Annotated in this window: 101 protein-coding genes and 1 riboswitch (2 of these 102 cut by a window edge); of the genes, 42 read left to right on the forward strand and 59 right to left on the reverse strand. The window is 36.3% G+C overall.

The annotated features are described in order from the left end of the window. The 3 genes from hemN to ACMA47_RS03150 form a co-directional block, all read right to left on the reverse strand. A protein-coding gene (gene hemN, locus ACMA47_RS03140) for an oxygen-independent coproporphyrinogen III oxidase (RefSeq protein WP_413928640.1) crosses the window boundary here: on the reverse strand, positions 1-1284 show its 5' portion. It extends 75 nt beyond the left edge of the window; only the first 1284 of its 1359 coding nucleotides appear in the window; its start codon is at positions 1282-1284; the stop codon falls past the left edge of the window. Positions 1285-1462: 178 nt separating this feature from the next. After that, the gene (locus tag ACMA47_RS03145) at positions 1463-2476 is read right to left on the reverse strand and encodes a WD40/YVTN/BNR-like repeat-containing protein (RefSeq protein WP_413928641.1); all 1014 of its coding nucleotides are present in this window, start codon (positions 2474-2476) and stop codon (positions 1463-1465) included. 56 nt (positions 2477-2532) lie between these two features. Then, positions 2533-4044: an amino acid permease gene (locus tag ACMA47_RS03150; protein WP_413928642.1), complete on the reverse strand. Its 1512-nt coding sequence runs from the start codon at positions 4042-4044 to the stop codon at positions 2533-2535. Positions 4045-4208: 164 nt separating this feature from the next. Between ACMA47_RS03150 and pnuC the strand changes: the two genes are divergently transcribed. The 5 genes from pnuC (at position 4209) to ACMA47_RS03175 (ending at position 10175) form a co-directional block, all read left to right on the forward strand. After that, positions 4209-4871 (forward strand): nicotinamide riboside transporter PnuC, encoded by a 663-nt coding sequence (pnuC, locus tag ACMA47_RS03155; protein ID WP_413928643.1) that lies wholly within the window; start codon positions 4209-4211, stop codon positions 4869-4871. A gap of 4 nt (positions 4872-4875) precedes the next feature. After that, on the forward strand, positions 4876-5541 hold the full coding sequence (locus ACMA47_RS03160; protein ID WP_034696292.1) for a hypothetical protein: 666 nt from the start codon (positions 4876-4878) through the stop codon (positions 5539-5541). Between the two features lie 89 nt (positions 5542-5630). Next, a complete protein-coding gene (dapF, locus tag ACMA47_RS03165) occupies positions 5631-6398 on the forward strand; it encodes a diaminopimelate epimerase (protein ID WP_079241193.1) in 768 nt (255 codons plus the stop codon). A gap of 33 nt (positions 6399-6431) precedes the next feature. After that, positions 6432-7457, forward strand: a complete 1026-nt coding sequence (gene mltG / locus ACMA47_RS03170) for an endolytic transglycosylase MltG (protein WP_413928644.1) — start codon at positions 6432-6434, stop codon at positions 7455-7457. Between the two features lie 132 nt (positions 7458-7589). Continuing rightward, positions 7590-10175: a TonB-dependent receptor domain-containing protein gene (locus tag ACMA47_RS03175; protein WP_413928645.1), complete on the forward strand. Its 2586-nt coding sequence runs from the start codon at positions 7590-7592 to the stop codon at positions 10173-10175. Between the two features lie 45 nt (positions 10176-10220). On the opposite strand, the gene ACMA47_RS03180 is transcribed toward ACMA47_RS03175, so the two are convergent. The 4 genes from ACMA47_RS03180 to ACMA47_RS03195 all read right to left on the reverse strand — a co-directional run bounded on the left by ACMA47_RS03180 (position 10221) and on the right by ACMA47_RS03195 (position 13453). Continuing rightward, on the reverse strand, positions 10221-10673 hold the full coding sequence (locus tag ACMA47_RS03180; RefSeq protein WP_034696297.1) for an adenylyltransferase/cytidyltransferase family protein: 453 nt from the start codon (positions 10671-10673) through the stop codon (positions 10221-10223). A gap of 140 nt (positions 10674-10813) precedes the next feature. After that, positions 10814-11836: a UDP-glucose 4-epimerase GalE gene (gene galE / locus ACMA47_RS03185; protein WP_413928646.1), complete on the reverse strand. Its 1023-nt coding sequence runs from the start codon at positions 11834-11836 to the stop codon at positions 10814-10816. Positions 11837-11862: 26 nt separating this feature from the next. Next, on the reverse strand, positions 11863-12321 hold the full coding sequence (locus tag ACMA47_RS03190) for a hypothetical protein (protein WP_413928647.1): 459 nt from the start codon (positions 12319-12321) through the stop codon (positions 11863-11865). A 7-nt stretch (positions 12322-12328) separates the two neighbouring features. Continuing rightward, positions 12329-13453 carry a DegT/DnrJ/EryC1/StrS family aminotransferase gene (locus tag ACMA47_RS03195; protein WP_034696300.1) on the reverse strand — a complete coding sequence of 375 codons (1125 nt, stop codon included), beginning with the start codon at positions 13451-13453 and terminating at the stop codon, positions 12329-12331. An 88-nt stretch (positions 13454-13541) separates the two neighbouring features. Between ACMA47_RS03195 and ACMA47_RS03200 the strand changes: the two genes are divergently transcribed. Next, entirely contained in the window at positions 13542-15143 is a 1602-nt protein-coding gene (locus ACMA47_RS03200) for a S8/S53 family peptidase (protein WP_413928648.1), read from the forward strand. A 209-nt stretch (positions 15144-15352) separates the two neighbouring features. Here the strand turns inward: ACMA47_RS03200 and ACMA47_RS03205 are convergent, their stop codons facing one another. Further along, positions 15353-17887, reverse strand: coding sequence for a phosphoenolpyruvate carboxylase (locus ACMA47_RS03205; RefSeq protein ID WP_413928649.1), 2535 nt, complete (start codon positions 17885-17887; stop codon positions 15353-15355). Positions 17888-18182: 295 nt separating this feature from the next. Here ACMA47_RS03205 and ACMA47_RS03210 point away from each other — a divergent pair, with 295 nt between their 5' ends. Together ACMA47_RS03210 and ACMA47_RS03215 are read left to right on the forward strand one after the other, a co-directional pair. Continuing rightward, positions 18183-19940: an AAA family ATPase gene (locus ACMA47_RS03210; RefSeq protein WP_413928650.1), complete on the forward strand. Its 1758-nt coding sequence runs from the start codon at positions 18183-18185 to the stop codon at positions 19938-19940. A 27-nt stretch (positions 19941-19967) separates the two neighbouring features. Further along, the gene (locus tag ACMA47_RS03215) at positions 19968-20573 is read left to right on the forward strand and encodes a hypothetical protein (protein WP_413928651.1); all 606 of its coding nucleotides are present in this window, start codon (positions 19968-19970) and stop codon (positions 20571-20573) included. A gap of 255 nt (positions 20574-20828) precedes the next feature. On the opposite strand, the gene lpdA is transcribed toward ACMA47_RS03215, so the two are convergent. After that, entirely contained in the window at positions 20829-22229 is a 1401-nt protein-coding gene (gene lpdA, locus ACMA47_RS03220) for a dihydrolipoyl dehydrogenase (protein ID WP_413928652.1), read from the reverse strand. 99 nt (positions 22230-22328) lie between these two features. Between lpdA and ACMA47_RS03225 the strand changes: the two genes are divergently transcribed. The 5 genes from ACMA47_RS03225 to ACMA47_RS03245 all read left to right on the forward strand — a co-directional run bounded on the left by ACMA47_RS03225 (position 22329) and on the right by ACMA47_RS03245 (position 26459). After that, complete coding sequence (locus ACMA47_RS03225) at positions 22329-22736, forward strand: winged helix-turn-helix transcriptional regulator (RefSeq protein ID WP_413928653.1); 408 nt, start codon at positions 22329-22331, stop codon at positions 22734-22736. A 148-nt stretch (positions 22737-22884) separates the two neighbouring features. Then, positions 22885-24048 (forward strand): iron-containing alcohol dehydrogenase, encoded by a 1164-nt coding sequence (locus ACMA47_RS03230; RefSeq protein ID WP_413928654.1) that lies wholly within the window; start codon positions 22885-22887, stop codon positions 24046-24048. 252 nt (positions 24049-24300) lie between these two features. Then, positions 24301-24762: a lipocalin family protein gene (locus ACMA47_RS03235; protein ID WP_034696312.1), complete on the forward strand. Its 462-nt coding sequence runs from the start codon at positions 24301-24303 to the stop codon at positions 24760-24762. Positions 24763-24826: 64 nt separating this feature from the next. Beyond that, positions 24827-25483 (forward strand): GDSL-type esterase/lipase family protein, encoded by a 657-nt coding sequence (locus ACMA47_RS03240; protein ID WP_413928655.1) that lies wholly within the window; start codon positions 24827-24829, stop codon positions 25481-25483. Positions 25484-25493: 10 nt separating this feature from the next. After that, positions 25494-26459 carry a tetratricopeptide repeat protein gene (locus ACMA47_RS03245; RefSeq protein WP_413928656.1) on the forward strand — a complete coding sequence of 322 codons (966 nt, stop codon included), beginning with the start codon at positions 25494-25496 and terminating at the stop codon, positions 26457-26459. A 41-nt stretch (positions 26460-26500) separates the two neighbouring features. Here ACMA47_RS03245 and ACMA47_RS03250 read toward each other — a convergent pair whose 3' ends face one another. The 3 genes from ACMA47_RS03250 to ACMA47_RS03260 all read right to left on the reverse strand — a co-directional run bounded on the left by ACMA47_RS03250 (position 26501) and on the right by ACMA47_RS03260 (position 30241). Beyond that, a complete protein-coding gene (locus tag ACMA47_RS03250; RefSeq protein WP_413928657.1) occupies positions 26501-27853 on the reverse strand; it encodes a DEAD/DEAH box helicase in 1353 nt (450 codons plus the stop codon). A gap of 165 nt (positions 27854-28018) precedes the next feature. Then, on the reverse strand, positions 28019-28528 hold the full coding sequence (locus ACMA47_RS03255; RefSeq protein ID WP_413928658.1) for a hypothetical protein: 510 nt from the start codon (positions 28526-28528) through the stop codon (positions 28019-28021). Between the two features lie 66 nt (positions 28529-28594). Then, positions 28595-30241: an ABC1 kinase family protein gene (locus tag ACMA47_RS03260; protein WP_413928659.1), complete on the reverse strand. Its 1647-nt coding sequence runs from the start codon at positions 30239-30241 to the stop codon at positions 28595-28597. Between the two features lie 211 nt (positions 30242-30452). Here ACMA47_RS03260 and ACMA47_RS03265 point away from each other — a divergent pair, with 211 nt between their 5' ends. Both ACMA47_RS03265 and ACMA47_RS03270 read left to right on the forward strand, forming a co-directional pair. Further along, positions 30453-30617, forward strand: a complete 165-nt coding sequence (locus ACMA47_RS03265) for a hypothetical protein (protein ID WP_413928660.1) — start codon at positions 30453-30455, stop codon at positions 30615-30617. Between the two features lie 235 nt (positions 30618-30852). Continuing rightward, positions 30853-31497 (forward strand): hypothetical protein, encoded by a 645-nt coding sequence (locus ACMA47_RS03270; RefSeq protein ID WP_413928661.1) that lies wholly within the window; start codon positions 30853-30855, stop codon positions 31495-31497. Between the two features lie 62 nt (positions 31498-31559). On the opposite strand, the gene ACMA47_RS03275 is transcribed toward ACMA47_RS03270, so the two are convergent. Further along, entirely contained in the window at positions 31560-33068 is a 1509-nt protein-coding gene (locus ACMA47_RS03275; protein WP_413928662.1) for a nitrilase-related carbon-nitrogen hydrolase, read from the reverse strand. A 164-nt stretch (positions 33069-33232) separates the two neighbouring features. Between ACMA47_RS03275 and ACMA47_RS03280 the strand changes: the two genes are divergently transcribed. Further along, complete coding sequence (locus ACMA47_RS03280) at positions 33233-33544, forward strand: hypothetical protein (protein WP_413928663.1); 312 nt, start codon at positions 33233-33235, stop codon at positions 33542-33544. A 591-nt stretch (positions 33545-34135) separates the two neighbouring features. Beyond that, a complete protein-coding gene (locus ACMA47_RS03285) occupies positions 34136-34438 on the forward strand; it encodes a hypothetical protein (protein ID WP_413928664.1) in 303 nt (100 codons plus the stop codon). 55 nt (positions 34439-34493) lie between these two features. On the opposite strand, the gene guaA is transcribed toward ACMA47_RS03285, so the two are convergent. The 10 genes from guaA to ACMA47_RS03335 form a co-directional block, all read right to left on the reverse strand. After that, entirely contained in the window at positions 34494-36023 is a 1530-nt protein-coding gene (guaA, locus tag ACMA47_RS03290; protein WP_034696325.1) for a glutamine-hydrolyzing GMP synthase, read from the reverse strand. Between the two features lie 200 nt (positions 36024-36223). Further along, complete coding sequence (gene purD, locus ACMA47_RS03295) at positions 36224-37462, reverse strand: phosphoribosylamine--glycine ligase (protein WP_413928665.1); 1239 nt, start codon at positions 37460-37462, stop codon at positions 36224-36226. A 90-nt stretch (positions 37463-37552) separates the two neighbouring features. Beyond that, a complete protein-coding gene (gene purH / locus ACMA47_RS03300) occupies positions 37553-39070 on the reverse strand; it encodes a bifunctional phosphoribosylaminoimidazolecarboxamide formyltransferase/IMP cyclohydrolase (RefSeq protein WP_407846037.1) in 1518 nt (505 codons plus the stop codon). Positions 39071-39213: 143 nt separating this feature from the next. Then, positions 39214-39777 (reverse strand): phosphoribosylglycinamide formyltransferase, encoded by a 564-nt coding sequence (gene purN, locus ACMA47_RS03305; protein ID WP_413928666.1) that lies wholly within the window; start codon positions 39775-39777, stop codon positions 39214-39216. A gap of 99 nt (positions 39778-39876) precedes the next feature. Continuing rightward, on the reverse strand, positions 39877-40869 hold the full coding sequence (gene purM / locus ACMA47_RS03310) for a phosphoribosylformylglycinamidine cyclo-ligase (RefSeq protein ID WP_079241169.1): 993 nt from the start codon (positions 40867-40869) through the stop codon (positions 39877-39879). 282 nt (positions 40870-41151) lie between these two features. Then, a complete protein-coding gene (locus tag ACMA47_RS03315) occupies positions 41152-41703 on the reverse strand; it encodes an NADPH-dependent FMN reductase (RefSeq protein ID WP_413928667.1) in 552 nt (183 codons plus the stop codon). Between the two features lie 37 nt (positions 41704-41740). After that, positions 41741-42469: a pirin family protein gene (locus ACMA47_RS03320; protein WP_114820525.1), complete on the reverse strand. Its 729-nt coding sequence runs from the start codon at positions 42467-42469 to the stop codon at positions 41741-41743. Positions 42470-43525: 1056 nt separating this feature from the next. Beyond that, positions 43526-44944 carry an MFS transporter gene (locus tag ACMA47_RS03325; RefSeq protein WP_413928668.1) on the reverse strand — a complete coding sequence of 473 codons (1419 nt, stop codon included), beginning with the start codon at positions 44942-44944 and terminating at the stop codon, positions 43526-43528. Next, positions 44944-45462 carry a nuclear transport factor 2 family protein gene (locus ACMA47_RS03330; protein ID WP_413928669.1) on the reverse strand — a complete coding sequence of 173 codons (519 nt, stop codon included), beginning with the start codon at positions 45460-45462 and terminating at the stop codon, positions 44944-44946. The genes ACMA47_RS03325 and ACMA47_RS03330 overlap by 1 nt, the downstream gene beginning before the upstream one ends. A gap of 9 nt (positions 45463-45471) precedes the next feature. Beyond that, positions 45472-47331 (reverse strand): glycoside hydrolase family 13 protein, encoded by a 1860-nt coding sequence (locus ACMA47_RS03335; RefSeq protein ID WP_413928670.1) that lies wholly within the window; start codon positions 47329-47331, stop codon positions 45472-45474. Between the two features lie 203 nt (positions 47332-47534). Between ACMA47_RS03335 and ACMA47_RS03340 the strand changes: the two genes are divergently transcribed. Further along, positions 47535-48524, forward strand: a complete 990-nt coding sequence (locus tag ACMA47_RS03340) for a sterol desaturase family protein (RefSeq protein WP_413928973.1) — start codon at positions 47535-47537, stop codon at positions 48522-48524. A gap of 57 nt (positions 48525-48581) precedes the next feature. Here ACMA47_RS03340 and ACMA47_RS03345 read toward each other — a convergent pair whose 3' ends face one another. From ACMA47_RS03345 to ACMA47_RS03360, 4 genes are all read right to left on the reverse strand, one after another. Beyond that, positions 48582-50738 carry a glycoside hydrolase family 97 protein gene (locus tag ACMA47_RS03345; RefSeq protein WP_413928671.1) on the reverse strand — a complete coding sequence of 719 codons (2157 nt, stop codon included), beginning with the start codon at positions 50736-50738 and terminating at the stop codon, positions 48582-48584. Positions 50739-50817: 79 nt separating this feature from the next. Continuing rightward, the gene (locus tag ACMA47_RS03350; RefSeq protein WP_413928672.1) at positions 50818-51933 is read right to left on the reverse strand and encodes a SusE domain-containing protein; all 1116 of its coding nucleotides are present in this window, start codon (positions 51931-51933) and stop codon (positions 50818-50820) included. A gap of 18 nt (positions 51934-51951) precedes the next feature. Beyond that, positions 51952-53553, reverse strand: coding sequence for a RagB/SusD family nutrient uptake outer membrane protein (locus ACMA47_RS03355; protein ID WP_413928673.1), 1602 nt, complete (start codon positions 53551-53553; stop codon positions 51952-51954). 11 nt (positions 53554-53564) lie between these two features. Continuing rightward, entirely contained in the window at positions 53565-56318 is a 2754-nt protein-coding gene (locus ACMA47_RS03360) for a SusC/RagA family TonB-linked outer membrane protein (protein WP_413928674.1), read from the reverse strand. A gap of 335 nt (positions 56319-56653) precedes the next feature. Here ACMA47_RS03360 and metG point away from each other — a divergent pair, with 335 nt between their 5' ends. Together metG and ACMA47_RS03370 are read left to right on the forward strand one after the other, a co-directional pair. Continuing rightward, a complete protein-coding gene (gene metG / locus ACMA47_RS03365; RefSeq protein ID WP_413928675.1) occupies positions 56654-58690 on the forward strand; it encodes a methionine--tRNA ligase in 2037 nt (678 codons plus the stop codon). 64 nt (positions 58691-58754) lie between these two features. Then, the gene (locus ACMA47_RS03370; RefSeq protein ID WP_413928676.1) at positions 58755-59423 is read left to right on the forward strand and encodes a hypothetical protein; all 669 of its coding nucleotides are present in this window, start codon (positions 58755-58757) and stop codon (positions 59421-59423) included. Positions 59424-59601: 178 nt separating this feature from the next. Here ACMA47_RS03370 and ACMA47_RS03375 read toward each other — a convergent pair whose 3' ends face one another. From ACMA47_RS03375 to ACMA47_RS03405, 7 genes are all read right to left on the reverse strand, one after another. Further along, on the reverse strand, positions 59602-60306 hold the full coding sequence (locus ACMA47_RS03375) for a class I SAM-dependent methyltransferase (RefSeq protein WP_413928677.1): 705 nt from the start codon (positions 60304-60306) through the stop codon (positions 59602-59604). 201 nt (positions 60307-60507) lie between these two features. Next, positions 60508-61320, reverse strand: a complete 813-nt coding sequence (locus tag ACMA47_RS03380; RefSeq protein ID WP_413928678.1) for a siderophore-interacting protein — start codon at positions 61318-61320, stop codon at positions 60508-60510. A gap of 105 nt (positions 61321-61425) precedes the next feature. Further along, the gene (locus ACMA47_RS03385; protein ID WP_413928679.1) at positions 61426-63636 is read right to left on the reverse strand and encodes a TonB-dependent receptor; all 2211 of its coding nucleotides are present in this window, start codon (positions 63634-63636) and stop codon (positions 61426-61428) included. A gap of 360 nt (positions 63637-63996) precedes the next feature. Next, positions 63997-65589 (reverse strand): MFS transporter, encoded by a 1593-nt coding sequence (locus ACMA47_RS03390; RefSeq protein WP_413928680.1) that lies wholly within the window; start codon positions 65587-65589, stop codon positions 63997-63999. Between the two features lie 109 nt (positions 65590-65698). Next, positions 65699-66814, reverse strand: coding sequence for an HlyD family secretion protein (locus ACMA47_RS03395; RefSeq protein ID WP_413928681.1), 1116 nt, complete (start codon positions 66812-66814; stop codon positions 65699-65701). A gap of 22 nt (positions 66815-66836) precedes the next feature. Further along, positions 66837-68147 (reverse strand): TolC family protein, encoded by a 1311-nt coding sequence (locus ACMA47_RS03400; RefSeq protein ID WP_413928682.1) that lies wholly within the window; start codon positions 68145-68147, stop codon positions 66837-66839. Positions 68148-68236: 89 nt separating this feature from the next. After that, the gene (locus ACMA47_RS03405; RefSeq protein WP_413928683.1) at positions 68237-69082 is read right to left on the reverse strand and encodes a helix-turn-helix domain-containing protein; all 846 of its coding nucleotides are present in this window, start codon (positions 69080-69082) and stop codon (positions 68237-68239) included. Positions 69083-69156: 74 nt separating this feature from the next. Between ACMA47_RS03405 and ACMA47_RS03410 the strand changes: the two genes are divergently transcribed. Beyond that, entirely contained in the window at positions 69157-69630 is a 474-nt protein-coding gene (locus tag ACMA47_RS03410) for a DUF962 domain-containing protein (RefSeq protein WP_413928684.1), read from the forward strand. Here the strand turns inward: ACMA47_RS03410 and ACMA47_RS03415 are convergent. Beyond that, the gene (locus ACMA47_RS03415) at positions 69627-70694 is read right to left on the reverse strand and encodes a DUF2891 domain-containing protein (protein WP_413928685.1); all 1068 of its coding nucleotides are present in this window, start codon (positions 70692-70694) and stop codon (positions 69627-69629) included. The two genes, ACMA47_RS03410 and ACMA47_RS03415, sit on opposite strands and share 4 nt — an antisense overlap. Positions 70695-70874: 180 nt before the next feature. On the opposite strand from ACMA47_RS03415, the gene ACMA47_RS03420 reads away from it, so the two are divergent. Further along, positions 70875-71774 carry a DUF4349 domain-containing protein gene (locus tag ACMA47_RS03420; RefSeq protein ID WP_413928686.1) on the forward strand — a complete coding sequence of 300 codons (900 nt, stop codon included), beginning with the start codon at positions 70875-70877 and terminating at the stop codon, positions 71772-71774. A gap of 135 nt (positions 71775-71909) precedes the next feature. On the opposite strand, the gene ACMA47_RS03425 is transcribed toward ACMA47_RS03420, so the two are convergent. From ACMA47_RS03425 to dnaA, 5 genes are all read right to left on the reverse strand, one after another. Further along, positions 71910-73712 (reverse strand): lytic polysaccharide monooxygenase, encoded by a 1803-nt coding sequence (locus ACMA47_RS03425; protein ID WP_413928687.1) that lies wholly within the window; start codon positions 73710-73712, stop codon positions 71910-71912. A gap of 480 nt (positions 73713-74192) precedes the next feature. Beyond that, complete coding sequence (locus ACMA47_RS03430) at positions 74193-74891, reverse strand: SAM-dependent methyltransferase (protein ID WP_413928688.1); 699 nt, start codon at positions 74889-74891, stop codon at positions 74193-74195. Between the two features lie 4 nt (positions 74892-74895). Next, positions 74896-75396, reverse strand: coding sequence for a nuclear transport factor 2 family protein (locus ACMA47_RS03435; RefSeq protein WP_413928689.1), 501 nt, complete (start codon positions 75394-75396; stop codon positions 74896-74898). Between the two features lie 5 nt (positions 75397-75401). After that, positions 75402-75851 (reverse strand): low molecular weight protein-tyrosine-phosphatase, encoded by a 450-nt coding sequence (locus ACMA47_RS03440; protein ID WP_413928690.1) that lies wholly within the window; start codon positions 75849-75851, stop codon positions 75402-75404. A 100-nt stretch (positions 75852-75951) separates the two neighbouring features. Beyond that, complete coding sequence (gene dnaA, locus ACMA47_RS03445) at positions 75952-77406, reverse strand: chromosomal replication initiator protein DnaA (protein WP_002980474.1); 1455 nt, start codon at positions 77404-77406, stop codon at positions 75952-75954. Positions 77407-77542: 136 nt separating this feature from the next. Between dnaA and ACMA47_RS03450 the strand changes: the two genes are divergently transcribed. From ACMA47_RS03450 to ACMA47_RS03470, 5 genes are all read left to right on the forward strand, one after another. Beyond that, positions 77543-77953 carry an acyl-CoA thioesterase gene (locus ACMA47_RS03450; RefSeq protein WP_034695933.1) on the forward strand — a complete coding sequence of 137 codons (411 nt, stop codon included), beginning with the start codon at positions 77543-77545 and terminating at the stop codon, positions 77951-77953. A 302-nt stretch (positions 77954-78255) separates the two neighbouring features. Further along, the gene (pheA, locus tag ACMA47_RS03455; RefSeq protein ID WP_413928691.1) at positions 78256-79104 is read left to right on the forward strand and encodes a prephenate dehydratase; all 849 of its coding nucleotides are present in this window, start codon (positions 78256-78258) and stop codon (positions 79102-79104) included. Between the two features lie 364 nt (positions 79105-79468). Then, the gene (locus tag ACMA47_RS03460) at positions 79469-80179 is read left to right on the forward strand and encodes a hypothetical protein (RefSeq protein ID WP_413928692.1); all 711 of its coding nucleotides are present in this window, start codon (positions 79469-79471) and stop codon (positions 80177-80179) included. Positions 80180-80291: 112 nt separating this feature from the next. Beyond that, positions 80292-82526 (forward strand): DUF2339 domain-containing protein, encoded by a 2235-nt coding sequence (locus ACMA47_RS03465; RefSeq protein ID WP_413928693.1) that lies wholly within the window; start codon positions 80292-80294, stop codon positions 82524-82526. Between the two features lie 116 nt (positions 82527-82642). Further along, entirely contained in the window at positions 82643-83080 is a 438-nt protein-coding gene (locus ACMA47_RS03470) for a hypothetical protein (protein WP_413928694.1), read from the forward strand. A gap of 248 nt (positions 83081-83328) precedes the next feature. Here the strand turns inward: ACMA47_RS03470 and ACMA47_RS03475 are convergent, their stop codons facing one another. Further along, a complete protein-coding gene (locus tag ACMA47_RS03475; protein WP_413928695.1) occupies positions 83329-84606 on the reverse strand; it encodes a replication-associated recombination protein A in 1278 nt (425 codons plus the stop codon). Positions 84607-84707: 101 nt separating this feature from the next. On the opposite strand from ACMA47_RS03475, the gene yidD reads away from it, so the two are divergent. Continuing rightward, positions 84708-84959, forward strand: a complete 252-nt coding sequence (gene yidD, locus ACMA47_RS03480; RefSeq protein WP_034695943.1) for a membrane protein insertion efficiency factor YidD — start codon at positions 84708-84710, stop codon at positions 84957-84959. Positions 84960-85409: 450 nt separating this feature from the next. Next, positions 85410-86258 (forward strand): prolipoprotein diacylglyceryl transferase, encoded by an 849-nt coding sequence (lgt, locus tag ACMA47_RS03485; protein ID WP_413928974.1) that lies wholly within the window; start codon positions 85410-85412, stop codon positions 86256-86258. 114 nt (positions 86259-86372) lie between these two features. Here lgt and ACMA47_RS03490 read toward each other — a convergent pair whose 3' ends face one another. After that, positions 86373-87890, reverse strand: a complete 1518-nt coding sequence (locus tag ACMA47_RS03490; protein WP_413928696.1) for an NAD(P)H-hydrate dehydratase — start codon at positions 87888-87890, stop codon at positions 86373-86375. A gap of 245 nt (positions 87891-88135) precedes the next feature. Between ACMA47_RS03490 and mscL the strand changes: the two genes are divergently transcribed. Further along, positions 88136-88513: a large conductance mechanosensitive channel protein MscL gene (gene mscL / locus ACMA47_RS03495; protein ID WP_129036883.1), complete on the forward strand. Its 378-nt coding sequence runs from the start codon at positions 88136-88138 to the stop codon at positions 88511-88513. Between the two features lie 75 nt (positions 88514-88588). On the opposite strand, the gene ACMA47_RS03500 is transcribed toward mscL, so the two are convergent. Both ACMA47_RS03500 and ACMA47_RS03505 read right to left on the reverse strand, forming a co-directional pair. Beyond that, complete coding sequence (locus ACMA47_RS03500; RefSeq protein ID WP_413928697.1) at positions 88589-89548, reverse strand: D-2-hydroxyacid dehydrogenase; 960 nt, start codon at positions 89546-89548, stop codon at positions 88589-88591. A gap of 86 nt (positions 89549-89634) precedes the next feature. Next, complete coding sequence (locus tag ACMA47_RS03505) at positions 89635-90045, reverse strand: phosphoheptose isomerase (protein ID WP_002980498.1); 411 nt, start codon at positions 90043-90045, stop codon at positions 89635-89637. Positions 90046-90373: 328 nt separating this feature from the next. On the opposite strand from ACMA47_RS03505, the gene idi reads away from it, so the two are divergent. From idi to gcvT, 3 genes are read left to right on the forward strand one after another with little or no spacing between them, the layout of a single operon-like run. Next, positions 90374-90883: an isopentenyl-diphosphate Delta-isomerase gene (gene idi, locus ACMA47_RS03510; RefSeq protein WP_413928698.1), complete on the forward strand. Its 510-nt coding sequence runs from the start codon at positions 90374-90376 to the stop codon at positions 90881-90883. Continuing rightward, complete coding sequence (locus ACMA47_RS03515) at positions 90883-91356, forward strand: hypothetical protein (RefSeq protein WP_079241132.1); 474 nt, start codon at positions 90883-90885, stop codon at positions 91354-91356. Before idi ends, ACMA47_RS03515 begins: the two co-directional genes overlap by 1 nt. 9 nt (positions 91357-91365) lie before the next feature. Continuing rightward, complete coding sequence (gcvT, locus tag ACMA47_RS03520) at positions 91366-92442, forward strand: glycine cleavage system aminomethyltransferase GcvT (protein ID WP_413928699.1); 1077 nt, start codon at positions 91366-91368, stop codon at positions 92440-92442. A gap of 61 nt (positions 92443-92503) precedes the next feature. Here gcvT and ACMA47_RS03525 read toward each other — a convergent pair whose 3' ends face one another. Continuing rightward, on the reverse strand, positions 92504-92692 hold the full coding sequence (locus ACMA47_RS03525; RefSeq protein WP_413928700.1) for a hypothetical protein: 189 nt from the start codon (positions 92690-92692) through the stop codon (positions 92504-92506). A gap of 146 nt (positions 92693-92838) precedes the next feature. After that, positions 92839-93195 carry an arsenate reductase family protein gene (locus ACMA47_RS03530; protein WP_079241128.1) on the reverse strand — a complete coding sequence of 119 codons (357 nt, stop codon included), beginning with the start codon at positions 93193-93195 and terminating at the stop codon, positions 92839-92841. A gap of 121 nt (positions 93196-93316) precedes the next feature. Between ACMA47_RS03530 and ACMA47_RS03535 the strand changes: the two genes are divergently transcribed. The 5 genes from ACMA47_RS03535 (at position 93317) to ACMA47_RS03555 (ending at position 98559) form a co-directional block, all read left to right on the forward strand. Further along, complete coding sequence (locus ACMA47_RS03535; protein WP_047432118.1) at positions 93317-93784, forward strand: acyl-CoA thioesterase; 468 nt, start codon at positions 93317-93319, stop codon at positions 93782-93784. A gap of 106 nt (positions 93785-93890) precedes the next feature. Then, positions 93891-94730: a GLPGLI family protein gene (locus tag ACMA47_RS03540; protein ID WP_413928701.1), complete on the forward strand. Its 840-nt coding sequence runs from the start codon at positions 93891-93893 to the stop codon at positions 94728-94730. Positions 94731-94860: 130 nt separating this feature from the next. Continuing rightward, positions 94861-94928: riboswitch (Fluoride riboswitch) on the forward strand. A gap of 31 nt (positions 94929-94959) precedes the next feature. After that, a complete protein-coding gene (locus ACMA47_RS03545; protein WP_413928702.1) occupies positions 94960-96267 on the forward strand; it encodes a voltage-gated chloride channel family protein in 1308 nt (435 codons plus the stop codon). Between the two features lie 333 nt (positions 96268-96600). After that, on the forward strand, positions 96601-97476 hold the full coding sequence (locus ACMA47_RS03550) for a LysR family transcriptional regulator (protein ID WP_413928703.1): 876 nt from the start codon (positions 96601-96603) through the stop codon (positions 97474-97476). A 147-nt stretch (positions 97477-97623) separates the two neighbouring features. Next, positions 97624-98559, forward strand: a complete 936-nt coding sequence (locus tag ACMA47_RS03555) for a YeiH family protein (protein WP_413928704.1) — start codon at positions 97624-97626, stop codon at positions 98557-98559. Positions 98560-98640: 81 nt separating this feature from the next. Here ACMA47_RS03555 and ACMA47_RS03560 read toward each other — a convergent pair whose 3' ends face one another. The 8 genes from ACMA47_RS03560 to ACMA47_RS03595 all read right to left on the reverse strand — a co-directional run bounded on the left by ACMA47_RS03560 (position 98641) and on the right by ACMA47_RS03595 (position 104932). After that, a complete protein-coding gene (locus ACMA47_RS03560; protein WP_034695964.1) occupies positions 98641-98820 on the reverse strand; it encodes a hypothetical protein in 180 nt (59 codons plus the stop codon). Between the two features lie 178 nt (positions 98821-98998). Beyond that, a complete protein-coding gene (locus tag ACMA47_RS03565; protein ID WP_413928705.1) occupies positions 98999-100240 on the reverse strand; it encodes an MFS transporter in 1242 nt (413 codons plus the stop codon). A 73-nt stretch (positions 100241-100313) separates the two neighbouring features. Continuing rightward, complete coding sequence (gene rny, locus ACMA47_RS03570) at positions 100314-101879, reverse strand: ribonuclease Y (RefSeq protein ID WP_034695966.1); 1566 nt, start codon at positions 101877-101879, stop codon at positions 100314-100316. Positions 101880-102112: 233 nt separating this feature from the next. Further along, positions 102113-102400 (reverse strand): cell division protein ZapA, encoded by a 288-nt coding sequence (locus ACMA47_RS03575; protein WP_034695967.1) that lies wholly within the window; start codon positions 102398-102400, stop codon positions 102113-102115. Continuing rightward, positions 102400-102849: a hypothetical protein gene (locus ACMA47_RS03580; RefSeq protein WP_238594386.1), complete on the reverse strand. Its 450-nt coding sequence runs from the start codon at positions 102847-102849 to the stop codon at positions 102400-102402. Before ACMA47_RS03580 ends, ACMA47_RS03575 begins: the two co-directional genes overlap by 1 nt. Beyond that, positions 102842-103624 (reverse strand): porin family protein, encoded by a 783-nt coding sequence (locus tag ACMA47_RS03585; protein WP_034695972.1) that lies wholly within the window; start codon positions 103622-103624, stop codon positions 102842-102844. Before ACMA47_RS03585 ends, ACMA47_RS03580 begins: the two co-directional genes overlap by 8 nt. A 3-nt stretch (positions 103625-103627) precedes the next feature. Then, positions 103628-104359: a bifunctional demethylmenaquinone methyltransferase/2-methoxy-6-polyprenyl-1,4-benzoquinol methylase UbiE gene (gene ubiE, locus ACMA47_RS03590; protein WP_047096897.1), complete on the reverse strand. Its 732-nt coding sequence runs from the start codon at positions 104357-104359 to the stop codon at positions 103628-103630. 3 nt (positions 104360-104362) lie between these two features. Next, positions 104363-104932 (reverse strand): hypothetical protein, encoded by a 570-nt coding sequence (locus ACMA47_RS03595; protein WP_047376865.1) that lies wholly within the window; start codon positions 104930-104932, stop codon positions 104363-104365. A 101-nt stretch (positions 104933-105033) separates the two neighbouring features. On the opposite strand from ACMA47_RS03595, the gene ACMA47_RS03600 reads away from it, so the two are divergent. Both ACMA47_RS03600 and ACMA47_RS03605 read left to right on the forward strand, forming a co-directional pair. Beyond that, the gene (locus tag ACMA47_RS03600) at positions 105034-106107 is read left to right on the forward strand and encodes a 3-oxoacyl-ACP synthase III family protein (RefSeq protein WP_413928706.1); all 1074 of its coding nucleotides are present in this window, start codon (positions 105034-105036) and stop codon (positions 106105-106107) included. A gap of 66 nt (positions 106108-106173) precedes the next feature. Further along, positions 106174-107379, forward strand: a complete 1206-nt coding sequence (locus ACMA47_RS03605; RefSeq protein ID WP_413928707.1) for a metallophosphoesterase — start codon at positions 106174-106176, stop codon at positions 107377-107379. A gap of 153 nt (positions 107380-107532) precedes the next feature. Here ACMA47_RS03605 and ACMA47_RS03610 read toward each other — a convergent pair whose 3' ends face one another. Together ACMA47_RS03610 and ACMA47_RS03615 are read right to left on the reverse strand one after the other, a co-directional pair. Beyond that, on the reverse strand, positions 107533-108285 hold the full coding sequence (locus ACMA47_RS03610; protein ID WP_413928708.1) for a polysaccharide deacetylase: 753 nt from the start codon (positions 108283-108285) through the stop codon (positions 107533-107535). Between the two features lie 84 nt (positions 108286-108369). Beyond that, entirely contained in the window at positions 108370-109335 is a 966-nt protein-coding gene (locus ACMA47_RS03615; RefSeq protein WP_413928709.1) for an NAD-dependent epimerase/dehydratase family protein, read from the reverse strand. 203 nt (positions 109336-109538) lie between these two features. Here ACMA47_RS03615 and ggt point away from each other — a divergent pair, with 203 nt between their 5' ends. Both ggt and ACMA47_RS03625 read left to right on the forward strand, forming a co-directional pair. Then, positions 109539-111227, forward strand: coding sequence for a gamma-glutamyltransferase (ggt, locus tag ACMA47_RS03620; protein ID WP_413928710.1), 1689 nt, complete (start codon positions 109539-109541; stop codon positions 111225-111227). Between the two features lie 171 nt (positions 111228-111398). Continuing rightward, entirely contained in the window at positions 111399-112679 is a 1281-nt protein-coding gene (locus tag ACMA47_RS03625; RefSeq protein ID WP_413928711.1) for a dicarboxylate/amino acid:cation symporter, read from the forward strand. Between the two features lie 158 nt (positions 112680-112837). Here the strand turns inward: ACMA47_RS03625 and ACMA47_RS03630 are convergent, their stop codons facing one another. From ACMA47_RS03630 to ACMA47_RS03640, 3 genes are all read right to left on the reverse strand, one after another. Further along, entirely contained in the window at positions 112838-113689 is an 852-nt protein-coding gene (locus ACMA47_RS03630; RefSeq protein WP_413928712.1) for a diacylglycerol/lipid kinase family protein, read from the reverse strand. Between the two features lie 43 nt (positions 113690-113732). Continuing rightward, positions 113733-114557: a DUF3298 domain-containing protein gene (locus ACMA47_RS03635; protein ID WP_413928713.1), complete on the reverse strand. Its 825-nt coding sequence runs from the start codon at positions 114555-114557 to the stop codon at positions 113733-113735. 94 nt (positions 114558-114651) lie between these two features. Continuing rightward, a protein-coding gene (locus ACMA47_RS03640) for a transglutaminase-like domain-containing protein (protein WP_413928714.1) crosses the window boundary here: on the reverse strand, positions 114652-115343 show its 3' end. 1243 nt of this gene lie beyond the right edge of the window; the window shows 692 of its 1935 coding nt (coding positions 1244-1935); its start codon lies beyond the right edge, outside the window — the gene reads right to left on this strand; the stop codon is at positions 114652-114654.

Raw genomic sequence — 115343 nt, forward strand, 5'->3', positions numbered from 1 at the left:
TCTTGTAAAGGCTCTACCTGCTTCTGTAATTTTAACTTCAGTTCCATTGATCTCAACTAAACCATCGTTTTCCATTTCTTTCAGCATTTCCAGCGCATTGTCAAGCTCAGGGAAAGAATTATTAACATCAAAAGTAGTTTCAAGCTGGCACATCAGATTCAGAATATGTCTTCTTACCGTAAGATCCTCATCGCTCAGAACGTGCCCTTTTACAACAGGAATCTCACCCTCTTCAACCATTTTCTGGTATTCCTCTACAGTTTTTACATTTTGGGCAAAAGCATACCAAGAATCTGAAATAGCAGACATTCCAAGTCCTACCATCAGTTGGGTATTGCTGGAAGTATAGCCCATGAAATTTCTGTGAAGCTTTTTATGAATCAAAGACTGATACAGATCATCGTGCTCAAGCGAGAAATGATCCATCCCTACTTCAATATATCCTAAATCCTGAAGAAGCTTTTTGCCATCTTCATACAAACGGCGTTTTTCTTCTCCGCTTGGAAGATCATTTTCATCAAATCCTCTTTGTCCAACACCTTTCACCCATGGAACGTGTGCGTAAGAGTAGAACGCCAATCTGTCCGGCTTCAGCTCCATAGTCTTTCTGATGGTGTGCTCCATTGCTTCCCAATTCTGGTGTGGCAATCCGAAAACAAGATCATGACTGATTCCTCGGTATCCGATTTCCTTAGCCCATTCTGTAACGTTTTTTACATTTTCAAAAGGCTGGATTCTGTTGATTGCTTTCTGAACTTTAGGATCATAATCCTGAACTCCAAAACTTACTCTTCTGAAACCAAGATCATATAAGGTCTGAAGATGTTCTTTCGTGGTATTGTTTGGATGCCCTTCAAAAGAAAATTCAGGGTGTTCCGCAATGTCTACCGATGAAAAAATACCTTCCAGTAATGTTCTTAAATTCTCAGGAGAGAAAAACGTAGGAGTACCACCTCCAAGGTGTAATTCTTTCAGTTTAGGTCTTTCGTTGAAAAGATCAAGATACAGTTTCCATTCCTTTAAAACACTTTCCAGATAAGGTATTTCAACACTATGTTGTTTGGTAATACGCTTATGGCAAGCACAGAACGTACACAATGCCTCACAGAAAGGCAAATGGATGTAAATAGAAATTCCCTCCTCTGCATTGCTCTCATGAAAAGACCTGATTACGGTTTCCTTCCATTGTTCCGGTGAGAATGTTGATTCATCCCAATATGGAACGGTAGGATAAGAGGTGTAACGCGGTCCGGGAATATTATACTTATCTATTAAAGAGTTCATTTTGAAAATTAAAATTTTATAAGGACATGAAATTTAACATCATTTAAATTTCATCTTACAAAATTAACCATTAGTTATGAATTTTAACCTATGAATTATATTAGGTTCTATTTTATAATGAGTCTAAATACGTATGATCAGGCTTTTGACAAATAGTGATAAATTCTATTCCTGATATTTAAAATTTTAATTTCATCACTGCAATTCTGTTATTTCCTGCAAGAACCACACGGTTAGCATCAATCCACTGGCAGACAAAGAAACCTTTCTCATCAGAAATTTTCTTCCAAGTTTTTCCAAAATCTGAAGAATAGCTGATATGCTTGTCTCCTACTGCTACTATTTCTTTTCCTTTTGATCCCGGTTTAATTTTCACACAGGTTGTATATCCTGCATTCTGTCCTGAAGCCTGAATCTGCCAGGTTTCACCAGCATCATGAGTAGTTGCGATATTATTGATATTGGCATCCTGTTTTGTATAATCCCCTCCTGCAGCAATCCCAAAACGGTCTTCAAAAAAATCAATTGAATACATTCCCTGCGAAGATTCTCCCTGTATGATTGGGGTGTTGAACACTTCTATTTTTTCATCTTTCAGATTCATTCTTAAAATTCTTGAAGCTTTCCCTCCAGTTGCAATCCATAAGTATTTTTTAGAGGATGAAATATTGGTATTACTGGCAGCAAAAGCAGCTTCTCCTTCATTTAATTTTACATTATTCTTAAACATGCTCCATTTCCCTTCTTTGTACACAGCCAGTTTCAACATCTGATCTTTATCTGCATCACTAAAAGTATAGGCCAGCTTATCATTCACAAAATGCAAAGCATCATAAAAAGCTGTTTTCGCTGTATCTTTAAAAACAACCTGTGATTTCAGAGTTTTCTTATCGATAGCAAAGAAACGTCCGGGACTCTCAATATTGATAGCATAAAAAGTAGTTTTATTTTGCGCTAATGTTCTGAACTGAAGTTTCTCTTCGGATAATTTTATCTGTTTCTGGTTTTTATAATCTTTAAGATCTACAAACCCAAATTTGGCATCTGTACCACTGTACCAGACCTTGTTATTATACAGTTCAAGAGCTCTGATACTGATCTTATCATTAAGAATGGTTTCAAGGCTTTCCACCTGTTGGGAAAACGCTGTAATTCCTACGGACAGGAATAAAATGGACAAAATATTTTTCATAGTAATAGTATTGGGACAAAAAAAACCGCCGAAGCGGTTTAATATGATAATTAATCTTAATTCTGATATTTTTCAGGATTGTTTAGCTTACTGTTTGATTTTCCATACAGGAAGTATACTAAACCTCCTAAGAACAACCATACTGCAGAAAGTTCCAAAGCATGAGCACTTAAGTTAAAGATCAAATAAATATTGATAAATACTCCCAGTGCCACCACTATTTTGTAAGCAGGAACTTTGAAAGGTCTGATCAAATTAGGTTCTTTTTTTCTCATCACCCAAACGGCAATACAAACCAGTGTAAATGCGAACAGCGTTCCGAAACTTGTCATATCTGCCAATGTTGAAATTGGAGTAAATGCCGCGATCAATGCTACCACAAGTCCTAACAAAATGATTCCTTTGTAAGGTGTTTTTGTTTTTGGATGAAGATCACCGAAGAATTTAGGAATCAATCCGTCTTTTGCCATCCCGATGAAGATTCTGGACTGTCCCATCATCATTACCATTACTACGGAAATTAATCCTACAGTAGCTGCAATAGTTACGATATTACTCGCCCAGTGCTTTCCTGCAATTTCGAAAGCATACGCTACAGGAGCTTTGATAGCATCCGGATATTTACCTTCCGGGTTAAAGTCTGTATAATGCATCATCCCTGTTAATACAAGAGATACACAGATATATAAAGCAGTACAAACCAATAATGAAGCGATAATAGCGAAAGGTACATCTTTCTTAGGGTTAATAGCCTCTCCAGCTTGTGTAGAAACAGCATCAAAACCAATATAAGCAAAGAAAATAGCTGCTGCTCCGGAAATAATTCCTTTAATACCGTAGGCAGAAACCATATCTCCCTCAGAATTTTTAATCTGAACCTGATCCGGAATAAAAGGCTTCCAGTTTTTAACACCGTCTACCGCATTGTAAAGATCTGTATTAGAGAAAATAATATATACACCAGCGATAATTACAAAGATAACCGCTGAAGTTTTCATTAAAACGATCAGGTTATTCGCTCCTGCAGCTTCTTTAGTTCCTTTTACCAATAATGCAGTAATTAAAAGAACAAGAATGAATGCTGGCAGGTTCATTGAAAAACCATCTCCGGTATAACTTGCCGGATCTGATGTCAGATAGCCAGGCAAGTGAATATTAAAAATCTTTAAAAATTTGTTAAAATATCCGGACCAACTCACGGAAACAGCCATACTCGCCATGGCGTACTCGAGGATGAGACACCATCCCATGGCCCATGCAAAAATTTCTCCTACTGTTCCATATGCATAAGCATAAGCTGAACCCTCTACAGGAATAATGGATGCAAATTCTGCATAGCATAATGCAGCAAAAACGCAGGCGATCCCTGCTATGATAAAGGAAATGGCAAGTGCTGGTCCTGCGTGATAATAGGCTCCTGTTCCAGTAAGAACAAAGATTCCACCACCGATGATAGCACCCACTCCAATTGCTGTTAAACTCCATTTTCCAAGGACTTTTTTCAGCTCACTTTTCTTCATATCTGCCTCATAGGCACTTAGTGGCTTTTTAACCCAAATTTTCGACATGTTTTTTTATTTATTAAGGATTTACGAAAATATAAAAAATTTAGGAACTCCCACGTTTATCGTTAAACTTTCCTCATTTATTTTACATTAAAGGTTTAAAAACCTGAACAACACATTATATAATCCATTTTAAAAAGTCCATATTTTTGCTTATTTTTGATTGCATGAATTTATATGATCTTTTTGTAAAGCCTTATGAAAGCTATGATTCTTTACAAATTACGTTGGAAGCATCAGGTGCAATTTTCGGAATACTGAGCGTATTTTTTTCCATAAAGAAAAATATATGGGTATACCCTACTGGCATTTTTTCAACCCTGATCTATGTATATCTTCTTTTCAATGCCGGGCTGCTGGGAGACTGTATGATTAACGTCTATTATACTGTCATGAGTATTTATGGCTGGATTCTATGGGCAAGAAATTCTGAAGATCATGTTCATGTAGAAGTTACATGGGCTACCCGAAAAGAATGGATACATGCAAGTATTCTTTTTGTGCTGAGTTTGGCATTTGTTACTTTTATTTATTATTGTAAACCTTATATTGATCATTTAGAAGGTGCTTATTTGGGATTATATCATCTCGATTGGGCCAATTGGATGGATATTTTTACCACTTCCATATTTTTAGTAGGAATGTGGTTGATGGCCAAACAGCGCATTGAGAGCTGGATTTTCTGGATTCTTGGAGATCTTATTTGCATCCCTATGATGATTTTTAAGGGACTTGGAATCACTTCGGTTCAATATTTGGTATTTACTATAATGGCGATCTTAGGATACGTCAATTGGAAAAAAAGTTTTAAAGAAAAAAAAGTACAATAAAGTCATGAAAAATTTATTTAAAATAGCAATCAGTATTTTTGCTATTACCAGTTTAACCTCTTGTTTAGCATATACTGACGGATACGGAAGCAATAGTGGTTACGGATATGGTGATCCCTATTACAACAATGGGTATTATTATGCTCCTTCAGGATACTACGGAAGCGGTGGATATTGGGGCAATGACGGCTATTATTACAGAAATAACGTTAACTATTACTATGATAATGGCATTCCTTATTATTATGACAGTTATAATAACTCCAGAAGAAAAGTCTATGTAGAAAGAAGATCTTCTTCTTCGTCAAGACCTCAAAACGGGTTCCAGAATACGCGTACAACGAACAGTAACGGTTCATACAATAATAACGGAGGATTCAATAATAATAGAAACTCTAACAGCAATAGCGGATTCAGAAACCAGAATAGTGGTTATCAAAACAATCAGGGAAACCAAAACAACAGTGGTTTCAGAAACTCCAACAGTAACAGCGGATTCAGAAATCAAAACAGCAGTAATCAGAACAACCAGGGAAACCAGAATAACAGCGGTTTCAGAAATTCTGAAAGCAGCAGATCAGAATCTTCTGGCGGTGGATTCAGGAATAGCTCAGGCAGCCAAAGCACCAGTTCAAGCAGACAGCAGAGCGGCGGAGGCGGCTTTAGATAAAACGATTATAAATAAGGAAACGAACAGCTAACACTGTTCGTTTTTCATTTAAAATATAGTAATTTTGCTTCTTCATTTAACAAAAAAATATGGAATTTTATAAATATCAGGGAACAGGGAATGATTTTGTAATGGTAGACAACCGTGATCTTCAATTTACTAAAGATAAAGATAGCATTGAAAAATTATGTGACAGACGTTTCGGAATAGGTGCTGACGGTCTTATTCTGTTGGAAAACGATCCTGAATATGATTTTAAAATGGTGTATTACAATTCTGATGGTGGGGAAAGTACAATGTGTGGAAACGGAGGAAGATGTCTTGTTGCTTTTGCTTTTTTCCTGGACATTTTTGAAGACAAATGCAAATTCATTGCAACGGATGGTGAACATGAAGCTGAAATCCATAACGGAATCATTAAATTAAAAATGATCAATGTGGATACTGTTTCCCATGACGGAAATGATTTTGTTCTGAACACCGGATCTCCTCATTATGTAAAATATGTAGATAACCTGAAAGATTATCACGTTTATGACGAAGGATATGGAATCAGAAATTCTGAAAATTATAAAGAAAAAGGAATCAATGTGAACTTTGTAGAAAAAATTTCGGATAATGAAATTTTTGTAAGAACCTATGAACGAGGCGTTGAGGACGAAACTTACAGTTGCGGAACAGGAGTTACAGCTTCTGCTTTAACTTTTCTGCAAAAACATAATCTAACCTCTGTAAAAGTTAAAACTTTAGGCGGAAACCTTAAAGTATATGCTGAAAAAAGCGGTGATGCATTCCAGAATATTTGGTTGGAGGGTCCTGCAAAGCAAGTTTTTAGAGGTAAGACAGATCTTCTTTAAAAACAAAAAACTTTTAATCAACATTTATAAAGAATGAAAAAAGCAATTCTCATTGTCATTCTGCTGGTTTTTGTAGTGGCAGGATTTTTTGGTTTGAGATTTTATAATAAATATTTAGGAAATAACGTAGAAAAGGATGGTTATGTTCTGATTCCTCATAGAGCAGGCTTTAAACAGATCCTCGATTCTATTGCTCCTTATATTAAGGACAGAGAGTCCTTTGAAGCTGTAGCTAAGGAAAAAGGCCTTGATACGAATTTTAAAGCAGGGCGATATCATATTCAGAGCGGAACAGGTAACAAAAACCTTGTCAATATGATCAAAGCAGGTAACCAGACTGCAAATTCTTACAGAATTGGTGATTTTGGAGATATGTATCAGATGATTGGTAAGGTGACTAAAAAAACAGAAATTGATTCATTACATTTTGTGAATGATCTGGATGCTGTTGCGCAGGAGAAAGGCTATAAAAATGTTGAAGATTTAAAAAAATATTTTTTCATTGATACTTATAATTTCTTCTGGACAGTAAGTCCGAGAGAATTTTTTTCCAAGTTCGAAAACCAGTATAATGATTTCTGGACGAGTGAAAGAAAAAACAAAGAACAACAGTCCGGTCTTACAAGAGATCAGATTTATGCTCTGGCTTCTATTGTTTACAAAGAGTCCGGAGGGAAAAAGGACGAAATGAAAACAATTGCTGGATTATATTTAAACCGTTACAGAAAAGGAATGAAACTTCAGTCTGATCCTACGGTAATTTATGCAATTAATAAGCAGACTAATTTTAAAGAACCTATAAAAAGGGTATTATATAAGCATTTGTCTACACCATCACCTTATAATACTTATGCCAATGCAGGTATTCCTCCGGGACCTATCTGTGTAGTGGATAAGAATTCAATAGATGCTGTTTTAAATGCCGAAAACAACAATTATATATTTATGTGTGCTGATCCGGCAAGATTCGGATACCATAAGTTTACTGCAAATGCTGAAGAACATGCAGTGAATGCAAAGGCTTATCAGGACTGGCTCAACTCAAAAAATATAAAATAGGCTTAGAAAGCACCTGAAAATTTAAACAGTTAGAAAAAAACATACAACCATAATGTTTTGAAGATCAAATTGATATGGATATTCAAAATATTAAGGGTTATTCTTTCACGATCTTATACAAAAAAATAACCTATGAAGAATAAGACAGAAATTGTCAATATTTTCACCAGAAAAACTTTAGGACTTACCTTAGTACTTTCAGCGGCAGCACTGGCTTTTGCACAGGAGAAGGCTGGAGTTTCAGGAATCATTGTCAACAAAAAAAATCAACCGGTTCCTTATGCTTCCGTAACTTTCAGCAATAAGGCCAACAAGACTTTAAGTGATGCTGTACTGACAGATGAAAAGGGGCAATATACGCTTCAGCTTATGCCCGGAGATTATGATATTACAATAGAAGCCATTGATTACAAAAAAAGTGTAGTCAGCAAAATTATTGCAAAAGCAGGTAATATCGGTGCTTTATCTATTGAAGCAGAGCCAACCTCTACTGTTGATGGTAAAACAAAGGAAATACAAGGTGTTGTGATTACTGCTTCAGCAACCAAAGCATATAAAGTAGAACTTGACAAAAAGACCTATGATCCTTCACAGGATATTGTAAGTAAAGGAGGAAATCTTCAGGATGTTTTGACCAACGTTCCTTCGGTTTCTGTAGATACAGACGGAACGGTATCGATGAGAGGAAATTCCAATGTAAAATTTCTTATCAACGGAAAGCCATCTTCACTTCTTGGAATAGACGATGGAGCCAATGCTTTGCAAAGTATTCCTGCGGATCAGATTGAAAGAATTGAGGTAATCACCAACCCTTCTTCTAAGTTTGAGGCAAGTGGAACTGCAGGTATTCTGAATATCATTCTTAAAAAGGATAAAAAAATGGGATTCAATGGTAGTGTAACAGGAACTTTAGGTTACCTTCCAAGAACCAATCTTAATGCGAACCTAAACTGGAGAAAGGGCAACTGGACCTGGTTTTTAAATGGCGGCGGTGGTTATCAGAAGAATGAAAGTACCATGAAGAATACAACCACCAGAAAGGATGATATTGGCAGCCTGGCTTCTGATGCATTCCCTTTTACACAGTATTCTCAACAAAATGGTAAGACAACCAGAGAAAGTGACACTTATAATGTGACTGCTGGTTTTACTCATGATTTCAGCGATAAAACTTCCATCAATTTCTCAGGAATGATCAGAAGTTTTGATACCGATCAGACAGGTCTTAATTCTTATAATGAAAGACTGTATACAACTCCTACTTCTGGTGTAAGCAATGTTTTAAGGGAAAGAAACAGCTACGGAAATAACACAAACCTGGCAACACAGTTTGATCTTGGACTTGATCAGAAAATTGGAGATAATGGTCAGTCATTATCCGCATCTGCAAGTTACCAGACGAACAAAACAGACGGAATTAATAAAATTGTTCAAAGAACATTTATTGAAAATATCGTACAGCCAAACGGCAATATCATCAATAATGTAAGTACAGATTCTAAAACGGATACCTTCATTGGAAAAATCGATTATGAACTTCCAATAGGTGAAAAGTCTAAATTAGAAGCCGGAGCACGTTATGATTATAACAGAAATACTTATAACTATTTTGTAGATCAAAAGCTAAACGATCAACCTACAACTACCAGGTTCGATTTCACAAGTAATACGGTATATTCTGAAAAGATTTTGGGAGTTTATGCACAGTTTAAAAGTAAAATTGGAGAAAAATTTGCGTATCAATTAGGATTAAGAAGTGAGACTTCAAAAATTGACGTTAATTTTCAAAATTTTGATGTAAACGGAAACCCGGCAAATACTCCGGAGGTTAATAAAAACTACACTAAGTTCTTTCCTTCTGTATTTTTAAGCTATGATCTGGCAAAGAACAATCAGATCTTGTTAAACTATTCAAGAAGAATTAACCGTCCGAGAGCTTTCTCCCTGATTCCTTTTATGTCTTTTGATGATGACAGAAACTATTTCAGAGGAAACCCGAATCTTAATCCAACCTACGAAAACTCTTTTGAACTTGGATACAATCTTTCAAATAAAAAGATCACGTTTAATCCAACTTTGTATTTTAAAAAGTCTGAAGACGAGCAAAACAGATATCAGTATGTAGATCAGACAGGAGCCGTAAACACCATTCCTTTCAACGTGGGTACGGAGACCAATTATGGTTTGGATCTGAACGGAACTTACGATCCTTACAGCTGGTGGAAAATAATGCTTTCTGCTGACCTTTACGGATATAAAAATACAGGAAGCTATAACTTATTCCCTGACAATCCAAAAACCTTAAATGATTTCTCAGGTTCCGGATTCTCATACAGAATACGTTTTAACAATACATTTAAGCCTACTAAAAACTTAAGCCTTCAAATTCAAAGTTTCTACAGAGCTGCTGAGAAAACAGCTATGAACAACAGAAAGGCAATGTATGGGATAGATTTTGGAGCGAGCCAGACCATATGGAAAGGAAACGGAATTATAGGATTCAACATCAGAGACATCTTCAATACCAGAAAAATGAAAAACTTCTCTGATAATGCTCAGTTTACCAGAGAAATGGAAATGCAATGGCAGCCAAGACAGTTTGCTTTATCCTTCACTTATAAGTTCAAGCAAGGTGAGAAGATTGATGCCAAACCTAAAATTAAAAAAGATATTAATTCTAATACAAAAGGCGACGAAGAACAAGGTGGTCCAATGTAATACAACAAAAATCCCGAAAGTTTCTTTCGGGATTTTTTATTTCTGTTATTTTACAGGTTCTGCTTTTGCGTATTTTTCTTTTTCAGCTTCATAGATTCTTCTTCTCAGATCGCTGGTGGAAAACCTATGGTCTCTTTTGTTGAAAAAAAGCTCAATTCCTTTCTCTTCACAGTATTTCTTACCTGTAAAGTCTCTGTCCATATAATCATCCCCGATGATTCTTACGTCAATCACAAATGATTTAAGAATATCCAAAAGGTCTTCTTCTGTGTAATAAGGAATAATCTCATCCACAGCATTCACCGCTTTCAGTTGGATATATCTTTCAACAATAGTCTGACTTGGCTTATTTTTGTTTGGACGATCGTGGGACGGATCGATTTGAAGTCCGACGATTAAATAGTCACATACTGTTTTAGCTTCTTCAAGCATTTTAATGTGACCTGCATGTAATAAGTCAAATGACGAAAATGTAATACCTATTCTCTGTGTCTTCATATTAATGTTAAAATTAAAGTTCCGCTGAAATAAATGTTTTCTAAAAAGATAAAACACTAAATTTCAAGGAAGATGTTTTTGTAATTTGTTTTATGATCGTTTAAATTGCTCTTTCTATATAAGCATTTCTCAATGCTAAGTTATGAATTTCTGGTGTTCAGATATTTTTGCCATTCCCAAACCGTTCTTAAAGCCTCTTCAAGCGAGGTTTCAGACTTCCATTTGAGTCCTTTTTCTGCTTTATCAGGGTTGGCATAGGCAATAGTGATATCTCCTTCTCTTCTGGCACAGATCTGATAAGGCACTTCTACATGATTGGCTTTTTCAAATGCTTTTACCACTTCCAGTACAGATGAACCTTTTCCTGTTCCCAGATTGTAGGTATCTATCACAGCATCCGATGAAGGATCTTCTATCAGTTTCTTTAATGCGGCAACGTGTGCTTTTGCCAGGTCAACAACATAGATATAATCACGAACGGCCGTTCCATCCTCTGTAGGGTAATCATTACCCCAGATATTCAGTTTCTCACGTACTCCAGAAGCCGTCTGCATCACATAAGGCACTAAATTATTAGGAATCCCTATCGGCAATTCTCCCAGCTTTCCGGAAGGGTGCGCTCCGATTGGATTAAAATATCTTAATAGTGATATTTTACTTTGATAGGCTTTTGCAAAATCAATCAGGATCTGCTCTCCCATTTGTTTTGTTTTCCCATAGACACTTTCAGGGGTTTTCAACGGAGTATTTTCATCTATCGGCATTACATCTGCTTGTCCGTATACCGTACATGATGAGCTGAAAATAAAATTGGAGATCTTTCTTGCTTTAAATTCTTGAAGAATATTAATCAGAGAAAACAGATTATTCTCATAATAATCTACAGGAATGACCTGGCTCTCTCCTACCGCTTTAGAGGCAGCAAAATTGATACAACCATCAATCTGGTGAGCATCAAAAACCTGAGTAAGAAGTTCTTTTCTTCTTAAATCAAAAGGATAAAAAACAGGCTTCTTACCTGTAATTTCCTCAATATTTTTTAAAATAAACCTTTCCGTATTGGATAAATCATCTACAATAACCACTTCAAAGCCGTTATTGAGAAGTTCTACAACAGTGTGAGACCCAATATATCCAAGTCCGCCAGTAACAAGTATTGCCATTTTTATTTTTTAATCTTAGCGCTTTCTTAGTCTTCGCGTTTTCCTATATTTTCTATTTCATTTATTCCTATTTCTTCTTTCTCATTACTTTTATTAAGATAAAAGATATAAAAAACAATAAAACCTATAACTCCTGTATTAAAAGTAATTACAAAGTTATAATATGAGTTATTAACATAAGTTTTAATCAGGGTATATTCGGCATAACAAACCAAAATAAAGATCATTACTGCAAAAAAATTAAGGATAGTCTTTGCTCGTTTTATTTTAAAATAAATGATCGCTACCGAAATTAAATTTATGATAATATAAAAAGAGTATTTTGCAATATTTTCAGAAATACTCTCTTTATAATATGTTGAATAAGATGAGGAATTATAAGACTTCAATGTATTTATGATATAGATTGAATAAAGCCCTGCAATAAAAAGGTGAAATCCTAAAAAGAATTTATACTTTCTCCCTTTTAAAAAAAATTCCTTCATGCTTATTTTATCCCATAAACTCAAGCACTGCATCCGTAATATACTTCAGCTGCTCTTCGTCCAATTCTGTATGCATCGGTAAAGAAATTACCTGATCCAAAAGCTTATCAGTATTCACAAAGTCTGCTGCATTACTTTCCTGGAAGTATGCTTTTTGCTTTCTTAATGCTACCGGATAATAGATCATTGCAGGAATTTCTTTTTCCGTTAAAAACTTCTGAAGTTCATTACGTTTTCCATTCAGAATTCTTAATGTATACTGGTGGAATACGTGAGTAGAGTTCTCCGCTCTTTTTGGAGTCAGGATATTCGGGTTTCCTTCGAATGCTTCATCATAAAAATCAGCTGCTTTTCTTCTCGCTTCGTTGTAAGAATCCAGGTGAGGAAGTTTCTTTCTTAAAACCGCTGCCTGAATGCTGTCCAAACGTGAGTTTACTCCTACCTCATCATGGTAATATCTTTCGTACATTCCATGGTTTACAATTCCTCTTAAACGGTGAGCTAATTCATCATTATTGGTAAAAATAGCACCTCCGTCTCCGTAGCATCCCAGATTTTTTGACGGGAAGAAAGAAGTAGTTCCCACAGTAGACATTGTTCCTGCCTGTTTTACAGTTCCATCAGAGAAGGTATATTCTGAACCAATTGCCTGAGCATTGTCTTCAATAACATATAAATTATGCTCTTCAGCAATTTTTAAAATTTCTTCCATGTTGGCACACTGTCCGAAAATATGCACCGGAATAATCGCTTTTGTTCTTGGGGTAATTGCTTTTTTAATCTGTTCAGTAGAAATTGTGAATGTATCATAATCAACATCTACCAGTACAGACTTTAATTTAAGCAGGTGAATAACTTCTACTGTAGCAGCAAAAGTAAAATCAGCCGTGATAATTTCGTCTCCTTCTTTCAGATCCAAAGCCATCAGGGCAATCTGTAATGCATCTGTACCATTGGCACACGGAATCACATGTTTTACTTCTAAATAAGACTCCAATTCATTCTGGAAAGACTTTACTTCAGGACCGTTAATAAATGCCGCAGAATCCATTACATTCAAAACTGCATTGTCTACATCATTCTTTATTTTGTAATACTGACTTTGCAAGTCAACCATCTGAATTTTTTTCATATACTAAATATTTCTGTAAAAATAAGGAATTTAAAATCCTATCAAAAATTTTATTGATTTTGTTTTTATCTTTATACAAATAAATTTTATGAAAAAACTTTTACTCTTTTGTTTCCTAACTGGTTACCTTACCGTTTCCGCACAAACGGAACTCGTTTTTGTTTACTTCACGGATAAGCCTAATAAAGCTGCATTTTATGCAAATCCGCTATCAGAACTCAGCCAGAAATCACTCAACAGGCGTACCGCGCTGGGAATTCCGCTCAATGATCAGGATGCTCCTATTGAACAGTCTTACCTTCAGAATCTTCAAAATTTGGGATTTGTTGTTACGGATTATTCAAAATGGCTTAATGGTGCAGCAGTCAATGCCACTCCTGCACAAAAAATATTGCTTCAGGCTCAAACGTATGTTTCCTCTGTTGAGAGTTTTGCCAGAAACAGTTCTACTACCGTGAAAACAGCACCAGGAAAATGGAAAGACGATGCCAGCATTAATAAAACACTTACCAATTTTAATTATGGTTCCGGAGCAGGACAAATAGATCAGGTCAATATCCGACCGCTCCATCTGGCAGGCTATACAGGAACAGGAGTTTCCATAGCGGTGATTGATGCCGGATTTCCAACGGTGAACACAGGAAGTGCTTTTTCAAGATTGTGGACCAATAATCATATCAAAGCCTCTTATGATTTTGTGACCAAAACCGGAGATATTTACAATGCAGCTCTCAGTACTCATGGTTCTGTCGTGTTAGGTGTTATCGGTGGATATCTGCAGGATGTTTTTGTAGGAGCAGCACCTGATGCTGATTTTTATCTTTACCGAAGTGAAAATGCCGCTGTAGAAATTCCCGAAGAAGAACTATACTGGATTGAAGCGGCTGAGGAAGCAGATCGAAAAGGAGTAGAAATTATTACCTCATCATTAGGATACAATGTTTTTGACGAAAGCCGTTATAATTACACGTATGCCAATATGGACGGAAATACCTCCTTTATTGCCAGAGGTGCTGGGATTGCTGCTGAAAAAGGTATTTTTGTTCTTGCTGCTGCAGGTAACTCCGGACAACAGCCCTGGCATTACCTTATGACTCCTTCTGACAATGCAAAAGTATTTTCTATCGGATCTGTAGATTCAGCCGGAAATGCATCCGGGTTTTCTTCTTTCGGGCCTAACGCTCTCGGAGTGGTAAAACCAGACGGAAGTACACAGGGAACCGGTACAACAACCGTGTATGATAATGCGACCTTAGTTGTAAATGGAACTTCAATTGCTACACCAATTGCTGCTGGAGGTGTTGCATGTCTTATTCAGGCATTTCCAACGATGAACAGAGAGCAGATGAGAACAAAGCTGAGACAGACAGCTTCACTTTATCCTGCCCATTCAGATCAGACAGGATTTGGAATTCTTAATTTCGGAAGCTTATACAATCTAGTCCTAAATACCTCTGAGACGGTAAAAAAAGAAACGTTTTCTATCTTCCCGAATCCTGCAAAAAACATTCTGAATGTTGCCTCAGAGCAAGAAGTTCAGTCCCTGGAAATTTATGATAACCTGGGAAGGCTCATCAGAAAAAGTAACCACCAGAAATCTATAAAAGTAGAGGATTTTGCAAAAGGAACCTATTATCTGAAAATTCAGACGAAGGATAAAGTTTTCTATGAAAAATTCTTAAAAGAGTAATCTTTTTGTTTCTCGCAGATTATTCAGATTGAGCAGATTTAGTACAACATAAACATCTCTGATCTGCTTAATCTGCGGGAGATACTCTTATAAAATTGGTTGCAACCTATTTGGGCTAAAGCCCAGGGATGGGGCAAAAAAAAGAATGGGCTTTAGCCCATTCCTATTGATATAATATTGTACGACAGGTACAAAACTTTCGTATTAACTTAAGCTGAGTTTCTGCTCGCATTGATATTCCCGAATAAGGAACGGGTTACCAGCTTTTCATAAGCTTCTTTGTTTCCTTCTCCTTTCTGAATTTTCATCAACGCATACTGCTGGATACTTAGCAATGGAAGGACAATCTTCTCACGGATCTTCACAGATTTTCTGGATAACGGATCTTCTTCCTGAAGCATTTTGAATCCTGTCAGCTCCAGCATAATATCTCTTGAAAGCTCATATTCATCGAAAAGAACATTCCAGAATGCACCGAATTTCGGATTGTTTTTGATATAGTAGGTCAAAGGGAAATAAGACTTGTTCATACTCATCATGGAGTTCAAAACTAAAGTTTTAAAGAAGTCGGAACCTTTGTACAATTCTCTTACCTCTTCAAACCTACCCTGTTCTTTCATCTTTTGCATCGCAAATCCAAAACCGAAGAATCCTGGGACATTCTGCTTCAATTGTGACCATGAACCTACAAAAGGAATCGCTCTCAGATCTTCAAATTTCAGTTCACTTCCGCTTCCTCTTTTGGAAGGACGGCTTCCTATATTGGTTTTTCCGTAATATTCCAGGGTGCTCATTTCCTGAAGGTAAGGAACAAACATTGGATGTGCTTTTAAGTCTGAATATTTTTGATAACTGATATCCGCTAACTCAATAATCAATGCTCTTTCCTTTTCTGTAAGATCTTTTTTTGCATTTTTGAATACGTCATTTTCTACACCAGCAGTCAGAAGCTGTTCAAAGTTATATTTTGCCTGTTCTTTATTTCCAAAAATACTGGTTATCGTCTGCCCCTGAATTGTTAGTTCTATTTTATTATTCGCAATCGTTTTTCCCTGAGAAGCATAGAAATCGTGGGTCTTCCCTCCTCCTCTGGCTGGTGGCCCGCCTCTACCGTCAAAGAATACCACTTTAATATTATTCTGCTCAGAAAGTCTGGTCAATACTTCTTTGGCTTTATAAATTTCCCAGTTGGCTTTTAAATACCCTCCGTCTTTGGTTCCATCCGAGAATCCAAGCATAATCGTCTGCTGATTTCCTCTTTTTTCAAGGTGTTTTTTATAGACAGGATTATGGTACAGCTCATTCATCACATGCTCTGCATTGGCAAGTCCTTCCATTGTTTCAAATAGTGGAACAATATCCATATTGATAGCTTCATCTTGATAACCGCAGATTTTAAAGAATGCGTATACATTCATAACATCTTTTACGGCATCAGAATTGGAAATAATATAGCGGTTCATTCCTCTCAGTCCATTCAGATTCTGAATGTCTGTAATCTGTGAAACCGTTAACAAAGTATCTTTTACAATATCTTCGAAATCTTCTGCATTGACAGTTTCTGAAACCTGAATCAGTTTATTGAACTTCTGTTCATAATCAGTTTCTTCATTTCCGTAAACTTTTGTATATACCTCATCAATCACTTTCTGATGAATTCTGCTGTCCTGACGGATATCCAATGTTGCAAAGTGAGTCCCGAAAATCATCACACGGTCTCTGAAATTGACCAAAAGATCTAAAAACAAAGAGTTATGCTCATTGATTAATATTTTTTCCGCTTCATTGGCTTTCTTTAAAATATCTTCGGCTTTAATGCTTTTTCCGTCAAAAATTGCAGCATACAGCTCTTCACTTAATTGGGTCAGCACTTCGGAAACGCCTCTGAAACTTAATCTTCTCCTGATAAATTTCAAATGGCTGTAATAAGACTTCAGAATGGCTGAGCGAAGTTCTTCCGCTACTCTTTTCGTTACCTCTGCGGTTACAAAAGGATTTCCGTCTCTGTCTCCTCCCGGCCAGAAACCAAGCTGGATAATATCTTCATGAAGGTGAAAATGACCGTTTCCGAAAGTCTTTTTGATCTTCGTAAACAGCTCACCGATGGTATCATAATACACATATCTCAGGTAAGAAATAATGCTCAGCGCTTCATCTATCGGAGTAGGTTTTTCTTTATTGACAAAAGGAGTCTTCCCCAGCTGCTGCAGAAGCATATCAATCTGCGTCACCGAATCACCGGTAATCGCTCCTCTCAAATCCTGAATAATTCTTTGTACTGAACTCGGATAAAACTGAGTCGGATGCGCAGTAAATACAACCTTAACACTGAAATCTTTTAATTTCTCACGTACCTTTTCAATTTTATGATCCTGAAAAGAACGTTCAAAGAGGTTGGTCACAGTTCCGTTATCACTTTCTGAATGGAGATTAGGAAATGCTGCATCTTCAATACTGTCAAACAAAACTACCTGTCTTTCTATATACTGGATGATCTTGAAAAGCAGTTCCAATTTCTGCTCTTCGTTCTGGAGATCGGTATGGTTTTTAAAGAATTCTTCGACGATATCTTCAGGGGTTTTCCCTACTTCATAACCGGTTCTGCTTTCTTCATAGAGAAACGGAAGCAGCATTCCGATATTCGTCATTTTATCATAAGGCAGGCTCATAAATAATGAATTGTAGATCTGGAACTTATTTTCCACAATCTGCCTGAATTTTTCTGCGCGTTGGTCATGTATCATAGTAACAAATGTAAGCGATTTTGAAATTAATTTAATTGACAAATGACAAAAATTAAGGTCGAAACACAAAAAAATAATATTAATTCTTGTTTAAAATTTGAGTAGTTTTAACAGCGATGCTAACATCGAAGTAGTAATATTTAAAAATACTATTAATGGACTATTAAAATGGCATTTAGTATGATTTTTTAAATAGTCTCAAATTTTTTATTATCTTTTATATCTTACTTATTAAATAAAAAATATTATTTAAATTAGCTCAATAACTACACAAATTGAAAAAAACTAATATAATATGGAGTTATCAGAAATTCGAATAAATAATTTTCGATCAATAAAAAATGAAAAAATAACTTTTCCTCATAACTGCATTATTTTATTGGGAAAGAATGAAGCAGGAAAAACAAACCTACTAAAAGCTGCTGCCGCAGTTTTTGATGAATATAATGTTTCTAATAAAGACAAAAGAAAAAGGCTTGATAATGAAAAAATAGAAGAATATTATATTCGTGCAATTATATCTCTAAATGAAACCGATTTTAAAAAAGTTTTAGAAAAATTTAAAAATAAATTTAAATCTTCTGAAATTATTAAATTTAAAAGTGGTAAAACATTACTAGATTTTATTTCTAAATACTACAATTTACTTATTACCATAGATATTGCTGATAATAAAAAAGCCTATTATTCATACTGGACTTTTAATAAAAATGATTTTATTTTAGAAAATGAATTATATGTAACCAGTAATAATTCTTTAATCAGTACATCTACAGAAGGAATTCAAAAATTTAATTTGGAAAACGAAATTTTCAGTATTATAAAATCTTTATATAACGAAAATCCAATTAAATGTCATTATTGGCAGTATAGTGAAAATTATCTACTGCCAAACTCTGTATCTATAGATGAATTTATCTCAGCACCCGAAGAACATAAAGCCCTAGAAAATATATTCCTATTATGTGGGCGTGCAAATGTAAAAAAAGAATTTGATGACGCTTTATCTGAAGATGGGGACTATTCGAATCTTTTAGAACAAATTTCTAAAAAAGTAACCAATACTTTTCAAAAAATATGGAAAGATTTTAAAGGAACATCAATACAATTGTTACCTAATGGAGATGAAATACTGATAAAAGTTGTAGATAAAGCAAAATATAACTTTGAAGATAGAAGTGATGGTTTTAAAAAATTCATTAGTATATTATTAATGCTTTCCACTCAATCTAGGTCTAATAAGATATACGAAAATGATATAATTTTAATAGATGAACCTGATCAAAGTCTATATCCAACAAGTGCACAACATCTAAGGGATGAATTAATTGAAATAAGTAAAATAGCAAAAGTTATTTATTCAACACATTCTCAATATATGATTGATTCTAATCATTTGGATAGACATTTTGTTGTGGAAAAGAAAGATGATATAACAAGTATTATCAAGGAGCATATCAATTCACCTTATATAACAGATGAGTTGTTAAGAAGAGCTATTGGCTCGAGTATTTTTGAATGTTTAAGACCAATAAATATTATTTTTGAAGGATATTTAGATAAACGTTTATTTGAATTATATATTAATTACAATAATTTAGATAAAGACTTTAGTTCATTTGGCAAAGTCTACTTAAGTGGAATCTCTGGTGCAGATAGTCTAGTGCAAATTTTATTATTAGCTCAAAAAAAATTCATTATTATAGCGGATTCAGATGAAGCTTCTAGAAATAAACGTGCGGATTTTGAAAAGACATATTTTGAATTTAAAAATAATTGGATAGCATATGGTGATATAGATAACAAATTGTCAACCATGGAGGATTTCTTTACAGTAAAATTTCTACAAGACCAAATATCAAAAGCAGGCCATAATTATTCTTACGATGAGAATAAAAATGCAATTTATAATATTGATAAGGCTACAAATAAAGATAAAATCTTAAAACAAGATATAAAAAATGCACTTGTAAAAGTTGTGAAAAAAACTCACATAACTGATAATTATCGTAAATTTATTGATATCATAAAAGAAAAACTGGAGCAACTTTAATTCTGCAAAATAAATTTAGAATTCTCTATGAAAGTAATCATCGCATTTTCCCTGATTCTCTCCAATCTGCTTTACAGTCAGAGCAAGATTCCTGATGATTATAAAAAAATTCCTGATATCCTTGATACGGTAGAATATCTCTATCCATTCATTGTTCCTGATAAAGACTATGCTTACTGGCGCGTTCTGAGCAATGATGTGGACTATGAAAAATCAGTACTCTATGAAAGCCAGGCTCCTGATTTTATGACCATCAATGAACCGGTTCCTGAAAAAGGTTTTTTCCAGAAATGCATTGGGAACAACTGTTTTTCATACATTCTTGCATGTAAAAACGAAAGATCTGTTTATTTTTCCAATGAGCAGCAACTGAGAGATTTTATCGGAACGGTTGATAATCTTCCGGAGGCTATTTTACTGGCAAAAACGTATGGGTATTCTGTGGATACAAGTAACCGCTTTACCGGAGCTTATAAAATTGAAGACCGCCATATTTCAATGTACCTTATGCAGTCAAAGGGTTGTCCGGCTGTGAAAGAATCTTTTTGGATCAAAATAAATAGAAAAACCGGAAAACTGGAGTCAAAAAGCAATGGAATGTACGCGAAGGATGAAAACTGTACTTCATTGTAACTGAATTTTAAAAAACGCCAAGGCGCAAACTAATTTAACAAGATACAGCTTTAAGGCGCGAGGATTTTATCTGCGATAAAATTTATAAACTGCTATTTTAAACCATTAAGATTTTTGAAGAAATTAAGGATAATGAAGATCCATCTTTAATGGAAAAATGAAACGCAGAGCTAAACAAAATAGCTTTAGCAATTTTCCTTCACTACACTTATCAGCTTAAAAAATCTTAATGGTTTAAATTTTAGCATGATTACTTTATATATTAATTGCTCCTTGTCCTGAAGCAATGAGGTAAGCTTCTTTTAAAGTTTCAGAATAGGTAGGATGGGCATAGGAAATACGGAACATATCTTCCGCAGTCACCTCATATTCCTGAGCGATAACACCCTGGGTGATCAAATCTGCAGCTCTGGCACCAATAATGTGAACTCCCAACACTTCTCCATATTTCGGATCTACCAAAACTTTGGCAAAACCTTCCATATCCATTGAAGCACGAGCTCGCGCGCTGGCAGAAAACGGGAATTTCCCTACATTATATGCGATGTTATTTTGTTTCAGATATTCTTCCGTATACCCTACTGAAGCTACTTCCGGCCATGTATACACCACTGAAGGAATACGGTTATAATGGATATGACGTTTTTGGCCATTGATTGTTTCCGCTACAAAAACACCTTCTTCTTCCGCTTTGTGAGCCAACATTGCTCCACCAATAACATCTCCTATTGCATAGATAGTAGACACTGATGTCTGATTGTTTTCATTTACTTTAATAAAACCTCTCTCGTCCAGCTGTACCTCTGTATTTTCAAGACCAAGACTTTTTACATAAGGACTTCTTCCTACCGCCACCAGGATATACTCTGCTTCCAGTTCATCTTCTGTTCCGGTTTTATCTTTAAAAAAAACTTTGCCCTTAGAGCCTGCATTCTCAGTTTTATATACCGCGTGATTAAGACGGATATCAATTCCTTCTTTTTTCAGAATTTTCTGAAGGTTTTTTCCCAACTCATGATCCATATTCGCAATAAGATGATCAGCATATTCCAGAATAGTTACTTTGGTACCGATACGGTTGAAAATAGAGGCCATTTCCACTCCTATTACTCCACCACCGATGATTACCATAGATTCCGGTTTTTCCTCCAGAGATAATGCTTCTGTGGAAGTAATGACCCTTTTTCTATCAATTTCCACTCCTGGAATAGTTGATGGTTTTGAACCTGTAGCAATGATATAATGTTGAGCAGTAATCTCTTTAATCTCAGATTCGCTGACAATTTTTATGGTAGAATTATTGATGAAGCTTGCTGTTCCTTTTAACCTTGTGATTTTATTTTTATTCATTAAAAAGTCCAGCCCTCCGGTATTTTTTGAAACTACCTCTGCTTTTCTTCTATACATTTGGGAAAAATCCAGTTCAATATTATCCAGCTTAATCCCATGTTCCTTGAATTGATGGTGTGCTTCTGCATAGTGATGAGTGCTGTCCAATAAAGCTTTAGTCGGAATGCAGCCTACATTGGTACATGTTCCTCCCAATGTATCATATTTTTCTATAATCACTGTTTTATAACCCAGCTGAGAGCTTCTAATGGCAGCCACATATCCACCGGGTCCTGAGCCAATTACGGCAATGTCATAATGATCCATTTGATTAATTAATTTTTTATGATTAAATTTACTTGCAAAATAAAAGCAAAACTAAAACAAACACTTTCATTTCGCAAGTATTATTTTAAAATTAACAAAATGAGTAAAAAAAGATCCGGCTGCCCGATCAGCTGTTCACTGGAAATGTGGGGTGACAAATGGTCTCTGCTCATCATAAGAGACCTTATGCTGAAAAAGGAATGTACTTATGGTGACTTCCTCAAAGCTGATGAAAAAATCGCGACCAATATTCTGGCGACAAGGCTTCAAAACCTTTTGGACAATGGAATCATTGATAAAAAAGACCATCCGGAAAGCAAGCTGAAAATTCTTTATTTTCTGACTCAAAAAGGGATTGATCTTATCCCAGTAATCGTTGAAATCAATCTTTGGGGTGATCAGTATCTTACGATTCCTGATGACCGAAAAAAACTATTGGAAGAGATCAAAAAAGATAAGGAAGCCTTTATAAAAAGAGCAAAAGCCTATCTTTCTCCTGAAGTATAGTATTTAGATTAGAAAGGAATAAAAAACATTAATCAAAGAAGTTCAAAGCAATAGCTTTCATAAAAATGAATAATAGCAATTTTAAAATTTCATTAACTCACTTTTCCTTTTTCATTCCGTAAATTTGACTTAAAATAAATTTAGAACAATGCTTAATTTCGAGTTTAAAAACCCAACAAAAATACTTTTCGGGAAAGGCGAAATCGCTAAAATTTCCAAAGAAATTCCTCAAGACGCAAAAATATTAATGATTTATGGTGGCGGAAGCATCAAAAACAATGGTGTTTACGATCAGGTAAAAGAGGCTTTAAAAGGTCATGAAGTATATGAGTTTGGCGGAGTTCCTGCCAATCCTGAATATGAAGTTCTGATCAATGCTTTAAACTTTATCAAAGAAAAAAACATTACTTACCTTCTTGCTGTAGGTGGCGGATCCGTGATTGACGGAACAAAATTCCTTTCTGCAGCAGCCAATTATGATGGTGAACCATGGGATATCCTGAGAAAGTCGGTAAGAACATTTGAAGGAGAAGGAATGCCTTTTGGAAGTATTCTGACACTGCCTGCAACAGGTTCAGAAATGAATTCCGGCTATGTGATCTCAAGAAGAGAAACCCATGAAAAATTATCTTCAGGAGGACCAGGACTTTTCCCACAATTTTCTGTTCTGGATCCGGAAGTGATCAGAACCATTCCAAAAAATCAGATCGTGAACGGAATCACTGATGCCTACACTCACGTTTTGGAACAATATATGACAGCTCCTTCTTCTGCTGATCTTCAGGAAAGAATTGCAGAAAGTATTCTGATCAGCCTGCAGGAAACTGCTCCTAAAGTATTGGCTGATGATTTCAACTATGATGCTGCCGGAAACTTTATGTGGTGCTGCACCATGGCTTTAAACGGTCTGATCCAGAAAGGAGTGATTACAGACTGGGCAGTACATGCAATGGGGCACGAGCTGACGGCTTACTTCGGTATTGATCATGCAAGAACACTGGCAATTATTGCTCCATCCCATTACCGTTACAATTTCGAAGATAAAAAAGGAAAACTGGCTCAGTATGCTGAGAGAGTTTGGGGAATCAAAGACGGAAGCATAGAAGAAAAAGCTGAACTGGGCATCAAAAAACTGGAAGAATTCTTCCACAGTCTTCACATCAAAACCAGACTTTCCGAGTATACAGAAGACTTTAAAGGAACTGCTGAAAAAGTTGAAAAAGCCTTTACAGACAGAAACTGGCTAGGTCTTGGAGAATATAAAAAACTGACTCCACAGGATGCTTATAAGATTGTAGAGATGAGTTATTAATGGTTTCGGGGTGCGGGTTTCGCGGTACGAGGTTTGAGCTACACTATTTCGAGATTCGGGTGAATGGGTTTGTAGTAAAACGAAAGGGTTTATATTCATTTTCAAGTTGAAAATCTATAACCCAAAACTCTTATCTCGTATCGCAGCATTCATAAAATTATTTAATTTACAAACATTCGTTTAAAAAATCGTTATTTCATTATAGATATTTCAAATTTATTTATATTTTAGCATATTCTTAAATTTGTGAAAATGAAAAAACAGCTACTTTTATTTGCCTTTTCTGCCCTGGCGCTTACTTCTTGTAAAGATGACAATCTTGAAGCTTATGATATGGATATCATGAAGGGAGATTGGAAGGAAGTTAAAAGGGAAGTAATTTCCGGAAAAGATAATAAAACAGTGCTTTATACTGAAACTTTAACAGGATGTGCAGCTAAAAATACTCTTTTCTTAAGAACAGATTATTATGTAAGCTACACAGCGTATACAGGAAGCGGTGCAGATTGTACTCCATCTCCGAAAACTGAAGGAAGATATACCTACGATGCTGATTCAAAAGTTATTGGAATTAAACTTGGCGACGAAGGATCTGTCAACTACAGAGTTGATATGTTAACAGCCAAAGATCTTAAACTTGCCCAGCAATCAGGAATCTTTGATATGAATGGAGATAAAATTCCTGATATCCCTTACGTTACCTACAAAAGATAAACCATAAACTCCCGCTAATCGGGAGTTTTTTATTACTTTTATATCTAATTTAAAACTGATTATAATGAAGAAGATTCTATCAGCATTTCTATTGCTGTACTTTGCTATTGCCTTTTCTCAGGAAAAAAAACCAATGTTCTGGCAGGACATCCAGGAGTTCAAAAAAATGGATCAGCAAAACCCTCCTCAAAAGGACGCTATCTTATTTCTGGGAAGCTCATCATTCACCAAATGGACTGATATAGCAGATTACTTTCCAGGTAAAACAATTATCAACAGAGGTTTCGGAGGATCAAGACTTACAGACCTTAATGATTTTGCAAATGATCTTTTAGCTCCTTATCAACCCAAACAAATCATTATCTATTGTGGTGAAAATGATTTTGCAGACAATCACCAGCTAAAAGCAAAAGTAGTCGTAGACCGATATAAAGCTTTCTACAAAAAAATACGTGAGAGATTCCCTAATATTGAGGTAGATTATATCTCCATCAAATATTCGCCGAGCAGAGAAGTGATCTGGCCACAGATGAAAATTGCTAACAAAAAGATTGCGGCTTTTATGAAAAAAGAACCAAACGCAGAATTTATTGATGTTACCAAAGCAATGGAAGATGCCAACGGAAAGGTCAGAAAAGATATTTTTGTGGAAGATATGCTTCATTTTAAACCGGAGGGATATAAAATCTGGACGAAGATAATCACTCCTTACCTGAAATAAACTACAACCCATGATAAAAAAACCAATAACCATTTTATTCTTTGTTTTACTGTATTCTCTTTCATTTTCTCAGGAGAAGCCGAATGAAAAAACAATTCTACAGGAACTTTCAGAAAATGCCTGTAAATGCGCTGATTCTATTGCTTTAGCTAACAGAAAGAAGGAAGATATCATCAAAGATGTTCATGCATGCATTGATAAATACACAGGAGCACTTCAGATCTCAACTCTTTTGAAAGGAGCTGAAAAACAATCTGAAAATGCACCTAAAGTAAACGGAAAAAAACAGATTAACCTGACATTTGACACCAATAAAAATTCAAAGCAGTATAAAGACAGCTATAATGAACTTGAGCGTTACCTGATGCAAAACTGTGAAAGTGTAAAGAGAGCTACTACAACGACTGAAACAGATTATGACAAGTTCTCAAAAAATAATGCAGCCATTGACTTTTACACAAAAGCCGCTGAAGCAGGGAAACGAGAAGATTGGAAAGAAGCAATCCAGAATTATGAACAGGCTGTAAAAATTGATCCAAAATTTATTTATGCATGGGATAATCTGGGAATTACTTATAGAAGGATCGGAGAATATGATAAAGCTCTTAATGCCTACAAACAGTCATTAGCCGTTGATCCAAAGGGTAAAATGCCTTTACAGAATATAGCAATAGCTTATATTTATAAAAAAGAATATCAGAAAGCTATAGAGGCCTATAATGATTTTGACAAAGTATATCCCAATGATCCAGAGGTTTATTATGGGATAGGACAAATCTACTTCGCTCATTTAAAAAATAATGAAAAAGGACTTGATTATATCTGCAAAGCCTACAGAATTTATACTGAACAGAAATCTCCTTACCGTTCTGATGCAGAAGCTGTAATAGGAAGTATCTACAAGGGTATGAAAGAGGAAGGCAAAATGGAAAAATTCAAGGAAATATTAAAGAACAATAACATTCAATTTGATTAAAAAATAAAAACGATTCCAATACTAGGAATCGTTTTTTTATTTTATTTCTTTCTTTTCGACTTCGAAATTGCTTTCTGCTGAGCTCTGTTGGCTCCAAACTTCTTAGGTGCTTTTCTTTTGGAAGGTCCACCCCAGTTTTCTTTGGTATTTTTAGCTTTCTTCTCGTGGAATGCGCCTCCTCCGTCATTCAGTTTTACCTGAGCAGGATTTTTCATCACTACCTGATCTTCTTCAGCGGCAATCTTTTTAGGATTGATCTTAACTTCTTCAGGGAATTCATTAAATTTCAATTCTTTATCCATCAATAGCTCAATGTCAAGAATCAAAGGTTCTTCTTTTTTAGTAACAAAAGTAACAGCTTTTCCTTCTTTGTCTGCTCTACCCGTTCTACCGATTCTGTGGATATACTGCTCCGGAATATCAGGTGTTTCAAAGTTGATCACATGGGTAATGTTTGAGATATCAAGACCTCTTGCCATTACGTCAGTAGTAATCAATCCTCTGATCTCTTCATTTTCAAAGCTCTTCATCGCTTTTAATCTGTAATTCTGAGATTTGTTGGAGTGAATCACATCAAACTGTTCAGGGAAAAGCTCATTGATTTTAGTAAAGAGCAGGTCAGCATGTCTTTTATTATTGTTAAAAATCAACACTTTAGACATATCTGCATCACTTTTCAGCAAATGTTCAAGTAAATTGATTTTAGTATTAAAGTTTTCAACTTTGTATCCTGTCTGTTCAATTTTTTCAAGTGGAGTTCCTGATTTTGCCAGTGAAATCTCAATCGGATTGGCAAAATAAACATCCAGCATGTCATCTACCGCTTCTGTCATGGTAGCCGAGAAAAGAATATTCTGTCTCTTCTCTTTCATCATTTCAAAAATATGGGTAAGCTGTGGTCTGAAACCAAGGTTAAGCATCTCATCAAACTCATCAATGATCAGCTTCTGAACTTCCTTCAGAGAGATTGCATTGTCTATGGAAAGATCCATCACTCTTCCCGGTGTTCCTACCAGAATATCACAACCATCATTGAATAATAGTTTTTGAGTATTGATATTTTTTCCACCGTATATTCCGATTACTCTTGCAGTAATATTTTCTGTCAGTTTTTCAAGGATTTCAGTCACCTGTACCACCAATTCTCTTGTAGGAACAAGCACCAAAACAGTTGGATTTCCTGTCTTACTGTATTTCCATGTTTTCAGAACGGGTAAAAGATAAGCCAATGTTTTTCCGGTTCCGGTCTGTGCAATTCCCATTACATCTCTTCCCGAAAGAATAGGTTTTAAGCTCTTCTCCTGAATGGGAGTAGGTTCAAATAATTCCAAATCCGCTAAAACATCAAGAATTTTAACCGGAAGGTCAAAATCCGCAAAAGTGAGTTTTTCCATTTTGCAAAGATAGGTATTTAATTTTGTAGTATGGAAGCACGAAGTTTGAAGCTGGAAGATTATCAAACGTTCTTTTAATTTTTTGAATGTACAATGAAACAGATTAATGTATTAACACAGGTCATTTCCTTCTCTCTCCCAACCTCCATCCTCCAGCGATTGTACTCAATTTATCTTTACACTTTCACTGATAACTTTAATATCATCATCTATCCATTTGCTGGAGGTAACGATAACATATCCTTTCTTTTTAGGGTCTTTTTTGATGGGGAATCGATCCTCTTCCCACTGATTACAATGGGTTGAAATAGAAGGCAATAATGGTTTCCAACCCGTTTTACTTAAAGTATAGACATAAAAAGGATGCCAGCAGCTGGTACACCAATTGGGATAAAATCCGATCTCCTCTTTCCCATCCCCATTAAGATCTCCCAAATTATACAGACTTCCCTGCCTGGCAGGTGTAATGGTTATAGGTTTTATATTTTTATCACTGAAATAAATGGTTGTTTCACACTTTCCTTCACATTCGTCACCACAGTCGCTGACTTTTGTATAGGCGTATTCTTTTGTTCCGTTTCCGTCGAAATCTCCCTGAAGTTTCTCTTCATTTCCCTGTTGAGCCATACAAAGTGAGCTGAATAAGGTGATTGCGGTTATAATAAGTGTTTTCATTGTTGGTTTGGGGTTATGAGTTACGGGGTTCGGGGTGCGGGGTTTCGAGTTTTTGAATTTTTAGGTTTATTTTCTGGTTACTCTTAGCAGGAGGATTATGACTAAAAGGATTGAAAAGATAAAGCCTAAAACTGCTACTAACGACAGTTCTCCGATTCTTGGTCCGGATTCGGAAGAAAAGACAATAGCTGTAGCAATAATATTTGCTCCTAAAATCATAGCCAGAATCAGATTGATGACACTGGATTTGATCAGTTGGTTAGTCTTATCTATATTTTTGATTTCGCTGGAAACCGTAAATTTATTTTCATCCAGCTTTTGAAGAACGGAACGGAGTTCTTTCGGGATTTCATCCACATTATCCGTGAAATTCATCATGCGGTCCATCCCTGTTTTTAAAAGATTTTTAGGACTGATTTTCTTGGTGAAAATCTTTTTGGTGTAAGGGTGAAGACTTTTAACAATATCAAGATCAGGATTAATACTCCTTCCTACTCCTTCTATAAGGCTGATTCCTTTGAACAGAAGATAGAAATAATCCGGCATATAAAGCCTGTTGTCCTTCAATATATCCTTCATCTTGTTGATGATCACCTGCACATTGATGTCCTGTAATGATGAGCTGTGTACAAAATTCAGAATATCATCCACATCATTTTCAAATCTTCTTTCGTCCGGAATTTCATAGCTTATGGCCATTTTTTTGAGTGAGCGGACTATTTTATGCGAATTTTTAGCAACAAAACTGACAATAAGGTTTTCAAGGATTTCTTTATCATTGGGCTGAATTTTTCCAACTGCCCCGAAGTCAATGAAAACAATTTTACCATCTTTTCTCACTAAAATATTTCCGGCATGAGGATCAGCATGGAAAAATCCATAATCTAAAATCTGCGATACAAAGAGCCTTAATCCTGCTTCCGAAACTTTCACCGGATCAATATCATTTGCCAGCAGAACAGATTTATCAGTTACTTTGATTCCATCAATAAATTCCATACAAAGAATATTGTTGTTGGAAAATTCTTCGTACACTTTAGGAACGTATGTTTCTTTATTGTTCTTAAAATTCAGACGGAACTGCTGGATATTATTTTTTTCATTGATCAGAGAGACTTCTTCCAGTAAAGATCTTTCAAAGGTAGAAATAGCCTGTTTCAGATTCAGTTTTTCTCCTATTTCCGAATAAGCAGATATCAGCTTTTCAATATCTTTAATCAACAGTAAATCATCTTCAATGACGGACTGTACATCAGGTTTTCTCAGTTTTAAAATCACAGGGCTGCCATCCAGCAGAACAGCTTTGTACACCTGTGCAATAGAAGCTGTAGCCAAAGGTTTTTTCTGTATTTCAAGGAAATAATCCTTCACGGAAATATTGAATTCAGTTTCCAGCGCTTCTTCTACATCCATATCTACCGTATCCACTTTGTCCTGAAGTTTTTGCAACTCCTGAATCAATTCCGGTGGCAATAAATCTTCTCTATTACTGAATGTCTGACCCAATTTTACAAAGGTAGGCCCCAACTCTTCTAGGGCGAGCCTTATTCTTTCATAAACGGTTCCTTTTGAAATGATCTCATCCGAATGACCATAATTTTCTTCCTGCTTATTTCCATTCATTCTGGCCAGAAGATCTTTGAATCCATATTTGCTTAATACAGAAATCAGTCTTGCGGATCTTTTCAGTTTTCTTTGAGGCTTGTCAAACATAGTGTATCAATAGTAGGTGCAATTTACTCCAAAAATTGTTCCTTTATGAAAAGAATCAAGACAATAACATTAATGAATAAAATTAAAAATATCAACACATAACCAGTATTTTAAAGAATAAAACATAAGCATAATAATAAAAAAACATCATATATTCTAAAAATTAATATATTTACAACGTACAAACAAAACAAACTAAAAGTATTAAAACATGAAAAATTTACGCAACAACAAACTTTCAAGAGAACAATTAAAAGGGATTGCAGGAAGCGGAATCATTATCGGAAACTGCTCAAAACAATGCTGCCCTACTGATGGAAGACCAACATGTCCAGGATTGATTTGCCCTGCTGTAGTTTGCCCTGAGTATATGTAAAATCTGATTTTATACAGAACCATATAGTACCCGAAGAAATATTCTTCGGGTATTTTTTTTGCTCCAAAAAATGCTTACGTACCACAATTTATGGCATATTATTTCCATCTCAAACAATAGCATACAAAACACAAAAACCTATTGATCAACCCATTACATGATAAAACCCAAAATAGAGAATTAAATCCATAATCATGTTCAATTAATAACAAACTATAAATATAATTACAACACTATGTTAAAAAAAATTATTTCAGCCGGTCTTATTGTATCAGCAATTATGTTTACAACACAGGTAAAAGCTCAGGTAGCATCAGCTCATTCTATTGCCGAAGTAGCCACAAAAGAAATGAGTTATCTGGGACTTACAGAATCACAGGCCCATAAAGTGACAGAGATCAATAAAATGACGGCAGATGAGCTTATTGCTCTTGATAGCAAAGCCGGTAACAATAACAGTCCGGAGAACAACAAAATAATTGCTGACGAATTTGTAAGCATTATAGCCCATCGTCATCAGGCCATGGAACAAATCCTTACTCCTGAACAGATGGCAGTGGTAAAACAAGACAGAGCAGAAAAGATTGCTCTTTTCAGAACATTTCTTATGGTACCAATTCTGGATCTAACTGAAAGACAGGTTGAGCAGGTATACGAGGTTAACTTCAAAGGAGTACAGGAAGTTCAGAAGGATTTTGGAAAGCGTCTTAACAAGAAAAATGCAGGTCTGGAAGATGCGGACAGCAAAAAAGCAAAACGCGTTATTATCAATGATTTTAAAGCTCTTGATAAAGATTTTAAAAAGATATTAAGCCCTGAACAATATGAGGTTTACAAAAACAATCAGGATTTAATCAGAGAATCTGCTAAAAAAGGATAGTTCGGTCCGTTTGGATAATAAAATATCTGTGGCAGCTCCAATGGAGCTGCCGCGGATATTTTTTATTTAAGATAAGTTTCGTAAAGGTCTTTTCTTCGGTCTTTCATTACCTGAACAGAACCATTATGATGGAGATCTTTCAACAGATTCAGATCGACATCCACAATCAGGGTCATTTCTGTGTTGGGAGTCGCTTCTCCTTTCACCGCATTGGATGGGAAGGCAAAATCGGAAGGCGTAAACACCGCTGCTTGTCCGAACTGAATATCCATATTGTTTACCTTCGGAAGGTTTCCTACACAACCGGCAATGGCCACATAACATTCATTTTCTATAGCTCGTGCAGCAGCACAGTGACGCACTCTCATATAGGCGTTTTGAGTGTCTGTAAGATACGGAACAAACAGAATTTTCATTCCCTGATCGGCCAGAATTCTTGGTAATTCCGGGAATTCTACATCATAGCAGATCACAAGGCCTATTTTACCACAGTCGGTATCAAAGACTTTGATTTCATTTCCGCCTTTCATTCCATAGTACCTTTTTTCGTTCGGAGTAATGTGAATTTTTCTGTATTCATCCATACGGCCGTCACGGTGAAGAAGGTAACTTACATTATACAAATCGTTATTATCGCTATCAAAAACAGGCATACTTCCGGAAATAATATTTACGTTGTAACTGATCGCCAGTTCTGAAATCTTTTCTTTGATCTGCTCAGTAAGTTTAGACAACTCTATCATACTGTCTCTTTCGGAAAGATTGTTGAAAGGAGCCAGCAAAGGGGTGTTGAAGAGTTCCGGAAAAAGAACAAAATCAGATTTATAATCTCCCATCACATTCACAAAGAATTCTACCTGCTCATAAAACGCTTCTATGTCTTTAAATGTTCTCATCTGCCACTGTACCAATCCAAGACGGATAATACTGTCCTGCATCGTATTTGGCTTTCTGCTGTAATAGATGTTATTCCATTGTAGAAGAACGGCATTTTCTCTGGAAGCTTCATCTTCCGGAAGATATTTTTTCAGGATTCTTATCGGAAGAAAATTATTGGAAAGCTGGAAAGACAATACAGGATCATAGATTTCCTTATCTCTTACTTTTCGGATATATTCTCTTGGAGAAAATTCATGGCTGTATTTGTGATAATTTGGAATTCTGCCACCCAGAACAATAGATTTCAGGTTTAATAATTCACAAAGCTCTTTTCGGGCATCATACAATCTTCTTCCTAAACGCAGTTCACGAAACTCCGGATCTACAAAAACTTCAATTCCATACAGGACATTTCCTGTAGAAGTATGGGTATTAAACGTATAATTTCCCGTAATATCGATGTAGGTATGATCATCCCCGAATTCTTCATAATTGACGATAATGGAAAGCGCTACAGCAGCCAGTTTTCCGTCTACTGTAATACAGATCTGTCCGTTCGGGAATATTTTTGTGAGTTTATCAATACTTTTTTTGGACCAGATGGACTCCGACATTTGCGGATAGGCCCTTTTCATCGTTTCCGCCAGCTCATTATAATCCTGAAGGGTCAGGTTTCTTGTTTCTATTTGCATTTGATGTAATTTTACTTAAATTTAGTGAAAATATTTTACTTCAATCCTTATAGAAAAGTACTTCCCAACTATTTATACAAAATTTAACAGTGGATATCTCTGAAACTTTACAAATAGCTGTTCATTCAAATAATTACTGGAAACATTCTGATTTCAGGTCTGTAATGGAGACACTTAAACCCCATTATAACATTGATATAGAAACGGATACAGAAAAATATACTACTTTGCTCTTAGGAGATAAAACCATCGGATATATCTGTTTGAATTATCCTCTGATTTTTATAGAAAGTCAATATGCTTTACAAGTAAAAAATATTCTGCATACATTTCATGATATAGAATACATTATTGTCGATACGCTATCTACTCCCTATCTGTCTGTAGATCCTGATTTTTATAATGCTTATTTTGATTTTATGGAAAACCTGAATGCTTTTTCTGCTGAAGATTTTTATTTTTACAATGTAAATTAAAAATCATTCTTGTCCAATTAAATTAAAGCGTAATTAACAGGCCGCTCCTCCAGAGCTTTATTTTTATGGGAACTTCTTTTTTTCTACTAACAGAAGATCCTGACGGGATCAATCCAGCTCCACTGGGAGCTAACTGTTAATAGAACATATTTGTTTTAAAATTATAGCTCCGGAGGAGCGACCTGTTAATTCATGCAGTAAATATTGATATTTTCAATGTATTTATAATTTTTATCGGAGAGTAATGATTATATTAAATTTTATTAGCTAATGAAACCATACGCAGTAACTTTACTCATAAGTACCTTATTTATTTTGATTTTAAGAATCTTTTATCCTTACTCAATCATTAATCTTTTACATAATTTCAACTTAATTTCAGCATCTGAACTCAATGCTGAGGAAGTGAAAACTTTTGTATATGTACATGTAGCAGGATCAATATTTTTAAACTATCTTATTTTTCATAAGCATATACTCTTCAAACTGGTATATTGCTTGTTAATTAGTATTAATGTTTTACTTATTATTTTTTCATTAAAACAGTTTTAATAGATTTATTTCCAACAGACAGCATTTATATTATAGATTATGGAAGAGTTTATTTATCAAAAAATTCGGGAATACGATACAAAATTGGAAAACTTTGAAATTTCATTTACTGATCATACCTTGTCAATAGATGATTTAATTAGTTTATATAGGTTTAGAAATGAGATAGCAAAAACTGAAGATATAAAGAAACTTACACAAAAAATTCATGATGATTTCTGCCTGATAAAACAACTGCGTCATGAAAACATCAAATTTGTCACTGCGAGATATGATGGAATGGTTAGAATGTTCTTTTTCAGTGAGGATTATTCTACGATTTTCTCAGATTATCAATCTTAATAAAAAAAATCCCACCCAAAACGGGCAGGATTTATATCATTAATTCAAGTCAGAATTATTCCCACTCAATCGTTGCAGGTGGTTTGCTTGAAATATCGTAAGCTACTCTGTTGATTCCTCTTACTTCGTTGATGATTCTGCTTGAAACAGTATCCAAGAACTCGTAAGGAAGTCTGCTCCATGTTGCTGTCATAAAGTCGATGGTGTTAGCAGAACGAACTACCGCTGTGTATTCGTAAGTTCTCTCGTCTCCCATTACTCCTACAGATTTTACAGGAAGAAGTACTACGAAAGCCTGAGATACTTTTTCGTAAAGGTCATTTTTGTATAATTCTTCAATGAAGATATCATCAGCTTCCTGAAGGATTCTTACTTTCTCAGCATCTACCGCTCCCAATACTCTGATTCCTAATCCAGGACCTGGGAAAGGGTGTCTGTATACCAAGTGATGAGGAATACCCAATTCTTCTCCTACTCTTCTTACTTCGTCCTTGAAAAGCTCTCTTAATGGCTCTAATAATTCGAATTCCATATCTTCAGGAAGTCCTCCAACATTGTGGTGAGACTTGATCACTGCAGATGGTCCGTTAACAGACTGGCTTTCGATAACGTCAGGATAAATAGTACCTTGAGCAAGGAATTTAGCACCTTCAATTTTGTGAGATTCTTCATCAAAAACATGGATGAATTCGTTTCCGATGATTTTTCTCTTCGCTTCAGGATCGTCTACTCCGGCCAGTTTTGAAAGGAATCTATCCTGAGCATCCACCATTTTGATGTTCATATGGAAATGCTCTCCATACTGATCCATTACTTTTTTGCCTTCATCCTTTCTCAATAATCCTGTATCTACGAAAATACAAGTTAACTGATCACCGATGGCTTTGTGGATCAAAACAGCAGCTACAGAAGAGTCTACACCTCCAGAAAGTCCAAGGATTACTTTGTTGTCTCCTACTTTCTCACGGATTTCCTCAACTGTTTTTTCAATATAGTTGGTCAGTTTCCAGTTTTTCTCTGAGTTACAGATGCTGAAAACGAAATTTTCAAGCATTTTCCCTCCTTCTTCTGTATGAGAAACTTCCGGGTGGAACTGAACACAGTAGATTTTTTTATCTTCATTAGCGATAGAAGCAATTACTCCTGATTTTGCATTTAATTCAAAACCTGCAGGCAATTCTCCTACTTCGTCAAAGTGGCTCATCCAAACGACAGAGTTCTGAGTCACTCCTTTTAATAAAGAGCTTTCTTTAACGATCTCTAAGTTTGCTTTACCGTATTCTCCTTTTTCTCCTTTGTTTACTTTACCTCCTAAAAGGTGAGCAGTCATCTGCATTCCGTAGCAGATTCCCAATACAGGAACTCCCTGCTCGTATAATTCTTTTTCAACCAGGTGAGCATTTTCTGCATTTACAGAACTTGGTCCACCGGAAAGGATAATTCCTTTTGGCTGTTTTGCTAAAATATCTTGTAATGGTGTATTGTAAGGCAAGATTTCAGAGTACACACCCATCTCACGGATTCTTCTTCCGATAAGCTGGTTGTACTGGGATCCGAAATCTAAAATAATAATACCGTTGTTCATTTTTGATAATTGATAATTGATAAATGATGATTGATAAATGATAGAGCTAATGGCCACTGGCTAATGGCTTCTGGCTTGGAAAAAACTTCCCAATTTCACTTTCAGTAACTAATTTCTAACCTCTAGCGTCTAACTTCTAATTATTAACTGTTTTACAAAAAAAGACTTGGATTAGCTCCAAATCTTTTTTCGTGATTTTATTAAAACTTTCCGATGTCTTCTCTGTAGAAGCCGTAATCGAAATGTACGTGACCTGCATCTTCGTAAACTTTTTTGCGGGCATCTTCGTAAGTAGCTCCTGTAGCCACAATGTTCAGTACTCTACCTCCATTGGAAACTACTTTATCTCCTTTACTGATTGCTCCTGCGTATAACAGTTTACTGTGTTTCAGTTTATCTTCTCCGGTAATTTCGAAACCTATTTCGATGTTTCTCGGATAACCTCCTGAACACATTACCAGACAAACTGCTTTTTCGTCTTTAAACTTAAGTTCAATGTCTTTTCCTTCCATACAGTCCTGGATCACATCCAAAAGATTGTTTTCCATCAATGCCATCAATACCTGAGTTTCAGGATCTCCGAATCTCATGTTGTATTCAAGAAGGTAAGCTCCGTTTTTCGTTACCATCAATCCGAAGAAGATGATTCCTTTAAATCCGAAACCTTCAGCTTTAAGACCTTTAACAGTAGGCTCTAAGATGTTTTTCTCAAAATCTGCGTAGTGCTCCTGAGTAAATTCCGGGCTTGGTGCTACTGAACCCATACCTCCTGTATTAGGTCCTGTATCTCCGTTTCCAGCTTTTTTATAATCTTTTGCCGCTACACAAGGGAATAATTTTTCCCCGTTAGAGAAAGCAATGATAGAAGCTTCAAAACCTTGTAAATATTCTTCAATAACTAAACGAATACCAGCATCACCATAGATTCTTCTGATCATGAAATCGTGGATTGTAGCTTCAGCTTCTTCAAGGTTGTCACAAATAACAACACCTTTTCCGCCAGCTAAACCACTTGCCTTGATTACCAAAGGATACTGCTGTGTCTGCACATATTCTTTAGCTTCGTTATATGAATCAAATACTACAGCTTTAGCTGTTTTGATATCATAGGTCTGCATAAATTTCTTAGAGAAAGCTTTACTTCCTTCCAGGCTTGCTACTTTCTGAGTAGGCCCGAAAACCTTAAGATCATGCTTTTTAAATTCGTCCTTGATACCCGCTACAAGAGGAGCTTCAGGACCTACGATCGTAAGATCAATTTTTTCTTTAATAGCGAAATCTCTAAGTTCTTTGATTTCTGATAAATGAACATTTTTCCCTATTACATCGGTAGTAGCATTCCCGTTGGCAAAAAACATTTTAGAAATTCTTGAGTCATTCTGAAGCTTTGCCGCTAAAGCAGATTCTCTACCGCCTTCACCTATGATTAATATTCTCATACTTTATATTATTATCTAGTCTTATTTTACAAATATATAATTTTGAATGCTAAAAATACAATCCCTAATTATTTTTTAATTCTATTTTAATTAGTGGAAAAAGTGTCTAACACCTGTAAACATCATTGGAATATTGTGCTCGTTGGCAGCCTCAATACTATCCTGATCTTTTACACTTCCACCCGGCTGAATAATCGCCTTGATACCTTCCTGAGCGCAGAAATCTACCACATCACGGAAAGGGAAAAATGCATCTGAAGCCAGTACTAAATCTCCTGAGAATTTTTCTTTTGCTCTTTCGATAGCCTGCTGAGTCGCCCAGATTCTGTTTACCTGACCACCTCCGATACCGAATGCCTGAATTCCGTTGGAAACTACGATGGCATTAGACTTCACATATTTTACGACTCTCTGAGAGAAAAGTAATGCTTTTTTCTGTTCTTCTGTAGGCTGTACTTCAGTTACCACTTTGATATCATCTGAGAAGTGAAGGTCATTATCCTGAACCAAGATACCTCCGTCTACTTTTACCCAAGTCTGTTTGTCAGAAACAGGGTTTACGATTTTGATGATTCTCAGGTTTTTCTTTTTTCTTAAAATTTCAAGGGCTTCTTCATCAAATTCAGGAGCCATTACAATTTCAAGGAAAGTTTTATTTAATTCTTCAGCTGTAGCTGCATCAATCTTATAGTTCATTGCAACAATTCCGCCAAAGATGGAAACCGGATCACATTCGAATGTTTTCTGGTAAGTTTCCAAAGCTGAAGTTCCGATCGCAACACCACAAGGTGTAGAGTGTTTTACCGCACAACAAGCCATTTCTTCTTTGAACTCCGTTACCACTTTCCAGCAAAGGTCCATATCACGAAGATTGTTGAAAGAAAGTTCTTTCCCTCCAAGCTGTTCGAAATCTTTCATCGCTCCGTTCTCGAAAGTAGAAACGTAGTAAGCTGCTGTCTGGTGAGGGTTTTCTCCGTATCTTAAGTCAGCCACTTTTTTATAAGAAGCATTCAGATAAGTAGGATATTCTTCATCTAAAAGCATTCTGGAAATCGCAGCATCATACGCAGAGGTAAGATTGAATACTTTTCCTGCAAGCTTTTTACGGGTTTCGATGTACGTATCTCCGTTTTGCTCCATTTCGATTTTCACTGCTGCATAATCTTCTACATCAGTGATTACCGTTACAGAATCAAAGTTTTTAGCTGCAGAACGAAGCATTGAAGGACCTCCGATATCGATAAACTCTACTTTTTCATGTAAAGAAATGTCTTTGTTTACATTTTCAAAGAAAGGGTAAAGGTTTACGATCACCATGTCAATCAGATCAATCCCGTGCTCCTGAACGGTTTGCATGTGCACTTCGTTGTTACGAACTGCCAGCAATCCTCCGTGAACTTTTGGGTGTAAAGTTTTCACTCTTCCATCCAACATTTCAGGGAAATTGGTAACCTCATCAATCTGAATAGGATTTAAACCAGCGTCTTTCAAATGTTTGAACGTTCCTCCTGTAGAGATCAACTCATAATTCTGAGCTTCCAAAAACTGTGCGAATTCAATTAATCCACTTTTGTCAGAAACACTGATTAAAACTCTCTTTTTACTCATTTTACTTTCAATTTTTTACTTTTTACAGCTATTTCAAACTGTGTCCGGGTCTTTCACCTCCGAACTTACTTTTATTTTACTTAGATTTTTCTATTTTCCTGTCAAAAATTAAAAATTTTTGACACCCTTCCAAAGGAAAGGAATTAGTTTCCCAGGACCTTATTGATCGCTATCGGAAATATTTCATATTCAATCTGGTGAACTTTCTGAGCCAGAGTTTCAGGAGTATCCTCAGCGGTTACTTCGAAAGACTTCTGAAGAATAGCTTCTCCTTCGTCAATCCCTGGTGTCACAAAATGTACAGTTGCCCCACTCTCTACTTCTTTGGCTTCAATAACTGCATTGTGAACGTTCATTCCCCACATTCCTTTTCCTCCGAATTTCGGAAGCAAAGCCGGGTGAATATTGATTATTTTACCATTCCAGTTTTCACAGAATTCAGATTTTAAGATGGATAAAAATCCTGCCAATACGATTAAATCTGTATTTTCAGGGATTACTTTAGCCAACTCACTGCTGAAGTTCTTTCCTCTCGGAATCAATATGTTTTCTATATTGTGATTCTTTGCTCTTTCCAGTCCGAAACATTCTCTGTCTGCTACCACCAAAGTTACTTTTGCATTCTGGATTTCTCCTGAGTCAATAGTATCAATAATTCTCTGCAGATTGGTTCCTGATCCGGATACGAGTACAACGATGTTCTTCATATTTCTAATTAGCCCCGATTGCAGCGGCATCCTTTTTTTGAAATGGCTTTGTAAAAAAGCATTGGCAAAAAAGATATAGCGGAAAGCGGGATTAAGCTTCTAAAACTTTAAATTGATTTTCTCTGCTCCTTCAGTGATTTCACCGATTTCGTAAGCGTCATCTAAAAGGTGCAATACTTTTTCAGCATGTTCAGCATCTACAACGATTACCATTCCTACACCCATGTTGAATGTTCCGTGCATTTCTTCACGTTTTACTCCACCTCTTTTTTCAAGCTCAAGCATAACACTAGGAATTCTGATTTTTGTTTCGTCAATAGAAGCACAAAGTCCTTCAGGAATAATTCTAGGAACGTTTTCATAAAGACCACCTCCTGTGATGTGAGCAATTCCTTCTACTTTTACTTCTTCCAATACTTTGTGAATATCTTTGTAGTATAGTCTTGTAGGAACTAAAAGTGTCTCGTATAATGGTTTTCCTTCAAACTCTTCTTCAAAGTTCGGGAATACTTTTCTTACTAAAGAGAATCCGTTTGAGTGGAATCCTGAGCTTGGTAGCGCAATAATTTTGTTCCCTGCTTTGATCTTAGAACCATCAATGATCTGATCTTTTTCTACGATTCCTACACAGAATCCTGCAACATCATAATCTCCAGGCTGGTACATTCCAGGCATTTCAGCAGTTTCACCACCAATCAGTGCACAGTTGTTATCCTTACAAGCGGCAACCATTCCTAAAACGATTTCTGCAGCGATTTCTGAATCAAGCTTTCCACAAGCCAGATAATCAAGAAAGAATAAAGGCTTAGCTCCGTGACAAAGAATATCGTTAGCACACATTGCGAAACAATCTACACCGATAGAATCATATTTTTTGGTATCTAAAGCTACTTTCAGCTTTGTTCCTACTCCATCTGTTCCTGATACAAGAACCGGATTTTTGTATCCACCGATTTCATAGAAAGCACCAAAACTTCCCAAGTGGTTCAGTACATTGGAATTGTGGGTTTCACCGACCGCTTTTTTGATCTTGTCAACCGTTTTGTATCCTTCTTCTTTGTCTACTCCTGCTGATTTGTAAGTGTTGCTCATGTCTGCTTAGATTTTTAGATTTCAGATTCAGATTTCAGATGATTAATTGTCTTGCATCTGACGTCTTGTGTCTTCTTATCTTTTAATATTTCAATTACTTTTATACTCGATTTTAGAAAACAAAAAAGCCGACAATCTTTTCAGATTATCGGCCGTTATTTTATCTCAGAATTTCAGAGCCCACAACTTTCCCTTTATGAGAAAAACATTGTTTATAGGAGGTCTGAATTTTCATCTCTTTTCTTTTTGCAAAAATAGTAATTTTAAATGAATATTCAAATTCTATTTTTCAAGGATTGTTTCAATGGCTGCAATCTTCTTAATTTTTTCTTTTAACTCATTGTCTTTCTCTTCATTAGAAATTTTCTGAGCGGCTTTATCAAAGTTATCATTAAAGAAAGGAAGAGAAAAAGTCTCTACCACATTTCCTCCGTGGAAAGGGAAACGCTTTGATGCTGCTTCCAAAACACCTGCTCCACCTCTACCTCCGGGAGATGTAGACATCAATAGCATGGGTACTTCATTCCAAACGGTTCTGTCTTTGATTCTGGATACCCAGTCGAATACATTTTTGAATGCTGTAGAATAGGTTCCGTTGTGCTCTCCTAAAGAAACCAACAATAGGTTTGCGCCATCAATTTTTGCTGCAAAATCATGAGCTTCCTGAGGGACACCTCCTGCTAATTCTCTTTCATGTTTATAGATTGGCATTTCGAAAGGATTTAAATCTATCACTTCTACGTCTGCATTTTCAAATAATGTTGATGCATAAGCTACCAACTGTTTGTTCATTGAAGCTTCTGAGTTACTTCCTGCTATTGCTAAAATTTTCATATGTGAGGTTTATTTTTAAGATTACAAATTTAGTTTTTTATTTAAGATAAGAAGGCAGTTCCATTGGGACTTCCATTAATAATACTTCAGTGTCTTCTACGGCTTCGATATTAAAGCTCTGCGTATCCCAGATTCCCAATCCGTCTCTTTCATTCAGAACACGGTCTCCGATTTTTGCACTTCCTTTTAACACAAATGCATACACTCCGTTTCCTTTTTTGTTGAGCATGTAATTTTTGCCATTTCCTTTTTTAAAGTTCGCCAGATTGAACCATGCATCCTGATGAATCCAAACTCCGTCATCATTTTTATTGGGAGATAAGATCTGCTGGAATCCGTTGATCTTTTCTCCTTCTTTGATACTTTTCTGATCGTATCTCGGTTCAACATTCTGTTCTTTTGGGAACACCCAGATCTGAAGGAATTTCACCTCCTCATCTTTATTTTTATTGTATTCACTGTGCATAACACCGGTTCCGGCACTCATCACCTGGATTTCTCCTTTTCTGATCACCGCTGTGGTTCCCATTGAATCTTTATGCTCCAAATCACCTTCCAAAGGGATTGAAATAATTTCCATATCTCTGTGCGGGTGTGTTCCGAAGCCCATTCCCTGCGAAACGGTGTCATCGTTCAATACTCTTAAAACGCCAAAGTTTGTTCTCTCTCGGTTTTGATAGTTGGCAAAACTGAATGTATGGTAAGAATTTAACCATCCGTGATTAGCATGGCCTCTTGAATCTGCTTTATGATATACTGTTTTCATTTTCTGTGATTATTTATAGTACAAATGTACGGGATGTGGGTGTTTAAAAAGTTGATGTAGGTTAAGAAAGGAAGCTAGGGAAGTAAAAAGGGGTGAGAGAGCTCAGAAAGTGAGGATCATGTATGCGTTGGATTACGCAAAGACGCGATTTTTTTATTTTCAATATGTTTTTAAGTCGCAAGGATTTTATCTGCGATAAAATTTTATACTGAATATTTTTTCTTCCAATGATTAAATAAGTGCAAGCATCTGTGATATCTGTGAAAATCTGTGGGAGATTATTATAATCTTAAGATCAAAACAGATAAGTATGATATGGGTGTTTAAAAAGTTGATGTAGGTTAAGAAAGGAAATTGGGGAAGTAAAAAGGGTTGAGAGGGCTCAGAAAGTGAGGATTATGTATAGGTTGGATTATGCAAAGACGCGATTTTTTTATTTTCAATATGTTTTTAAGGCGCAAGGATTTTATCTGCGATAAAATTTTATACTGGATATTTTTCTTGCGATGATTAAATAAGTGCAAGCATCTGTGATATCTGTGAAAATCTGTGGGAGATTATTATAATCTGAAGATCAAAACAGATAAGTATGATGTGGGTGTTTAAAAAGTTAATGTAGGTTAGGTAAGGAAATTGGAGAAGTAAAAAGGGTTGAGAGAGCTCAGAAAGTGAAGATCATGTATGGGTTGGATTACGCAAAGACGCCATTTTTTTTGCATTTGATATGTTTTTAAGTCGCAAGGATTTTATCTGCGATAAAATTTTATATTGGAGATTTTTTCTTGCGATGATTAAATAAGTGCAAGCATCTGTGTTACCTGTGAAAATCTGTGGGAGATTATTATAATCTGAAGATCAAAAAAACCAATAAGTATACGAAGGATAGATTTTAAGTTTTAGCTAAAGCCAATTGATGAATGTTTAAAAGAAAAGCGGGCTTCCTTCGACACGCTCAGGATAATATCCCGCTCCTATTGAATTGTATGATGCTATTTTAAATTAATTTCAAAACAGATTACATTACTAATTTCTAACCTCTAACTTCTAGTTTCTAATTTAAAAATGCACCTGCTTGATTTCTTCTTCAATTTCCTTAGGAGTTTCATCTTCTGATTTTACAAAAATCATCGTTACTACAGCTCCAATGAGCATGCAAACACCTCCTACAACAACATAATCCATAGCCTGTTTTCCGAAAACACCGCTTACAACAGGACCTCCGAATAAACCATTGATGATCTGAGGAATCACAATAAAGAAATTGAATATTCCCATATAAACTCCCATTTTCCGTTGTGGAATCACCTCAATAAGCATAGCATAAGGCATTGCCAGAATACTTGCCCAAGCAAAACCTAATCCGATCATTGAAACCCATAGGTTGTTGACATCTTTAATAAAATACATGGAAACCAATCCCAAACCTCCACATAATAACGCTAAAGCATGCGTCTGTTTTTTACCAATCAGTTTAGCAATAGGTGTTAATAGAAATGCAAACGGAATCGCCCAAAGATTATACATTCCGAAGAGTTTTCCTGTAAGATCACCTGCATCATTAAATGCCTTGGAATGGGTATCTTCTGGTGAAAGTCCAAAATGATGGGTTGCCAATGCACTGGTTGTGAAAACCCACATCGTAAACAATGCAAACCATGAGAAAAACTGAACAATTCCCAGTTTTTTCATCTGTGCAGGAATTGCAGCAAAATCTTTGAAAATATCTGAAAACTTAGAGTTATGTTGTTCTCCTTCTTTTCCATCTTCAAAATCAGCAAATTCCTGTGGGGAATATTCTCTGGTTGTCATGATGGTGTATAGAATTGATATGATAAGTAATCCTGCACCGATATAAAAAGAGTAAATGACATTATCTGCTACAAATCCTGCTGGTGCTTCGTTGGAAATTCCCATTTTTGTTAACCAATCCGGCAGATATGAGCCTAATACAGCCCCAATTCCGATCAGAATCGTTTGTACAGAAAATCCTATCGTACCCTGATGTTTCGGGAGCATATCCCCTACCAAAGCTCTGAAAGGCTCCATTGCAATATTCACTGAAGCATCCATCATGGCCAGGAATATTACCGCTAGCAAAAGCGCATTGGCCGCAAACATTTGGGTAACGGAAGCAGCATTAGGAAGGAGAACCAATCCTAAAGCACATAAAACAGCTCCAATCAGGAAATAAGGTTTTCTTCTTCCCAATGGACTCCATGTATTGTCACCCATGTGGCCTATGATAGGCTGAACAATCAGACCTGTAATGGGAGCTACCAGCCAGAACCATGATAATTCATGAACATCTGCTCCTAAATTCCCCAGAATACGGCTTGCATTTCCATTCTGTAACCCGAATGCCATCTGAATTCCCAGGAATCCCATGCTCATATTGATAATCTGGAGCATTGATAAGTCTGGCTTTTTTCTTTTCCCGACTGCCCCAGTATCATATTTCCCCATCATTATTGCCATTATGACTTCAGTTTTTGAATTAATGCATCTTCAATCGGTGCTTTTTCAGTAACCACTTTATCTACCACCTCATTAGGAACTGTTACAGAAAGAACATATTGTCTTACCTTCCAGCTTCCATTGATTTTTTCTACAACACCGGAGCCTCTGCAAATTTTCATCTGGGTATCCAATAATTCATCAAACCATGCCAGTTTTCCATCTTTGCTGAAGTAAATATTTCTTTTAAGGGCTTTAAAATTCCAGGTTTTCTTTTTGTCGAAATAAGGTTTTGCCCATACCATAAATGCTTTTTTATCCCAGATTTCGGTAGCATCTGTTCCGATGAAGGTAGATTCATCCGCAAAGAGATTAAAATAGGCATTGTAATCTGCTTTTGCCGCAGTTGCATTGAAAGTATCAAGCATCGTACTGATTTCCGATTTTTCTTTTTCAAATCCGGTCTTCGATTGTGCGGTAAATAAAGAGAATCCCAGTAAAAAAAGGAGTAAGGTATAAGCAGTCGTTAGTTTTTTCATATTTAATTATTATTTTTCTAGTTCAATGATCAGTGGAGTTTTTGCAGGAATATTCATACTGTTTTGTAATGAAATTTCTTTGCCTGAAATAATTTCTTTTCCTTTTGTAAATCCGTTGAGTGATTCTGCAAATCTTTTCAAGTCTAACGGCTGATCTTTTTCATTATTGTTGATCACTACCATTACACTTTCTTTTTCATTATATCGGAAATATACAAAAACACCATCCTGAGGAACGAAATTTTTAGTTTTTCCATTATGAATCACCTCTTTGCCTTTTCTCCAGTTCAGTAGTTTTTGGGTAAACTGGAAAAAATCTTTCTGCTCCGGAGTCTGAGTAGATGGATTGAAAGCATTTTGTTGATCAGATTTCCATCCTCCCGGAAAATCTCTGCGGATATCGGCATCGCCTCCTGCTTTTTTATCGCCTCTCATTCCTATTTCAGATCCGTAATAAATTTGTGGAATTCCTCTTACTGTTGAGATCAGAGTGAGGGCCATTTTATAGGCATCAGGATTTCCATTAAAAATTTCGTTCCATCTTTCGGTATCATGATTTTCAAAGAAAACAAGGGTATTATTGATATCCGGATAAAGAAAATCGCTGGTAAAAGAGTCGTAAATACGGATCATTCCTTTATCCCAGCCTTCTTTTTCTTTGAGTGCTTTAGGCATATTTTCAAACAGCATAAAATCCATCACAGAAGGTAAATTTGAATTATATCCTTCTATTTCTCCGATCTTCGAATCTTTCTGCCATGCTGCAATTTGTGCTGCTGTATAAAGCCAGGTTTCTCCTACGATATTGAATTTCGGATATTCATCGGTAATCGCCTTTGCCCATTTTGCCATGGCGTCTTTATCATTGTAAGGATAAGTATCTACACGAAATCCTCCCAGTTCTGCATATTCTATCCACCAGATGGCATTTTGAATTAAATATTTAAGGACCAATGGATTTTTCTGGTTGATATCAGGCATCGTTGTATCAAACCATCCATCCAGAGCATATTTTTTATCAATATCGGAAGCATTGGTATCAAATTGCGTTGTGGTTTTGTAATTGGAACGTTTAAATCCCTTTTCTCCTTCATCAAACCAATGTATCCAGTCTTTGGAAGGAAGGTCTTTAATCATCCAGTGTGAGCCGCCCCAGTGATTGGTCACATAATCCATTACCAACATCATCTTTCGTTTATTCAGCTCCTGAGATAACGTTTTATACTCTTCATTGGTACCGTAGCGGGCATCAATTTTATACAGATCGGTCTGAGCATAACCGTGGTAGGAATACACTTTTTCGTTGTCTTCATTGACAGGAGTCAACCATACTGCTGTAGCTCCCAGATTCTGAATATAATCAAGGTTATTGATAATCCCACGGAGATCACCTCCATGTCTGCCGTTTGGAAGACTACGATCTGCTTTTTCAGTAAGTTCCGGCCTTGAATCATTCTTCTCATCACCGTTGGCAAAACGGTCTGGCATGATCAGATACATGAGATCTTTTGAAGTAAAAGATTCACGGTTGGCAGATCCCGGATTTCTTTGTTTCAGTTCATAGGTGTATGAACCCATATTTTTTTTGCCTTTTTTAAGATTGATGGCAAACTTCGGAACGTTTATCTCGTTGGTATTGACTGTAATAAAAACATAATTCGGATTGTCTACTTTCCGGATGTCTTTGATCTGTATTCCATCTGAAAGCGTAATCTCGTTATTAGCCACTTCTTTTCCGTACACAAGAATCTGAAGTTCAGGATTTTTCATTCCCTTCCACCAGAAAGCAGGTTCTACTCTTTCCAGGTTTTTCTGGGAAAAAGCGAAGGAAGCTATCGAAAGGGCGAATGCTGCATATATTGTCTTCATATTAGTGTTCAATTTAGCATTAAATTTTCAAATACACGTTCAAAAATGTTACGGAAAACCTCTTTTTTTTATCTTCATTTCTATAAAATTATCAGATTAAATATCTTCATTTTAAATTTTATAAAGAATAATTAAATTTTTCACAAAAAATTCATGCATAAAATTAATTTCCCATGCTTTTTATGTTTAGTTTTATAGAAAAAATGTTGGATTTCAGCAATATATTCAAAACTGAAGGACCGGATGTTGTTTACACATGGACAATTCCTGTTTTTGCTGCTATAATTTTCCTGGAAATGGCCTACAGTCATTTTAATAAAGAGAAAATATATGAGACAAAAGACGTAGCAACAAACGTCCTTTTCGCCTTGCTTAATTATGGATTAGACATCATCATGAAGGGTTTTTCCTTATTCGTTATGATGTTTTTTTACCAACACCGTCTTTTCGACTGGCAGGAAGGAATCTGGTACTGGATTGCCGTATTCCTGGCTCAGGACTTTGCTTATTATGTCCATCATTATGTAGATCATCATTCACGTGTTTTCTGGGCGGTACATATTACCCATCACAATTCTGACTATTTCAATATCAGTACAGGATTCAGAAGTCCTGTATTTCAGCCGTTGTACAGGTATTTATTTTTCTCTCCATTAGCTTTCATGGGCTTTCATCCATGGCACATTCTGGTAGCCTACTCTTCTATACAGATTTACGGCACGTTTGTACACACCCAATCGATTAAAAGTATGGGATTTTTAGAATATATCCTGGTGACTCCTTCTCATCACAGGGTGCATCATGCCTGCAACATCAAATATCTGGACCGCAATATGGGAATGGGATTGATTATCTGGGATAAAATTTTCGGAACTTTTGAAAAAGAAGATCCTGAAGTTCCTGTGAAATACGGAGTTTATCCTAAAATAAAATCCAAAGACCCTGCAACGATGCTTTTCTATGAATGGAGAAGAATAGGGAAAGATATCAGACAGCCGGGAATTTCTTTTAAAGACCGCATTAAATATCTTTTTTATTCACCGGGATGGAGACATGACGGCACTGGAAAAACCGTCAAACAGTATCAGAAAGAATATAAAGAGAAAGTAAAAACTCCTGTTCAAGTAGAGGAACAACTATTAGAATCTGAAAATCAATATTCCCAACTGATTCAACAGGCAGAGGATAAATAAAAATACCCCGGCTATCGAAAATTCGATAAACCGGGGCACCTTAGTGTCTCTTTACAATTATTTTACTGGTTTAATTGAAATTGCGAAACCGCCACTTCTTACCATTTTAAAATTAATTTTTGACTTACCTGTAATCTCTTTTTTGTAGATGTTATAGCTTTGAGGATTATCGATATAGTCAGCATCTTTTCCATCTTCATAGATGGTTGCTTCATATTTCTTTCCTTTGTCTAAGAAAGAGAAGTCTACGGTATATTCACGCTTGTTTTCATCGGTAATACCTCCTACAAACCAATTTTCAGTACCTTTTGCTTTTCTTGCTGTAACTACATAATCACCTGGCTCAGCAGCTAAGATTTTCGTATCATCCCAATCTGCAGCTACATCTTTAATAAACTGGAATGCATCCATATGCTTTTTGTAGTTCTCAGGAAGATCCGCAGCCATCTGAAGCGGCATATACATCGTTACATAAAGTGCTAACTGTTTTACCAGAGTAGTTTTTACAAAACGGTTGTCTCCAGGGAAATAATAATCAAGTTTTGTCTGGAAAATTCCCGGTGTATAGTCCATAGAACCTCCCATCCATCTTGTAAACGGAAGAACCGTCTGATGATCTGGCTTATTTCCTCCGAACGCTTCATATTCTGTTCCACGTGCTGCTTCTGCAGAGATGTAGTTCGGATACGTACGGCTTTCTCCTGTAGGACGTACGGATTCGTGAGAATTAACCATGATTTTATAGTCGTTTGCTTTTTCAGCAATTCTATAATAATGGTTGATTGTCCATTGAGAATAATGATGTTCTCCTCTAGGAATGATATCGCCTACATATCCTGTTTTTACAGCGTCATATCCATACTTATTCATCGTTTGGAAAGCTTTATCTGCCCATCTTTCATAGTTCGTGGCAGAACCTGAGGTTTCGTGGTGCATAATCAGCTTGATTCCTTTTGAATGTGCATATTCATTCAACATTTTAATGTCAAAATCCGGATAAGGAGTGATGAAATCGAAAACAAATTCTTTAGAATGTCCGAACCAGTCTTCCCAACCGATATTCCATCCTTCGATCAACAATCCCTGGAAACCGTTTTCTGCAGCAAAGTCAATATATTCTTTAACTTTTGTATTGTTGGCAGCATGTTTTCCGTTTGGAGTCAGTTTCGCAAAATCAGTTTTACCTAAATGAACATTTTCTGCAGTAGAATATGCCCATTGTGATTTTCCGATGATCATTTCCCACCAAACTCCCATGTATTTTGTAGGGTGAATGTAAGAAGTATCGGTATATTTTGTAGGCTCGTTAAGATTGAAAATCATTTTAGAATCCATCACCTGCTCCGCTTTCGGCGCTACAATAATGGTTCTCCAAGGCGTTACTGACGGAGTCTGAATATATCCTTTTGCTCCCTGTCTATCGGCAGTTAAATGCGTTTTGAATTTAAAATTCTGTGCATCTACCTCAAGGTGCGAAGCCGGATAATCTAATACAGCAGCTTCTGCAACGTTGATATATAAAGGCTCTTTTCCTTCTTTTTTAAGCATCAATGGAGACTGCACTGCATTTTTCACCAATGACTGTGAAGCGTTTGCATCGTATGCCTTATCCCATTTTGAAGGGATTTCAGACACTTTAGTTTCCTGATACTGATATTCCTGAGAGTCATAATCTGCTACCATCCACCATGCCTTCATATCGGTAGGGAAATCGATTTCAGAATCTTCTTCTCTGATAACGAAATAATTAAGGTTTTTCTGTTGTGGAAATTCATATCTGAAACCAAGACCATCATTAAATAGTCTGAATTTCACGACAATACTTCTGTCTGTAGAAGCCTGGTTCAGGGTAACTGCCAGTTCATTGTAGTGGTTGATATAATTTTTCTTTTCTCCTAAAACCGGCTGCCAGGTTTCATTTTTGGAGTCTCTTTTTTCATCTGTCTTCGCAAAACCGTTGTTCAGATCGTATTTTGCATCTTCTGGTTTGGCAATCTCAGAAGCGAATTTTATGGCTGTGTCTTTAAATAATCTCAATCCCAATTTAGAATCTTCCACCACTACTGCACCATTGTATTTCAGATTGTAGTAAGGTACTCCTTCTTTCAACTGGAAATTCATTTCAAACTTCCCGTCCGGAGATTTTAAAGATTGGGCTTTCACACCTGTAAACATCATTGAGAGCAAAAGTGCTCCAACTGTAATTTTCTTCATAATGACTATTTATTAACTTAAAAAATAAAGTGCCGCAGTAAAGCAGCACTTTGCTTTATTTTAGTTTGTTTAGTTTAATTTACAATTTAGTAATGGTTAGCTTGTAATATGCTGAATTGTGTAAATCCAGTTCAATTTTATAATTACCTGCCTGTGATACTTTATATCCTGGGTCTCCTGTAACAGTTCCTTCTAAACTTAAATAGGATTGAACACCTGTTCCTGAAACCAAAGTCTGATCTGCATCTTTTGGCTGGAACTTTATGGCCCAGTCATCATTGGCTCTGAATTTAAATACTCCTGTATTGGATAATGCAATAGAATTAATTACATAAGTTTTGGTTGCAGGATTGTATACAAAGTCAGTATCTGATCCCCATCCCGTAGGCGTTGCATCACCAATAACTCCGAAGTTTGCTAATACTGCAGAATAGGTATTTGCTGCCCAGTCAACTTTCATGTAATAAGTTCCTGCAGCAGCGGGTACTATATCTGAACCATCAACTTTTAGTTTTCCGGTATTGGTTCCATCATCTCCTTTATTTCCCGGCCAATCCTGATTGATTGCAAATTTATATTTACCATTATCACCTGAAGCATCTTTGATAAAGATAAATCCTCTGTATTTATCATTTTTCTCAGGAGAGAACAGATTCGGTGAATTAGATGGAGTCCAGTTTGCATAACCTGCTGCTCCTGCGTATGCTCCAGGAACATTGATCTTCGGATACACTAAATCCGGATTCGGAGTATAAGGAGTTACTTTAAGTGCAATTACATTGGAATAAAAAGCTGCTGAGCCTACTGAAGTTTTCAGTCTAACTTCAATATCGTTTACAACATCCGGAACTGCTCCAATAGCAAACATGGCGGCATTCATAGCGGCATGTGTTGCAGAACCTGAAGTCATATCATTAGAAAAGTCAATGGTAGCACTTTTTTTGAAACCATCCCCTTTCATTCCGAATTCTACTTTCTGATTGGGAACTACAGCAATATTAAATATTGGTTTTGTCCATGTAAAGCTGATTACGGCATCATTTGCATTAAGTTCATTAAGAACTATTGCACTTTTATCAGCAGATATTTTACCGGCAGATATTTCATTAATAACCGCCTGATCTTCATCTTTTTCACAGGAAAAAACGATAAGACCTGTAAAAACCAGGGCTAATATTTTGAATAAATTTTTCATTTTAAACAGGATTTAAAATTAATACCCAGGATTCTGAATCAGATTAGGATTCGCTACAATATCTTTAGCAGGAATCGGGAAAAGATTTCTGTAATTTTCGACTGCTTTACCATCTTTTACATTTCCTTTCCATGGCCATAGATAATCTCCTGTCGTAAATTTATTGAAACGGATAAGGTCACTTCTTCTGGTCATTTCCCAAGATAGCTCCCTTCCTCTTTCATCTAAGATAAAGTTAAGATTGATAGAAGATACATCTCCACTTGTATTTCCATAAGCACGTTGTCTCAGCTGATTAATATAACCGATTGCTGTAGCCTGATTTCCACCAGTTCCTCCTCTCAATACTGCTTCTGCATACATCAGATAAATATCTGCCAAACGGTACAATGGGATATCAGCTTCAACCCAGTTGGTATGAGCTCCGACAGATCCATTGCTTTTCACATTTTTAAATTTGATAAAAGCATAACCATCCGTAAATGAACCCAAATCATTAATTTCTAAATTCTGCCCTGCAGTAAAGAATCTTCCTCTTTTATCACTTCCATTAGTAGGGAATAAGCCTACAAATGCTTTTGTAGTTCTTAAACCACTCCATCCGCCATTCACTCCAAAGTCAGCAGCTTTCATATCACCACCTATGGCAGCATGAACAAGGAAAGTAGTTCCTCCATTGGTCTGTGTATTAATTCCGTCAAAGTTTACACTTAAAATCTGCTCCGGGTTATTGATATTGTTATCCGCCAGGAATAAATCATCATATTTTGGTTTTAAAGAATAACCAGCTGCAATTACTTTGTTACAGTATGTGATACAGTCAGTATTTCTCTGAGTTCCCGTATAAACTTCAGCATTCAAGTATAATTTTGCCAATAATGACCAAACAGCCGCTTTATCTGCTCTTCCATATTCATTGGTTTTAGGGTCTTTTAATTCTCCTGCGATTGCAAGCAATTCAGACTCTATATAATTGAACAATGCTTTTCTTTCTATTCTTTGGGGTGGATTAATAGATCCAGGCAAATAGGATTCATCTACAAAAGGAACATTCCCGAACATATCGATCGCATGGTAATACGACTGTGCTCTCAGGAAGCGAGCTTCTGCTCTCATCAATTTCGCCTGAGTAAGATTGTCCCCTGTAATATTATTGGAAGCTAATTTTTCATCCGTTACATTTCTAAGAAATTCATTACAAAAAGCAATTTCTGTGTATACTCTGTAGTACATCGCAGCGATGAACTCGTTGGAAGCATCCCAAGTCATTTTGTGAAGCGTATGAAGATTACCATCGTTCCATCCAATAACAGCCTCATCAGTGGTTACTACATTCAGATTATACATCAATCTGGTATATTGGGAGAATCCACCGTTGATACCATTAATATCACTATCCGGCTGATCACCGTCTCCACTTACCTGACCTCCCATGGCAAGTCCTCCGTAAAGTTTAGCCAGAACATTTTTATAGTTGGCAAAATCCTTATAAATACTAGCTGAAGTAACATCTGTGATAGGTTCTCTTTCAAGATCTTTCACACAAGAAGCTGCTGTCAATAAAAATACTGCTGAAAGAGGCAATACTATATTTTTAAGTTTAATTCTATTTAGTTTCATTGAATTCTTATTTAAAATTGGAAGTTAAAACCTAAAGAATAAATCTTAGGCATTTGGTAGTAACCGTTGTCTATTCCCCCAAAAACTTCAGGATCTACTCCAGAGTATTTAGTGATCACAAAAACATTCTGCGCCATCGCATATACTTTCAGATTGCTTCCTTTGGTGAAGATTTCTCCGAAATTGTATCCGACATTGATATTATCCAGTCTCAGGAATGAAGCATTCTCAACATAAATATCAGATTTGTATTGAGGAACTGCAAACTTATACTGAGGAGCTGTGGAGAATACGTTCTGAAGGTATTCGTTGGTAGATGCTGACTGCAGTGAACTATTTGAAGCTGCATTATTATATACATAGTTTCCTAATACAGCTCTTGCACTTAATGCAAAATCCCAGTTCTTATGAGATACTTTGGTAGAGAAACCTAAAATTGCATCAGGTGTAGTAGATTTGTAATAATACATATCTTTTGTATTGATTACTCCATCTCCGTTTCTGTCTACAAAAGCTCCGTCAACAGGTTTTCCGTTGTTATCATATACCTGCTGATATACCCAGAATGAATTAGGTGCATACCCTACTGCATGAGCCTGAATTCTGTTTCCTGAACCTCCTTCAATACCTCCTACTTCCATGTTAAATGATTCGTCAGCTCTGTCCTTAAGCTTCGTGATAACAGGTTTATAATGAGTAGCATTAAAGCTTACTTCCCAGTTAGTATTTTGGTTTTTAACAGGAATTACAGTAATACTTCCTTCAATCCCTTCATTTTTCATATCACCCACGTTCTGCCAGCTGGCATTACTTAAGCCTCCAGCAGGTTCGTCAGCATATACAAGAAGATCTTTTGTATCTTTTCTGAATACATCTATTGATCCGGTAATTCTGTTTTTATTAAAACCAAAGTCTAATCCTAAGTTTTTAGTGGTTGTCGTTTCCCAGGTAAGATTTGGGTTATAGTTAGCAGGTCTGAACATAAAATAGAATTCATTTCCAAACTGATATCCCGCTCCCTGATAACTTGGATTGTAGGCTGCAAAAGCCGGGTAATTATTAGGTTTGTTACCGTTAAGTGCCGGCAATTCCTGCTGACCTGTTTTACCCCATCCTGCTCTTAGTTTTAAGGTACTGATGGAAGATATATTTTTGATAAAACTTTCTTCATTAAGCTTCCAAGCTAGGGAAACTCCCGGGAAAACTCCCCATACATTATCTCTTGTACCATTAAAGAATCTTGAAGAACCATCTTTACGAACTGATCCTGAAATAACATATTTATTAGCTATGGTAAAAATAGCTCTTCCATAGAATGAGATCAATGTATTTTGAGTTTTGAAGTCTAAATCTTGTGAGTTAATTCCTGTTCCTCTATAAGTGATAGCTCCTGGAAGGTAAATATTGAAATCCTGATAAGAATATCCTGCAGTAATATCCACACCAGTATTAATAGCACTGATGTTTTTTACATAATTAAAATAGGTTTCCAAAAGCTTGTTTTTCTTTTCCATAGAATAGAAATTCGAGCTTCCTTTATCTTCGAAACCTGGTCTCAGACGAGCATCTTTAAACTTATGTCCGTCACTTTTTGTATAATCATATCCTGCATTTACATTGAAATGAAGGTCCGGAAGAAAGTGAAACTTATAATCTAACTGAATATTTCCCAATCCTCTTAATACAGAAGAAACATCTCTTACCCCATTGATCATCCCAAGAGGGTTTGAATTGGCATTTACATTATAACCTGTTGCAGATCCTGAATCCAGCCATTCATAGTAGCCTCCGTAATTAGAGTTTCCTGAATATACCGGTTGAGTAGGATCAAAATAAGTAGCTGCCTTGATCACTCCACCATCCACAAATCTGTTATCAGTAAATGTTCCCTTTGCATTTACATTCACTGATAAATGATTATCAAAGAATTTAGGGTTTAAGTTCAAACCTACAGAAGTTCTGCGGAAAGAATTTGATTTTACAATACCGTTCTGCTCATTATACCCTAATGATAAACGGTATGGCAGACCTTTAATACCTCCTGAAAGGGCAACGTTATTATCTGTACCCCATGCTGCCTGATAAATTTGATCCTGCCAATCGGTATCAGCATTTCCAAGTTTGGTTTTATAACCAGCAGGTGCATACGTATTAACAAAATCTCTAAACTCCTGAGCATTTAATACATCTACCTTTCCCATTTTAGTAGAAACCGAAGTAACTGTTGAGAAATTAACTTTAAACTTTCCTGCTGTTCCTTTCTTGGTTGTAATGAGAATAACCCCATTGGAAGCTCTGTTACCATAGATCGCAGTAGCGGAAGCATCCTTAAGGATATCAAACGTTTCAATATCGTTCGGGTTAATTAATGATAAAGGATCAGAAACACCATTCATTCCAACGAAATCCTGAGGAACTCCATCAATGACGATCAATGGAGAGTTTTCTCCACTTAAAGAAGAAGTACCCCTGATCCTGATTTTCGTTCCGGAACCCGGAGCTCCACTGTTATTGGTAATCTGAACTCCTGGTGTTTTACCCTGAATCAGCTGCCCCGCAGAAGTAGCTCCTCCGTTGAAGTCTTTAGCCGTAACAGAAGTTATAGAACCGGTAAGATCAGATTTTTTCTGTTTTCCATATCCGATTAGTACAACTTCGTCAATCTTCTTCTCCTGAGGAAGAGAATCTTTTTTCTGCGCATGTATTACTGTACTGGCCAGTAAAAAAGCGGGCGCGATTTTTAATACTGTTGCAAAATTCTTCACAATCTTATTTTTTTATAGTTTCGTTTTTCAGTCATATTTTGGCCTGAAGCCAGACTCGCAATTTAAAAAAAAAATAGAATTATTATAAATTTAATATAATTTTAGTTAAAATTATGTATATTACGAAACCGATTTTAGTTAGTTTTTTAAAATACAATAATTTACAACGTCTTATGCATTGCATAATATTTGTTTTAAATTAAGAAAATGTTAAACAACCGTTTAACTTAATTTCATATTCAGCCTTTCAAAATTGCATTCTTGATCATAATAATGCCACTAATAGCGGTATTCGACAGATATTCCTTATCTTTGCAGTCAAAACTTTACTATAAATGTCAAACAGAAAGATGATTACGGCAGCTTTGCCTTATGCAAACGGGCCGGTTCATATAGGACATTTGGCAGGTGTTTATATTCCTGCGGATGTTTACGCAAGATTTCAGAGAAGATTAGGAAAAGATGTAGCGTTTATCTGTGGTTCAGATGAGCATGGAATTCCTATTACCATAAGAGCTAAAAAAGAAGGGGTAACTCCTCAGGATATCGTGGACAAATATCACGAGATCATTAAAAAATCTTTTTCTGATCTTGGAATTTCATTTGATGAATACTCCAGAACAACGTCTAAAAACCATTATGAAACCAGTCAGGTTTTCTTTAAGGTTTTATACGAAAAAGGAAAATTCACTGAAGAAATTTCTGAGCAGTATTTTGATGAGCAGGCAGGAGAATTCCTTGCTGACCGTTATATTGTAGGAACTTGTCCTAATTGTGGTAACGAAAATGCTTACGGAGACCAGTGTGAGAAATGTGGTTCTACCCTTTCTCCTTCTGAGCTGATCAATCCGAAATCAATGCTTAGCGGAAATGTTCCTATTCTTAAAGAAACTAAAAACTGGTATCTTCCATTAAATGAATATGAGGACTTTTTAAATGAATGGATCATTGAAGGTCATAAAGATGACTGGAAACCTAACGTATATGGACAGGTTAAATCATGGTTGAATGACGGTCTTAAGCCGCGTGCAATGACCAGAGACCTTAACTGGGGAGTTCCGGTTCCTCTTCCGAATGCTGAAGGAAAAGTATTATACGTATGGTTTGATGCTCCTATCGGGTATATTTCTTTCACCAAAGAATGGGCAGAGAAAAACGGAAAAGACTGGAAAGACTACTGGCAGAGCGAAGACAGTGATCTGGTACATTTTATCGGAAAGGATAATATTGTATTCCACTGTATTATTTTCCCTTCGATGATGAAAGCGCACGGAGATTACATCATGCCGGCTAATGTTCCTGCTTTTGAATTCCTGAACCTTGAGAACGATAAGATCTCAACGTCAAGAAACTGGGCAGTTTGGGCTCATGAATATGTGGAAGATTTCCCTGGACAACAGGATGTTTTAAGATATGCTCTTCTTTCATCTGCTCCGGAAACAAAGGATAATAACTTTACATGGAAAGATTTCCAGACTAAGAATAATTCTGAATTGGTAGGGATCTTCGGAAACTTCATCAACAGAGTTGCTGTTCTTATTCACAAATATTATGACGGTGTTGTTCCACAAGGCGATGTAAACAGCCCTGAACTACAGGAAATAAGTAAATCTGCAAAAGAAATCTCAGGATTCCTTGAAAATTATGAGTTTAGAAATTCATTAACTGCATTAATGAATCTTGCCCGTTTTGGAAACCAGTACCTTCAGACAGAAGAGCCTTGGAAAACCATCAAGGACAATCCTGAAAAAGCAGCTCAATCTTTATTCGTTGGGGCGCAAATAGCTGTTGCTTTAGCTCAGTTATGCGAACCTTTCATGCCTTTCAGTTCTGACAAATTATTGAACATGTTCAATGTTGAAAAGAAAGACTGGAGCTCTATTGAAAACCAATCAGTGCTAATTGAAACAGGGCACAAAATCAACGAATCATCTCTTCTTTTCTCAAAAATTGAAGACGATGTGATTGAAGCTCAAATCCAAAAGCTGGAAAACACAAAACAAAACAATAAAAAAACAAACCCTAACGCAAACCCTATGAAAGAAGAGATCACCTTTGATGACTTTACTAAAATAGACCTTAGAACAGCTACCATTTTAGAAGCTGAAAAAGTAGAAAAAGCAGACAAATTATTAAAGCTTACTGTAGATACAGGAGTAGATGTAAGAACTGTTGTTTCCGGTATTGCAGAAAGTTTCACTCCTGAAGAATTAATCGGGAAGCAGGTGATGATCCTTCTGAACCTTGCTCCAAGAAAAATCAGAGGAATAGAATCTCAGGGAATGTTATTATTAACAACAAAACCAGACGGAAAATTATCTTTCGTAACTCCGGATGACAGCAATGTTGAAAACGGTATTGAGATCGGATAATTAAAATCCTTATAAAGATAACAGGCTGTTTCACGAGAAGCAGCCTTTCTTTTATAGACAGCTTATGGTCAATAAAAATGTTTTAAGAAAACTTTCCAATCAGGAATTAGAGGGATATTTAAAAGAAGGCAACCGCTTTGTTCCGGAAGCCGTTCAGGCAGCTTTTGAAATTCTGGAAGAAAGAGGACGGGTTTTCAATGAGCAGGAAAAAACAGCTGTTCAGCAATTGATTCAGCATAAAAAAGAAGAAGAGCAGGCAAAACGTGCAGAAGAAGTAGAGGTCTGGAAAGATCATATCACAGAAGATCCTGAGGCTATTAAACTGTATTCGAGAATGACTATTTTGGTCAGCAGTATTTTTTTTACTCCTATTCCGGGGTCTATTTTGCTGTTCCTTAATTTTATCAAACTTAAAAAGTACCTCGTAAGCTTTTCAGCACTGGCATTTGGTTTTCTTTTTTGTATGTTTCAGAAATACGTTCTGCTTTCCCATTTTGATTTCGATACATCTTCCAGGTACAGTCCAGAAATTGGGGTCATTGCCATAGGAGCTTTGGGTTTACTTGTCATCAGCGTTTTAGGAACTCCCAAAAAACTTCCTTACCGTGCAGCATCTTATATTCTTCCTGTGATTTTATGTATCGGAACGGCTGTTCTGATCTATTTTTATTATCAGGAATGGTTTTCTTATTATCCTTTTTTAAGAGCCATACAAATATTCAGACAATCATAAGGAGCTGATTCCCGCTATCCACTTTTACTCCTCGCGCCTGGCCAAAGAGCCACCGCATGCTGTGGGGTAACCGTTTCTATCGGGGCTAGAATAGTACAAAAAAAGTCATCCCGGTTTACAGGATGACTATATATGAATGAGATTGCTTCGCTTTCAGCTCGCAATGACTTGTTGTCAATTATTTCTTAGTCAGTTTTGCTAAGTAAGAATCTTCATCTTTCAATACTCTTTCTATTTTGAAACCATTATTTGTGGCAGCATTTTTCAAAGTATTGAAGTCAAGATACAGCCAGGTAATCGGTTCTTCAGATTCTCCTTTATAATGAACTACATACTCCAGTTCTCCGTAATATCCACCAGCAGGAATATACACTCCGCCATCTTTATCACGGTCGAACATATAAAGAATATCTGTACTGTCAATCAAAACCTGTCCGCCATCATTCAGTAAAGTATGTAGTTTCTGAAGATAAGTATCAATTTTAGCAAGGCTTTCAAAAACTCCGGTACCATTCATCAGCAATAAAAGGGTATCAAAAGTTTCTCCGGAGAAATCAAGCATATTCTCACAAACCGCTTTTTTAATGCCTCTCAACTTGCAAACCTCAATTGATTTTGGTGAAATATCCAATGCGGTCACCTCAAGATTTCTTTCATTTTGAAGATATAAAGAATGAGAACCTGCTCCCGCTCCGATATCCAGAACTTTTCCGTTGGATAACTGCAGTGCTTTCTGCTCAATATCATTCATTTCTTCAAAATCTCTGAATAAATAATCCACCGGAAGTTCATCCAGCTCAGAAATTGACGTTTCAGTCTGCAGATCTTCAGGATTGTCATTGTTATAGTAATCCCAGATCGCTCTGCCCATTAAATCTTTCATGGTGCAAAGATAGTAGTTCAATGTTCAAAGTTCAAAGTTTTTGGTTGAATGTTACGGGTTTGCGAGGTGCGGGTTTCGGGTTTCGAGATACGGGGTGCGGGGTGTGAGTTTCGGGGTAAGAGGTGTGGTGTACTTACAACTTTAAACCTTGAACTTTAAATTCTCAAACCCTCCCACTCTCAAACCCAAAATCCCAGCCACCTACTCCATCGAATCCTTCTCCTTATGTCTGTCCACCTGAGATTCATTTTCTGCTACACCTGCTTTCCAGTAAGAATAAGCATATAGTTCCTGGGAAGTCCAGTTTTTTTCTTTTCTCAGATAAGTACGGATTTCTTTCACGCTTGAGAATTCACAGGCTACATAACCAAACTTTGTTGATTCTGGAATCTCAATACTTTTTACAGCATTTGAAATTTCACTGCTGATCTGAGGCTGTGGATTGTGTAACCATTTAAAATCAATTTGAGCTTTCGTTTCGAGCAGTTGTTCGTCTTCCTTTCCATGAACTTCAATCATACAAACACCTTTTGCTGTTTCAGGAAGCGTTTCCAAAATAGCACTGATCACCGGAATTGCTGTAGCATCTCCCACCAACAGATACCAATCAGCTACCGGATACAATTCTTTTCCTTCCAGACGCATCATCACTCCAAGCTTTGAACCTACTTCAGCTTCCCTTACCCATCTGGAGGCTGGTCCGCCGTCACCATGATCTACAAAATCGATGATCAGTTCATTTTTCTCCAGATCAATTCCTCTGTGGGTATAGGTTCTGATGGATGGAGCCACTTCTTTAGGCGGATACACCCACTGATGATTTTCATCCAGTGTGGGAAAATGAATCTCATTCAGTCCAGCCGGAGGAACTGCGATCTTATTATTATCTCCCACCATGGTATTTTGGAACAAATGAACTTCCGGTGAGTACAAATACACTCTGATAAAATGGTCAGTAATGTATTCTTTTCGGGTTACTTCGGCAACAATCTGCCCTGTTGAAATTTTAGCCATAACTGATTTGTTTAAAGTTAAAATCCGGTTTCCGATTGATTCAGAAACCGGATTTGAAATACAATATGTTTTCAGATCAAGGCATTTTTACCTTCATCTTATTTTTTAAAATTCAAAAGTGTAAGAAAGATTGAATGTTCTTCCTCTTCCTTTATAATTAAACAATTCCGGGAGTCCGTAAGTAGAATACAAAACCTGGGAACGCTTACTCCAAATTGTCTGATAGTCTGTATTGAATAGATTCTGGATTCCTAAATTGAATTTTCCAAAATGGAATCTGTATCCTATCATCAAATCTGAAGTATTATACCCTTCCACTACGTTATTAAGCTCGTCTTTCTGCTTGAAGTTCTGCAAAGACTGGAATCTGAATGACCAGTTTTGAATGTTATAGCCGATATAGGTTACCAGTTTGGAAGGAGAAGCATTGTAAATCTCCTGTTTCTGCCACTCTCCTTTATTATCTACCTCAGATTTGATCAAAAGTCCGCTTGCCCCAAAATAAACTCCATTGTTTAAGGAATAAGAAACCTCAGCTTCAATTCCAATGTTTCTTAATTTCAAATCATTCACAAGAATCTGGAACGTCTTTTTATCTACGGCAACAGTTTTGTCAGAAGTACTCAAAAATCCGGCAATCTGGGCTCTTAAACCACCTTTGTTGACACGGTAACCCACCTCAAACTGATTGGTTTTGATGGCCTGAAGAGGCTGTTCGTTTACATTGAGACTAGACACTACATCCCAGTTTGTTCCTACCAATTTGTACTGTCCGATTCCATAAAATTTGGCAGGATCTGCTAAGCTTGCTCCCTGGGAAAAAGTTCCCCAAACCTGATGCTGCTCATTGAATTTGTATAATAAACCTGCATTAGCTAAAGTCACATTATAAGAACTTTCGCCTCCCGGAATTGCGGATGCCGAATTTCCATAACCCATAGCAATCTGTGTCTGCTGCTCCGAACCGACAAAATCATCCATTTTTACATTGATATGCTGATAACGGATTCCTGCATTCAGTTGTAATTTGGGAAGAATATTATATTTTGCCTGAACATATCCTGCATAACTCTGTGAATGATTGGTAGGATATCTGCCCAAACTGTATTTTGTTTCATTGATTAGACCTCCGCTGGACATTGTCTTCGCAATATCATAAACGGATTGAGTTCCTTCAAATTTTTCAAAATCGAAATCTGCTCCGTAAGTCACATTCAGTCCTCGCCATGATTTTGACAACAAAGCTTTAATCCCAGAATAATAGGTATCCTGCTGTGAAGAGGACATATAAGGTATCTTCCCTGTCTGCAAAGTAACATTTCCCGGGAATGGATAGAATCCTAATTTTTCACCACGCGTAGCTAATTGCACATACAAATCCTGTCCACCTAAAATTCCGTTTCCGTTATACGCTACGGTGGCCATATAACGCTCTGTTCCTACATTTTTATCGGATGAAAAGCCATCTCTCATTTCGAGTAATGAAGCATTTTTTGTAGTAAAAGCACTTAAGTTTTCACCTAAAAATAAGCTCCTGTCTCCATTAAATTTAGAATTGTAATACTGAACAGAGGCTGTTATTTTATGCTTATTATTAAACTGATAGCCTCCTGTAGCCAAGACATCAATAGACTGGTTATACTGAAGATCGGTCTGGGTAATATCTGTAAAAAGCTGTTTTTGATCCGCCCCATACACTCCGCCATTCTGTTGGTAAGCTACTCCCAGTCTTCCGAAGAACTTTTCTCCTTTTGCAGCAATAGACTGAGCGGCACGGAAATCATGGTCATCTTTTCCCATAAATCCGGTACGTACACCCAATTCAGTTTCACCACTGATTCCTTTTTTGGAAGGTGTTTTTGTAATGATATTAATGATTCCACCGGTAGCATTCCCGCCATAAATTGAGCTCGCTCCTGAAAGCACTTCAATTCTTTCGATATTAAAAGGATCAATGGCATCCAGCTGACGGCTTATCGCACGGATACTGTTAAGAGTGACTCCATCGATCATGACAAGTGCTGAACGGCCTCTCATATTCTGTCCGTAATTGGTTCTTCCCTGCGGACCAATATCCATAGAAGGAATCAGAATCGACAACATTTCTTTGATAGGAACTCCACTTTTGGCCTGTTCCTGAATCTTTTCTTTCTGTACTACCCAAACTGTTCCCGGAACTTCAGAGATTTTTGTAGGTTTTCTGGAGGCTACGATCACCACATCTTCAATACCTTTAGAGGCAATAGAATCTTTAACGGTCTGGGAGATCATCACCCCCGAAACCAAAAGACCTATGAATGCATACTGCTTTTTCATTCTTTCTACTTCAAAATTTTATAATCTCACAAAGATAATTGTTATTTAGAAAGAATAAAAATAACAAAATATGAGATTTTACCTTATTTTATGATGACAAACATGTTTTTTACAGAGAGATTGCTTTAATTCTGGATATATTAAACCATTAAGATTCTATTAAGAAGTAAAGTGTAATTAAGATGAATCATTTTGATTTTTAAGCTTAAAGCGAAGCTCATCTTAATACTCTAAAAACCTTAATACAATCTTAATGTTTCAAAAAGATTAAACAAGTTTAAAGTTTAAGATCTTATTAAAAACGTAAAATCCCAGCCCAACAAAGGACCAGGATTTTACTAGTAAAAAACAAGGTATTTTTTATACTGCAGGTCCGGCTGCATCTTTTATTTCTTCTAATAATTTCTTTCTTTCACGAAGTCTTCTTCTCGCGATAACGGATTTACCTCCCAAAACTCTTATAAATCTGAAATACTGGAATCGTTTTGCTCCAAAATGATGGGTCGCCACATAAATCAATATTCCAAACCCGACTAAAATAATATATCCGAATATCTTTTTGGTAGCGATGATAATGGCATTAAGCTGAATCGCTTTCATATTAGCCGCTACAGTTTGAGGTGTTATAGTCATTCCGTCCATATAAACAGCAAGATCTCCTATTGCCATCACCTGAAAACGGTACTGAAACCAGGAATATAAGGTCGAAAAAATTCCTACCGCAAGGAAGGTTCTCCAGACCAATACAAGCCCGATAGCTGCCAGCATTTCATCCATTTCAAGTTTGTCCAGTGTATAAAACCATACGGAAATAAACAGTGAACACATTCCGTAGCCTTTTAAAAACATAGGCAGATACCAGTTATCATAACTGAACTCCAACACCATGGAAAAGTACATGATAATAGCATACCCAACCATGGCGGCAAAACCGGAAAAAATGTACATTTTCAAAGGTTTTTCTTTTTTGAACCAGAAAATGGCTATAATTCCTGCTAAAATAATTCCGGGAATCATCAATAAACTGAGTCTGGTATTGGTCAATTGATCATATCCTAATACTCCCACAGCAAAAGTATTCTGAAGAGAAGCTGTTCCTAAAAACATTCCCAGCCAGAAAAGCATAAACAGTCCATTCTGTACATTATTTTTTTTGAAGATTTTGAATGAAAGGTACGGTCGCTTTAAAGTTAACTGACGGATAGAAAGCAATGCAAAACTCACAAAAGCTGCAATACTTGCATTCATGATATTTTTAGAATTGAACCAGTCCTGTTGTCTTCCAAACGAATATACATACGCTGAAAACATGAATGTTGAAATGAAAAGTAAAATACTCAACCAATCTATATAATGCAGAGGAACTTTTAACGCAAAATATTTATTATGCATGAAAATCCAGTGTATTAAAGCTAAAATAAAGCATAAAACGGCTGTGAAAAGGTAAAATTGCTGCCAGTTGTAAAGAAGGGCAAACTCAGCGGCATAATAGGTAGCTACCTGGTTCATGACAAGAACGAAGGTATAGAAAGCTCCGTAAAACATTCCTCGGTTTCCAATCATAACCATCAGTGGGAGGAACAACTCTATGGTAACCATCATCTTCATAAAACCGATCAACAGAGAAGTAAAGATGAAAATCATGGGCTGTAAAGTCGTTCCGTTTACATAGCTGAGCAATCCTAAAAGGACCAGCAATAAAACCAACTTATCCCTTACTTTGAATCTCATTTTGATTCTGAGGACCACAGGCATACAGGCTCCCATCCCAATAGTAGTCGCATAGTTAGCCCACATAAAATATTCTGTCATGGCACCGGTACCGCTTACCAGAGAGCTGATATTTCCCGTATACACCCCACCGATAGGCATTACCACGGCAAGCAGTAATACAATCAGCAGCAGCTGTATGGGTTTGGGTACCCAGTCGTTATATAATCCTTTGTTGTACATGATGAAGTTAGAAGTTAGAGGTTAGAAACTGGAAGGTAGTAACTGAAAGTTTTCAGCTTAACTTCTGTATTTTCCAATCTTTTAATCTTTCAATGATTAAATCTTTAAATTACTGACCAATATTCACATTCATATTCATTCCGGCACTCAGTTTATCCAGATCTTCTTTTTTGTTGGAAGCTGTAAATTCTATTCTCACAGGAATCCTCTGCTGTACTTTAATGAAGTTTCCGGTAGAGTTATCGGTAGGTACATTTGAATATCTTGAACCGGTAGCCGCTGAAACTGCTGTGACTACTCCTTCGAATTTTTTACCACCTAAAGCATCAGCTGTCATGAAAATTTTCTCACCTACCTTAATGTTTGGCATCTGACTTTCCAGGAAATTGGCAGTTACCCATTTCTGACCATTCAGAACGATCGTTGCTACCTGTTGTCCCGGTTGAATCAACTGACCTTCAGAAATTGTTCTTCTCCCCATCACTCCATCATAAGGTGCTGTAATCACAGTATACGAAAGGTTGATCCTTGCCATATCCAGAGCAGATTTTGTTCTTTTAATTTCAGCATCATTAATTCCCAATCTGCTTTTCACTTCTGTAGTAGAAAGGTTGGCAGATTGCTTTTGATTCACCAGCGTTTCATAAGCGGCCTTTTGTGCATCATATTCTGTCTTTACCTGATCATATTGCTGTCTGGTAACGGCTTCAGCTGTCAAAAGGTTTTTATATCTATTTAAATTCTGCTCAGCATTCCATAATCTGGCTTTTGCTCCTGCAATATTAGACTGCATGACGTTGATATTGTTGGAAACCGTATTCACGGAAGAACTTGTTGCTGTTTTTTGAGCCATTGCATTCTGATAAGCTGCTTCTGCCTGCCCCAACTGAGTTAGAATTTCACGTTCATCAAGGATCACTAAAGTATCTCCTTTTTTTACACGCTGATGTTCGATGAACTTAATTTCTTTGATATAAGCAGAAACTCTTGTATTGATAGGATTAATAAATTCCTCTACCTGTGCCGCTTCTGTATAGGTTTTACTTCCGATATGGAAATATTCACGGATTAACCAGAATAGCCCGAATCCAATCACCAGAAAAACGATGATGTTGGAAATGATTGCTCTGATTTTATTCGTTTTATTTTTCTTTTTTTTATTTTCTACAGCAGATGTTGCCGGAGTTGGTGTCGTATTTTGAGTAGTTTGTCCCTTGTTTTCCATTGTTGATTTTCAGTTTTAAAAATTAAAGTGTTCCTGTAGATTTCAGAAGGTTGTAGTACTGATACAGAACATTGATTTCTGCATTCGCATAATCCAGCTCTGACTGTAGCTTCTGATTCTGCGCATCAATCATTTCTGCCTGTACAGCCAATTGGTTCAGATATTTGGCTTCTGTAATCTTGTAGTTTTCTTCAGCCAGTCTTTTGGAATCATTCAGAATATCAGCCTGCTGAATCGCTTCCTGATATTTGGTATAGGCTGCATTCACTCCCATATCCACATTTTGCTGTACCAGAGTTTTAGCATCATTCGCCTGATTCTTTTGCAGCTCACCTAATTTCACTTTTTCCTTCGTTTTAAAAAGAGTATCGATATTATAGCTCAAAGAAACTCCGGTCTGCCACCCTCCTGAATACATATCCAAAACAGGATTTCTTGTTGTAATCGGTCTTTGCAGTGTATATCCGCCAAATCCTGCCAGCGTAGGCGCATTATCGGTTTTGATAATCTCTATATTTTTATCTGCAACTGCAATATTTTTTTGAGCCGATTTCAGTAGCGGATTGCTTTCATGAGCAAGATCTGTATAATACTCCATACCTATTCCTGATTCTTTATTTTCCAGATTTTCTGTAGGAACAATCTCCGTATCAGAGGATAGGCCTAATGCAATATTCAGATTATAATTAAGGATTTTCTTATTATTGGCAAGGGTAAGAATTCCCTGATCCAGGTTTTTGATGGCCAATTCTCCACGAATCACTTCGTTTCGGGTCACCATTCCCTGCTGATAGAACTTCTGGATATTTTTAAGACGTTCCAGAGCCAGTTTTTTGTTATTCTGAAATACCTCTTCCTGATTGATGATTTTATAGACATCCAGATAATTGGAAATCACTAAAAATTTCACATCCTGCTTATTTTTCTCTAAATCCAGTTCGGAAAGCTGTTCACGAAGCCCAGCCATTTCAATAGATTTATTCACCAATCCTCCTTTGAAGATCAGTTGTGTGGCCTGTACCGCGTATGAACTTCCGTAATGCGGCATCGGAACGTTTGTATAATTCGAAAAATCTTTATCAATGGCTACTGCATCTCCTAAATAGAACTGGCTTGTAGAAGCTGTGATCGTAGGAAGTTTCTGAAGCTTAACGACATTCGTATTCTGCTTTGCAATACCAATGTTCTGTGCGGAAACCTTAAGCTGCTGGTGATTCTGAACAGCCAGTTCTGCCACCTCACCTGCAGTCATCTGTTTAATCTGTTGTGAAAAAAACAGCGCAGGAAAAGCTGCTATCAATACAGATAGTGCTGTTTTTATTTTCTTTGTCATTTTACCTTGTTTTACAGATGCAAAGTTAGGTCAACAACAAAATCAATCAAATGTTTGATTTTTGGAAAAAGATGTTCAAATGTAAGATTTTAACTTTCAAACTGATGTCTGTACTGCGAAGGGCTTACCTCCAGATGTTTCTTGAAAAAGTGAGAAAACGAGTATTGATCGCTGAATCCAAGGATTGAAGAAACCTCCGAAACCGGTTTACTGGAAGAGTTTAAGAGTACTTTTGCCTCATTGATAACAATTAAAGCAATGATCTGGCTTGCAGACTTCCCCGTGATGGTCTTGACCACAGAAGAAAGATGTCTGGTTGTAATGGATTGCCGTTCGGCATAAAACTCCACGGTCCTTTCTGTAAGGTGATACTCCGAAAGATCGGTAAGAAATACAAATACAATTTCTTCCTGTCTTGACATTTGATTCAAAGAACTGTTATCTTCCTTGGAAATAATTCCTGCCATCTGGTAACAGAAAACGGAGAAAAGATGTTCCACCATTTCTTTTTTATATAGCATTTCGGTCTCAGAATCCAGGATATATTTCAGGAAATTGACACTTTTCCAGACCACTTCCATTTCGTCTTCAGGAAAAGGAACTCCTTTGTTCATCTGCTGCCTGAAATATCGATAGGTAATCAGACGGTTAAACTTCAATGATAAGGCAGAAATAAATTCCCTTTTGTAGGAAACCATCCTCGACTGAAAGTCATCTGTTACTCCCACCACTTCATAAATGGTTTGTGGATCGGTTACCATAAACATATTGGCAGAAACTTCAAGATCACTGAAATGCTGACGAAGTTTTATAGTCCCTGATTTAATAAATATAAAAGCAGGATTTTCAGGACGGAAAGGTTTACCGACAGCGATTCTCTCGAAAATATTTCTTTCCGTAAAAATATCAACACCAAATTTTTCAAGGGCAGACATAAGACAAATGTAAGCAATCTTACCAGTGATTGCAAAATTTTATTATTTTAGCAAGAATCCAATTTCCCTTCAGCATGAGAAAGGTTGATCTATTATTTGCCGAATACAGTAAAAGCCACAGAAACGCGACCAACAAGTTCATCCACTGGATTTGTGTGCCTTTAATTTTCTGGACAATTCTGGGTTTTGCCTCCCTGATTCCTTCCCCTCATTTCTGTGCTTCCTATTTCGGATGTGCCAGTATTGTAAGCCTTGTGGTGATTATTCTGATCACATTGTTCTATATAAGACTGTCTTTTTTGATCTCAGTTGTGATGATTATAATAATGATTATCATGGAACACTTCATCTATCTGACCAATATCAGTGTCGGAAAGCAATCATGGATAGTTTATCTTTCTGTATTCATTATCACATGGATTTTCCAGTTTATTGGTCACAAAATTGAAGGTAAAAAACCTACTTTCCTCAAAGATCTGCAGTTTCTTCTGATAGGCCCCATATGGCTTTTAGGCTTTATTCTGAAAAAAACAGGAATCAGATATTAATCTTCCAAAGCATAAACAGCAAAACTGGCCAGCCAGTGATCTCCACCATAATTTCCCTGGAAAAGTAATGGTAATCCATTATTTAGAAATACATCAGCTGTTTTTCTGAAATCTTTTTTCAATGGATGATTGGCTGGAAGTGCGTTGGAAATTCCTTTCATGCACCATGCTTTAGAAAAAGACAATCCTACGAGGTGAACGGTTTGATAATCGCTCAGATCACTTACTACAGGGATTTTCTCAACATTTTCCAGACTTCTTTTTTCATAGAAAGCATTCAGCCATTGTACAAATTCTTTTTGAGGAAGAACTCTGCGCATAAGATCGGCAATTTCCAGACTCGGCGAAAAGAAATCCGAACCGTCCGGCTCCAGATAAGCAGGTGTTTTCTGATCTTTTAAGAAAAAGTATTTTGCCTTTTCCATCAACTGATTTTCAAACTCTTTATCTTTATTGGCTCGTGCCCAATCTATAGCAAACGCCATAGCAAATGCAGTATTGGGATGAACTCCGGTTCTGTTGGGGTAAGTCTGTTTGGGAAGATAGGTTTTCCAGGATTTCAGGATCTGATCCGTAAGCGGCTTTAGATTTTGATGCCATATTTTAGCTTTCGGATGATCCCAGGTTGTGAGTTCTTCATCCAGTTTTAAAATCCATGCCCAGCCATAGGTTCTCTCGAAAGTTCCTGTGAGTTGATATTTTGTAAAATAATCTGCTTCTGTCTGCAGTTTTTCTTTTTGAAATGATTCATCCAGAATTTTTTCAATCTCTTTAGCACTGGAGAGGTTGGGCTTTGTTTTCAAAAGTCTTGTCAGCATCCAATGTCCGTGAACAGAGCTATGCCAGTCGAAACATCCATAAAAACTAGGATGAAGATCTTTGGGTGTCAAAGGAACTTCACCGGCATTATTAATGATATGAGCCGTTTTATTAGGATATTCCTGATTGATACAATGAAGAGGTTTGTCGGATAGTTTCATCGCCATCTCGTCTGTAAGTTTCGGAGCTTCCTGGGCATACATCAGAAATGGAGAAAACACAAATGCTAAAAGACTTTTTTTCATGAATTAAAAATAGAAATAATTTACCAGTTCTCGTAATTTTTCAAGCCGGTTTTCCAGCTATTTCTTCTATTTACTGATTTGATATTAAATTTTTCTTTCATTTTAATTTTTTAACCAATCTTATCAATAATCATTTTTGTGCACAGTTTTTGATTATACCCATCAAAAACTAACTAACCTATGAAAAAAATTATTTTCCTATTATCAGGTCTTATTCTGATCAATTGCAGCAAATCAGGTGGTGAAAAACAGGAAGTGAAAGCTGATCTGATGGAAGTTCTAACCGAAGACAAAGTAGCTTATTCTTCAGCTGCACCTATATCTCCACCCCCGCCACTTTCCGTTTCCGAAAAGCCAGTCTCCAATGAGAATGGAACAAACAAAGAAATTGATACCCAAAAGAAAACAGATACCATCTCCAAAAAAATCATCAAAAATGGAGAGATGAAGATTCAGGTGGGTGATATTAAAAAAACGCAGAACCAGGTGAATGAGATCATCAAAAAAAACAATGCCTATATCCAGAAAGAAGAATTTCAAAATACAGATATGGATGACAATCTTTCTCTGATCATCCGTGTACCTCATAAAAATTTTGATGCTCTGATCAATTCTTTTTCAGATGGTGTAGGAACTGTTCTGTCTAAAAATATTTCATCCAATGATGTAACTGAAGAATATACTGATGTAGCGATAAAGCTTGCCAACAAAAAGATATATCTTGAAAAATACCGTGATATGCTTAAAAAGGCTGCTACTACGAAAGATATGCTGGAAATCCAGGAAAATATCCGTGAGCTGGAAGATGAGATTGATGTATCTGAAGGCAGACTTCGTTTTATTGATGACCGTGTGAATTACAGTACTTTGAATTTAAACTTATACAAAGAGAAAGTCCGAAGCTCAGCGACTTCAAAAATCGGTTTTGGAAGCCGTTTTATGGATTCTCTGACGGAAGGCTGGAACAGTTTTGTAAGTTTTCTGCTGGGAATGGTTTCGTTATGGCCTTTCTTCTTACTTATTCCTGTTATTATTTTCCTTTGGAGAAAATGGAGATCAGGGAAGAAAAATAAAAATTAAATGATAAAAAATCCGGGCATCTGAGATGCCCGGATTTTTACTGCATTATCAACAATTTATCCTGTTTCCAGTCCTAGTTTAAAATCAATAACAATGCAATAGTCTTGTTAACAGCTGTTAAATATTTTTGAAAAATTACTTTCTGATGGTTTTAGCAATACTGCTTCCATCTTTATACTGAATCTTTACAAAATAGATTCCAGACTGAAGACGGCTGATATTCATATTATTATGTCCCGGATTCATGAAAGTCATGATCTGAAGCCCTTGAGGGGTGATGACATCTACTCTGCTTATTTTACCATAATAAGTTTCTGGTGCAAAATTGATCATATGTTCCGATACAATAATTGAAAGATCATTCTCTTTGTTAGCAAGAGACGATGTTTTGCAACTTTGTCCTTCATTACAATCGCTTACCACTTTCCAGACAGCGTTACTTCCCGGTGCTTCTCCCGGATTTGCATACCATTTGTTTTCCCAGATTTTGCAGGCATGGAAAACCTTTGTTCCTGCTGTTGGATACGTTTTTGCCGGATTATATTCCTGAGCACCACAGTAGGTAACCGGACCGCTGGATTCGCAACCAGGACCTTCGGTGCAAGTACTTACCTCTTCCCATACCATATTGGTTCCCGGTAGTTCTCCCGGATTCGCATACCATTTGTTTTTCCAGATTTTACAAGAGTAGAAAACTTTCACTCCTGCAGTAGGATATGCATTAGCAGCATTATATTGCTCTGCTCCACAATAGGATTGACCATTTCCTGGTGTCACTTTCTTAGTTCTGATTTTTAATTCATTACTCAAATCAGAAAGCTGATCGTTCATGGCAACAGATTTTACGGTATAAAGATATTCTGTGTCTTGCGCTAATCCTGTTCTTAAAAAGCTTGTCTGTACAGTCTCTCCCACTTTGATTCCATTTTCAAAAATCTGGTAATTTTTGATGCCTTGTGAGTGGGTAGAAGCCATCCACATGAGTGAAACTGAATTTTCAGTAACTGACATTGAATGGAGGTTAGATGGTGCTGTAGGCTTTTCAAGAGTGCCTTCACTATTTGTTTTTACATTGAGTGGCACACTTTTTCCTGACGTGAGCCCTGAAGAGCCTTTCGCCTGTATTTCATAGGTATAAATTGTATTAGCAGCTAAGCCTGTATCCTGAAAAGTAGGTGTACTTACCTGCTGAATATTTTGTCCGTTTCGGAAAACGTTATAAGATACTGCATCTGCTTGTGCATTCCAGCTTATTTTGGCAGAAGAGCTTGTTACTCCTACCTGTGTTAATCCTGTAGGAGTGGCAGGTGCAGAAACTCCTGTTCCGGAGGTGACGTTCACATCAATTACATTATAGAATGCATTGGTGGTATCTGCTACATCCCAAACTGCTAAAATAATATGGTAGCCCGTACGGTTAGCAGGAACTGTAATCTGATGAGCAACATTGTCCTGTGGTGGTGTTCCATTATGCGTAACTGTACCTATAAGTTCAAGATCCTGACGGGAAAGCGGTTGATTAGGATTCCAACCCTGTTTTGTCATATAATAATGCCATTTCGCAGTGGCATGGTAAGCCAGATATTTCCAGATAAAGGCGTTCACTCCGGTGGAGATATTGGTTTTTTTCCATCGGTCAGCAGTTTGGATATCCAATGTCATGTCTCCGCCAATACTTCCATTAGCAGAAGCAATCTTTCCATCTGCCGGGCCTGATGCAGGGAAACCTTTTGGGGCTTCCAGAGATCCAGGTTCATTAATGATAGATCCGTAGATGCTAAATGCTGCAGAATAACCGAGGGTAGCCTTATCCAGACTTCCCTGATAGCCTCTTGAAGCAGGGCTCATTACATATCCATGTGCGGATACATGAATTAAAGAAGGTACCAGCATGGCCAACATCAGCAATACCGGAAAAAAAAATTTACGTGTCATCATATTTTAATATTTGGGTGTTGATTTTACAATATCAATTCTCTAAAAGCTAATTTTTCAAACCATTTCACTCCAGATCACTAAAGAAATACAAGAGGTATTGGCTTAAACTCACCGAACAATTAGAATTATATAATTTTTAATAAAAATTGAATTAAACAAACTTAATTAGCCAATATTTTAAATTAAAACATAAAATAATAATTCATAACATATTATTATTAACATATAATCATAATATGATAAAACATAAAAGTACGAAAATTTAAATAAATTAATCACATATTGTTGAAATAAATTCAACTTGAACCTATATTAAATAGCATGAATAGAAAAATAAAGATGTAAAGCACTATTAGCCATATGCTTTCTAACGAGTTAATAAAAAAGCTTTTACATAAAAAAGCTGAAAGAATTGATCATTCTTCCAGCCTGTAAATTTTAAAGATTCCTGAGATATTATTCAATCAAAAGGAATACAATTTATTTCCCAAGTACAAATACCGCAGGAATTTTATGAAGTTCCGGCTTTTGCTTTTGCCAGTCTTTTATGGTTTTTGTTTTGATGAACTCATGTTCCGGATCATTGATATTAGCAGCAATGCAAAGCTTTGTATTAGGCGATAAAAACTTGCATAAATCTTCAAAAAGCGGGTTATTTCTGTAAGGAGTTTCCATGAAAATCTGTGAATATCCCGTCTTCTGAACAAGGCTTTCAAGATTCATGATCTGTTTCTTCTTTTCTCCTTTATCGATAGGAAGATAGCCATGGAAGGTGAATTCCTGCCCATTAAAACCACTTGAAATCAAGGCAAGGATAATGGATGAAGGCCCTGAAACAGGAACTACTCTGATATTTTTTTCATGACACCATTTCACAATCAGATTTCCGGGATCTGCAATACATGGCAATCCTGCTTCTGACAGTAATCCGAAGTCCTGCCCTTTCAGCATTAGCTCCTGAGCCTCCTTAATATCTGCATTTTCTGTGTATTTATCCAATAAGAATAACTTCAGATCAGCCTGTTTTTTTTCGGGAGCAAAAAATTTCACAACCTTTCGTGCTGTTTTCTCATTTTCCACGAAGAAATAATCCGTCTGCATGATATAATCTTTCAAAACAGGTGAAAAGTGATTGATAGAAGTATTTTCTGATAAGTAAGCAGGGAGTAAAAAAAGCATTGTATTATTTTTTAGTTCTTTCGTTTAATGTAGGTTGTGGGAAGTATTTTGTCAAATCCATAGAAAAGGTAACGGAGGTGATTTTCCAGGTTCCATTGATCTTCATTAATGTCCAGATCTCCTTTCCCCAGTTTTCCATTTTACCGTCATACCAAAAACTGTAATCGAAATTGGCAGAAGCTATTGCTCCATCTTCAACAATCTTAATATTGTCAAATTTTTCTTCAGATTTATCATCTTTAAAACTCTTGATAAAAGCTTTATAATCATCTGCAAAGTAATAATCTGCCTTAGGATTTTTTTCCAAACGTTTGGCCTGTGTTCTGTCTTTATAAATTCCAGTCCAGAGCACCGGTTCCTGGAATAAAGAGAGATATTTGGCCTCATCTCTGGATTTGATACATCCCATGAAATCATCCATTACCTTGCGGATTTCAGTTTCATCCTTGGTTTGAGCAAAGGAAAAATTAAAGCTTAATAAAAGCAGTAAAAGCAGCTTTTTCATGATTATTATTTTGATAGTTGGTATCTGATAGCTTCACACCCTTTATCCAAAAGCTGGAAAACCTTTTCAAAATCTTTCATATCGCCCCAGTAAGGATCCGGAACCTCAGCATTTTTATGATCTCCCAATACTTCAAGGAATAATGATACTTTCTGACGTTCTTCTTCATTTTGAGTTTTAGAAACCACATCTGCGAAAACATCAATATCCATACAATAAATCTTATCAAAGATTTCAAAATCTTTTCTGGTGATAGGTCTTGATCTTTGCCTGGATATATCAATATGATGATTAGCCGCAGTTTTAACAGCTCTTTTATCAGGGTGCTCGCCTTCATGCATTGAAATCGTTCCAGCGGAATCTACCGTATAATGATCCGGTAGTTTTGCTTTCATAATTCCTTCCGCCAATGGGCTTCTGCATATATTTCCCAGACAAACCATTAATATTTTCATATCCTGTGTATTTAAAAAGAGTCTTTTGTCACGACAAAACTAAATAAAAAATGAAGAATAAAACTATCCTTCATTTTAATTTATGTAAGCTCAACCTTAATTATTGTTTGATTCTTTCAGTAAGGTCTTTTACGTATTTCTTGATTTCTTTATCTATTTTAGAAACGTCTTTGATGGTATCACAAGCATACATTACTGTAGAGTGATCTTTCCCACCCATTTCTTCACCAATTTTAGTAAATGTAGAATTGGTAAATTCTTTGGAGAAGTACATGGCAAGCTGTCTTGGCAATGCAATTTCTCTTTTTCTTGTTTTTGAAAGCAACTGTTCTTTTTTGATTCCAAAGTAATCACAAACCACTTCCTGAATGTAAGGAATATTAATAACCTTCTTCTGGTTCGCTGCAATTCTGTTGATGGTTTCCTTCAACAACTCAAGACTAAGATCTCTCTTGTATACTGTAGAGTACGCAATCACAGAGTTGATAACCCCGATAAGCTCTCTCACATTCGTTTTTGCTTCGGCAGCAAGGAAATCAAGCATATCTCCCGGAAGAACAATTCCGTCTCTGCTTAGTTTATCTTCAATGATCTGTCTTCTTGTAGATAGATCCGGAGATTTGATTTCTGCAGAAAGTCCCCATTTGAAACGGGAAACAATTCTGTCCTGGATATCCATGATATCTGCAGGTGCCTTATCTGAAGTAAGAATAATCTGTTTTCCGTTCTGGTGAAGGTGATCAAAAATGTGGAAGAAACTGTCCTGTGTAGCTGATTTTCCAGATAAGAACTGAATATCATCAATAATCAGTACATCTACCATTTGATAGAAATTCGCAAACTCAGTCTGCTTATGAGCTTTAGCCGCAGAGATAAACTGCTGGATAAACTTTTCAGAAGAAAGATAAAGAACTACTTTATCAGGAAACTGATTTTTTACTTCAAGACCTACAGCCTGTCCTAAGTGAGTTTTACCCACTCCATACCCTCCATATAAAAATAAAGGGTTGAATGCTGTTGCTCCAGGTCTCTTTGCAATGGATCTGGCTACAGTGGCTGCAAATTTATTGCTTTCTCCTTCTACATAACTATCAAATGAATAGTCAGGCTTCAGGTTAGAATCTATATTTACTTTTCTAATTCCAGGAACTACAAACGGATTTACAATATTAGCAGAAAAACCTTGTGGCATTGTTTCCTGTGTTTTTGGAGTAGGAACACTTTGTCCCTTGATGTTCATGGTAACTGGTTTCTCTTCACCTTTTGGTCTGTTTTCCATCACAGAATACCATAATTTCACTCCTTTTCCAATATTTTTCTTCAGGGCAGCAGAAAGTAAGGACAGGTAATTGTCCTCTATATATTCCTTGTAAAAATCGCTCGGCACGATCAACGTAAGGTTGTTGGCCACCAATGAAAGCGGCTGAACCTTATCGAATAGCATATCGAAAGATTTTTCAAGTTTTTTTAGGTCAGAATTGTCTTCAGCAGCGTTCAGGTTATCGCGCATAAACTGAAGGCATTTCTGCCATATCATCATTAAATTGTCATCCATTTTTTAAGCCCCGATTATTCTTTGTTTGTACTGTGTTTAGAAGGAAGACAAAGGTCCAATATTTTCTTTTCAAAAAAAAATATTGCAGGTATTGATTATTTAAAAATATATTTGTATGTATAATTTAACACGTAAAATGATACACACAACACACTCAATACGAGTACGTTACGCAGAAACAGATCCGATGAAATATGTATACTATGGAAACTATGCAACGTACTTCGAAGTAGCGAGAGTTGAACTCTTCAGAAGCATAGGAATTTCCTACGATGAAATTGAAAACCAAGGAATTTGGCTGCCAGTTTCAGACTATAAAATTAAATATATCCGCCCAGCTTTGTATGATCAAAAATTAGAAATCCACACTTATGTTAAAAAAATTCCAGGGGTAAGAATTGAATTTGAGTATGAAATTTACAATGAAGAGCATACTAAAATAACAGAAGCTTCCACTACTCTATTCTTTCTGGATGCAAAAACCAATAAAGTGATCAAGTGCCCGGATTTCCTGATGGAGCTGATTGAAAAGAACTGGAAAGGGTAGATAATAAATAGGAGGTTTTAGGTTGCAGGTAATAGCTAGCAGGAATCAGGAGATATCCAACGGAATATTGGAGGAAGTTTTATAAAGGTGAATGGTGAGTTTTTAATAGAGTTAAGATATCTATCTCAAATTATCCGGTCACAAAATAAACCCACAACACACTACCCGTAACCCGTAACTCGCAACTAAAAACATTACAGGTTAAACTCTAAACCTTAAACTTTAAACTCTACACCCTCTCTATTTATGAATTAATTCGCACCTTTGTACCTTTATTATAACCATCCCTTATATACTATATTATGAAGATTGCATTTTTGGGACCTCATGCCAGTTTCACCCAGCTTGCTACAGCACAGCTTTTCCCTGATGACGAAATAGTACCACAAGCCAGCATTCTGGATTGTTTTAATGCCGTTGAAAACGGAGAGGTAGTAAAAGCAGTAGTACCTTTGGAAAACTCTATTGAAGGAACCGTCTCTATGACGCTGGATTATTTGTATAAAACTCCGTCTATTAAAATTGAAGCAGAAGCAGTAATGCCTATTGCCCATCATCTGATGATTCATCCGGAAAATTCTATGGAGAATATTGAAAGAATATATTCACATCCGCAAGCCCTTGCACAGAGCTTTCATTTTCTGGATACCCATTATAAAGAAATTCCAAAACAGGACTTTTCCTCAACTGCAGCCGCTGCCAAGTTTGTTTCTGAGAACCCAGACACTCCTATTGCTGCGGTAGCCAATCAGTTTGCAGCCAATTTATATGGTTTGAAAATAGTGAATCGTAATATTCAGGATTTCGAACAGAACCACACCCGATTTATCATCATTTCTAAAGAACAGAATAAATACCAAAATGATAAACTGGAAACACTGGGAGAAAAATCAGGTATGCTGATCACTCTTCCCGAAGATCATCCCGGTGGATTGCATCAGGTATTATCTGTTTTTGCATGGAGAAAAATGAATCTCAGCAAGATTGAATCCAGAACATTAAAAACAGGACTGGGCAATTATTTCTTCTTTATCAATGTTGAAGGGCCATGGAAAGAAGTTTTACATGAAAATGCGCTAAAAGAGCTTGAATCAATCCATGCAAATGTAGATTTTCTTGGGAATTACAAAGAATTTCTTCTGGAAAGCTAGAAAAAAACAACAAATCTGTAAAAAAACACTGCCATTAAAGCAGTGTTTTTTTTTATTTACCCTATAAAAAACACAAAATCCAAAAAACTTTTACAATAAATTACCATAATGACAACACCTTCTGTTTAATTAAAAAATAACCCACACAATGGAGAGAATTATTTTTCAATAAAACACTGATATACAATACTTTAAATAAAAAACAAATATAATAAGTCGTAATTAAATTATGTAGTAATATCAATCGAAATATAAACATATGTTTAAAGATATTACATCATATTAATATTAAAAATAAAGATATCACAATGTAGAGTATAATTTTTATTGTATATTTGCTTAGCAACTAATTAAAATCTTGATCATGAAAACTAAACTTTACAGCTTAATGTTAGCATGTGCGACGTTACCATTATTCTCGCAAGTAGGTATCAATACAGCAACCCCATCCGCAACCTTAGATGTTAACGGAACTATGAAAGTTCGTGATACTCCTGCAGCTACAGCACTACCCGGATATCAAATTTTAGCAGTTAATCAGGGAACTACACAAGTTTTTTCAATGGATCCTGCTCTATTAACAGCCGCTGCAGGAACTAATACTTCTGTATATTCCGCAAAAAAAACAACAGGTATAACCCTTCTGAACTTAGGTGTATTACCTTCTGATTTCCAACCTGTCAGCTTTGTACAAGCCGACAGAACAATAGGAACTGCTACTTTATTTACAAATGCTGACGGTTCTTATAATATTCCATCTACCGGAGTATATGCTGTTGGATTTGCATTCAGATATGGAACCGGACTACAGGCTTCTTTACTATCAGGAGCTCCTGGTATCGCCATTGCAAGAACCAGATCTGCAGTAACAACTCTGATAGACACACGTCCATTCAGTGGTGTTAACCTTGCGTTGGCAGTTAACTTAACCCTTTCTGATTCCAGCATTAATTCTCTGTACTCATTTCAGGCAGGTGACAAAGTCTCTTTTGGAATTGTAGATTCCGGTATTGTTTCGGCAGGATTATTAGGATCCAGTATCGCATCATTCTACATTTACAAAATATCAAACTAGTAAAACATATTGTTAGTTATCTATACCATTTAACCCATCGCTTATACCGTGATGGGTTAATTTTTTAAATAGCATATCAAACATTTCTTTATATTTGATAAAAACTAATGAAATGAATGAATTTGTTGCGGCCATCATCTTTATCATCATCTTCATCATTTTCAATAATCTGAATACCAAAATCAGAAAATTGGAAAAGGAGATTTCAGATCTTAATTATAAAATCAATAATACTCCTCCGGCTAAGACTGAAGTAATTCATAAGAAAACCTCAACAGAAGAGACATTCATCCCTCAGCAAGAGCAATCTCCGCAGGTCCATCATCAAAACATACAACACAGTGGAGAAAATGAAAATATTTCAACACCCGATCAAAAAGACTGGCTTACTCCTGTTTCTGATTTTTTAAAACAAAATGCACTCACTGTTATTGGTATTTTCACCCTCGTTCTTGGAATTGGTTATTTTGTAAAATACGCTATTGATAAAAACTGGATTGGTGAAGCAGCAAGAGCGGGAATCGGTTTTTGTACCGGAGCAGGAATCATGATAACCGGACATTTTCTCCGAAAAAATTACCAAGCTTTTTCTTCCATTATTACAGGAGGTGGAGTTGCCGTTTTATATTTCACAGCCACCATTGCCTTCCGTGAATACCATCTGTTTACCCAAAATACCGCTTTTATCATCACTGCACTGATTACTGCAGCCTCTATTATCTTATCCTATTATTATAAAAGTGAAGTACTGATCATCTTTTCACTGATAGGAGGTTTTACAGCTCCTCTGATGATCAGCACAGGACAAAGTAACTATCTTTTCCTTTTTATTTATATTACTCTTTTAAATACCGGAATGCTGGCTGCGTCTTTTCTGCAGCACTGGAAAAGCGTGGGATGGACAGCTTATATTTTTACCACAGGATATCTCTTCTTTTGGACCAATGAAAGTCCTGAGCTTTTAAGCATTACTTTTTATTTGATCAGTTATCTGATTTTCTACATCTTCGCCCTGCATGATTACTTCAGAAGAAATATACTTTCAACTTCCGATATTTTAATACTTGCTCTCACTAATTTTTCGAGCATTCTGGGACTGCTTTACATTTTTGATACCCTGAAATATGAACCCCCGATTATTTTCCCACTTATTTTTGCTGCTGTAAACACCGTTCTTCTCTTCAGAGAGTATACCCGCAGAAATTTCGGAATTGCCTATTCTGTATTTGCAGGTCTTGTCACCAGCCTTATAACTGTTGCGATTGCTATTCAGTTTAAAACCCATCTCATCACCAGTATCTGGGCAATAGAGACTACTCTTCTTCTTTTTATCTGGAAAAAAACAGGCCATAAGATTTTCAAAATCTTCTTTTATATTCTGTTTCCATTAGTCATGATTGCTCAGCTCGTAACCTGGACGGCATATTTTGGAACCAAAGATTTCAATATCATATTGAATGCTCCGTTTATCACCAGTTCGTTCACCATCATTTCCATAATCATTAACTTGTATCTATTAAGAAATACCTCCATAGACCTCAATGGAAAAGATCATAACTTTTTTGAAGATCTTATTACTCTGGTCAGCTATGGAGTTATCTACATCACTTTTCTTCTGGAGATTACGTATCATATTTCAGAAATGCCTTGGTCAGCCATTACCAGCGTAGGACTTTTATTCAGTATTTATTATATTTTTGCTTTATTACTCCTTAGAAAACCATTGAACATCAGAAATGATATCCAAAACATTCTGATTTATCTGTTTTTTTTCCTGATCATCGTTAATACATCTGCTTCTGCATTACCAGTTGTAGCAGCTATTGTAACAAAAAAACTCCATTTAAGTTTTTATTTTCTACATTTACTTCAATGGATTCCTTTTATATATATAGGATATAGAATTATTCCTTCTTCAGAATTCCATAAGCAACGGATTTCTTATTGGATGCTGTCTTTGGCGCTTATCATCTCTGTAAGCTGCGAACTTCACCATTCTTATATTTTATTGACCTCTCATGATCTTCCTCATTCTTATAAAGCGAGTGAGCATTTCAATATTCTTTATCTTCCTATTATATGGACAATTCTTGCCAGTATATTTATTTATAACGGCTTGAAAAAGAATATCCAGGAATACAACAAGATTGGCTTTGCACTAATAGGCCTGATGGTATTAAAACTTTATGGGTATGATGTATGGCAAATGGATAATATTTCAAGAATAAGTGCCTTTATTGCTCTCGGAATTATTTTATTATTAAGCTCTTTCACTTTCCAGCGCCTGAAAAATATGATCAGAAATATGGTGGACAAAAAAGACAAAACGGAAGAAAGCACAGACTGACAATCAGGGTAAAAGTTTTTATTTCTAAATAAAATTTAAAACAATTCAAGATTTTATTCAAATTTTATAAAAAATAACTATATTTATCACGTTTTTAACAGTTACATATTCTGATTATGAAAAAATTACTCTATTCTTTTTTACTACTATCCTCTGCTACTTTATTTGCCCAGCAAAAAAATCCTGCGGTAAAGTTTGCAGTGGCTGACAATGCCATTGGAACAGTAGAATTGTTCAATACCAAAAAGAACGTATTGCAGGTTTCAAAGGTATACAGTACTTCAGCTGGTCTTCCCCAAAGCTTAAAAAAATACAGTTCTGTTTTTACAAAAGGCGTAACTGAATATAAGTTTAAAAACGGAGAAAACATATTGGACAGAATGGCGTTATCCAATATGAATGTTCAATACAATATCCCGGCAGATCATCCTGTATTTATTGAAGGATATGAATTTGCAGACACAAGTACTATGATCTATCCTGAAATCAAGAAAAGAACAGAAACAAAAGATTACAACGGTAAGAAAACATTATTTATTTATACTACCGAATAAAACTTGAATAATAAACTTTTTTGAACCATTAAGATTGTATTAAGACGTTAAGATTATTAAGATATGTTCGCTTTAACTTAAAATCAGAATGATTGATCTTAACTATACTTTAATTCTTCAAAATTCTTAATGTTTTAAAATATCTATACCCCTTTTTCACTTTATAATAGCTGAAATGGTATAGGTTATAAAAAATAAACAGATTTAATATAAAAAGGATGCCGTTTTTCAGCATCCTTTTTTTATTTTTAGTATTTATTGTTCCATTTTTTCTTGAGCTCTTCGTAAATCTTCTTTTCCGTAGAGTTATTTCCCGGCTCATACAGCTTCACATTCCTGATTTCTTCCGGAAGAAAATCCTGTTCTACAAAGTTTCCTTCATAAGAATGAGCATACTTATATTCTTTTCCGTAATCCAGGTCTTTCATCAGTTTGGTCGGAGCATTTCTCAAATGAAGTGGCACAGGCAGGTTTCCCGTCTGTTTTACCAAAGCCAGAGCCTCATTGATGGCCATATACGCAGAATTGCTTTTAGGGGAAACGGCAAGGTACACCGCTGTTTCACTTAATATAATCCTTGCCTCTGGGTTCCCGATCACATTGATTGCCTGGAAACAATTATTGGCAACCACCAAAGCATTGGGATTAGCCAACCCTACGTCCTCAGCAGCCAGAATAAGCATCCTCCTTGCGATAAACTTGATATCTTCTCCCCCGGCAATCATTCTCGCCAGCCAATACACAGCGCCATTCGGATCACCTCCACGCATCGACTTGATAAAGGCTGAGATAATATCATAATGTTGCTCTCCGTTCTTATCATAAAGAGCCATAGTCTCCTGAAGAACCTCCAGTACATCAGAATTAATAATTTCCGTTGTATCCGAATTTTTATATTGATTCAAAACCAATTCTACAGAATTGATCAGTTTTCTGGCGTCACCACCAGAGTATTGAATAAAAGCTTCTTTTTCAAGGATTTTAAAATCTGTTCCTTCATCTTTATTGTATCTTTCCGAAGCAATGTCAATTAATTCCTCCAGCTTTTCATAACTCAAAGCTTTTAAAATATAAACCTGACTTCTTGAAAGCAAAGCCGAAACCACTTCAAAACTTGGATTCTCAGTAGTAGCTCCAATTAAAACAATCCAGCCTTTTTCTACCGCATGCAATAATGAATCCTGCTGCGACTTATTGAACCGGTGAATCTCATCAATAAATAAGATAGGTGATTTTCCGGAGAACAGATTCTGCTTCTTGGCATCTTCAATCACATCACGTACATCTTTCACACCTGAAGATACTGCAGAAAGTTTATAAAACTTTCTCCCCGACTGTTCTGAGATAATTTCAGCCAGCGTTGTTTTTCCTGTTCCCGGAGGTCCCCATAAAATCAACGAATTCAAGGTATTATTTTCAATCATTTTTCTGATTGTTCCTTTATCGCCGGTAAGGTGCTCCTGTCCCAACACATCGTTCAGGGTTTTAGGTCTTAATTTTTCAGCTAATGGAATATTTTGATTCAAAGTAATTCTTTTTTTTAAGATCAATGTCCGGATTTTTGATCTCCGAAACTTATAACAAATTTAAACTAATTTTCATTTTTTTACCCTATTTTTGCATTGTTTTGAAACTTACATTCAATAAAATCATTACATTTCCGCTGGTAATTTTGATCAAATTTTACCAATGGTTCATCTCGCCCTTACTTCCCAAAAACTGCCGCTACGAACCTACTTGTTCTCACTATATGATTGAGTCACTTCAGGTACATGGGGTTTTTAAAGGTTTCTGGCTGGGATTTAAAAGAATTTTAAGATGTCACCCATGGGGAGGAAGCGGCTATGACCCTGTTCCACCCAAACATAAATGTCAATAATCAAACTATTAAATCAATAGAAAAATGAATACACTCTTTTTCAGAATTTATCTTGTGCTGTTTGCGTTCACAACGCAACTTCTTTTCGCACAGGAATACCCTGGAGGTTTATCTGACGGAACTTTAGATATCAATGGAAGCAATGTTCCTGTAAAAATCTACTCTACTACGGAAATGGGAGACCTTACGGCTTTTCCGGACAGAGAATCAGACAAGAACCAGTCTTTTGTTGTCATCCTTAATGAATCTAATTTTGAACCTACTTATTACAATTACGGCGCTTCCACTTTAGCAAAGTACAAGGATTCAAAGTACCAGTTTTTCGATAAAAACTTTAAACTGATTGATACTGGTGTTACCAAAGATAACATCACCACTTTCAAGTATGCAGTAAAATCTGTAAAACCTATCACTGATTCTGATAAAGTAGAACTTAAAACTTCATTTAAAATCTGGGATCCTTCAAAAGGTATTCACATTGGATCATTTACACTTCACTTTTACAGTTTGATGTTTGTATTTGCATTTGGTTTCGGATATATTTTAATGACAAGAATCTTTAAGATTGACAATGTCAACCAAAAATACCTTGAGCCTCTGTTCACATGGACATTGATCGGGACAATTCTTGGAGCAAGATTAGGACATGTTATCTTTTATCAGCCGGAATTATTCAAAGAGGATTTCTGGAGCGTATTCCTACCGATAAGCACAAAAAACGGTTTTAAATTCACTGGATTTTCAGGACTAGCGAGCCACGGTGCTACGATAGCCTTGATTTTCACTACGCTTTATTATTCATTTAAAATTATCAGAAAAAATCCGTTCTGGGTATATGACAGATTGGGTATTGTGGTTGCTTTAGGAGGAGCATTTGTAAGAATGGGGAACTTTTTCAATTCTGAAATCGTTGGTAAACCAGCAGACCCAAATTCTCCGTTTGCGTTGCTTTTCCCACAACAAAGCAGTGAGTATGGTCTTACTGTACCCCGTTATCCAAGCCAGTTATTTGAAGCCGTAGGATATGTTCTGCTGTTCATTCTATTATGGATATTGTACAGAAAGACAAACAAAAAATATCAGCAAGGATGGTTATTCGGTCTGTTTTTCATTATTCTTTGGGCAATCAGATTCTTTGTTGAATTCCTTAAAGAGCCACAAGGAGATGAATTTATCCAGATTGGCGGTCTGAATACCGGCCAGGTTCTTTCCATTCCTTTTATGATTGCAGGGGTTGTCATTATGATTGTTTCTAAGAAATTTAAAATCACAGAAGAAGAAAACGGAAAGCCTGAATAATTGAAGACTAAACGTTTTATTCAGCAATAAAATATAAAAAGGCAAATTTGTATACTTACAGATTTGCCTTTTTTAATATTTTAAAATCATTGACTGTCTTGTCTATTCACCTTATTACAGATTTCTTTCTGCTTTCCTGTTCAATTCTTCAAAAACAGTCCCCAATTCATCAATGACATCAGTAGGCAGCATCGATTCTTTTGAATGTTTTTCTGAAGCTATATCGGCAGCTCTGCCATGCAACCACACCCCAAAAATACAAGTCTCTTCTTCAGAATATTTCTGGGCCAGAAGCGAAGTCAGGATTCCGGTAAGAATATCTCCGCTTCCTCCTTTCGCCAACCCTGCATTTCCGGTTATATTATAAAATACATTTCCCTGTGGAGTAACAACTTGGGTATAATGATCTTTCAGAACAATATAAATATTCAGATCTTTTGCCTTTTTCTTTGCCAGTTCAAGCCTTTTGAAAGAATCTCCCGTACTTCCGAAAAGTCTTTCAAACTCTTTCGGGTGAGGCGTGATAATTGATTTTTCAGGAATTAATTTCAGGTTTTCCGGATCTTTTGAAATGATATTCAATGCATCTGCATCCAGAATCAATGGTTTTGAATAGTCTTTCAGAAAATTCAGAAAACTTTTCTCAGTTCCTGAATGCGTTCCCAATCCAGGTCCTACACCACAGACAAAGTCTTTATCAATCTCAAAATTGAGCACAAACGTATCTCCTCCTTTAATGAACATTGCTTCAGGACATGAGGTTTGCAAAATATCATATCCACATTCCGGAGCTAATGTAAAAGTCAATCCTGATCCGGTTTTTAAGGCTGATTTTGTAGCCAGAACTGCTGCACCAATTTTCCCGTAGCTACCTCCTATAATAACCGCCTTACCATAACTGCCTTTATGAGAAAACTCCTGTCTCGGAATAAATACCGAGGCTGCCAGCGGATCATCAATCACAGAATAATCAGAATCAGTAGCATCTGCATATATTTTACTTAAATCAATATCCAGCAACACTACTTTTCCTGTATATTTTCCTGTTTCAGGATGAAGGAAAGTCCGCTTCCAGCATTGAAAAGTCAGCGTATAATCAGCATTCAAAATAACAGAATTATTATCAAACATTTCATCTGCAGACAATCCGGAAGGGATATCGATGGATATTTTAATATTCTTTTTGGTATTCAATTGCTCAACAAGCATTTTATATTCTCCTTCCAACGGCCTGGATAATCCTGTTCCGAAAAGAGCATCGATAATGATTGTTTTATCATCAAAATTATATTGTTCTTTAGGATCAAGTTTCCTGACTGAAATTCCGGATAAATCACGGAGTCTTTTCAGGTTAACAGAAGCATCCTCTGAAAATTTCCTTTTAGAATCGCTTACAAATACATCCACATCAAACCCTTTCAGGTAAAGTAATCTTGCAACCGCTAATCCGTCTCCTCCATTATTTCCATTACCACAAAAGACAGCTAGCTTTTTATGGTTTTTACAATGCTCCGAAATCCAATGTGCAACAGCCATTGAAGCTCTTTCCATCAGTTGAATGGAGGAAAAAGGTTCTTGAGAAATCGTGAACTGATCCCAGCTGCGTATCTGTTCTGCTGTAAAAACTTTCATAGGCAAATCAAACTTTTAAGCAAATTACAAAAGATTTTTCATTATGATATCACGTCATTAACAAAAATAAAAAGTCCTCATTAATGAAATAATATATTGATACAATACTGAAATATTCATTAAAGTAAACCATAGAAATTCAGTGTAAAATTCAATATTTTGGGAATAAAAAACTATAAAACGTAGTGTTTTTTACATTTTTAAATTATATTTTTGTGTATATACTAATTAAAAAAATATAAATTATGGGATTTGTAAAAGAATTTAAAGAGTTTGCCTTTAAGGGTAATGTTCTCGACCTGGCTGTCGGTGTGATCATTGGTGCAGCATTTGGTAAGATTGTTTCGTCTTTGGTAGAAGATGTCATCACGCCTCTGATCTTAAACCCGGCATTAAAAGCAGCCGGCGCAGAAAACATTGCAAAACTTACATGGAATGGAGTTGCTTACGGAAACTTTCTTTCAGCAGTAATCAGTTTCCTTTGTATTGCAATGGTTCTTTTCTGGATCATCAAACTGGCTAATAAAGTGAACAAAAAAGAAGAGGCTGCTCCTGCAGGTCCTACAGAAGATCAAAAATTACTGACTGAGATCAGAGATTTATTGAAAAGCAAAAATATATAATCTGTACCCTCACTACAGTTTAAAAATAAAAATCACCTCCGTGGAGGTGATTTTCTTGTTTTATATCATTTCAAATTATTGAATCTGTAAGATACTTGAAATCTGCTCTGCCAGGGAAAGACCAATTCTATCCTGTGCTTCAAGCGTAGAAGCTCCCGTGTGAGGGGTAAGAGAGATTTTAGAATGAGTAAGGATTTCTTTAGAAGGTGTTGGTTCATTAATGAAAACATCTAATCCGGCAAATCTTACTTTACCTGAATCCAAAGCTTGAATCAAAGCTGTTTCATCAATAACTCCTCCTCTTGAGCAGTTCACAATAGCCACCCCGTCTTTCATTATTTCAAATTCATTCTGACCAATCATATAACCGTCTTTCTGAGCCGGAACGTGTAAAGTAATGAAGTCTGAATGTTTTAGCACTTCCTGAAGGGGTTCAGTTTCGATATCCACATTGATGAACTGATTGTTATAAAACTTCACCTTAATGCTCGCCTTTCCAACATTATTATCAGCAGCAACCACTCTCATCCCAAGTCCTAAAGCGATTCTTGCTACTTCCTGCCCGATTCTTCCCATTCCTACAATACCAATGGTTTTTCCTCTCAATTCAATACCTGCAGCATATGCTTTTTTAAGGCTTCCAAATTCAGTATCACCTACCAAAGGCATCTTTCTGTTGGAATCCTGAAGGAATCTTGCACCGGAAAACAAATGAGCAAAAACAAGTTCAGCCACAGATTCTGAAGATGCAGAGGGTGTATTGATCACATGGATTCCTTTTTCTCTTGCATAGTCTACATCAATATTATCCATACCTACTCCACCTCTACCAATAATGTCGATGGACGGGCACCCGTCAATAATATCTTTTCTTACCTGTGTAGCACTTCTCACCAATAAGGTACGGATTTTGTGCTCGTTAATATAATCTACTAAAAATTCCTGAGGAACTTTTGTAGTAATCACTTCAAAGCCTTTTTCTGTCAATGCATCTATTCCAGATTGATCAAGGCCGTCGTTTGCTAAAACTTTCATAAAATATCAAGTATATTAAAAAATGAAAGATTTAAAAATTAAAGGAACAGGTTCGCATTTAATTTTTAAATCTTTGAATTATATTTTTATTCGCCGTCTTCTTTGAATACTTCAATGGTCACTTGCTTTTCAACCAAATCCGTAAATCTTCCTTTATATCTTGTAGCTCTTACCAGGTGGTTGTCTATCCAGTGATAATTTCCTCCTCTTGGTTTTCCGCAAAGCACGCTGTGATATTTGAAGCCATGCTTATCCAGCCAGTCGATCGTGATTTGTTTTAGATTTTCAGTTCTTGAAGTAAAAAAGCAGATCTGATGTCCTTCGTCATACCATCTGTTGATCGTTTCAAGTGCATCGGGGTATGGCTCGCAGGTAACCATTCTTTCCGGCTCTTCATTGGGAACGTCATCCGTAATGGTTCCGTCGATATCTATTAAGTAATTTTTTATTCCATCCTTTAGAATAGGACTAATGTGTTCAATGTATTCTAATTCCATTACTAAATATTAAAAAACAAAGTTAGCGTTTTTACAGGTATCAGACCTATTAATCTTCATTAATGTTAATATTTTACTATAAAAACTATTATTTAAAGAATAATATTAATATTTTATTAATCATTTAATCACAAATGGTTAAAATTTTTCGTTTTGCTTTTTATCTTTAAACAAATAAATCTAACCTTATAAAGAAAGTCAAATAATGAATTTGCAAATTTACTTCGAAGCTTCTACTCCTTCTTCCTCCTCATTACCATTATTACAAAAAGCATGATGTTTATCTAAAAATTTCCAAAATACATTTATTACTCTTACATTTGTAGGAATGGAAGAATTTGTCGTTTTAGTAAATCCTGAAGATGAAGTTTTAGGGCTGATGGAGAAACAACAGGCACACATCAATGGCTTGTTACACCGTGCTTTTTCTGTATTTCTTTTCAATAACAAAGGAGAAATGCTATTGCAGAAAAGAGCGTCAGGAAAATACCATTCTCCCAATCAATGGACTAATGCAGTATGCTCGCACCCACGAGAAGGAGAAACTTATCAGGAAGGAGCAGTACGCAGACTGAAGGAAGAACTGGGAATTGAGGCAGAGCTTTCAGAAAAATTCAATTTTATTTACAAAGCAGATGTAGGTGGTGGTCTTTGGGAACACGAGCTGGATCATGTATTTGTAGGAAATCATGAAGCTGATTTCAATTTAAATAAAGAGGAAGTGGAAGAAGTAAGATTCATTTCTATGGAAGATCTGGATAAAGAAATTTCCGAACACCCTGAAAACTTTACAGAATGGTTCAAAATCATCCTCGAAGAATACAAACACCACTTTTAATGATGAAAAAAATATTGCTTTTTTCTGCTTTTCTGACAGGGAGTCTGTTTTTTGCCCAAAAGGCAGGTGTATTTGACACTCCGAACTACTCTATCAATGTTCCTGAAGGGTGGAAATCCACAAACGACAGTGAGATCATCAATATTTTCCCCACCAGCCAGATCGGTGCTATTACCATCTCAGAATATCATGATCTTTCCCTTCCAAAAGAAGAAGTGAAAAAATTTATCCTGGCCCTTTATCAATCTCAGGAAGAAGAGAAAAAAGTAAAAGAAAAAAAGAGCCAAAAAGGATATACGGAATATCTGTATGAACATTTTGATGAAAAAGAGAAGCTGTTCTGGATTACCAAAGCTTTTCAAAAAGATAAAAACTTATATTTAGTTTCCATCAACTGTGGCCAGAAATTCTGGAACGGAAACTATATGACCCTATTCAATGAGACTTTTAACAGTTTTAAAATAAAGAAATAAAAATTAAATATGAAGAAAACAGCCTTGTACGACAAACATGTTTCTTTGGGAGCTAAGATCGTACCTTTCGCAGGTTTTGAAATGCCTGTTCAATATTCAGGGGTTACAGAAGAGCACTTTGCCGTAAGAGAAAAAGCAGGATTATTTGATGTTTCCCACATGGGACAGTTTTTCATCGAAGGACCAGGCTCAAAAGATCTTTTGCAGTATGTAACTACTAATAATGTAGATGCGCTTGAAAACGGAAAAGCTCAGTATTCTTGTCTTCCCAACGAAAACGGAGGAATTGTAGACGACCTTATCGTTTACAAAATGGAAGATGACAAATATTTTGTAGTAGTAAATGCCTCCAATATTGACAAAGACTGGAATCATATTTCAAAATACAATACTTTCGGGGCTAAAATGACCAACGCTTCTGATGAGATGTCTTTATTGGCAGTTCAGGGGCCTAAAGCTACTGAAATACTTCAAAAACTTACGGAAGTAAACCTTTCAGAAATTCCTTACTACCACTTCACTGTGGGAAGTGTTGCAGGAGAGAACAATGTAATCATTTCAAACACTGGATATACAGGAAGCGGAGGTTTTGAGATTTATTTCAACAACGGAAGTGCTGAAAAACTTTGGGATGCTGTAATGGAAGCAGGTAAAGAAGAAGGAATCATTGCTTGTGGATTGGCTGCCAGAGATACTTTAAGATTAGAAAAAGGATTCTGCCTTTACGGAAATGATATTGACGATACCACTTCTCCAATTGAAGCTGGTCTAGGATGGATCACTAAGTTTGATAAAGACTTCGTTTCTAAAGATGTTTTCGCAAAACAGAAAGAAGAAGGAGTTGGAAGAAAATTAGTAGGTTTCGAATTGACAGACAAAGGGGTTCCAAGACATGACTATCCTGTAGTAGATGCTGAAGGAAACGTAATTGGAAAAGTAACTTCTGGAACGCAATCTCCAATGAAGAAAGTAGGTTTAGGTCTTGCTTATGTAGACAAACCACATTTCAAATTAGGATCTGAGATCTTTATTCAGGTAAGAAACAAGAACATTCCTGCAAAAGTGGTAAAAGCTCCTTTTGTATAATCTGTTCTGAAGATATACTTAAACAAGAGAGGCTGTGATGTATTCACAGCCTCTTTTTTGTCTAATAACAGATACAGCAAATTTTCCTGTCCGGAGAACAGACATCACCTACCCCGGGAGTATTGGAAAGCACTCCGCCTGCAGGAAAACATAATGTATTACAGTTAACCGGAAGGGTTTTCCCTCCACCATTAATTTCCTTTAAGGCTGATCTGTTAAGATTCTTTGTTTTTGAAAAGTTTGTTTTCATGATGTAATTTTTGGTGATCATAAACATAGTCATAAATCACAACAAAATGTTAAAAATCAACAACTTAAAATACACTCCAAAATAAAAACAACCGGCTTAACAATAGAAATCATTAAGCCGGCTGTATAAACTCGTTAAAGTTTTATTTATTCATGTACGCCAAAGAACTTCTGCAGTTCTTCAACATTTTTCTTATCATTTCCTACAAAAATCTCTTTATCAGTAATAAAGACAGGTCTTTTCAGGAAAGTATAGTGATCCAGCAATAATTCTTTAAAATCTTTTTCTGTTAAAGATTTCACATCCAGGCCTCTCAATTTGATCTGAGTAGATTTTTTGCTGAACAAAGCTTCGTATGATTTTGTTTTTTTATGCATTTCCGCCAATTCTTCTTTCGTAATCGGCTCTTTTTTGATTTCGCGAAGTTCCCAGTCTGTAAGATCGAATTGGGCTAAAATTTTTCTGCAGGTATCACATGTGTTGAGATAAAATACTTTCTTCATTACGGTTTCTAAATCTGTTATGGGTTAAAATTCTCTTTCATTGAAAGTTTCGTCTTTCAAAAGTAGGATTTAATCTAAAACTTTGGAAATTATTAAATAACTTTATTCAAATTTTATAAAGATGCAGAACAAGCCTATTACTTTTCAGTTTATTTCGGAGCCTTCAGATGTTAATTACGGAGGAAATGTACATGGAGGAAGTGTTATGAAATGGATTGACCAGGCCGGTTATGCATGTGCGACAACCTGGAGTGGTAATTATTCTGTCACTGTTTATGTGGGCGGAATCCGTTTTTACGATCCAATTAAAATCGGTGAAGTGGTAAAAGTAGATGCACAGGTGATCTATACCGGAACTTCCAGCATGCATATCGCGATCAATGTCTTTTCCCGAAACCTGAAACAACCGAATTTTGAGAAAAAAACCCACTGCATTATTGTTTTTGTGGCAGTAGACGAAAACGGAAAAAAACTTCCTGTACCAAAATGGATCCCGGAAACAGAGGAAGAAAAGCAGCAGGAAATTTATGCTAAACGCCTGATGGAACTGAGAACGCAGATTGAGGATGAGATGAAACCGTTTTTGTAAGAGCAGGTCTCGAGATGTGAGAATACAAGGTTCAAAGTTTAAGGTTCAGGGTTTAAAGTTTAAGGTTCTTGAGAAACCAGTAACAAAAAACGACCAATCATATGATATGAAAAGTATTTTCACCTTAATGGTATCGCTTATGATAGTATTGTGCCAGGGTCAGACCCATCGGTTTATGTATGAACTGCAATATAAGATGGATTCTACCGAAACCACTTATGAAAAGCTGAATATGATCCTGGATATTACTCCCAAAGAGGTAAAATTCTACGGAAGAAACCTGATGACTACAGATTCTTTAAATAAAAAATTCGGGATGAATACCAGTCATACGGATATGTCCGGACAGGTGGTGAAAAGAAAAATCAATTCTTTTGACAATGAGAATTTCATCAATATTAAAAATGGATATTATTCCTTTAAAACTACAGATAAAATAAACTGGATCATTTCCAATGAAACCAAGAAAGTAGAAAATTATACCTTACAAAAAGCCACTACCCGATTTGGAGGAAGAAACTGGACCGCCTGGTTCTGTAAAGATATTCCTTTTAATGAAGGACCATTTAAACTCCGAGGATTACCGGGTTTAATCTTTGAACTTTCCGATACCAAAAAGAACTTCATTTATCACCTTATTAAAAGTCAGGAACTGCCGGAAGTCTATCCGACAGATAACTTTATTGAATCCAATTTCGGAAACAAAGCTATTCCCATCAATGAAAAGCAAAAATATAAACTGATCATGGAATTTTACAACGATCCTTTTGCTTTTGAACGGAACAATTTCAGCAAATCCAATAATGATCTTAAAATTAATATCAATGGAAAAGAAATTCGTAATGTAGATGAACTGAATACCCAAACTAAAAGCATGCAGGAAGTCATAAGAAAATACAACAATCCGCTTGAGATTGATAAGGCAATGCATTATCCAAAATATTAAAACCATGGTTTATTTTTAAGTTTAGGCTAAAGCCCACCTCTATTGATGTTGACATACGGATATTTAATGGTTTTATCTTTTATCTTTTATCTTTTATCTTTTATCTTTTATCATAATTCTTATATTTGCAGTATCAAAAGGAAATGGTGTTCTTCCTTACCCAACCGCTTTACAAAAGCTGATGACGCCTGATTAAAAGATTATTAACAAATAACTAATCAGGATTATTATGTCAAAAAATCAAAGAACATTCGCTAAAAAAGCAGTTTTTCATACTCATTTTTTCTTCAGAAAATTTCCAGTGCTCCCTTATATTTTAAAATGGCTATGTATCAGTATCATTATTGGAGGTTTAGTTGGGACAGCCTCTGCAGGATTTCTTCAATCATTAGAATGGGCAACAAACTTCAGAGAAAATCACCTCTGGCTTGTAGCATTGCTTCCGTTAGCCGGATTACTGATAGGACTTCTCTATTATTATTTCGGGAAAGATGTTGAAGGAGGAAATAACCTGTTGATTGATACTATTCACGAGCCTAAGGGTATCATTCCTTTTAAAATGGCTCCTTTTGTTTATCTCGGAACGATTGTCACCCATTTTTTCGGAGGTTCTGCAGGTCGTGAAGGAACAGCACTTCAAATGGCAGGAGCTATCGCAGATCAGCTTACAAAACCTTTTAAGCTCGACCGAAATGATAGAAAAGTATTGATTATTTCAGCGATTGCTGCCGGATTTGGTTCTGTTTTCGGGACTCCGCTGGCCGGAGCTGTTTTTGGTCTTGAGGTTTTTCTGATGGGAAGAATCCGTTATAATGCCATCTTTCCCGCATTTGCTTCTGCTGTTCTGGCAGACTGGGCAACCAATCTATGGAATGTAAAACATACTCATTATCATATTGATTTTATTCCCAAACTGGAGTTTTTACCCATTCTTTACAGTATTCTGGCAGGTATTGCATTTGGAATCTGTGCGGCTGCTTTCAGTAAAATTATCCATTGGATGGGCTCTCTTTTCAAATCAAAAATCAAATACCCTCCGCTTCGTCCTGTTGTGGGAGGAATCATTATAGCACTTGCCGTTTTTGCTATGGGAACAACCCGCTACATCGGATTGGGAGTTCCTGTGATTGTAGAATCTTTTGAAAAACAGCTTCCATTATATGATTTTGCATTAAAAATGATTTTTACCATTGTTACGCTTTCCGCAGGGTTCAAAGGTGGAGAAGTTACTCCTTTATTCTTTATCGGAGCTACATTAGGCAGTGCTTTGTCACTTTTCATCCCATTACCCTTCGGATTATTGGCAGGAATGGGATTTGTAGCCGTATTTGCCGGAGCTACCAATACTCCTCTAGCCTGTATGCTGATGGGAATTGAATTATTCGGAGCAGAATGTGGTGTGTACGTAGCTATTGCCTGTGTTGTATCTTATCTTCTTTCCGGTCATAACAGTATTTATACGAAACAGAAAATCGGAGAAGCAAAGAACAGAAGATTTGAAAGCCAGCAGGACAGATCTATTTCGGATTTTTTATAAGGGTTATGGGTTTCGAGATTCGGGGTGCGGAGTGCGGAGTTACGAGATTGACCGTATTGGTTTATTTTGTTACTGGTAGCTGATTATTTTTTGATGCTGGTTGCAGGATGCTAGTTTTTAGTTGTTCTTAATTGTTCGTTTATAAAATCTTGAATCCAGAATCTTTCAAACCTTCAGACTCAAAAACCCCGAAACACGCAACACGCATCTCATCACCCTCAAACCCTCCCACTCTCAAACTTAAAATCCCGAAACTCGTAACCCGCATCTCATTACTCCCAAACTCACCAACTCCCTCACTTCATTTCCAACTATAATTCGTAATTTTACCCCATGTTCGATTACAGATTAAAAGTTTTCCATACGGTGGCTACCCGATTAAGTTTCACGAAGGCTTCAGAGGAGCTACACATTTCCCAACCCGCTGTTACCAAACACATTAAAGAAATTGAAACTCAGATAGGTGCTAAGCTATTTGACCGTAAAGGAACTTCGATCCAACTGACTCAAAGCGGAAAAATTCTGTTTGAACATGCCGAAAAGATCAGAAATATCTATCGTGACATGGAGTTTGAGATCAGCCAGATCAGCCAGCAGCACAAGGGAAAGCTGATTATCGGGGCGAGTACAACCGTTGCACAGTATATTTTACCGGAGATTTTGGCCAAATTCAATTCGTATTATAAAGATATTAAGATTGAACTTCTTACAGGAAATACGGAAACCATCACAACCCTTTTGAAGGAAGAAAAGATTGATCTTGGTATCATTGAAGGAGAATCACAGTCTTCTTATTTCGAGTATAAAACATTTAAGCCTGATGAAATCGTTCTGGCCGCAAAGTCAGATCATCCTCTTGCTCATAAAACTTTAAACTTAAAAGATCTTTACCAACAGGATCTGATCTTCAGAGAGCAGGGTTCCGGAACGCTGGAGTTTATACAAAACAGGCTTAAAGAAAAGGAAATCAATATCCATGAATTGAATACCGTCATGCAGTTGGGAAGCAGTGAAAGTATCAAAAATTATCTTCTTCATTCGGAATGTATGGCATTTCTTTCCATCAGTACTATTTTGAATGAACTGAAAAACAATATACTGACCGTCATTGATATTAAAAACTTCAGTATTGAAAGAGATTTTCATTTTATTTTGCCTAAAGGAGATCAGTCTGAACTGATTAAGCTTTTTCTGAGATTTGCAGAATAAGCAATAAGCAATAAGCAATAAGCAATAAGCAATAAGCAATAAGCAATAAGCAAAGATATAACTTTTAGTTATCCGATATAACAAAATACAATTTACTTTGTAATAGTATTTTCCGGAATTTTGATGCAGATTTTAAAAGTTCGCATTATGAAAGATTTCATTCAAAATGAAATGACACGGAAAGTATTTTTTATTGTTTTGGCTGTATTATGCCTTACCCCGCTTATATCTTCTCCCATCGCTCTGGCTCTAGGTTTTTTCCTAGTTGTCTTTATCGGAAACCCTTTTGAAAAACACCTTCATCAATATATTCATTTGTTGCTGCAGATTTCAATTGTTGGTCTGGGATTCGGGCTGAAACTGGATGAAGCACTTCACGCAGGAAAAACAGGACTGATGTTGACCGTTGGGAGTATTGTTACTGTAATGGTTTTAGGGTATTTTCTGGGAAAATTATTTAAGCTGGAAAGGCCTTTATCTTATCTTCTTTCCGCAGGAACTGCTATTTGTGGCGGGAGTGCCATTGCAGCCGTATCTCCTATTATTAAACCAAGCACCAAACAGATTTCTCTTGCACTGGCTATTGTTTTTACACTAAATTCTGTTGCCCTGTTCGTTTATCCTGCCATAGGACATCTTCTGAATCTGTCACAGGAGCAATTTGGGCTTTGGTGTGCCGTGGGAATTCACGATACAAGTTCTGTAGTAGGTGCTGCCAGCAAATATGGAGATGAAGCATTGAAAATAGCAACCACAGTAAAACTTGCGCGTGCTTTATGGATTATTCCTGTTTCACTGATTACCATGTTTATTTTTAAAAGCAAAGATTCCAAAATAAAGATTCCTTGGTTTATTGGGTATTTTATTGTGGCCATCCTTTTGAATACTTATTTCCCGTTTCTTGACCGTTTCAGCACTTCAATTACTGTTCTGGCAAAATCCGGACTGAATCTGACTTTATTTTTGATTGGTTCTACCCTTTCTATTCAAACACTGAAATCCATCGGTTTAAAACCTTTGGTTATGGCAATTATCCTATGGGTAACGATAAGCATCGGCAGCCTTCTTTATATCATCCATTAAAAAGAGCAGAACCCTTTTGAAGTCAAAAGGGTTCTGCATATTAAATGTGGAAATGTTTATTTCTAATTGAAATAATTTTCTTTAGATTGCGGCTTCACCACAAGTATATACCTGCGGGCAACCGATATACTGTACACAATACCAAGGTCCTGTTACAGATCCTGAGCAGCTGCATCCGCAAAGAGATAAATCCGGATTACCGCTTATTCCTCCTGTAATATTTTTCAAGTCTTGTTTTCTCAGTTTTTTAGCGTTTTTCATAATGTTCGTGAGATTTAGTTTTAATTAGATAATTTAGTTTTAGTTACATTCCAAAGTTAAACAAATATTAAACACTCGCAACAAAAACCAGAATAAAAATTAATAATTTATTGATTATAACTTCATTATTATATTCAAAATAAGGATTATCAGTATCTTATTTATTAAACAACTTAAATTATTCTGTAAATTCAAGGTCTCTGTCGTGGGTTTCCGAAATGGTAAGTGAAGAATAAAATGCAAGCCCGAAGACCACTACTCCTACTATGGCAGCACTTTCCACAACAGGAAAATGTCCTTTAAGGGAATCAAAAGCGAATATCATCACCGGTACCAAACCTCTTACCATATTGGGAACAGTTGTGGTTGCAGTATTTCTGATATTCGTTCCGAACTGTTCTGCGGCCAGTGTCACAAACATTGCCCAATATCCTGTTCCGAAACCAAGCCATACACAAAACAGATAATATTTTGTTTCTGTATTCGTATTACCAAATAACATGATGGCCACCCCGATCAGAGTAAACATCAACATATAAAAGATGGCCATTTTTCGCGATTTTAAAGCATGAGAAATAAATCCGCTCAACAGATCACCGACAGAAATACCTACATAAGCCCACATAATTGCTTTTCCGGGGTTGATCTCTGTAATTCCTAATTCAGGGGCAAACTGATTGGCTAAAACAGCCAGAATCCCTATGCAATACCAAGTAGGTAATCCCACTGCAATGCATTTTAAATACCTTATCAATCTGCCTTTATTGGTAAAAAAGGAGAGAAAGTTTCCTTTTGAGATATTTTTATGCTCAAGATTCTTATAAATTCCGGATTCCGATACGCTTATTCTCAGTATCAATAACATAATTCCCATGATACCACCGATAATGTAAGAAATATTCCATCCTCCGGCCAGCTCTACAGTTAGCTGAGCAACTACAGCACCCATTAATCCAAAACCAGCCACTACAGAAGTTCCTATTGCTCTTAAATTCTTCGGCAGACTCTCAGAAACCAGTGTAATTCCCGCTCCGAGCTCTCCGGCAAGCCCAATACCTGCAATGAACCTTAAACCGGCATATTGGTACACCAAATGCTCTTTGGGAAAATAAGGAAGAAAACCACAGGCAATATTGGCTAATGAATAGACCAGAATAGATCCAAACAGTACAGAAAGCCTTCCCTTTTTGTCTCCGAAAATGCCCCAGAATACTCCTCCGATAAGAAGTCCTACCATCTGGCAGTTCAGTATAAAGGTTCCGTCCGCATCCGGATTAAGCCCTAAAGCTTTTAAACTTGGAATTCTAACGATACCGAATAAAAGAAGGTCATAGATATCTACAAAATAGCCTAAGGCAGAAATAATAACGGGGATAGAGAAAATGTACTTCAGTTTTGAAGACAGGGACAGTTCTTGCATTTTTAAGTTTTGATAAAAATAAAAAACCTTTCAATTTCTTGAAAGGTTTTTATCAAATATCTTTTTCTGATTATTATCTGGCAATATTCACAGCTCTCGTTTCTCTGATTACTGTTACTTTTACCTGTCCCGGATAAGTCAGCTCATTCTGGATTTTCTCAGAGATGTCGTAAGAAAGCTGAGACGCTACTTCGTCATTTACTTTTCCACTCTCTACCATTACTCTCAGTTCTCTACCTGCCTGAATTGCGTAAGCACTGGATACGCCATCGAAGCTTAATGCTGCAGATTCAAGATCTTTCAATCTCTGAATATAAGATTCCAATACCTGTCTTCTTGCTCCCGGTCTAGCTCCAGAGATCGCATCGGCAACCTGGATGATCGGAGATAATAATGACTTCATTTCAATTTCGTCGTGGTGAGCTCCGATAGCATTTACTACTTCAGGGTTCTCACCGTATTTCTCAGCCCACTGCATACCTAAAAGGGCATGTGGTAATTCTGATTCCTGCTCAGGAACTTTACCGATATCGTGTAAAAGACCTGCTCTTTTAGCTAATTTTACGTTTAATCCTAACTCAGCAGCCATAGTTGCAGCGATGTTAGCTACTTCTCTTGAGTGCTGTAGTAAGTTTTGTCCGTAAGAAGAACGGTACTTCATTCTACCTACGATTTTGATCAATTCCGGGTGTAATCCGTGGATTCCTAAATCAATGATAGTTCTCTTACCCACTTCGATGATTTCCTCCTCGATCTGTTTTCTTGTTTTTTCTACAACTTCTTCGATTCTTGCCGGGTGGATTCTACCATCGGTTACCAATCTGTGAAGGGATAGTCTTGCAATTTCTCTTCTTACAGGATCGAAACATGAAAGAAGAATAGCTTCCGGAGTATCATCAACGATAATTTCTACTCCTGTTACCGCTTCTAAAGCACGGATATTTCTACCTTCTCTACCGATAATTCTACCTTTTACTTCATCAGATTCAATGTTGAAAACTGATACTGAATTTTCGATAGCCTGCTCTGTTCCGATTCTCTGGATCGTTTGGATAACGATTTTTCTCGCTTCATTTTTAGCATTCATCTGAGCCTCTTCCATGATGCTCTGAACGTGTGCTTGTGCTCTTGTTTTAGCTTCAGCCCTCATGGTTTCTACCAATTCTGCTTTAGCTTCATCTGCTGTATAATTAGAGATTTTCTCAAGTACTTCTACTTTCTTGGCAGTAGCTGTATCTAATTCCTGTTGTTTCTTTTCAAGAATTTCATTTTTCTTAGCATAATCTGCAATCTGCTTGTCTAAATCTTTTTCAAGTTTTCCAGTCTTGCTAAGCTCGTCATTCAGCTTGTGTTCCTTGTCTTTCGTTCTCTTTTCAACTTCCTGCATTTTCTTTTCGCGGGACTGAATGTCTGCATCATGCTGTGATTTCAGTTCCAGGAATTTTTCTTTAGCCTGAAGGTTCTTTTCTTTCTTTATGGATTCAGCCTGAACGTTAGCTTTTTCTATAAGGTTTTCGGCATTTTTCTTTGCATCATCTATGATGAATTTTGCTTTAGTATTCAGAGAACTTCTGGAAAAAAACATTCCCACGACAGCTCCGATTACTAAACAAACAACACCGACTATAACTTCTATCATAATTTATATTGAGTTTTAATTGTATTCATATCCTTGTTCAATAAAAAAAGCCTACAATAATCCAGAGATTGAGAGTAAACTCCTAATCAACACGATTTGAACTGATTTCCACTGTCTGTAATCCGGAAGTCCGGCACGCCATTCAATGGACATTTGTTCGGTAATTGTTTAGCGTTGAGTTTACCTTTAATGTGTTAGAATTATTGTAGGCAGTACTTTTCAGGAAAAAAAATCTATTTCCCGATTTCATTCAACGATTGATTAATCTGCGTTAATCTTTCGTTGGTTGAATTAATATTTTTCTCGTAGTTCAGAGAAACTACTTCTGCATTGGTTCCCAGTTTAAGGGCACACATTGCCAAAGCATCCTGTTTATCTCTTACATCGAAATTCTGTTCAAAATCTTTAATCATATTCTCGATCTGCTTCCCTACTTTACGCAAAGTTTCTTCCTCTGCTGCCGGTACGTTCAGCGGATACACTCTTCCTGCAATGTTGACGGTTATTCTCCTTACCTCCATTATAATCCACTGTTTTGAAGCTGAGCAATACAGAAATCAATTTCTTTCACCAATCTGTTGATATGGTTTTTCATTAACCTATTGTGTTCAGGATTTCCTGATATTGCTGAATAAAGTTTTATATTTTTTTGTTCTTCTGCTAATACCTGATTCTTTCTTCTTTCCTCATCATATTTCTTCTTCAACTCTTCATGCTCAAAATTTAATTCTTTTAAATTTTCCGTAAGATTTTTATAGTTCTTTTGCAGAGTCGAAATCTTTCTCTCTAATTCTGAAAAATTGTTTTCTAAATCTTGAAGCATTTCAGGTTTGTATATTCTAACTAAAAGCAAAAATAAAAAAATAATAACACTAACAAAAATAAAACACTCTATATTTTGATATAACAATAAAAAAGGAGGTGCTAGTGCACCTCCTGTGTATTTTTTAATACAATATTTTTTATTCAAATTTCAGAACGAACATTACTGCTCTTGTCTGCAATGTAGAGATCGCAGATGACCAGTAAGGAGGTGTAGTAGCATTATCTGCCACTTTTTCATTGTTCATGAAGAATGTTCCTCTTACGGCAGGAGTCAGTTTAAACTTGTTGAAATAAAACTGAATTCCCATTTCTGCAGACCATGCAAAGTTGTGCGTTGTAGATCTGTAGATTCCCTGCATGTTATCATCTGTGGAACTTGAGTTAGACTGAAGGTTTACAACATAGTTCACCCCTGCAGCAACATAAGGTCTTGAATTGTACCATCTTTGACCGTGAAGTTCCAGAAGTACCGGAATATCAATCAAAGTAGATTTAATTTCTCTTACTTTATCCTTTTCCTGTAAAGGGAATGGCATAAAAGGAGGATTGGTTAAAGATCCACCCGCATAAATGTCATTGGATTGAGTATTAAAAGTCAACTGTCTTTGTGCAAACTGTAACCCTGGTTCTACTCTTACATCAAGATAGTCGTTCAGTCTCCATTTTGCAATAAGCCCGGCACCGAAACTATAACTTTCCTTAGAGGTAACAAGGTTTTCATTATCATTCATCCCGTATTTCGGATGCAAAACAATGCGGTAATCCAGTCTGTTCCCGTTCAAATAAAACCCCCAACTGAATTTCTGTTCGTCGAAATCTTCCAACTTGTCCATTCTGTTTCGGGTTCTGAATTGCGCGTTTGCAAAAACGGCAACATTTACTGAGGTTAAAACCAGTGCTTTTAATAGAAATTTATTCATAGGTTACTTTGTTGCTTTATAAATTGTGGCTATACCTAAACTTAATTTTTTATATTCAACTTTCTTAAATCCCGTATCTAAAAGAATTTGCTTCATCTTCTCCCCGAAAGGAAAAGCATTTACAGAATCCGGAAGGTATGTATACGCCCTATTATCCTTAGAAACCAATCTGCCGATGGCAGGTAATATATTTTTGAAATAAAACATATAAAATGGTCCCATGAAACCCTCAACCTTTGAAAACTCCAGTATATAAACACTTTTGTTATCTTTAACTACTCTTCTTAACTCTGCCAAACCTTTGGTAAGGTTTTCAAAATTCCTTACTCCAAATGCAACGGAAACAGCATCAAATCTATTGTCCTCGAAAGGTAAATTTTCTGCATCTCCTTTTTGCATGGAAATTTTGCCGTCTAATTTAAGTTTTTTTATTTTAATAACGCCAACATTCAGCATTTGTTGTGATAAATCTAATCCAACTACTTTAGAACCGGTTCCTTTTTCAATGGTAATTGCCAGATCTCCCGTTCCTGTAGCCACATCCAGCACTTCCTGCGGATTATCATTTTTCATCCACCTTACCAGTTTATTTCTCCATAAAACATCAATTTTCATGGATAAAACATGGTTCAGAAGGTCATACTTCGGTGCAATGTTGTCGAACATATCCTCTACCTGGCTTTTTTTCGTAGCCTCTGAATTGTAGGGAGTAACTTTGGTGATATCTTTTGTCAAAACTTAAAACTTGTAATATTCTTTGTAATAATTTAGGTAATCCTGCTTTCTGAAGATTTTGGATCTTGATTCCACTTTCTGGATATTTTTGATCACTTTGTCATAGTCTTCATCTACATTGTAATAAAAATCTTCTGTGTAAAGCTTATTGAAGCGTTTTGCTCCTCCGTAATAATCCTTTCCGTCAATAACAGTTTTATCAAGGTTGGCCAGTAACGAATCTTTCTTAAGATTGTATCCGTAATACTGATCGTTTACATAGTAATCCTGGTGTGTAATATTAATCAGACCGCGAAGTTTATTGACTTCAAATGCCGAATCGTAAAGCATTTTTTTGTTCTGATCAAAAACCTGAATAGAGTTTTTCCCTTTATTCAAATCCACATGCACATACTGCCCCGCTGAAATAATTCCTTCAGATCCGTTATTGATCTTAAAGTAATACGTATTCGGGGTAGGATTATCTACCACATAATAATTCTTCTTGGCTAAAAAAAGGAAGTAGATCCCAAAGGCAACGATAAACGCCACAGCTGCAATAAGTAAGCCTTTTAAGGACGAGTTGTTTTTCATAGATTGTAAAGTACAATTTTTGCAAATTTAATAATATTTTTAATTCTCCGTTATTAATATTAATTATTAACTTTGCATCTTTAAAAAAATCATATAAACGAATGCCGAATACGATCATTATTGGCTCTGGATCTTATATTCCGAACAGAGTTATTGGTAGAGATTACTTCATGAATTCCGAGTTCTATACTGAAGACGGAGTAAAGATTGAAAAACCTGTGGAAGAGACCATTGCGAAATTTGTAGAGATTACAGAAATCGAAAACAGGAGATTCATTGAGGATGATCTTTCCAACTCTCAAATCGGTTATGAAGCTGCAAAAATTGCCCTTGAGGATGCAAAAGTAGACGGCGAAGAATTGGATTATATCATCTACGCTAGCAATTTTGGGGAAGTTACTGAAAACGGATACGCTGATTTTATGCCGACAATGGCAGCAAGAGTAAAGAATAAACTGGGAATCAAAAACAGAAAATGCGTAACGTATGATATGGTTTTCGGATGTCCAGGATGGGTTGAAGCTATGATTTTGGCTGATAATCTTATCAAAGCTAATGTAGCTAAAACAATTCTTGTTATCGGAGGAGAGACTTTAAGCAGAGTAACTGATCCATACGACAGAAACAGAATGATCTTTGCTGATGGTGCCGGAGCTGTAGTAGTAAAAGCAACTGACGAAGAAAATGTAGGGATTATCGCTCACAACACGATTTGTGATAACGGACCGGAATTAAACTACCTTGAAAATCAACCATCTATCAATAAAGAAGCAGATCAGAAACGTCTTTATGTAAGAATGTTAGGAAGAAAAATCTACGAATATGCTCTTAAAAATGTACCGGATGCTATCAAGGATACGATTACAGATGCAGATCTTTCTATTGAAGATATAGACAAAATCTTAATTCACCAGGCAAACGCTAAAATGGATTATGCAATGATTGAAAGACTTCACAGGCTTTATGATGTAAAAGAATACGATCATGCGATCTCTCCTATGACGATCCAGGATCTTGGAAATACTTCTGTAGCAACAATTCCTACCATGTATGATTTAATAATTAAAGGAAAAATGGAGGGTCAATCGTTTAAAGATAATGGTAACATTGTGATGACTTCGGTAGGTGCCGGAATGAACATCAATGCTATCGTTTATAGATTTCCTAAAAAGTAATATTTAAACCATTAAAAATATAAAAGCACAGGGAAGTTTATTCTTTGTGCTTTTTTTTGATCAGACATGCAAAAGAATTTTTTAATCATCGCCGGAATCTTCCTTTTTTTGGAAGTGTATATTTATCAGGCCATCAGAACACTTACCGATAATTTCTGGATCAGAATCGGATATTGGGTAATTTCATTGGCTGTATACGGGATTTTCGCTTACGAAGTCACTCATTATCAGAGATCAGACAGAAGTATGGCAAGAACCCAGATCATGATTTCCTTATTTTTGATCTTCATCCTTCCAAAAATTTTCGTAGTTCTGTTTTTATTAATTGATGATATCATCAGAACCGGAGGCTACCTGATAGGTTTTGCCAAACCTTCGGAAAATTTCTTCCCGGAGAGAAGGAAGTTTCTGAGTCTGGTTGGATTGGGAATGAGTGGAGTTCTTTCTGCTCTTTTCATAGACGGAATTACGTTTGGAAAGTACAGACATAAAGTAAGAAGAGTAAGGGTAAATTTTGCTAACCTTCCGAAAAGCTTTAAAGGCTATAAAATCATCCAGATTTCAGATGTCCACAGTGGAAGCTTCTCAGATCCCAGTAAATTGCAGCACGCGATTGACCTGATCAACGAGCAGAACCCTGATCTGGTATTATTTACCGGAGATATGGTAAACAACGTTGCGGATGAGTTCAAACCTTTCATCCCTTTATTTTCAAAAATCAAGGCTAAAGACGGAAAATTAGCCGTGTTAGGAAACCATGATTACGGAGATTACGTAACCTGGGAATCACCTGCAGCCAAAAAAGAAAACCTTGACACCTTAATTGGTTATGAAAAACAGGCAGGCTTCGATATGTTGAGAAACGAGCACAGAGTCATTGAAAAAAACGGAGAAAAACTATACATTCTGGGAGTTGAAAACTGGGGATTGAAACCATTTCCTCAATTCGGAAGAATAGATGACGCGTTAAAAGGAGTACCTGAATCCGCTACGAAGATTCTGATGAGCCACGACCCTACCCACTTTGATTATGTAGTTAAAAAACACCCTTCAAATATCCACTTAACCCTTTCGGGACATACCCATGGAATGCAGTTTGGTTTAGATCTTAAAAATGTAAAATGGTCACCGGTACAATACAAATATCCAAAATGGGCTGACTTATACGAAAGTGAAGGAAAACTATTATATGTAAACAGAGGTTTTGGTGTATTGGGATATCCGGGAAGAGTGGGTGTACTGCCGGAAATTACGCTTTTTGAGTTGAGCTAGAGATGCGGGTTTCGGGATGCGAGATTCGGGGTACAAGTTATTAGTTGCAAGTTGTGGGCTGTTTTTGTTCCTGGTTACCTACCGCGTTAAACACTCACACTCTCAAACTCTCAAACTCAAAAGCCCTGCTACCTAATATCTGCAACCTATCACCTAAAAAATATAATCTTTCATACGGGAAGTAGCCATTTCCCTGTCATTGAGAAAAGTAAGGAGGGCATCTAATTTGTCCTCCATTTTTTTGCCCGAAAATAAACTTCGGTAAAAAGGAATATCAAATCGGTATTTCTTGAAATCTGTAAACTGCCATGTGTTCAGATAGATCAGTACAAACTCTTCATTCTGCAAAGTTTCCAGAACCATATTCTGATAATACTTCATTGGCAGGATCTGAAATACAAAATCATTATAAGGCAGCTGACTGTACGGAGAGATACTTTCCGGAACAATACTCAGTCCGTCTTCTTCGGTGATTACGGTATCTCTTTTAAGTCTTTTGAAAGGAAAAAGAATATTGGCATTATCAATATTGGAGACATAATTAAATTCCATCATCTTCAAAGTTTCCTGAGAAACTTTTACATCTTTCTGACGAATTCCTCTGATCTGTTTTTCCAAAAGATCCTGAATATTCTTCTTGGCATTTTCAATTTCTTCTGGATTTGAACCTTTGTTATAAAAAGCAATTTCATGCCCTTTGGATGAAATTGCTTTTATTAAATTCTGAAGTTTTTCGGTAAGAGAAACCTCTACAAAAAAACTTGATTTGATATCATGAATATCTAAAATTCTAAGAATCGCTTTGGTATTATCTTCTGTAATTTTCAATCGCTCATCAGCAGTAATTGGAGAGCCGTTTTTTACTTCAGCCTCTATACAAGTGATGTTAAAAGTCAATAATACCATTTAAATTAAAGTTTATATAGATTCTATAAAATATTAAAAATCAAACGTTAAAAACAAAAGTAATTAAAGCATTACTTTACATTATTAATCCTTCCCTAATTTTACTTTCAGATTCTTGATCATATCTTTTGTCATTTCAGAAATTCCGAAATCATACGTCAGACCCCAGTCTTTTTTCGCTACTGAATCATCAATAGAAGCCGGCCATGAATCTGCAATTGCCTGTCTGAAATCCGGGTTATAATCGATTGTAAAATCCGGAATTTCTTTTGTGATTTCTTCTGCCAATTCTTTTGGCGTAAATGACATTCCACCCAAATTATAGGAAGAACGAACTGTCAAACTTTCTTTTGGAGCATCCATTAATTTCAAGGTTGCATTGATGGCATCATCCATATACAACATCGGCATTCCTGTATTCTCGGAAATGAAACTTGTATACTTTCCGTCTTCAATTGCTTTGTAGAAAATCTCAACAGCATAATCTGTAGTTCCACCTCCCGCAGGAGTCTTCCATGAGATCAATCCAGGATATCTGATACTTCTTACATCCACACCATATTTATCGAAATAGTATTCACACCACTTCTCTCCTGCCATTTTAGAGATCCCATAAACAGTTGTTGGATTCAATACCACATCCTGTCCGACCTCATGCTTTGGAATTCCTTTTCCAAATACCGCGATAGAACTTGGCCAGAAGATCTTTTTAAGAAGCCCTTCTTTCGCCATTTCACAAAAATGAAGTAGTGGTTCAAGATTCAGTTTCCACGCAAAAATAGGCTGCTTTTCCGAAGTTCCGGATAAAAGCGAAGCAAGGTGATACACTGTCGTGATCTCATAATCATGAATCACCTGTCTTACCAATTGAGTATTGGTAACATCCATTCTTTCGTAGTGTCCGGCAGAAGTAATTCCTTCCTGCCATCTGTCCAATCCTGAAGCAACCACGTTTTCTGCTCCGTGAATTTCAACAAGTCTGTTCGTAAGTTCGGTACCAATTTGTCCCAAGGCACCTGTAATCAGTATTCTTTCCGTATAGGATTCCATTTTTCAGATTTTTTTAGAATTGTACAAAAGTAAAAAAAACATGTCAACCATAATAAAAAAGGTGTGTTTAAAAATATTTCTCTGGTAAAAGAGACTGACAGCCAGTAAAAATTCTTCAAAACAATAGAAATAATCAAATCCAATCATCATCAGCTGACATTAACTTAAAATTCAATAATTTTGTTGTAAGAAAAAACAATCATATGAAGAAGATTTTAATTGCTTCGATGCTTTTGGCAGCTCAGCTAAGCTGGGCTCAGTTCACAGACATCAATATTATCAAGGAAGTACAGGTAAAGAAGAAAGGTGTTGTAGTCTCTGCACACCCATTAGCCAGTGAAGCGGGAGCTAAAATCTTAAAAATGGGAGGAAATGCCTATGATGCCGTTACCGCAACACAATATGCGCTTGCTGTAGTTTATCCTCAGGCTGGAAATATCGGAGGTGGTGGATTTTTGGTTGGCGTAAAGAATAACGGTGAAAAATTTACACTGGATTACAGGGAAACAGCTCCCAAAAAAGCTTCCCGAGATATGTACATTGATAAAAAAGGAAAAGCAGATACTGATCTTTCCCAGAACGGAAGACTGGCCGTAGGTATTCCTGGAAGTGTAGCAGGATTCTTTGCTACGCTGAAATACTGTAAACTGCCTATGGAAAAAATCATCCAGCCCGCTATTGACCTTGCTGAAAAAGGATTTGCCATTACGGATAAAGAGGCGGAAATGCTGAATAATCAAAGAGAAAAATTCCAGAAGCATAATAAATCTTCGATCATTTTTGTAAAAGATACTCCGTGGAAAGCCGGAGATCTGTTGATCCAAAAAGACTTAGCTGAGACATTGAAACTGATTCAAAAACAAGGCGCTAAAGGTTTTTATGAAGGAAAAACAGCTGATCTTCTGGTTGCTGAAATGAAAAGAGGAAACGGAATTATCACCCTGGAGGATCTTAAAAATTATAAAGTTGCCGAAAGAAAAGCGCTGGAATTCGATTATAAAGGAAGCAATGTTGTTACCATGCCACTGCCTTCAAGCGGTGGAGTTCTTCTGGCTCAAATGCTAAGAATGGCAAGTTTTGAAAACCTTGAAAAGTATCAGCAAAACTCTACAAAAGCAGTTCAGATCATGACTGAAGCAGAAAGAAGAGCTTACGCCGACAGAGCAGAATATATGGGTGATCCGGATTTTATTCAGGACAAAACCTCTTATCTGATCTCTGATGAATATCTGAAAGGAAGATGGAAAAGTTTCAGTTTTGACAAGGCTACTCCAAGTGCAGAAGTAGGTAAAATCATAGAACAGCCTAAAGAATCTATGCAGACTACACATATTTCCGTATTGGATAAGGATGGAAATGCAGCTTCTGTAACCACCACACTTAATGGATATTATGGAAGTAAAGTCCTTGTTTCAGGAGCCGGATTCTTTTTAAATAATGAAATGGATGATTTCTCTATCAAACCAGGGGTACCGAATATGTTTGGAGCGGTAGGTGGAGAAGCTAATTCAATACAACCTAACAAGAGAATGCTCTCTTCTATGACCCCAACCATTATCCTTAAAAATGGAAAGCCTTATATGGTCGTGGGAACTCCAGGAGGAACCACAATTCCGACTTCAGTGTATCAGTCTATCGTGAATGTGGTAGATTTTAAACTGAATGCCAATATTGCGGTGAATGCACCCAAATTCCATCATCAGTGGCTGCCAGAAACCATCACCGTGGAAAACAATTTCCCGGAAAGCACTATTTCTGAACTGAAAAGCAAGAATTACGTCATTGAAAAGACAAAATATATTGGTAAAACAGAAATGATTGTTCTTGATGATAACGGAAATATCCATGCTGTTGCTGATGGCCGTGGAGATGATTCTGTTGCAGTAGAATAATACTTATACTATAAATCAAAAATACAGCTTGGGCTTCATTCTCCGAATGAAGCCCAAGTTTTTTTAAGCATTTTAGAAAACCAGCGCTATAGATTCTTTTCAATGACTTTTGTCATGTTTTTAGATAAATTTTCTTAATTTTCGCCCTTAAAAAAACAAAACGACTGTTCTTTGAAAGCAAAAAAAATACACAATCAGCTTTATTTCCAGGTGATTATCGCCATCATTGCAGGTATTCTTCTGGGAAAATTATATCCTGAATTAGGAGAAAAGATGAAACCTTTGGGAGATGGATTCATCAAATTGGTAAAAATGATTATCGCTCCGGTAATCTTTATTACACTTACTTTAGGAATCGCCCACATGACCGATTTGAAAAAAGTAGGCAGAATTGCAATCAAAGCAATGATCTACTTTTTTACCTTTTCAACTCTGGCTCTCATCATCGGATTATTAGTAGGAAATATTCTACAGCCGGGACATGGTTTAAATATTGATCCTTCTACTCTTTCAGGGGATGTTTCGCAATATCAGGCAAAAGCTCATGAATCAACACTTACGGGATTCATTATGAATATTATTCCGGAGACATTATTCAGTCCGTTGGTAGGTGAAAATATTCTTCAGGTACTTTTGGTAGCAATTTTAATGGGAGTTGCTTTGGTTTTAACAAAAGAAAAGAGCCAGAAAGTAACCGATTTTCTACAGGATTTATCCACTCCGGTATTTAAAATTGTTCATATGTTGATGAAACTGGCCCCGATAGGTGCTTTCGGAGCAATGGCTTTTACGATCGGTAAATATGGACTTCACTCTGTTCTGAATCTTATATTCCTGGTAGGTACATTCTATATTACGTCTATCCTGTTTGTCGTTCTGGTATTGGGAGCGGTAGCATGGTATAACGGATTTAATATTTTCAAACTCCTTTTTTACCTTAAAGAAGAGCTTCTTCTCGTTCTGGGCACAAGCTCTTCAGAGTCTGCCCTTCCCGGAATTATGGAGAAACTTGAAAAAGCGGGCTGTTCACGCGCTATTGTAGGTCTTGTGGTTCCCACCGGATATTCTTTCAATCTTGACGGAACAAATATTTATATGACCCTTGCTTCTCTCTTCATTGCGCAAGCATTAAACATACATCTTCCTATTGAAAAACAACTGATGCTTCTTTTGGTGGCTATGTTAAGTTCAAAAGGTGCAGCTGGTGTTACAGGTGCTGGATTTGTTACCCTTGCCGCAACATTGGCAGTAGTTCCTGAAATTCCGATTGCAGGAATGACTTTAATTCTTGGAATTGATAAGTTCATGAGCGAATGCAGAGCTCTGACCAACGTAATTGGAAATTCTGTAGCTACCGTAGTAGTTGCCAACTGGGAAAAGCAGCTTGATAAGAAGCAACTTCAATACTGCCTGGATCATCCGGGTGAAGTGGAAAAGAAACTGGAAGTGTAAATAGGTGGCAGATGGCAGGTTTTAGGTTGCAGGAATTCGGGAGAGAATCAAAGTTCAAGGTTTAAAGTTTATTGTTGTGTAACACGTAACCCGAAACAAAACAACCAGCAACTAGTAAATCCGAAACAAAATTAACTAGCATCCCGAAACCTTAAACCTTAAACCAAAATACTCAAACTCGCAGGTTGAACTTTAACATGAATCGGTGATTTGATTTTATTGAATTCACCGTCCAGATGCCAGTTTTTGGTATTGACCTTAAATGATATTTCAGAGACTGGAAGATAGGTTACATATTCATCATCTTTCAGTCTTTTGGTAAACATTCGGAAAGCAAAGAGTGCAGAATATGTAAGTGGAAACTTTTTTACCAAAACCATGTCAACCAGTCCATCACTTTTACTGGCTTTCGGAGCAATATAAGCATTGTTACCAAACTGGCGGGTATTGGCGATGTTCATCATCAGATACCTTCCATTGTACTGTTGATATTCTTCATCAAAAAATTTCACCTTGATAGGTTTGTAATTGAAAAAGGTTTTCAGGGAAACTTTGATATAGTTTTTGAATCCACGGCTTGTTTTTTCAAATTCCTTAACCACTTTACCGTCAAATCCCGTTCCCGAGACATTGATGGAAAGCCTGTCATTTACCGTGAAAGTATCAATCTTTCTGGAGTTTTTAATTTTTATTTTTTCTAAAAGTTCATCCAGATTTTTACTGAATTGTGTTTCATTGGAAAATCCATTTCCTGAACCTGCCGGAAAAATTGCCAGAATTTTATCGGTATAAATCAGATTTTTGGCTACTGTAGAAATAGTACCATCCCCTCCTATTGCCACAAAAATATCTACCTCTTTGAAATGAGCCTGAATAAATTCCTCTGTTCCGGGAATAGATTCTGACACATAATACAATGGGTTATTAACCTTTGTTTTAAGTTCGTTTAAAAACGGCTGATAGTTTTTTTTGGCCGAAAAAGGATTGATAATAAAAGCTACTTTGTCCATTAGCACAAAATTAAAAAATGCTTCCAAAACTGGAAGCATTAATTTACTTAATTTTCATTCTTTCTTTAAATTCTGTATTTAATGTACCTTTCAGGTCTTCCCATGAAACCGGAATTGTAATGTCTCCGGCAGCAAAAGCAGCAATTTCATAGGGACTGTAGTGAAAATACAGGTTTTTATCATCAAAATAAAAGTTATCAGATGCCGGAATTTTATCCACTAAAAGCATTTCTGAATTTTTTACTTCTCCGTCACCATCCATCGTACCACTATTTATTTTATCAATATTTTTCATCAGAATGGCTTCAATTTTATTTTTAGGCATTGAAGTAATGTCTTTCAATTCTAATTTTTTGCTGTTTTTAAGATCAAAAACTCTTTCGGAAAATCCGTAGTTATCATGCGCTCCTCCTTCATATCCGCTTCCCAAATATTGAATATGCATATAACCGTTGGTATTAGAAATAAGATTCATATGCGAGCTTGAATACCAGTTTTGTGCATAAGTAACATCTGAAACCCAGTCTTTATTATCATTTTTTACAGAATTGAAATAACTGTTTTTTTCATTATCCAGATAAGCCTGAAGACCAGCTTTGGAAAAATCTTTAATATTTTCATTTTGGAAATAGATGCTGTCTAACAGCTTTTTATCTTTTAAAGTAGGGAAAACCAAGAGCTTTGAAGTAAAGCTCACTTTTAAAGAATCAGTAATTTTTGTAGAGTCATTGACTTTCACAGAGTCTACTACAAATTCTTCAGCGGCTTTGTTTTCTGTTTTTTCTGCTGATCCTGCCGTTTCATTTTTTTTACAGGCGGTAAAAGCTAAGAAAGAAGATAATGCTATAACAGCAATCGTATTTTTCATAATTCTAATTTTTCTGGTATCAAATACAAAAACCATTCATCTTTTGAATGGTTTTTGAAAAAAAAATATTTTTTTATTTAAATCCTGTTAACTATTACTTTTTTACAAGACTGATTACCTGATTTTCAAATTTCGAAGCAACGCCCCAGATTTGTTTGAATGCAGGGTAATATTCTTTCGGATAGTCTGAACTGCCAATTTTTGTAGTCGTAGTCACCACCAATAAGTTTCCTTTTTGTTCTACAGAATAGGTATAAGCTATCTCTTTATCTTCGGTAACAATTCTTTTTTCTTTAGGCATTTCCTCAATCACGTACCCTTCCGGGATTTCAAGAGTGACCTTTTTGGTCCTGGTTATAGGCGATCCAAAATCGATAGGATATTTTCTTACTTCAGTTTGATCAAATTCATTAGAGCTTTTACTTAAAAATAACATTGGATTAATAATCATTTTCTTCCCTACTCTGTCAATAAGATTTGATGAAGAGAATTTCATGCTGCTTTCAAATTCACCATTCTCCAATACTTTTGAATCAATATCCGTGAAATCCATTGAGAAATTTTCCTTATACTGTTTTTTATATTTCTCAGCATTATCATCATAGTTATCTTTAGCAAACATCGCATAAGCACCTGTATCTTTATCTGAATAGGTACCGGAAATACTTCCGTCATCATTAATCTTGGCATTTGCAGTAAGATAAGTATTACTGGATTTCAAATTGGTCATTTGAATCTGCTGCGCTTTATCTTTGGTCACCAGGATTCCTAACTGGTTCCAGTTTT

This window comes from Chryseobacterium sp. T20 (assembly GCF_047345655.1).
Classification (GTDB): domain Bacteria; phylum Bacteroidota; class Bacteroidia; order Flavobacteriales; family Weeksellaceae; genus Chryseobacterium.

Excerpts from the sequence above, each read along its gene's own strand:
- ACMA47_RS03145 (WP_413928641.1), bottom strand. The coding sequence starts at position 2,476 with ATGAAAAATATTTTGTCCATTTTATTCCTGTCCGTAGGAATTACAGCG.
- ACMA47_RS03150 (WP_413928642.1), bottom strand. The coding sequence starts at position 4,044 with ATGTCGAAAATTTGGGTTAAAAAGCCACTAAGTGCCTATGAGGCAGAT.
- pnuC (WP_413928643.1), top strand. The coding sequence starts at position 4,209 with ATGAATTTATATGATCTTTTTGTAAAGCCTTATGAAAGCTATGATTCT.
- ACMA47_RS03160 (WP_034696292.1), top strand. The coding sequence starts at position 4,876 with ATGAAAAATTTATTTAAAATAGCAATCAGTATTTTTGCTATTACCAGT.
- dapF (WP_079241193.1), top strand. The coding sequence starts at position 5,631 with ATGGAATTTTATAAATATCAGGGAACAGGGAATGATTTTGTAATGGTA.
- mltG (WP_413928644.1), top strand. The coding sequence starts at position 6,432 with ATGAAAAAAGCAATTCTCATTGTCATTCTGCTGGTTTTTGTAGTGGCA.
- ACMA47_RS03175 (WP_413928645.1), top strand. The coding sequence starts at position 7,590 with ATGAAGAATAAGACAGAAATTGTCAATATTTTCACCAGAAAAACTTTA.
- ACMA47_RS03180 (WP_034696297.1), bottom strand. The coding sequence starts at position 10,673 with ATGAAGACACAGAGAATAGGTATTACATTTTCGTCATTTGACTTATTA.
- galE (WP_413928646.1), bottom strand. The coding sequence starts at position 11,836 with ATGGCAATACTTGTTACTGGCGGACTTGGATATATTGGGTCTCACACT.
- ACMA47_RS03190 (WP_413928647.1), bottom strand. The coding sequence starts at position 12,321 with ATGAAGGAATTTTTTTTAAAAGGGAGAAAGTATAAATTCTTTTTAGGA.
- ACMA47_RS03195 (WP_034696300.1), bottom strand. The coding sequence starts at position 13,453 with ATGAAAAAAATTCAGATGGTTGACTTGCAAAGTCAGTATTACAAAATA.
- ACMA47_RS03200 (WP_413928648.1), top strand. The coding sequence starts at position 13,542 with ATGAAAAAACTTTTACTCTTTTGTTTCCTAACTGGTTACCTTACCGTT.
- ACMA47_RS03205 (WP_413928649.1), bottom strand. The coding sequence starts at position 17,887 with ATGATACATGACCAACGCGCAGAAAAATTCAGGCAGATTGTGGAAAAT.
- ACMA47_RS03210 (WP_413928650.1), top strand. The coding sequence starts at position 18,183 with ATGGAGTTATCAGAAATTCGAATAAATAATTTTCGATCAATAAAAAAT.
- ACMA47_RS03215 (WP_413928651.1), top strand. The coding sequence starts at position 19,968 with ATGAAAGTAATCATCGCATTTTCCCTGATTCTCTCCAATCTGCTTTAC.
- lpdA (WP_413928652.1), bottom strand. The coding sequence starts at position 22,229 with ATGGATCATTATGACATTGCCGTAATTGGCTCAGGACCCGGTGGATAT.
- ACMA47_RS03225 (WP_413928653.1), top strand. The coding sequence starts at position 22,329 with ATGAGTAAAAAAAGATCCGGCTGCCCGATCAGCTGTTCACTGGAAATG.
- ACMA47_RS03230 (WP_413928654.1), top strand. The coding sequence starts at position 22,885 with ATGCTTAATTTCGAGTTTAAAAACCCAACAAAAATACTTTTCGGGAAA.
- ACMA47_RS03235 (WP_034696312.1), top strand. The coding sequence starts at position 24,301 with ATGAAAAAACAGCTACTTTTATTTGCCTTTTCTGCCCTGGCGCTTACT.
- ACMA47_RS03240 (WP_413928655.1), top strand. The coding sequence starts at position 24,827 with ATGAAGAAGATTCTATCAGCATTTCTATTGCTGTACTTTGCTATTGCC.
- ACMA47_RS03245 (WP_413928656.1), top strand. The coding sequence starts at position 25,494 with ATGATAAAAAAACCAATAACCATTTTATTCTTTGTTTTACTGTATTCT.
- ACMA47_RS03250 (WP_413928657.1), bottom strand. The coding sequence starts at position 27,853 with ATGGAAAAACTCACTTTTGCGGATTTTGACCTTCCGGTTAAAATTCTT.
- ACMA47_RS03255 (WP_413928658.1), bottom strand. The coding sequence starts at position 28,528 with ATGAAAACACTTATTATAACCGCAATCACCTTATTCAGCTCACTTTGT.
- ACMA47_RS03260 (WP_413928659.1), bottom strand. The coding sequence starts at position 30,241 with ATGTTTGACAAGCCTCAAAGAAAACTGAAAAGATCCGCAAGACTGATT.
- ACMA47_RS03265 (WP_413928660.1), top strand. The coding sequence starts at position 30,453 with ATGAAAAATTTACGCAACAACAAACTTTCAAGAGAACAATTAAAAGGG.
- ACMA47_RS03270 (WP_413928661.1), top strand. The coding sequence starts at position 30,853 with ATGTTAAAAAAAATTATTTCAGCCGGTCTTATTGTATCAGCAATTATG.
- ACMA47_RS03275 (WP_413928662.1), bottom strand. The coding sequence starts at position 33,068 with ATGCAAATAGAAACAAGAAACCTGACCCTTCAGGATTATAATGAGCTG.
- ACMA47_RS03280 (WP_413928663.1), top strand. The coding sequence starts at position 33,233 with ATGGAGACACTTAAACCCCATTATAACATTGATATAGAAACGGATACA.
- ACMA47_RS03285 (WP_413928664.1), top strand. The coding sequence starts at position 34,136 with ATGGAAGAGTTTATTTATCAAAAAATTCGGGAATACGATACAAAATTG.
- guaA (WP_034696325.1), bottom strand. The coding sequence starts at position 36,023 with ATGAACAACGGTATTATTATTTTAGATTTCGGATCCCAGTACAACCAG.
- purD (WP_413928665.1), bottom strand. The coding sequence starts at position 37,462 with ATGAGAATATTAATCATAGGTGAAGGCGGTAGAGAATCTGCTTTAGCG.
- purH (WP_407846037.1), bottom strand. The coding sequence starts at position 39,070 with ATGAGTAAAAAGAGAGTTTTAATCAGTGTTTCTGACAAAAGTGGATTA.
- purN (WP_413928666.1), bottom strand. The coding sequence starts at position 39,777 with ATGAAGAACATCGTTGTACTCGTATCCGGATCAGGAACCAATCTGCAG.
- purM (WP_079241169.1), bottom strand. The coding sequence starts at position 40,869 with ATGAGCAACACTTACAAATCAGCAGGAGTAGACAAAGAAGAAGGATAC.
- ACMA47_RS03315 (WP_413928667.1), bottom strand. The coding sequence starts at position 41,703 with ATGAAAATTTTAGCAATAGCAGGAAGTAACTCAGAAGCTTCAATGAAC.
- ACMA47_RS03320 (WP_114820525.1), bottom strand. The coding sequence starts at position 42,469 with ATGAAAACAGTATATCATAAAGCAGATTCAAGAGGCCATGCTAATCAC.
- ACMA47_RS03325 (WP_413928668.1), bottom strand. The coding sequence starts at position 44,944 with ATGGCAATAATGATGGGGAAATATGATACTGGGGCAGTCGGGAAAAGA.
- ACMA47_RS03330 (WP_413928669.1), bottom strand. The coding sequence starts at position 45,462 with ATGAAAAAACTAACGACTGCTTATACCTTACTCCTTTTTTTACTGGGA.
- ACMA47_RS03335 (WP_413928670.1), bottom strand. The coding sequence starts at position 47,331 with ATGAAGACAATATATGCAGCATTCGCCCTTTCGATAGCTTCCTTCGCT.
- ACMA47_RS03340 (WP_413928973.1), top strand. The coding sequence starts at position 47,535 with ATGTTGGATTTCAGCAATATATTCAAAACTGAAGGACCGGATGTTGTT.
- ACMA47_RS03345 (WP_413928671.1), bottom strand. The coding sequence starts at position 50,738 with ATGAAGAAAATTACAGTTGGAGCACTTTTGCTCTCAATGATGTTTACA.
- ACMA47_RS03350 (WP_413928672.1), bottom strand. The coding sequence starts at position 51,933 with ATGAAAAATTTATTCAAAATATTAGCCCTGGTTTTTACAGGTCTTATC.
- ACMA47_RS03355 (WP_413928673.1), bottom strand. The coding sequence starts at position 53,553 with ATGAAACTAAATAGAATTAAACTTAAAAATATAGTATTGCCTCTTTCA.
- metG (WP_413928675.1), top strand. The coding sequence starts at position 56,654 with ATGTCAAACAGAAAGATGATTACGGCAGCTTTGCCTTATGCAAACGGG.
- ACMA47_RS03370 (WP_413928676.1), top strand. The coding sequence starts at position 58,755 with ATGGTCAATAAAAATGTTTTAAGAAAACTTTCCAATCAGGAATTAGAG.
- ACMA47_RS03375 (WP_413928677.1), bottom strand. The coding sequence starts at position 60,306 with ATGAAAGATTTAATGGGCAGAGCGATCTGGGATTACTATAACAATGAC.
- ACMA47_RS03380 (WP_413928678.1), bottom strand. The coding sequence starts at position 61,320 with ATGGCTAAAATTTCAACAGGGCAGATTGTTGCCGAAGTAACCCGAAAA.
- ACMA47_RS03385 (WP_413928679.1), bottom strand. The coding sequence starts at position 63,636 with ATGAAAAAGCAGTATGCATTCATAGGTCTTTTGGTTTCGGGGGTGATG.
- ACMA47_RS03390 (WP_413928680.1), bottom strand. The coding sequence starts at position 65,589 with ATGTACAACAAAGGATTATATAACGACTGGGTACCCAAACCCATACAG.
- ACMA47_RS03395 (WP_413928681.1), bottom strand. The coding sequence starts at position 66,814 with ATGGAAAACAAGGGACAAACTACTCAAAATACGACACCAACTCCGGCA.
- ACMA47_RS03400 (WP_413928682.1), bottom strand. The coding sequence starts at position 68,147 with ATGACAAAGAAAATAAAAACAGCACTATCTGTATTGATAGCAGCTTTT.
- ACMA47_RS03405 (WP_413928683.1), bottom strand. The coding sequence starts at position 69,082 with ATGTCTGCCCTTGAAAAATTTGGTGTTGATATTTTTACGGAAAGAAAT.
- ACMA47_RS03410 (WP_413928684.1), top strand. The coding sequence starts at position 69,157 with ATGAGAAAGGTTGATCTATTATTTGCCGAATACAGTAAAAGCCACAGA.
- ACMA47_RS03415 (WP_413928685.1), bottom strand. The coding sequence starts at position 70,694 with ATGAAAAAAAGTCTTTTAGCATTTGTGTTTTCTCCATTTCTGATGTAT.
- ACMA47_RS03420 (WP_413928686.1), top strand. The coding sequence starts at position 70,875 with ATGAAAAAAATTATTTTCCTATTATCAGGTCTTATTCTGATCAATTGC.
- ACMA47_RS03425 (WP_413928687.1), bottom strand. The coding sequence starts at position 73,712 with ATGATGACACGTAAATTTTTTTTTCCGGTATTGCTGATGTTGGCCATG.
- ACMA47_RS03430 (WP_413928688.1), bottom strand. The coding sequence starts at position 74,891 with ATGCTTTTTTTACTCCCTGCTTACTTATCAGAAAATACTTCTATCAAT.
- ACMA47_RS03435 (WP_413928689.1), bottom strand. The coding sequence starts at position 75,396 with ATGAAAAAGCTGCTTTTACTGCTTTTATTAAGCTTTAATTTTTCCTTT.
- ACMA47_RS03440 (WP_413928690.1), bottom strand. The coding sequence starts at position 75,851 with ATGAAAATATTAATGGTTTGTCTGGGAAATATATGCAGAAGCCCATTG.
- dnaA (WP_002980474.1), bottom strand. The coding sequence starts at position 77,406 with ATGGATGACAATTTAATGATGATATGGCAGAAATGCCTTCAGTTTATG.
- ACMA47_RS03450 (WP_034695933.1), top strand. The coding sequence starts at position 77,543 with ATGATACACACAACACACTCAATACGAGTACGTTACGCAGAAACAGAT.
- pheA (WP_413928691.1), top strand. The coding sequence starts at position 78,256 with ATGAAGATTGCATTTTTGGGACCTCATGCCAGTTTCACCCAGCTTGCT.
- ACMA47_RS03460 (WP_413928692.1), top strand. The coding sequence starts at position 79,469 with ATGAAAACTAAACTTTACAGCTTAATGTTAGCATGTGCGACGTTACCA.
- ACMA47_RS03465 (WP_413928693.1), top strand. The coding sequence starts at position 80,292 with ATGAATGAATTTGTTGCGGCCATCATCTTTATCATCATCTTCATCATT.
- ACMA47_RS03470 (WP_413928694.1), top strand. The coding sequence starts at position 82,643 with ATGAAAAAATTACTCTATTCTTTTTTACTACTATCCTCTGCTACTTTA.
- ACMA47_RS03490 (WP_413928696.1), bottom strand. The coding sequence starts at position 87,890 with ATGAAAGTTTTTACAGCAGAACAGATACGCAGCTGGGATCAGTTCACG.
- mscL (WP_129036883.1), top strand. The coding sequence starts at position 88,136 with ATGGGATTTGTAAAAGAATTTAAAGAGTTTGCCTTTAAGGGTAATGTT.
- ACMA47_RS03500 (WP_413928697.1), bottom strand. The coding sequence starts at position 89,548 with ATGAAAGTTTTAGCAAACGACGGCCTTGATCAATCTGGAATAGATGCA.
- ACMA47_RS03505 (WP_002980498.1), bottom strand. The coding sequence starts at position 90,045 with ATGGAATTAGAATACATTGAACACATTAGTCCTATTCTAAAGGATGGA.
- idi (WP_413928698.1), top strand. The coding sequence starts at position 90,374 with ATGGAAGAATTTGTCGTTTTAGTAAATCCTGAAGATGAAGTTTTAGGG.
- ACMA47_RS03515 (WP_079241132.1), top strand. The coding sequence starts at position 90,883 with ATGATGAAAAAAATATTGCTTTTTTCTGCTTTTCTGACAGGGAGTCTG.
- gcvT (WP_413928699.1), top strand. The coding sequence starts at position 91,366 with ATGAAGAAAACAGCCTTGTACGACAAACATGTTTCTTTGGGAGCTAAG.
- ACMA47_RS03525 (WP_413928700.1), bottom strand. The coding sequence starts at position 92,692 with ATGAAAACAAACTTTTCAAAAACAAAGAATCTTAACAGATCAGCCTTA.
- ACMA47_RS03530 (WP_079241128.1), bottom strand. The coding sequence starts at position 93,195 with ATGAAGAAAGTATTTTATCTCAACACATGTGATACCTGCAGAAAAATT.
- ACMA47_RS03535 (WP_047432118.1), top strand. The coding sequence starts at position 93,317 with ATGCAGAACAAGCCTATTACTTTTCAGTTTATTTCGGAGCCTTCAGAT.
- ACMA47_RS03540 (WP_413928701.1), top strand. The coding sequence starts at position 93,891 with ATGAAAAGTATTTTCACCTTAATGGTATCGCTTATGATAGTATTGTGC.
- ACMA47_RS03545 (WP_413928702.1), top strand. The coding sequence starts at position 94,960 with ATGTCAAAAAATCAAAGAACATTCGCTAAAAAAGCAGTTTTTCATACT.
- ACMA47_RS03550 (WP_413928703.1), top strand. The coding sequence starts at position 96,601 with ATGTTCGATTACAGATTAAAAGTTTTCCATACGGTGGCTACCCGATTA.
- ACMA47_RS03555 (WP_413928704.1), top strand. The coding sequence starts at position 97,624 with ATGAAAGATTTCATTCAAAATGAAATGACACGGAAAGTATTTTTTATT.
- ACMA47_RS03560 (WP_034695964.1), bottom strand. The coding sequence starts at position 98,820 with ATGAAAAACGCTAAAAAACTGAGAAAACAAGACTTGAAAAATATTACA.
- ACMA47_RS03565 (WP_413928705.1), bottom strand. The coding sequence starts at position 100,240 with ATGCAAGAACTGTCCCTGTCTTCAAAACTGAAGTACATTTTCTCTATC.
- rny (WP_034695966.1), bottom strand. The coding sequence starts at position 101,879 with ATGATAGAAGTTATAGTCGGTGTTGTTTGTTTAGTAATCGGAGCTGTC.
- ACMA47_RS03575 (WP_034695967.1), bottom strand. The coding sequence starts at position 102,400 with ATGGAGGTAAGGAGAATAACCGTCAACATTGCAGGAAGAGTGTATCCG.
- ACMA47_RS03585 (WP_034695972.1), bottom strand. The coding sequence starts at position 103,624 with ATGAATAAATTTCTATTAAAAGCACTGGTTTTAACCTCAGTAAATGTT.
- ACMA47_RS03595 (WP_047376865.1), bottom strand. The coding sequence starts at position 104,932 with ATGAAAAACAACTCGTCCTTAAAAGGCTTACTTATTGCAGCTGTGGCG.
- ACMA47_RS03600 (WP_413928706.1), top strand. The coding sequence starts at position 105,034 with ATGCCGAATACGATCATTATTGGCTCTGGATCTTATATTCCGAACAGA.
- ACMA47_RS03605 (WP_413928707.1), top strand. The coding sequence starts at position 106,174 with ATGCAAAAGAATTTTTTAATCATCGCCGGAATCTTCCTTTTTTTGGAA.
- ACMA47_RS03610 (WP_413928708.1), bottom strand. The coding sequence starts at position 108,285 with ATGGTATTATTGACTTTTAACATCACTTGTATAGAGGCTGAAGTAAAA.
- ACMA47_RS03615 (WP_413928709.1), bottom strand. The coding sequence starts at position 109,335 with ATGGAATCCTATACGGAAAGAATACTGATTACAGGTGCCTTGGGACAA.
- ggt (WP_413928710.1), top strand. The coding sequence starts at position 109,539 with ATGAAGAAGATTTTAATTGCTTCGATGCTTTTGGCAGCTCAGCTAAGC.
- ACMA47_RS03630 (WP_413928712.1), bottom strand. The coding sequence starts at position 113,689 with ATGGACAAAGTAGCTTTTATTATCAATCCTTTTTCGGCCAAAAAAAAC.
- ACMA47_RS03635 (WP_413928713.1), bottom strand. The coding sequence starts at position 114,557 with ATGAAAAATACGATTGCTGTTATAGCATTATCTTCTTTCTTAGCTTTT.